Annotated in this window: 81 protein-coding genes and 6 tRNA genes (2 of these 87 running past the window's edge); 45 read left to right on the top strand and 42 right to left on the bottom strand. The window is 54.9% G+C overall.

Annotated elements, in window-relative coordinates; genetic code table 11:
- The 3 genes from VHE34_RS07120 to VHE34_RS07110 form a co-directional block, all read left to right on the top strand.
- Positions 1–625, top strand: the 3' portion of a protein-coding gene (locus VHE34_RS07120) for an RMD1 family protein (protein ID WP_325586135.1). Its footprint begins 158 nt before the window's first position; only the last 625 of its 783 coding nucleotides appear in the window; its start codon lies off the left edge, out of view; the stop codon is at positions 623–625.
- Positions 626–872: 247 nt separating this feature from the next.
- Positions 873–1,193 carry a hypothetical protein gene (locus tag VHE34_RS07115; RefSeq protein ID WP_325586133.1) on the top strand — a complete coding sequence of 107 codons (321 nt, stop codon included), beginning with the start codon at positions 873–875 and terminating at the stop codon, positions 1,191–1,193.
- Positions 1,190–1,669: a nucleoside deaminase gene (locus VHE34_RS07110; protein WP_325586131.1), complete on the top strand. Its 480-nt coding sequence runs from the start codon at positions 1,190–1,192 to the stop codon at positions 1,667–1,669. The genes VHE34_RS07115 and VHE34_RS07110 overlap by 4 nt, the downstream gene beginning before the upstream one ends.
- A gap of 122 nt (positions 1,670–1,791) precedes the next feature.
- On the opposite strand, the gene VHE34_RS07105 is transcribed toward VHE34_RS07110, so the two are convergent.
- Together VHE34_RS07105 and VHE34_RS07100 are read right to left on the bottom strand one after the other, a co-directional pair.
- Positions 1,792–2,241, bottom strand: a complete 450-nt coding sequence (locus VHE34_RS07105) for a hypothetical protein (RefSeq protein ID WP_325586129.1) — start codon at positions 2,239–2,241, stop codon at positions 1,792–1,794.
- A 538-nt stretch (positions 2,242–2,779) separates the two neighbouring features.
- The gene (locus tag VHE34_RS07100) at positions 2,780–3,448 is read right to left on the bottom strand and encodes an alpha/beta hydrolase (RefSeq protein ID WP_325586127.1); all 669 of its coding nucleotides are present in this window, start codon (positions 3,446–3,448) and stop codon (positions 2,780–2,782) included.
- A 197-nt stretch (positions 3,449–3,645) separates the two neighbouring features.
- On the opposite strand from VHE34_RS07100, the gene VHE34_RS07095 reads away from it, so the two are divergent.
- Positions 3,646–4,581, top strand: coding sequence for a helix-turn-helix transcriptional regulator (locus tag VHE34_RS07095; RefSeq protein ID WP_325586125.1), 936 nt, complete (start codon positions 3,646–3,648; stop codon positions 4,579–4,581).
- A 123-nt stretch (positions 4,582–4,704) separates the two neighbouring features.
- On the opposite strand, the gene VHE34_RS07090 is transcribed toward VHE34_RS07095, so the two are convergent.
- Positions 4,705–5,103: a GNAT family N-acetyltransferase gene (locus VHE34_RS07090; RefSeq protein ID WP_325586123.1), complete on the bottom strand. Its 399-nt coding sequence runs from the start codon at positions 5,101–5,103 to the stop codon at positions 4,705–4,707.
- A 479-nt stretch (positions 5,104–5,582) separates the two neighbouring features.
- Here VHE34_RS07090 and VHE34_RS07085 point away from each other — a divergent pair, with 479 nt between their 5' ends.
- A complete protein-coding gene (locus tag VHE34_RS07085) occupies positions 5,583–6,722 on the top strand; it encodes an erythromycin esterase family protein (protein WP_325586120.1) in 1,140 nt (379 codons plus the stop codon).
- A gap of 2 nt (positions 6,723–6,724) precedes the next feature.
- Here the strand turns inward: VHE34_RS07085 and VHE34_RS07080 are convergent, their stop codons facing one another.
- Together VHE34_RS07080 and VHE34_RS07075 are read right to left on the bottom strand one after the other, a co-directional pair.
- Positions 6,725–6,889, bottom strand: coding sequence for a hypothetical protein (locus tag VHE34_RS07080; RefSeq protein WP_325586118.1), 165 nt, complete (start codon positions 6,887–6,889; stop codon positions 6,725–6,727).
- A gap of 266 nt (positions 6,890–7,155) precedes the next feature.
- A tRNA-Ala gene (locus VHE34_RS07075) sits at positions 7,156–7,229 on the bottom strand.
- A gap of 150 nt (positions 7,230–7,379) precedes the next feature.
- Between VHE34_RS07075 and VHE34_RS07070 the strand changes: the two genes are divergently transcribed.
- Positions 7,380–7,553, top strand: a complete 174-nt coding sequence (locus tag VHE34_RS07070; RefSeq protein WP_325586116.1) for a DUF6728 family protein — start codon at positions 7,380–7,382, stop codon at positions 7,551–7,553.
- A 103-nt stretch (positions 7,554–7,656) separates the two neighbouring features.
- On the opposite strand, the gene lpxB is transcribed toward VHE34_RS07070, so the two are convergent.
- Positions 7,657–8,880, bottom strand: coding sequence for a lipid-A-disaccharide synthase (lpxB, locus tag VHE34_RS07065; protein ID WP_325586114.1), 1,224 nt, complete (start codon positions 8,878–8,880; stop codon positions 7,657–7,659).
- Between the two features lie 56 nt (positions 8,881–8,936).
- Here lpxB and VHE34_RS07060 point away from each other — a divergent pair, with 56 nt between their 5' ends.
- Genes VHE34_RS07060 through VHE34_RS07050 form a run of 3 tightly spaced genes read left to right on the top strand, consistent with a single transcriptional unit; the run spans position 8,937 to position 13,103 of the window.
- Positions 8,937–10,235 (top strand): aminotransferase class V-fold PLP-dependent enzyme, encoded by a 1,299-nt coding sequence (locus tag VHE34_RS07060; RefSeq protein WP_325586112.1) that lies wholly within the window; start codon positions 8,937–8,939, stop codon positions 10,233–10,235.
- On the top strand, positions 10,232–11,602 hold the full coding sequence (locus tag VHE34_RS07055; protein WP_325586110.1) for an APC family permease: 1,371 nt from the start codon (positions 10,232–10,234) through the stop codon (positions 11,600–11,602). Before VHE34_RS07060 ends, VHE34_RS07055 begins: the two co-directional genes overlap by 4 nt.
- Positions 11,603–11,627: 25 nt before the next feature.
- On the top strand, positions 11,628–13,103 hold the full coding sequence (locus tag VHE34_RS07050) for a glycoside hydrolase family 125 protein (protein ID WP_325586108.1): 1,476 nt from the start codon (positions 11,628–11,630) through the stop codon (positions 13,101–13,103).
- A gap of 28 nt (positions 13,104–13,131) precedes the next feature.
- On the opposite strand, the gene tyrS is transcribed toward VHE34_RS07050, so the two are convergent.
- Positions 13,132–14,409, bottom strand: coding sequence for a tyrosine--tRNA ligase (gene tyrS / locus VHE34_RS07045; RefSeq protein ID WP_325586106.1), 1,278 nt, complete (start codon positions 14,407–14,409; stop codon positions 13,132–13,134).
- Positions 14,410–14,712: 303 nt separating this feature from the next.
- Between tyrS and VHE34_RS07040 the strand changes: the two genes are divergently transcribed.
- Genes VHE34_RS07040 through VHE34_RS07030 form a run of 3 tightly spaced genes read left to right on the top strand, consistent with a single transcriptional unit; the run spans position 14,713 to position 22,221 of the window.
- Positions 14,713–15,846: a PorV/PorQ family protein gene (locus VHE34_RS07040; RefSeq protein ID WP_325586104.1), complete on the top strand. Its 1,134-nt coding sequence runs from the start codon at positions 14,713–14,715 to the stop codon at positions 15,844–15,846.
- Positions 15,847–15,875: 29 nt separating this feature from the next.
- The gene (locus VHE34_RS07035) at positions 15,876–20,954 is read left to right on the top strand and encodes a C25 family cysteine peptidase (protein WP_325586102.1); all 5,079 of its coding nucleotides are present in this window, start codon (positions 15,876–15,878) and stop codon (positions 20,952–20,954) included.
- A 19-nt stretch (positions 20,955–20,973) separates the two neighbouring features.
- Positions 20,974–22,221: an acyltransferase gene (locus tag VHE34_RS07030; protein ID WP_325586100.1), complete on the top strand. Its 1,248-nt coding sequence runs from the start codon at positions 20,974–20,976 to the stop codon at positions 22,219–22,221.
- Positions 22,222–23,218: 997 nt separating this feature from the next.
- Here VHE34_RS07030 and VHE34_RS07025 read toward each other — a convergent pair.
- Positions 23,219–23,794, bottom strand: a complete 576-nt coding sequence (locus tag VHE34_RS07025) for a riboflavin synthase (RefSeq protein ID WP_325586098.1) — start codon at positions 23,792–23,794, stop codon at positions 23,219–23,221.
- Between the two features lie 89 nt (positions 23,795–23,883).
- Between VHE34_RS07025 and rpsU the strand changes: the two genes are divergently transcribed.
- From rpsU to nusG, 11 genes are all read left to right on the top strand, one after another.
- The gene (gene rpsU, locus VHE34_RS07020) at positions 23,884–24,078 is read left to right on the top strand and encodes a 30S ribosomal protein S21 (RefSeq protein WP_325586096.1); all 195 of its coding nucleotides are present in this window, start codon (positions 23,884–23,886) and stop codon (positions 24,076–24,078) included.
- Positions 24,079–24,284: 206 nt separating this feature from the next.
- Positions 24,285–25,166 (top strand): tyrosine-type recombinase/integrase, encoded by an 882-nt coding sequence (locus VHE34_RS07015; RefSeq protein ID WP_325586094.1) that lies wholly within the window; start codon positions 24,285–24,287, stop codon positions 25,164–25,166.
- Between the two features lie 285 nt (positions 25,167–25,451).
- Positions 25,452–25,751 carry an HPF/RaiA family ribosome-associated protein gene (locus tag VHE34_RS07010; protein WP_325586092.1) on the top strand — a complete coding sequence of 100 codons (300 nt, stop codon included), beginning with the start codon at positions 25,452–25,454 and terminating at the stop codon, positions 25,749–25,751.
- Between the two features lie 336 nt (positions 25,752–26,087).
- Positions 26,088–26,160: transfer RNA gene (locus VHE34_RS07005), tRNA-Thr, on the top strand.
- A gap of 76 nt (positions 26,161–26,236) precedes the next feature.
- Positions 26,237–26,319 (top strand) — tRNA-Tyr (locus VHE34_RS07000).
- Between the two features lie 67 nt (positions 26,320–26,386).
- Positions 26,387–26,462 (top strand) — tRNA-Gly (locus tag VHE34_RS06995).
- Positions 26,463–26,535: 73 nt separating this feature from the next.
- Positions 26,536–26,607 (top strand) — tRNA-Thr (locus VHE34_RS06990).
- Positions 26,608–26,720: 113 nt separating this feature from the next.
- Positions 26,721–27,908, top strand: a complete 1,188-nt coding sequence (gene tuf, locus VHE34_RS06985; protein ID WP_325586090.1) for an elongation factor Tu — start codon at positions 26,721–26,723, stop codon at positions 27,906–27,908.
- Positions 27,909–28,089: 181 nt separating this feature from the next.
- Positions 28,090–28,160, top strand: a tRNA-Trp gene (locus tag VHE34_RS06980).
- A gap of 14 nt (positions 28,161–28,174) precedes the next feature.
- Positions 28,175–28,372: a preprotein translocase subunit SecE gene (secE, locus tag VHE34_RS06975; RefSeq protein WP_325586088.1), complete on the top strand. Its 198-nt coding sequence runs from the start codon at positions 28,175–28,177 to the stop codon at positions 28,370–28,372.
- Between the two features lie 38 nt (positions 28,373–28,410).
- Positions 28,411–29,001, top strand: coding sequence for a transcription termination/antitermination protein NusG (gene nusG / locus VHE34_RS06970; protein ID WP_325586086.1), 591 nt, complete (start codon positions 28,411–28,413; stop codon positions 28,999–29,001).
- 78 nt (positions 29,002–29,079) lie between these two features.
- Here nusG and VHE34_RS06965 read toward each other — a convergent pair whose 3' ends face one another.
- Positions 29,080–29,475 carry a hypothetical protein gene (locus tag VHE34_RS06965; protein ID WP_325586687.1) on the bottom strand — a complete coding sequence of 132 codons (396 nt, stop codon included), beginning with the start codon at positions 29,473–29,475 and terminating at the stop codon, positions 29,080–29,082.
- Between the two features lie 340 nt (positions 29,476–29,815).
- Here VHE34_RS06965 and rplK point away from each other — a divergent pair, with 340 nt between their 5' ends.
- The 5 genes from rplK to rpoB all read left to right on the top strand — a co-directional run bounded on the left by rplK (position 29,816) and on the right by rpoB (position 36,088).
- Positions 29,816–30,280: a 50S ribosomal protein L11 gene (gene rplK / locus VHE34_RS06960; RefSeq protein ID WP_325586084.1), complete on the top strand. Its 465-nt coding sequence runs from the start codon at positions 29,816–29,818 to the stop codon at positions 30,278–30,280.
- Positions 30,281–30,305: 25 nt separating this feature from the next.
- Positions 30,306–30,992 carry a 50S ribosomal protein L1 gene (gene rplA / locus VHE34_RS06955; RefSeq protein ID WP_414709859.1) on the top strand — a complete coding sequence of 229 codons (687 nt, stop codon included), beginning with the start codon at positions 30,306–30,308 and terminating at the stop codon, positions 30,990–30,992.
- A 37-nt stretch (positions 30,993–31,029) separates the two neighbouring features.
- Complete coding sequence (rplJ, locus tag VHE34_RS06950) at positions 31,030–31,560, top strand: 50S ribosomal protein L10 (protein WP_325586079.1); 531 nt, start codon at positions 31,030–31,032, stop codon at positions 31,558–31,560.
- 148 nt (positions 31,561–31,708) lie between these two features.
- A complete protein-coding gene (rplL, locus tag VHE34_RS06945; RefSeq protein WP_325586077.1) occupies positions 31,709–32,089 on the top strand; it encodes a 50S ribosomal protein L7/L12 in 381 nt (126 codons plus the stop codon).
- Positions 32,090–32,284: 195 nt separating this feature from the next.
- Positions 32,285–36,088 (top strand): DNA-directed RNA polymerase subunit beta, encoded by a 3,804-nt coding sequence (rpoB, locus tag VHE34_RS06940; protein ID WP_325586075.1) that lies wholly within the window; start codon positions 32,285–32,287, stop codon positions 36,086–36,088.
- A gap of 94 nt (positions 36,089–36,182) precedes the next feature.
- Here the strand turns inward: rpoB and VHE34_RS06935 are convergent, their stop codons facing one another.
- Positions 36,183–37,421 carry a DUF1624 domain-containing protein gene (locus VHE34_RS06935; protein WP_325586073.1) on the bottom strand — a complete coding sequence of 413 codons (1,239 nt, stop codon included), beginning with the start codon at positions 37,419–37,421 and terminating at the stop codon, positions 36,183–36,185.
- Between the two features lie 229 nt (positions 37,422–37,650).
- On the opposite strand from VHE34_RS06935, the gene VHE34_RS06930 reads away from it, so the two are divergent.
- Positions 37,651–40,476: a TonB-dependent receptor plug domain-containing protein gene (locus VHE34_RS06930; protein ID WP_325586071.1), complete on the top strand. Its 2,826-nt coding sequence runs from the start codon at positions 37,651–37,653 to the stop codon at positions 40,474–40,476.
- Between the two features lie 8 nt (positions 40,477–40,484).
- Here the strand turns inward: VHE34_RS06930 and VHE34_RS06925 are convergent, their stop codons facing one another.
- From VHE34_RS06925 to thrA, 4 genes are read right to left on the bottom strand one after another with little or no spacing between them, the layout of a single operon-like run.
- Complete coding sequence (locus tag VHE34_RS06925) at positions 40,485–43,637, bottom strand: zinc-dependent metalloprotease (protein ID WP_325586069.1); 3,153 nt, start codon at positions 43,635–43,637, stop codon at positions 40,485–40,487.
- A 20-nt stretch (positions 43,638–43,657) separates the two neighbouring features.
- Entirely contained in the window at positions 43,658–44,953 is a 1,296-nt protein-coding gene (thrC, locus tag VHE34_RS06920) for a threonine synthase (RefSeq protein WP_325586066.1), read from the bottom strand.
- The gene (locus VHE34_RS06915) at positions 44,950–45,870 is read right to left on the bottom strand and encodes a homoserine kinase (protein ID WP_325586064.1); all 921 of its coding nucleotides are present in this window, start codon (positions 45,868–45,870) and stop codon (positions 44,950–44,952) included. The genes thrC and VHE34_RS06915 overlap by 4 nt, the downstream gene beginning before the upstream one ends.
- A gap of 2 nt (positions 45,871–45,872) precedes the next feature.
- Entirely contained in the window at positions 45,873–48,323 is a 2,451-nt protein-coding gene (gene thrA / locus VHE34_RS06910) for a bifunctional aspartate kinase/homoserine dehydrogenase I (protein WP_325586061.1), read from the bottom strand.
- A gap of 283 nt (positions 48,324–48,606) precedes the next feature.
- Here thrA and VHE34_RS06905 point away from each other — a divergent pair, with 283 nt between their 5' ends.
- On the top strand, positions 48,607–51,186 hold the full coding sequence (locus tag VHE34_RS06905; protein ID WP_325586059.1) for a phosphoenolpyruvate carboxylase: 2,580 nt from the start codon (positions 48,607–48,609) through the stop codon (positions 51,184–51,186).
- Here the strand turns inward: VHE34_RS06905 and VHE34_RS06900 are convergent, their stop codons facing one another.
- A complete protein-coding gene (locus VHE34_RS06900; RefSeq protein ID WP_325586057.1) occupies positions 51,187–51,549 on the bottom strand; it encodes a DUF7674 family protein in 363 nt (120 codons plus the stop codon). It lies immediately after the preceding gene.
- A 216-nt stretch (positions 51,550–51,765) separates the two neighbouring features.
- Between VHE34_RS06900 and VHE34_RS06895 the strand changes: the two genes are divergently transcribed.
- The 3 genes from VHE34_RS06895 to VHE34_RS06885 all read left to right on the top strand — a co-directional run bounded on the left by VHE34_RS06895 (position 51,766) and on the right by VHE34_RS06885 (position 54,411).
- A complete protein-coding gene (locus VHE34_RS06895; protein WP_325586055.1) occupies positions 51,766–52,440 on the top strand; it encodes an N-acetyltransferase in 675 nt (224 codons plus the stop codon).
- A 33-nt stretch (positions 52,441–52,473) separates the two neighbouring features.
- Positions 52,474–53,958: an outer membrane beta-barrel protein gene (locus VHE34_RS06890; RefSeq protein WP_325586053.1), complete on the top strand. Its 1,485-nt coding sequence runs from the start codon at positions 52,474–52,476 to the stop codon at positions 53,956–53,958.
- A gap of 63 nt (positions 53,959–54,021) precedes the next feature.
- Positions 54,022–54,411, top strand: coding sequence for a hypothetical protein (locus tag VHE34_RS06885; RefSeq protein WP_325586051.1), 390 nt, complete (start codon positions 54,022–54,024; stop codon positions 54,409–54,411).
- Between the two features lie 21 nt (positions 54,412–54,432).
- Here the strand turns inward: VHE34_RS06885 and nhaA are convergent, their stop codons facing one another.
- From nhaA to VHE34_RS06870, 3 genes are all read right to left on the bottom strand, one after another.
- Positions 54,433–55,671: a Na+/H+ antiporter NhaA gene (gene nhaA, locus VHE34_RS06880; RefSeq protein WP_325586049.1), complete on the bottom strand. Its 1,239-nt coding sequence runs from the start codon at positions 55,669–55,671 to the stop codon at positions 54,433–54,435.
- Between the two features lie 197 nt (positions 55,672–55,868).
- Positions 55,869–57,434 (bottom strand): ammonium transporter, encoded by a 1,566-nt coding sequence (locus VHE34_RS06875; protein WP_325586047.1) that lies wholly within the window; start codon positions 57,432–57,434, stop codon positions 55,869–55,871.
- Between the two features lie 65 nt (positions 57,435–57,499).
- Entirely contained in the window at positions 57,500–58,561 is a 1,062-nt protein-coding gene (locus VHE34_RS06870; protein WP_325586045.1) for an outer membrane beta-barrel protein, read from the bottom strand.
- A 521-nt stretch (positions 58,562–59,082) separates the two neighbouring features.
- On the opposite strand from VHE34_RS06870, the gene VHE34_RS06865 reads away from it, so the two are divergent.
- Complete coding sequence (locus VHE34_RS06865) at positions 59,083–60,315, top strand: sodium:proton antiporter (RefSeq protein WP_325586043.1); 1,233 nt, start codon at positions 59,083–59,085, stop codon at positions 60,313–60,315.
- Positions 60,316–60,332: 17 nt separating this feature from the next.
- Here VHE34_RS06865 and VHE34_RS06860 read toward each other — a convergent pair whose 3' ends face one another.
- The 13 genes from VHE34_RS06860 to VHE34_RS06800 all read right to left on the bottom strand — a co-directional run bounded on the left by VHE34_RS06860 (position 60,333) and on the right by VHE34_RS06800 (position 79,655).
- A complete protein-coding gene (locus VHE34_RS06860; protein WP_325586041.1) occupies positions 60,333–61,799 on the bottom strand; it encodes a glutamate synthase subunit beta in 1,467 nt (488 codons plus the stop codon).
- A gap of 91 nt (positions 61,800–61,890) precedes the next feature.
- On the bottom strand, positions 61,891–66,411 hold the full coding sequence (gene gltB, locus VHE34_RS06855; RefSeq protein ID WP_325586039.1) for a glutamate synthase large subunit: 4,521 nt from the start codon (positions 66,409–66,411) through the stop codon (positions 61,891–61,893).
- Between the two features lie 183 nt (positions 66,412–66,594).
- Positions 66,595–67,890 (bottom strand): threonine ammonia-lyase, encoded by a 1,296-nt coding sequence (gene ilvA, locus VHE34_RS06850; RefSeq protein ID WP_325586037.1) that lies wholly within the window; start codon positions 67,888–67,890, stop codon positions 66,595–66,597.
- Entirely contained in the window at positions 67,871–68,953 is a 1,083-nt protein-coding gene (ilvC, locus tag VHE34_RS06845; protein ID WP_325586035.1) for a ketol-acid reductoisomerase, read from the bottom strand. Before ilvC ends, ilvA begins: the two co-directional genes overlap by 20 nt.
- A 174-nt stretch (positions 68,954–69,127) precedes the next feature.
- Positions 69,128–69,718 (bottom strand): acetolactate synthase small subunit, encoded by a 591-nt coding sequence (ilvN, locus tag VHE34_RS06840; RefSeq protein ID WP_325586033.1) that lies wholly within the window; start codon positions 69,716–69,718, stop codon positions 69,128–69,130.
- 2 nt (positions 69,719–69,720) lie between these two features.
- Positions 69,721–70,497: a class I SAM-dependent methyltransferase gene (locus tag VHE34_RS06835; protein ID WP_325586031.1), complete on the bottom strand. Its 777-nt coding sequence runs from the start codon at positions 70,495–70,497 to the stop codon at positions 69,721–69,723.
- Positions 70,498–70,506: 9 nt separating this feature from the next.
- Entirely contained in the window at positions 70,507–72,276 is a 1,770-nt protein-coding gene (ilvB, locus tag VHE34_RS06830; RefSeq protein WP_325586029.1) for a biosynthetic-type acetolactate synthase large subunit, read from the bottom strand.
- Positions 72,277–72,379: 103 nt separating this feature from the next.
- The gene (gene ilvD, locus VHE34_RS06825; RefSeq protein WP_325586027.1) at positions 72,380–74,059 is read right to left on the bottom strand and encodes a dihydroxy-acid dehydratase; all 1,680 of its coding nucleotides are present in this window, start codon (positions 74,057–74,059) and stop codon (positions 72,380–72,382) included.
- Between the two features lie 34 nt (positions 74,060–74,093).
- A complete protein-coding gene (gene ilvE / locus VHE34_RS06820; RefSeq protein WP_325586025.1) occupies positions 74,094–74,990 on the bottom strand; it encodes a branched-chain-amino-acid transaminase in 897 nt (298 codons plus the stop codon).
- 286 nt (positions 74,991–75,276) lie between these two features.
- On the bottom strand, positions 75,277–76,392 hold the full coding sequence (gene leuB / locus VHE34_RS06815; protein ID WP_325586023.1) for a 3-isopropylmalate dehydrogenase: 1,116 nt from the start codon (positions 76,390–76,392) through the stop codon (positions 75,277–75,279).
- A 35-nt stretch (positions 76,393–76,427) separates the two neighbouring features.
- Positions 76,428–77,018, bottom strand: a complete 591-nt coding sequence (leuD, locus tag VHE34_RS06810) for a 3-isopropylmalate dehydratase small subunit (protein ID WP_325586021.1) — start codon at positions 77,016–77,018, stop codon at positions 76,428–76,430.
- 77 nt (positions 77,019–77,095) lie between these two features.
- The gene (leuC, locus tag VHE34_RS06805; RefSeq protein WP_325586019.1) at positions 77,096–78,466 is read right to left on the bottom strand and encodes a 3-isopropylmalate dehydratase large subunit; all 1,371 of its coding nucleotides are present in this window, start codon (positions 78,464–78,466) and stop codon (positions 77,096–77,098) included.
- A gap of 25 nt (positions 78,467–78,491) precedes the next feature.
- Positions 78,492–79,655 carry a 2-isopropylmalate synthase gene (locus VHE34_RS06800; RefSeq protein WP_325586017.1) on the bottom strand — a complete coding sequence of 388 codons (1,164 nt, stop codon included), beginning with the start codon at positions 79,653–79,655 and terminating at the stop codon, positions 78,492–78,494.
- A 232-nt stretch (positions 79,656–79,887) separates the two neighbouring features.
- On the opposite strand from VHE34_RS06800, the gene VHE34_RS06795 reads away from it, so the two are divergent.
- The 7 genes from VHE34_RS06795 to ispD all read left to right on the top strand — a co-directional run bounded on the left by VHE34_RS06795 (position 79,888) and on the right by ispD (position 90,921).
- A complete protein-coding gene (locus tag VHE34_RS06795) occupies positions 79,888–81,438 on the top strand; it encodes a hypothetical protein (RefSeq protein ID WP_325586015.1) in 1,551 nt (516 codons plus the stop codon).
- A gap of 221 nt (positions 81,439–81,659) precedes the next feature.
- The gene (rpoC, locus tag VHE34_RS06790; protein WP_325586012.1) at positions 81,660–85,955 is read left to right on the top strand and encodes a DNA-directed RNA polymerase subunit beta'; all 4,296 of its coding nucleotides are present in this window, start codon (positions 81,660–81,662) and stop codon (positions 85,953–85,955) included.
- A 125-nt stretch (positions 85,956–86,080) separates the two neighbouring features.
- The gene (locus tag VHE34_RS06785) at positions 86,081–86,668 is read left to right on the top strand and encodes an OmpH family outer membrane protein (protein WP_325586010.1); all 588 of its coding nucleotides are present in this window, start codon (positions 86,081–86,083) and stop codon (positions 86,666–86,668) included.
- Positions 86,669–86,686: 18 nt separating this feature from the next.
- Positions 86,687–88,144 (top strand): APC family permease, encoded by a 1,458-nt coding sequence (locus tag VHE34_RS06780; protein ID WP_325586008.1) that lies wholly within the window; start codon positions 86,687–86,689, stop codon positions 88,142–88,144.
- A 38-nt stretch (positions 88,145–88,182) separates the two neighbouring features.
- A complete protein-coding gene (locus tag VHE34_RS06775; RefSeq protein ID WP_325586006.1) occupies positions 88,183–89,172 on the top strand; it encodes a bifunctional heptose 7-phosphate kinase/heptose 1-phosphate adenyltransferase in 990 nt (329 codons plus the stop codon).
- A gap of 118 nt (positions 89,173–89,290) precedes the next feature.
- A complete protein-coding gene (locus tag VHE34_RS06770; protein ID WP_325586004.1) occupies positions 89,291–90,238 on the top strand; it encodes an isoaspartyl peptidase/L-asparaginase in 948 nt (315 codons plus the stop codon).
- Positions 90,239–90,246: 8 nt separating this feature from the next.
- Complete coding sequence (gene ispD, locus VHE34_RS06765; protein WP_325586002.1) at positions 90,247–90,921, top strand: 2-C-methyl-D-erythritol 4-phosphate cytidylyltransferase; 675 nt, start codon at positions 90,247–90,249, stop codon at positions 90,919–90,921.
- A 2-nt stretch (positions 90,922–90,923) separates the two neighbouring features.
- Here the strand turns inward: ispD and VHE34_RS06760 are convergent, their stop codons facing one another.
- From VHE34_RS06760 to VHE34_RS06735, 6 genes are all read right to left on the bottom strand, one after another.
- Positions 90,924–91,865 (bottom strand): hypothetical protein, encoded by a 942-nt coding sequence (locus VHE34_RS06760; protein ID WP_325586000.1) that lies wholly within the window; start codon positions 91,863–91,865, stop codon positions 90,924–90,926.
- Positions 91,865–94,618, bottom strand: coding sequence for a M1 family metallopeptidase (locus VHE34_RS06755; protein WP_325585998.1), 2,754 nt, complete (start codon positions 94,616–94,618; stop codon positions 91,865–91,867). The genes VHE34_RS06760 and VHE34_RS06755 overlap by 1 nt, the downstream gene beginning before the upstream one ends.
- A gap of 67 nt (positions 94,619–94,685) precedes the next feature.
- The gene (locus VHE34_RS06750) at positions 94,686–96,113 is read right to left on the bottom strand and encodes a sugar transferase (protein ID WP_325585996.1); all 1,428 of its coding nucleotides are present in this window, start codon (positions 96,111–96,113) and stop codon (positions 94,686–94,688) included.
- Between the two features lie 7 nt (positions 96,114–96,120).
- A complete protein-coding gene (locus VHE34_RS06745; protein WP_325585994.1) occupies positions 96,121–97,095 on the bottom strand; it encodes a Gfo/Idh/MocA family oxidoreductase in 975 nt (324 codons plus the stop codon).
- Between the two features lie 3 nt (positions 97,096–97,098).
- On the bottom strand, positions 97,099–97,962 hold the full coding sequence (locus VHE34_RS06740; RefSeq protein WP_325585992.1) for a hypothetical protein: 864 nt from the start codon (positions 97,960–97,962) through the stop codon (positions 97,099–97,101).
- 152 nt (positions 97,963–98,114) lie between these two features.
- Positions 98,115–100,172 carry a glycoside hydrolase family 65 protein gene (locus VHE34_RS06735; RefSeq protein ID WP_325585990.1) on the bottom strand — a complete coding sequence of 686 codons (2,058 nt, stop codon included), beginning with the start codon at positions 100,170–100,172 and terminating at the stop codon, positions 98,115–98,117.
- Positions 100,173–100,211: 39 nt separating this feature from the next.
- Between VHE34_RS06735 and VHE34_RS06730 the strand changes: the two genes are divergently transcribed.
- Positions 100,212–101,126: a GyrI-like domain-containing protein gene (locus tag VHE34_RS06730; RefSeq protein WP_325585988.1), complete on the top strand. Its 915-nt coding sequence runs from the start codon at positions 100,212–100,214 to the stop codon at positions 101,124–101,126.
- A 27-nt stretch (positions 101,127–101,153) separates the two neighbouring features.
- Here the strand turns inward: VHE34_RS06730 and VHE34_RS06725 are convergent, their stop codons facing one another.
- The 5 genes from VHE34_RS06725 to VHE34_RS06705 all read right to left on the bottom strand — a co-directional run bounded on the left by VHE34_RS06725 (position 101,154) and on the right by VHE34_RS06705 (position 113,370).
- The gene (locus tag VHE34_RS06725) at positions 101,154–104,504 is read right to left on the bottom strand and encodes a VCBS repeat-containing protein (RefSeq protein WP_325585986.1); all 3,351 of its coding nucleotides are present in this window, start codon (positions 104,502–104,504) and stop codon (positions 101,154–101,156) included.
- On the bottom strand, positions 104,497–107,817 hold the full coding sequence (locus VHE34_RS06720; protein ID WP_325585984.1) for a VCBS repeat-containing protein: 3,321 nt from the start codon (positions 107,815–107,817) through the stop codon (positions 104,497–104,499). The genes VHE34_RS06725 and VHE34_RS06720 overlap by 8 nt, the downstream gene beginning before the upstream one ends.
- 68 nt (positions 107,818–107,885) lie before the next feature.
- A complete protein-coding gene (locus VHE34_RS06715) occupies positions 107,886–109,535 on the bottom strand; it encodes a RagB/SusD family nutrient uptake outer membrane protein (RefSeq protein ID WP_325585982.1) in 1,650 nt (549 codons plus the stop codon).
- A gap of 20 nt (positions 109,536–109,555) precedes the next feature.
- On the bottom strand, positions 109,556–112,558 hold the full coding sequence (locus tag VHE34_RS06710; protein WP_325585980.1) for a SusC/RagA family TonB-linked outer membrane protein: 3,003 nt from the start codon (positions 112,556–112,558) through the stop codon (positions 109,556–109,558).
- A gap of 254 nt (positions 112,559–112,812) precedes the next feature.
- A complete protein-coding gene (locus VHE34_RS06705; protein ID WP_325585978.1) occupies positions 112,813–113,370 on the bottom strand; it encodes a hypothetical protein in 558 nt (185 codons plus the stop codon).
- 43 nt (positions 113,371–113,413) lie between these two features.
- Here VHE34_RS06705 and VHE34_RS06700 point away from each other — a divergent pair, with 43 nt between their 5' ends.
- The 3 genes from VHE34_RS06700 to VHE34_RS06690 all read left to right on the top strand — a co-directional run.
- Positions 113,414–114,085, top strand: a complete 672-nt coding sequence (locus tag VHE34_RS06700) for a phosphohydrolase (RefSeq protein WP_325585974.1) — start codon at positions 113,414–113,416, stop codon at positions 114,083–114,085.
- Between the two features lie 15 nt (positions 114,086–114,100).
- Positions 114,101–114,874, top strand: a complete 774-nt coding sequence (locus VHE34_RS06695; RefSeq protein WP_325585972.1) for an NUDIX hydrolase — start codon at positions 114,101–114,103, stop codon at positions 114,872–114,874.
- 123 nt (positions 114,875–114,997) lie between these two features.
- Positions 114,998–115,343 carry the start of a gliding motility-associated C-terminal domain-containing protein gene (locus tag VHE34_RS06690; protein WP_325585970.1) on the top strand. The gene runs 2,126 nt beyond the window's last position, so only the first 346 of its 2,472 coding nucleotides appear in the window; it begins with the start codon at positions 114,998–115,000; the stop codon falls past the right edge of the window.

Below are 115,343 nucleotides of genomic sequence, written 5' to 3'. Positions count from 1 at the left end.
TTTTCTGAACTACAGCGAGTCGGAGCGGGATGCGTTCCTGGGGCGGATCGCGCCGTTTTGCAAAAATGTATTCGAGTTGAAGCTGAGCGAGGAGTTCGAGGTGGAGACGAATGCGAAGGAATACAAATTCGGTTATAATAAGATCGAGATCGTCTCGCCGGATATCGAGGTGTTGAGATTGATCATGCTGAATGTCAGTCAATCGGTGTCCCTGGATTATTATTCTCAACTTTCGAATCTGCTGTTGGAAGAAACCAATAGTCATACGCAGAGCCTGGAGCGGCGTGGGCGGCTGGCGATCTCGGGCCAGTCCCTGAAGATGTATATCGGCAAGACGCTGAACCTGAAGAACCGGATCTCGGAGAACCTTTACATTTTCGATTCGCCGCCGGAGGCCTGGGAGGATGAGAACCTGAACCGGATCGACCTGGGGCTGAAGCGGACCTTCGATCTGCAGGAGCGGTACCGGGATATCCGTGAGGGGTTGGAAATCGTGAAGGAGAACCTGGAGCTGTTCAAGGATCTGCTGCAATACCGGAACAGTACTTTTCTCGAATGGATCATTATCGCGCTGGTGTTTTTGGAGGTGTTGAATCTTCTGATCGATAAGATCTTTAAGGTATAGCCCTACATTTTGACGAAAGGCGTCCCGAAGGGCGCCTCAGAAAAAAAAGAAGCCCAGATGGAAATCCAGGCCGTTGCTAAAATCCAATATCCTATTAAAAGCCTAAACAGTAGAGCAAAATGTAGTCCAGATTCATTCTAAAGCGGGGGAGTCATTTTTGCGCGCAAAAAAGTGAGGAATTCCTTCGACAATTGTTGAGCTATTTCCTCATCGTGGCGACAATTTGGTCAATTTTTTATTCTCTTTTATGAATGCAAGTGTGATCAACGGCATTGAGAAAAAGACTGGGGTAGCCGACATCGTTGGGTTGTTGGCGGAGCGTTTATCGGGTAGTGAGCTTGGTTCGCTGCTATTGGCGGTGTACGAACGTAGAACGGAGCGGATGAAGCCGGCGGAATTGTTAAGGCAGTATTGCGGTAACCGGCTTGTACGACCGGCCGTTACCGATATGATCGAATTGGACGCAGCGGTTGTTGGGGAACCGGAAGGAGCGGTTGCTGATCAGTGGGTTTGGGTTGGAGATGTTGGTGAAGATGAAGAGTGGATTACTATAACTTTGTTGTCATGATAACTGATACGGATGTTTTGTTTTTGCGGCAGGCGATCAAGCTGGCGGTGGAGGGGGTTGAGAACGGGAAGGGAGGGCCTTTTGGGTGTGTGATCGTGCGAGACGGCGTGGTGGTTGGGAGGGGTTGTAACGGCGTGACGTCAACCAACGATCCGACGGCGCATGCGGAGATCGTTGCGATCCGGGATGCCTGCCGGCGGCTGGGGGATTTTCAACTGACGGATTGCGTGGTATATACTTCCTGTGAACCTTGCCCGATGTGTCTTGGGGCGTTGTATTGGGCACGGCCGAAGCGGGTGGTGTATGCGGCGACGCGGCATGAGGCAGCGGCGGCGGGGTTTGACGATGCCTTTATTTATGAGGAGATCGGTTTGGGGGATGGGGAGCGGAGAATTCCGTTTGAGCATCAGCCAGTGGCTGGGGCCGGGGAGTTGTTTGGATTATGGCGGGAGAAGGGGAACCGGCGGCTTTATTGATATTCGACTTTATTATTGACTTTCGGGTCCCTTGGCAGCCGGCTGCCCTGACGTTCGATTTCCCTGACAATAAAAGACCCCGCCGGGGCGGGGTCCAGGGGTGCTTATTCGTAGGTTAACTGTTATTCTTTGCTTTTCTTTTCGTAGGTTTCCCAGGAGTCGCTGCCGTTGGAGCGGAGGGTGACACGCTGGTCGGCGTTTTCGAGGGTGATGTAGTAGTTGCTGGCGCCGTCGCCGGTGAGTTCAAACAGATCGCTAATCCAGTAATCGGCGTAATTCTTCTTCACTTCCAGGAGCAGTTGGATGGGCAGTTGGTTGGAGGTGATGTTCCGGGTGACGGCGAGTAACTGGCCGTTGTCGGAGTAGAAGGCGAACATGACGACACCGTTGAGTTTGAAGGTCAGCTTGGTGAAGGTGGCCTTGACTTCGGTAGCTGTCAGTTCGGCTTTTTTGAAGTCTTTGTGGAAGGCGACTTTTACAGCTTCGTTGCTGTCGTCGGTGGGGGTAGCGAAGGTGCTGCTGGCTGTGAGGAGCATGGCTACCAGGGCGAATGTTTTGATTGAGAGTGACATATACTTAGGTTTTATAATTTGAAAAAATTGGTTGCTTTTGTTTTTTGCTTTGCCGTTCTGAATTGCTTTTCTGTTTTCTTCGTCGCCTTTCTGAGCTGCTTTTCTGTTTTCGTTGTCGCCTTTCCGACCGGCTTGCATAACAAAGATAATATCATTGGAAGGTACTTTACAATACATAGTACCGTGAAAGGCCAAATACTGGGTTAAGCGGTTGGAATTGCTGGATGAAGGGTTGCGGCGGCGACGGGTGGGGGTGGTTTCAGCGATATCCTGGGCTACGGGGCGGGCGGCTTGGCCGGGGTTGACCGGGATTGGCTGGCTGGTGAGGCGGGCCTGGGTTTGAACTATTGTTTTTTGCGTTTCCATGATCTGTTTTTTTGCCTTTTGGAGCCTTATTGGTGGCTGCCGCGGGCGTTTATGGCAATGCCAGAGCGGTGCCATAAAATGGTTCACTTGATAATCATATCGTTATGGTTTTTGGGTTGGCCTGGAGTGTCCGGTTTTGATCGGACGGGTGTCCGGTTTGGGATGGATGGAGTTAGGGGAGTGTTAAGGTGGGGGCGAACGGGAGGAGGATCTCGCGGAGGATGCGGTTGGTGGTGTCGGCGCGCTCGAGGAGGAACATGTGGCCGGCCTTCTTAATGATATGGGTGGGCTTTGTCAGCCCGATGGGGAAGACCTCGTCGCGGGTGCCGTGAAGATGGAAGAGGGGCTGGGGGATCTCCGCGTTGTTCCATTCGAGTACGGCGTTGAGGGCCCAGCGGATGAACCGGTCGTCGCCGGAGCGGATAACGTCCATCATGAGCCGGCGATTGGCGGCGGGGCGCATCATCAGGCCGTGTTTAACGGAGGTTGCGGCCTTTAGCAGGGAAGCGGGCACCCATTTGCCCAGGCCCAGCTGGCCGGCTACGCGATAATAACGGGGGAGATGGGCGGACACGGGGACACTGCTTATAATGATGGTGCATTGGGGCTGCAGGCGTTTGGCCATTTCGACGGACATGATGCCGCCGAGGGAGAGGCCGATGAGGGCGAAGGGTTGGCTGGTGTCGATCTTTTTGCTAAGGCGTACGGCGTAGTCGGGGAGGGATTCGTTGGGGAGTGGGTCTATCCAATCAATATGGACGGCTTCGAATCCTTCGGGCAGACGGAGATGGGTGAAGAGCCGGTAGTCGGCGCCGATGCCTGAGGTGAAATAGACTTTCACAGTTGCGGAATTTAATGACTGTAATTTACGATTTACCGGGAGAAGGGCGGCTGCGCGGGGAATTTTTTGCGGGTTCAGAGGCGAGGTCTTTGTAAGGGTGTTGGTTGTTGCATTTGTTGATAATATATGCAACAAAGGCAGTTGCCAAGGCAATTGTTGGGGTAGGATAAATTACTGCTTTTATGGTATTTTTGGATATGAGCCCCCGATCTGCCGATCTCATTCCCGAGACTTTGTATGAACTTTACCGATCGCTGGGTCTTCCGCTGGACCTGCTCGACGCTGCGGATGCTTTTACGATCCATAACGTGCGGGACCTGCTCAGGGGTGAACTGCCCTACACATCGCCGAGCTACCGGCCGAACTTTTTCAATTTCCTGTTTGTGAAGGATGCGCGGGGGAGGTATACGATTGATGAGATGGCATTCGATCTTGAACCGGGTACTATCTATTTTACGAACCCGGGGGTATACCGGACCTTTGGATGGCAGGAGATCGGCGAGGCCTGGCTTATTACTTTCAATGAATCTTTTCTGAAAGAAAATGTGCATCCGGATATTTACTCGGAGTTTCCTTTCCTGCTGACCGAAACGATCCGGCCGTTGCGGTTGTCTCCGGAGGCTTTTCTCGAGTTCGAACAACTGTATATGTTGATCCATTCCGAACAGCGGGGGGAGTCGCATTTCAAAAATAAGATAGTCGGGAGCCTGTTTGTGGTGATGTTGTTGAAGATCAAGGCCCGGTTCTGGGCTGACTATAATCCCATCTCCGAGGGGAATCGTGGTAGCGAGATCGTGAAGTCGTTCAAGCGGGACCTGGAGAAGAATTTCCGGGACCTGGTGCATGGGAAGGCGGATAAGGTTTTGCGGGCGAGCGAGTATGCGGCGTTGCAGAGCCTGCATCCCAGCTATCTGAACAATGTGATCAAGAGTAAGACGGGTAAACCGATCACGACCTGGATCGCGGAGAAGACGGTTTCGGAGGCGAAATCATTGTTGGGGCAGCCGGCGGTGGCGATCAAGGAGGTGGCGTATACGCTGGGTTTTGGGGAGTCGACGCATTTTAGTGCGTTCTTTAAAAAGCAGACGGGGTGTTCGCCGGCGGATTACCGGCGGCAGGTGGTGAGGGGGTAGGGCGTGGTGATGGTCGCGCCTGGCGAGAGGGCTTCTTCGCTGGTACCGGGGAAATTCAGGTAGACGTTAAATGCGGTCATACGGGAGATCTTTATGTTAGCAATTGTCGGGTAAAGCTATTGATCATCGTTCTCTTTTTATCATAAAGGCGTTGTCGAGTTTGTCCATTCCTATTTTGGGGTAATACTCCATTGCCGATGGTGCGGCGAGCAGGAGAAGCATCGACGAGGGGCCGATGGCTTCCTTTGTCAGGCGGACGAGTTCCTGGCCGATGCCTTGTTTTTGATACTCCTTGCGGATGGCCAGGTCGGAGAGATAACAGCAGTAGTGGAAGTCGGTGAGCGATCGGGAGACGCCGACGAGGAGATCGCCGTCCCAGGCGGTGACGACCAGGTTGGAGTTGGCGTACATGCCGGCGATGCGTCTTGGGTCGGTTGTGGGCCGGTTAAGGCCGGAGCTGTTGTAGACTTCGATGATCTCGGCGGTGGCGGGGATGAGGCCCGTTTTGTAATGGATGTTCATGGTGTTGCTTTGGCGGGTGTTTTGTTTCGCGGTGTTCTGTTTTTTGGGTGTTCTGTTTTTTGGGTGTTCTGTTTTCGGGGTGTTTGATTTTGGGGCGCTCTGCTTTGCGGGTTTGAAGGTACGATGTTCGGAGATGGAGTGGGGCGGCCAGATCTGAGATTGGGGGTAGTCCAGGGGTGTGTCGCGCGGCTTTGTTTAGCGGCGGCGTGTTGGGGGGCTTTATTTCGACGGCGATGACGTGCGATACGGCGTGTGCGGTGGGGGTCTTAACTAAATATTAGCAATTGGAGGCTTGGCGGACTCGGGCGGAGTTGCTTGCTTCGTTGCAGAAATCATCTTTTATGCAACGGGTTTTCTTTTTCTTTTTTGCATTTTGTTTATCCTGGTTGGCGGGATCAGCCCAGGACCTGGGGGCGAGCCTCAAGGGCTGTTTGTCGACGGTGCGATCGATAGAGCCCAGTGATACTGATTTTTCAGATATGACTGGCCTTCGGGCTGCAGTCGGCAATGCGCGGATCGTACTGCTTGGGGAGCAGACGCACGGAGAGGGTTCGACCTTTTCGGCGAAGGTCCGGTTGATCAAGTTCCTGCATGAGAAGATGGGTTTTGATGTGCTGGCGTTCGAGAGCGGCCTTTATGATTGTGCGCGGATATGGGAGAATGTGCAGCAGGGCGGGACATTGTCGCAGGAGGTGATAGGCAGTCTTTTCTATATGTATGCGACGAGTGTTCAGATGGGGCCGTTGTTTGACTACGTGCAGGGGGATCTTCATGCGGCGCATCCGCTTGTGTTGACGGGGTTTGAGAGCCAGCATACGGGCGTGAAGGCGAAGACGCAGCTGTTCGATGACTTCGAGCGCTTTTTGCGCAAGGCGTCGCCATCGGCGGTCGACGAGGAGTGGGAGCTGTTTCGCCGGGTGAGCGTTGCGACCTTTGGTTCCCGGGATTACCGGCCAGGAATAGAGGAGCAGGCGCGATTTTTTCGCAAACTGACCGAGCTGCAAAAGCTGTTGGATGATGGCAGCCGGGTGACGGACTCGCTGACGAGCAGTGCGGGGTTTTGGTATCAGGTGGTGAACAGTATCGAGTCACAGACGACCCGGTATTGGGGGATGGTGCAGGGTAACGAGGTAAGTGTCAGGGATGCGCAGATGGCGAAGAACCTTACCTGGTTGGCGGAGAAGGCTTACCCGGGGAAGAAGATCATCGTCTGGGCGCATAATGGACATATTGCGAAGGGAATGGGATCGTTGGGCGACGGGCGGGCGCCGGCTAATCCAGCGGATGCTTTTGTTCCGATGGGCGCCGCGATCCATCGGACCTTTGGCAGTAGAGCCTATTGTATCGGTTTTTCGGGATCGGAGGGAACCTATATGAACTATGTGAACGATCAGACCGTGACGGTTGCGCCGCGGCCGGCTACCTCCATTGAAGGTACTTTGGCGGCTGCGGGGAATACCTATGCTTTCCTGGATTACCATAAGGCATCGGGTGCGTTGCGCAAGCCGCAGGATGGGACACTGAGTGATTTTCAGCCTGCGAAGGGGGTATGGCCTGAAGTCTTTGACGGGTTGTTCTTTATTGCCAGGTTGTATCCTGTCGAACGAACGGGGAAGTAGGATCAGCAGGCGTACTGCCTGATCTTTAGATTACCGCATTTGTTGGCGTGATCGACGATGGAGTTGAAGACTTTTTTGTTTTGGAGAGAGTTCGTAAAAATGTCGATCTCGTATTCGTCGAGGTTTTCGTCGCAGAAAGTGATGCTGATCTTTTTTGCGAGGTGCAAGAATTTCAAATGCCGGATCAGATAGGGGAGGATATTCCTTTTTTCCTCCGGCTTGACGATGGTGGTCAGGGCGATGTGCCCTGAGAGGCCGAGGAGGGTTGTATATTACGGGTAGGGTCAACGATCATGTCGTGAGAGTGGATTATCAATGAGTCCGAATTTGAGCCACTGAATGATGGTGATCCGAGCAAACTTTGATAACTTTCAGGTGAGGATGCGGATAAAAAATGCTTTACATTTTGGAGTTGTAAAGCATTGATCGTGAGTGGAGAATATCGGAGTCGAACCGACGACCTCTTGCATGCCATGCAAGCGCTCTAGCCAACTGAGCTAATTCCCCTGGTTATTTTGGGTGGATCGCTTTAGTGCGGCCCGGGCCAATCGGCCGGCGTAGACCGGCTGAAATTGGGAGTGCAAATATAGAGGATTTTTGGTCAAACAATCCAAAATGGGGGGTGTTATTTATCTTTGGGTGGTAATACAGCGAATTATGGGAGTTTGGAGACAGATCGCGGAATACTTTTATATCAAGAAGCGGGATCCGGATGCGCCGAATACGCAATGGATGCGGTATATGCATGGGATCAACCGGATCTCCATTTTTATGTTCCTTGTGGGGATCATTTTTCTGATCCTGCGGATCTTTTTTTTCAGGAGACTTTAGGGGTGGCCGGGGGCGGCGGTGCTTGAGGCGGCGAAGGCTGCCCGGGGGCGGCTTGCGCGGGGTGAAGGGTTGTGTTATGGGCCTTTGGTGGTTATGCGGAGCGCTATTTGCCGGGTGCGGCGGGTTGGGCGCGGAGGTAGGTGAGGATGCTGCGGGCGGCGTTGGCGGAGGCGTGGCCGCCCTGGCTGAGGAGGGTTTTGAGTGATTGGTAATCCTGGGCGAGCTGGCGGCGGCGGTCGGGGTTGTTGAGGATCGATTCGAGCTCGCGGCGGAGGTTGGCGGGGGTGAGGTCGTCCTGGATGAGCTCTTTGACGAGGGGTTTATCCATTATGAGATTTACGAGGGAGATGTACCTAACCTTGATCAGCCTTCGAGCGATGTGGTACGAGATGGGGCTTCCCTTGTAGCAGACTACTTCGGGGACGCCGAAGAGGGCGGTTTCGAGGGTCGCGGTGCCGGACGTTACGCAGGCGGCGGATGCTTTTTGGAGAAGGGGATAGGTTTGGTTGCTGACCGCTGCGACATCGGGATAGGGAGCGAGCAGGTGGTTGTAGAACGACTGTTCCTGGCCGGGGGCCTGTGCAACGACGAACTGATAGCCGGGAAACGCCTTACTGACCTCAAGCATGACGGGCAGCTTTTTCAGGATCTCCTGTTTGCGGCTGCCGGGTAGCAGGGCGACGATGGGCTTTTCGAAGGCGGGGATCGCGCCGGCAGGGGCGTGATAGCCGTCGATGACTTCTACGAGGGGGTGGCCGACGTATTCTACTTCATAGTTCCATTTTTTGTAGAACTCCTTTTCGAAGGGGAGGATCACCAGCATTTTGTCGACGGTGGCACGGATCTGTTTGACGCGGTTCTCTTTCCAGGCCCAGACCTGTGGGGAGATGTAATAGATGATGCGCAAGTGGGAGGTGGCCTGCGCGCCGGGGAGGGGGGGATTTTTGGCGGGTGCGGAAGAATCCCGGGCAGGCGTTGTGGCGAAGTGTTTGGCGGCGGCCTGGCGTTGTGCGTGCGCCCATTTGGCGATGCGCAGGTTGAAGCCGGGGTAGTCGATGAGGATCAGGGCGTCGGGCCGGTATTCGAGGATATCCTGCTTGCAGTAGTCGAGGTTGTGGAAGATGGTGCGGAGGTTGGTCAGCACTTCGACAAAGCCCATAAAGGCGAGGTCTTTGTAGTGCTTGACGATGTGGCCCCCAGCCGCCTGCATAAGGTCGCCGCCCCAGCAGCGGAAGTCGGCCTGTGTATCCTGTTCCTTGAGTTGTTTTATGAGATTACTGCCATGGAGGTCGCCAGAGGCTTCACCGGCAATGATGTAATACTTCATGCCCGGCAAAGATACTTTTTTTTGTTACCTTGTATACCAAACCTACTACGCACTGTATGACTGCTTATAATCGCCGACGGTTCCTGGATACGCTTGGAACCTTTTCTGCCACCGCCTTCCTGGCGGGATTGGCCAAGCCGGCCTGGAGCCGGAACCTAGACAAGGCGCTGCTTGGAGCAACGCATCGGGCGCCGGAACAACTGGCGGGCGACGAGGTCTTCTGGACGTCCATTCAACAGGCGTTTACGGTTAACCCCGAAATCATCAACCTCAACAACGGCGGCGTATCGCCCTCGCCCAAGGTGGTGCAGGACGCGATGAAGCATAATTTCGACCTCTCCGAAGGCGGTCCCAGCTATTACATGTGGCGTATCCTCGACCAGGGGCGAGAGCCGTTGCGTAAGGAGCTCGCACGGATCTCGGGCTGCCCGGCCGAAGAGGTGGCGATCCAGCGGAACGCGTCGGAAGCGCTGGAAACTGTTATCTTTGGCCTCCCGTTGAAGGCGGGGGACGAAGTGGTGGTCTGTAGGTTCGATTATCCCAACTGTATCAACGCCTGGAAGCAACGCGAACTGCGGGATGGGATCAAGCTGGTTTGGGTGGACCTGAACCTGCCGAGCGAGGACAACGAGTACATGGCCGCGCAATACATCCGGGCCTTTACGGCGAAGACGAAGGTGGTGCATGTGACGCATGTCTATAACTGGACGGGGCAGATAGTACCGGCGCGGCTAATCGCCGACGCTGCGCATCAGCGGGGGATCGATGTGCTGGTCGACGGAGCGCACAGCTTCATGCATTTCGAGTATACGATCCCTTCGCTCGGCGCCGACTATTTCGGGACCAGCCTGCACAAATGGCTGGCGGCCTGCATCGGGACAGGTATGCTCTATGTCCGAAAAGAGAAGCAGGCGGACTTGTATCCACTGTTCGCGGCGCCGGATGCCAGAGCCGATAATATCCGGAAGTTCGAGAACCTGGGCACGCGACCCTTCTTTATCGAACAGGCCATCGGAAAGGCGATCGAGTTCCATGAAATGATCGGCCCGGAACGGAAGGAGAAGCGGCTGTTCTATCTGAAGAACTATTGGATGGAAGCGGTGAAGGATGTTCCTGGGATAAAGTTCTATACTTCGCTGAAACCGGGGTTCGGGTGCGCTATCGGGGTGGCGGGATTTGAGGCAAAGGCAGGTAGGGGAGAGCTCGAAGCCTTTCTTTTTAACAACTATAAGATCCACGTGACGACTATCAATTGGGAGAACGTTCATGGGGTGCGAATCACTCCGAACGTCTATACGACGACCAGAGAGCTCGACCGGCTGATCACCGCGCTAAGGGAGTACGGCAAGGCATGAGGGAAAAGACAACCGGGAAGCGGCCCCCGCAGGCGGTACACGAGCTGAAGCGCGAAATAAGTCTTTTACAGGCCACCTCGATCAATATGATCGATATGGTTGGGATCGGGCCTTTTGTCAGTCTCTATTTGGTCATTCAAGCCGTTGGCAGCAACCTGTTTATCTGGGCCTGGGTTTTCGGGGCCTTTACCGCATTTGTGGACGGGATGATCTGGAGCGAACTGGGCGCGGCCTATCCGCTGGCCGGCGGCAGTTACAATTTCCTCAAAGAAGCTTATGGCAAGAAGGGAGGCCCCCTGATGTCCTTTCTCTTCGTCTGGCAGACCTGTCTGCAATCCTCGCTGGTGGTAGCTTCGGCGGCGATCGGGTTTGCGCAATATGCCCATTACCTGGTCCCCATGAACTGGTGGGAGGAAAAGGCGCTTTCCGGGCTCGTTGTGATCTTTATCACGGTCCTGCTGTACCGGAATATCCGGACGATCGGCAAGATGGCGGTATTTCTATGGGCTGGGGTGATCATTATCCTTTTGTGGATCATTATCAGCGGCTTTACGCATCGCCAGGTCGCCTATTCCCCGTGGCCGGAGAAAGGGCAAACGATGGTCAGCTGGGCATTCCTGGCGTTGGTAGGGCATGCTTCCGTGAAGACGATCTACAGCTTTCTGGGCTACTACAATGTCTGCCACCTCGGAGGGGAGATCCGAAATCCGGCGAAGAATATTCCCCGAAGCATTTTTATTTCTATTGTTGGGATTGCCATCCTTTATTTGGCCATGAACTTCAGCGTCGTCGGGGTTATCCCCTGGCAGGAAGCCCAGCATTCGAAATATACCATCAGCCTTTTCATGGAGAAGATATATGGCTCGCGCACGGCGCAGGTGGCGACCGTGTTGGTGTTATGGGTGGCGTTTGCTTCGCTGTTCGCGGTTATTCTTGGCTATTCGCGGGTGCCTTATGCGGCGGCGGCGGATGGAAATTTCTTCCCCTGGTTTGCCCGGCTGCATCCCCGCAAGGATTTCCCCTATGTTTCCCTGCTGTTTGTTGCGGGATTGGGATTTATCTGGAGCCTGTTGTTGAAACTGGAGGATGTGATCAATGCGATCCTTGCGATGCGGATCCTTGTCCAGTTTGTAGCCCAGGCGGTCGGCGTGGTTCTTCTCCGGCGAAGGAATGGTACGGCCAAACTGCCCTTCCGGATGTGGTTCTATCCGTTGCCGGTGATCCTTTCGATAATTATCTGGCTGTTCGTGTGGTTGTCCACGGGGAAAACGGCATTGGTGGGTTTACTGCTGGTGGCCTGTGGGGTCATCGTGTTTTTTGTTGCGCGGAACCGCTGGTTCGCGATTGCTAAAGAGAAAATAGTGTAGTTTAGGTGCAAATTGATTGACCATAATGAGACGGAGACATTTTATTCAGCAAAGTATGTTGGCTTCGGCGGGGGCTATGATGGCGGGCAGAGTGTTGGGGGCCGATGGTATCGGGGGGGCGGGGAGCGCGGATTTTCCGGTGGTGAGGATACCGGAGGGAAAGCGGAAGTTCAGGAGCCAGGCCGTCGAAAAGATCATCCGGGAGGTGCGGAGCGGCGCCGGCAATAAGGAGATCGGCTGGCTTTTCGAGAACTGCTTCCCCAACACGCTGGATACGACGGTTGATTTCAGCACGATTGGCGGTAAACCGGACACCTATGTCATCACGGGGGATATCGATGCGATGTGGCTCCGGGACAGCAGCGCACAGGTATGGCCCTATCTCCAGCTGTGCAAGGAGGATAGAGATCTGCAACAACTGGTGCGCGGGGTTATACACCGGCAGGTAAAAAATGTGTTGAAGGACCCGTATGCCAACGCTTTTTATAAGGATGAGACCAAGATCAGCGAGTGGAAGACGGATGTCACGGACATGAAGCCGGGGGTGCACGAGCGGAAATGGGAGGTCGATAGTCTTTGTTACCCGATTCGCCTGAGCCATGGATACTGGCAGATCACGGGCGACACCTCGCCCTTCGATGCCGACTGGGTCGCGGCTATGGAGAGGATCATCCAAACCTTCCGGGAGCAGCAGCGAAAAGACGGGAAGGGGCCATATAGCTTTATGCGGAAGACCGAGTTTGCGACCGATACCGTGCCGCTACGCGGGTATGGGTATCCGACGAAAAAGGTTGGGCTGATCCATTCGATGTTCCGGCCCAGTGACGATGCGACGGTGTATCCTTTCCTTATCCCTTCGAATATCTTTGCGTTGAACAGCCTCGCCGATATGCGGGCCATCTTCCAGGCGATCGGGGTGCATGGCAAGCCTGTGGATGATGCGGCGTATAAACTGATGGATGAACTGCAGCAGGTGCTGCTGGAGCATGCGATCGTGGCGCATCCGGTGTTTGGCGAGGTGTTTGCCTACGAGGCCGATGGTTTCGGGAATCATTTACTGATGGATGACGCCAATGTGCCGAGCCTGCTGGGGCTGCCGTATCTGCAATCGCCCCATTTTACGGGTCCTTTGTCCGTGCTGCATCCCGAACAGCGGGGGTATATGGTGTACCAGAATACGCGGAGGATGTTGCTGAGCGATTCGAATCCGTTCTTCTTCAAGGGGAAGGCCGGGGAGGGGATCGGAGGTCCACACGTGGGGATGGATATGGTGTGGCCGTTGAGTATTATCATCCGCGGGCTGACGAGCCATGACTCGCAGGAGATGGCGACCTGTTTGAAGATGCTGCAGCAGAGCAATGCTGGGACGGGCTTTATGCATGAGTCCTTTCACAAGGATGATGCGGCGAAGTTTACCCGGAAGTGGTTTGCGTGGGCGAATACGCTTTTCGGCGAGTTTGTGCTGAAGGTGCATCGCGAGCACCCGGCTTTGTTGAGTTAGGTGCGGGCGGTTTTGGCCGGGGTGGCTGCTAAGCTACCGTGACCAGGTAATAATTCTTTTTTCCTTTTTGGGCCAGGATATATTTTCCGTGCAGGAGCAGCGAGGCATTGACGGCGAAGTCGGTGCCTTCGATTTTTTTGCGGTTGATGCTGATGCCGCCGCCCTGAATGAGCTTGCGGGCTTCGCCTTTTGAGGGGGCGATGCCGGTTTCGGCGAGGAAGGTGACGATGTCGACGCCGGCGGAGATCTTTGTGGCGGTGTAGTCGAAGCGGGCGACGCCGTCGAGGGATTGGAGGTCTTCTTCGCTGAGGGATACAGCGGAGGCGGACTGGTTGGCGAACATCTTTTCGGTGTCGGCGAGGGCCTTGTTGTACCCTTCTTCTCCGTGGACGAAGGTGGTGACGTGCCGGGCGAGGGTGCGTTGCAGGAGGCGGGCTCCCGGATTGGCGGCATGTTCCTTTGCGAGGGAGGCGATTTCGACGGCGGGCAGGAAGGTGAATATCTTTATCCATTTTTCGGCATCGGCGTCGGTGGCGTTGAGCCAGAACTGGTAGAAGGCGTAGGGCGAGGTCTTTTCCGGATCGAGCCACACATTGCCTTTCTCGGTCTTTCCGAACTTGCCGCCATCGGCCTTTGTGAGGAGGGGACAGGTGAAGGCGAAGGCTTCGCCATTGCCGATGCGGCGGATGAGCTCAGTACCGGTGGTGATGTTGCCCCACTGGTCGCTGCCGCCCATCTGGAGCTTGCAATTCTTATTCTTCCAAAGCCAGTAGAAGTCGTATCCTTGTACCAATTGGTAGGTAAATTCGGTGAAACTCATCCCGTTTTCGCCTTCAAGCCGCTTCTTTACGCTGTCTTTTGCAGACATGTAATTTACTGTAATATGTTTGCCGACATCGCGGATGAAGTCGAGGAAGCGCATGTTTTTGAACCAGTCGTAGTTGTTGACCATCTCGGCCTTGTTGGGTTTTGAGGGGTCAAAATCGAGGAATTTTTCGAGCTGTTTTTTTACGCCGGCGAGGTTGTGGTTGAGGACGTCCTCGCTGAGCAGGTTGCGCTCTTCGCTTTTGCCGCTGGGGTCACCGACCATGCCGGTGGCGCCGCCGACGAGCGCAAATGGCTTATGGCCAGCCTTTTGCAAATGGACGAGGAGGAGAATGGGCACGAGACTTCCTATATGGAGGCTGTCGGAGGTAGGGTCAAAGCCGATGTAGGCGGAGGTCATTTCCTTGCTGAGTTGTTCTTCTGTTCCGGGCATGATGTCCTGGATCATGCCGCGCCATTTGAGTTCTTCGATGAGATTCATGTGTGAGAGGGGCCCGTGGCCCAATTTAGTTTCACCACGGGCTTTTATGGTCAAATTTGCGCCCGTGGCGAAACAATCGCCAATGATGGGCCTTCGGCCATTGGGCCCGTGGCCCAATTTTGGGGCAAAACTAGGGGATTCCTTCAAGAAATTGCGGGATTCCCCGGTATGCGGGCCGGGAGGTGGACCGGGGGCGTCTGGAATGATGTTAACGGGACAATATTGTGAATACCGGGGCGTTATAACTGAATGATCCGCACCGTTGAAGGCTATGAGTATAAATACCTTATTAACCGTTGGCTTATGCTGAAAGGAATGCGGGGCAGGAAAACCCTCTGCTCCATCTTACTGGTTGTTGCCGGATCTCTTGTTCACTTGTCTGCGTCTGCCCAGTTCTCCAAATATTCGAATGAATTCTTAAACATCGGCGCCGGTGCGCGGGGGCTTGCCATGGCAAGCGCTCAGGTGGCTTCGGTTTCGGATGCTACAGCGGGATACTGGAATCCTGCTGCGCTTGCCAATATCCGGGACAATCCGCAGGTGAGCCTGATGCATGCGGAATACTATGCGGGCATCGGGAAATACGACTTTGCGAGCCTCGCTTTGCCGCTGAAGGACAACAAGCGGGTGCTGGGTCTTACGGCATTAAGGTTTGCGGTGGATGATATTCCCAACACGATCTTTCTTGTTCAGCCGGATGGAACGGTGAACTTCGACAATATCACGACATTTTCTTCGGCCGATTATGCTTTTATCGTTTCGTTGGCGCAGCAAGAAAAACTTTCAGGGAACAAGCTGATCAATTTCGGCGTGAATGCGAAGATCATCCACCGGACGGCGGGGGATTTTGCCACGGCCTGGGGTTTTGGGTTTGATGCGGCGGCGCAGATGACGGGCGACCGCTGGAAGGTGGGTATCGTGGCGAAAGATGTGACGACGACCTTCAATGCCTGGTCCTTTAGCTTGAACGAGGCGATCCGGGAGGTCTTCTATGAGACCCAGAACGAGATCCCCGGCAAATCGATCGAACTGACGGCGCCGCAGCTGTTGGTCGGCGGCAGCTACAATTTCAGGCTGGGGCGGAAGCTGAGCCTGCTGGCGGAGGCGGACATCGACGTGACCTTTGACGGAAAGCGCAACACGGTATTGAGCACGAACCCGGTGAGCATCGATCCGCGGGCGGGGCTGGAGCTGTCATTTAAGGATATCTTCTTTGTACGGGGCGGGATCAACAATTTCCAGAAGGTGCTCGACGACCGGGATACCCTGAACAAGAAGAAGGTCTGGATCTACCAGCCGAGTGTCGGTGCGGGTTTCAAGGTGGGGGATATCCAGATCGACTATGCGTTCGTCAATTTGGCAAACCAATCTTATCCGTTGTATACCCATGTTTTTTCTTTACGGTTCGATTTGCGGAGAAAGGAGAAGAAGAGATGAAGGTAAGGACCGACAAAAACCCTATTGGTATGAAAAAATTATTTACTCTTTTGTTGTTGTTGATGGGCCTGGGCGCTATAGCCCAGCCGTTCGGTAATGAATGGATCGATTACAGCAAGACCTATTATAAGTTCAAGATCGGATCCAACGGTCTTGTCCGGATCCCGCAATCTACCCTGGCTGCTGCCGGGTTGGGTGGAGTGCCCGCCGAGCAATTTCAGCTGTTCCGGAACGGGCAGGAGGTGCCGATCTATGTGACGAATGGAACGGGGGTGATGGGGGGCAGCGACTATATCGAGTTCTGGGGTCAGATGAATGACGGGGTGCCGGATAAGCCTTTGTACCGGAGTCCGAACTATCAGCATACGACGCAATGGAGTCTCGAGACAGATACCTCGGTGTATTTTCTGACGGTGAATCCGACGGGGAATGCCTTTCATTATGCGAATACGGCCAACAATGTGTCGGGCAGTCCACTGAGTCCGGAACCTTATTTTATGTATACCGCGGGGAGTTATTTCAGGAATATCATCAACCCCGGGTTGGCGCAGATCGTAGGGGAGTATATCTATTCCTCTTCCTATGATGTCGGGGAATTTTGGAGTACCTCGACGATCGGTCCGGGTTCACCGTTCTCCGATAATAAGGCCAATCTGAATGTTTACGCGGGTGGTCCGGACGCGTCCATCAAATTCGGCATGGCCGGTACCGCGGACAATCCCCGGACGGTGCAGGTTTCGGTCAACGGTACGGTGGTAGGAGATACGACGATGAATGGCCTGAACGACCTGTTGACGACGCGGCCCGTTCCGTTGTCGTTGATCGCGGCCGGGACTGCGACGACGAATTTTATCAACAATTCAACGGTCGGGACAGACAGGATGGTGGTGTCTTTTTATGAGTTGACCTATCCCCGGCAGTTCAATTTCGGCGGCAAACCGACTTTCAGCTTTCAGCTTGCTGCCAGGGCGGCAGGTTATCTTCTTAATATAACCAATGTGGCCGCGTCGAGCGCGACGCCGGTGCTGTATGATCTTACGAACGGCTTGAGGTACACGGGCATTGTCTCCGGAGGGACGGTGTCGTTTGCGTTGAACGGGTCGGCGGCTACGATGCAACTGGTGTTGGTGAATGAGGACCCGGCGACAATACGAACAGTGAGCTCCTTAACTACCAAGACCTTCGTGAATTTTACGAACACCGCCAACCAGGGTAATTATCTTATTATCAGCAATCCTCTCCTGTACACCGGCAGCAGCGGCAATAACCCGGTGATGGACTATAAGAACTACCGGAGCAGCGGGGTGGGCGGGGCCTACAATGCGCAGGTTTTTGATATCAATGAGCTGGTGGACCAGTTTGCGTTCGGGATCAAAAAGCATCCCCTGTCCATTCAGAATTTCCTTCGCTATGCCCGGGCGAGATTCGCGGCCAAACCGCAATATGTGCTGCTGATGGGTCACGGGCTGATGTATACGGATTATTACACCTATAGCGAGATCCAGCATATTCCGCTGGCCGACCAGCTGGACCTGGTGCCGACCTTCGGCAGCCCGGGATCGGACAATAAGCTTAGCGCCGACAACGGCGCGGATGCGACGCCGGTGACGCCGATAGGGCGACTATCGGTAGTTTCGGGTAAGGAGATCGAGACATATCTGACCAAGGTGAAGGAATACGAGCAGGTGCAGGCCACGGCGCCCAATACGGTCGACGGCCGGCTCTGGATGAAGAACGTGCTGCATCTGACGGGGGTGAGCGAGCCCTACCTGGGAACGATCATCTGCAATTATATGGGCTACTACCAGTCGCTGATCGCGGACACATTAGTGGGCGCCAACGTGTATACCTTATGTGACGGAAATGCCTCCACTGTAAGCCAGGTGCCAAGCGGCTTTATCAGCACGCTCTTCAGCACGGGTTTCAGCATGCTCAATTACTTCGGTCACTCGTCCAACCAGGTTCTCACCTATGACCTGGATAACCCGTTGGTGTATAACAACCAGGGGAAATACCCCGTCTTTTACCTGAATGGTTGCGATGCGGGCGACTTCTTTATATACGAGGCAACGCGGATGTCGCAGACGAATACTATTTCGGAGAACTATGTGCTCGCCCCCGAGCGGGGATCGATCGCCTGCGTGGCGGCGACGAGCTTTGGAATCGTCAACTATCTGAATATCCTGCTGGACGAAATGTACCAGGATATCGACGGTCCGGACTACGGAAAGTCGATCGGCATTCTTGAGAAAGACGCCCTGAACCAGCTGATGGCGGCGGTGCCCGGAGACTTTTTCGCACGGCAGCATGCCGAGCAAATGACGATCCATGGGGATCCGGCGCTGCATTTCAATCAATCAGCGCTGCCGGATTATGATATCGAGACCCCCCAGTTGCTGATCTCACCGACCTTCGTTTCGGTGGCCAGCAGCTCGTTCTCCGTCAAGGCAAAGTTCTATAACCTGGGCAAGGCGGTGAAGGATTCTATCACGGTCCTGGTCACCCGGAAATACCCGAATGGGACCAGTACAGTGCTGTTGCAAAAAAAGATCCGGGGGATCGCATATGCCGATTCGGTGAGCCTCTCCGTACCTGTCGTGGCAACCCGGGACAAGGGACAGAATTATATCACGGTAACCGTCAATTCGGACAATGCCGTGCCGGAGATCACGATGGCGAATAATACGGCGACCGTCCCTGTGTATGTCTATGACAACAGTGCCGAGCCGGCCTATCCTTACGACTATGCTATCATCAATACACCCACTTCGAAGTTGTATGCGTCGACGGCGGATCCCTTCTTCCCCAACAGCCAGTATGTGATGGAGTTGGATACGTCGACGTTGTTCAATTCTTCTTTGAAGATATCGAAGACGGTGACTTCGGCAGGGGGACTACTTGAATTCGATCCGGGGATCACCTTTATGGACAGCGTCGTTTATTATTGGCGGGTGTCGAAGGTGCCGGCCTCGTCCAGTGAGTCGTATACCTGGAATGGTGCGTCGTTTGTCTATATCGACCCGGCCAACAGCTCGACGGGTGAGAATCAGTCACATTTCTACCAGCATACCCAATCGACACTGACAGGGCTTGTGGCGGACAGTGTGGCCCGGCAGATCAGGTTCGATAAGTTGCTTAATGAGTTGTCCATAAAATGCGGGGTCTTCCCGGATGGAGCGAATCAGGCGCAGGATATTTCCGTGCTTTTCAACGGCGACAACACCAATACCGAATCCGTGTGTGGAACCAACGAGGTCATCTTCACCGTGATCGATAAGAATACATTCCATCCCTGGTACAATGCGCCCACCGGCTCTCCGGGCCGTTATGGCAGCCTGTCACCGTGTGGATCGTCGCGGGAATGGCAGTTCATGTATAACGTGGGTGACCCGGCCAACAGGTTGGGTGCGGTCAACTTAATGGATGCCATTCCGGATGGTGACTACGTGGTCGTCTACAATTGTGCGTATACCAACCCGGCCAACAACACGTATGCGGCCGCCTGGGAAGTGGATACGGCTACTCTTGGGTCGGGGAATTCTCTTTATCACCGGCTCAAGAATGCGGGGTTCACGAATCTCGACAGTTTCAACCGGCCGAGGGCCTTTATTTTCCTCTATCAAAAGAACAGTGCAGGGAATTTGGCACCGCGGTCTATATTCGGTAACCTGACGACGGACAAGATCACAATGCAGGCGAGCATCCACACTCCGGATTCTGTCGGGCTAATGGAATCGCCGTCGCTGGGGCCCGCCAAGAAATGGAAGAACCTTCACTGGCGTGGGGCGAGTCTGGAGTCGCCGTCCACGGACTCGATATTGGTGCAGGTGTTGGGCGTCGATACACTGGGTAACGTTTCAGGGCCGCTGATGACCCTTGGAACCGCAAGCCAGGATGTCGATATCTCGGGCATCAGTGCTGTCCAATATCCCTGGCTTCGCCTGAAGCTGATCACCCGCGATACGCTGAATGGAACTCCGTACCAGCTGAAGTACTGGCGTCTCAATTACGACCCTGTACCGGAGGGAGCCCTGGCTGCAAACCTTTTCTCGCAGGTGATGGACACGGTGGCTTTGGGCCAGACGCTGAATTTTGGGATAGCCTTCAAGAATATCAGCCCGACGCCGTTCGACAGTCTTGCCGTCAAGCTGGTCGTCACGGATAAGTCGAACACTCCCCACAATATCCAACTTCCAAAAATGAAGCCGCTTGTCAGTGGAGATACGGTGAAGTTCGTCTACCCGATACCGACGAACGGGATGAGTGGGTTGAACCAGCTATATTTAGCCTTCAATCCGAACTACGCCCAACCGGAGCAATACCTGTTCAATAACTTCGTGTATAAGAATTTCTTTGTGAGCGGCGAATCAAGGATCCCGCAGCTGGATGTGACCTTCGACAATGTGCATATCCTTGATCAGGACATCGTTTCGGCGAGGCCGCATATCCAGATCCGGCTGAAGAGCCAGTCACAGTATATCCTGCTGACGGATACGTCGCTGATGAATGTACAGGTTAAGTATCCCGACGGATCGTTGCATAAGTACGGGTTCAACAACGACACGTTGCGGTTCACGCCGGCGACCAGCGGGTCGAACAATACGGCGACGGTGGATTTCTATCCGAACTTCACGCAGCAGATAGATCCGAACGGGGATGTCTATGAACTGATCGTGTCCGGGAAAGATCAACTGGGTAACCAGGCGGGGCTTACGCCTTACCGGGTGGATTTCAAGATCATCTCGAAGCCGATGATCTCCAATATGCTCAACTATCCCAATCCGTTTACCACCTCAACGGCCTTTGTCTTTACGATCACGGGCAGCGAGGTGCCGCAGAATATCAAGATCCAGATATTGACCATTACGGGCAAAGTGGTGCGCGAGATAACCAAAGAGGAACTCGGTCCGTTGCATATAGGGCGGAATATTACGGAGTTCAAATGGAACGGTACGGACATGTACGGGCAACGACTGGCAAATGGAGTCTATCTTTATCATGTCGTCACCAATCTCAATGGAAAATCGTTGACGAGGTACAAGTCTGCCGGCGATGATACGGATAAGTATTTCAACAACGGGTATGGGAAAATGTATCTCATGAAGTAAATATTGCATACTTTGCGCTATGCGGAGAGCTGGGTATTTTCCGATGTTGGATATTTTGCGGTGGGCCGCATGTTCGGCTGTCGTGATGACGCATTCCCTTGACTATTTCCCCTCTTCGGCCGGTGAGCTGCACTTTGGCGCTTTTATCCAGAATGGGGGTTACCATGCGGTAATCTTTTTCTATACCTTGAGCGGGTTTCTGATCAGTTATCTGCTGCTGGTGGAAAAGGAAAATACAGGGGGGATTGCGCTGACGGCTTTTTATAAGCGCCGCGCGCTGAGAATATGGCCGTTGTATTATCTGATCATCCTGCTTTCGTATTTTGTCTTTCCCTATGTTTTTCCCTCGATGGCCTATCGCGAGCCCGGCTGGTGGAAGGTCTTGTTGCTTTACCTGGTATTTCTTCCCAATGTTGCCGTGATCGGGGCCGGCGGCGGCTTGCCGACCTGTTTTCAAACCTATACGATAGCATACGAGGAACTGTTCTATCTTTTCTGGCCGTTGGTGGTTCGGAAAATGCGCAGGTCGCTGCCGTTGTTTATGGTCTGCCTGTTTACAATCGTCTTCCTGCTTGAAGCGGCGCACCGGCGGATCATCGAGCGGGGGCTTCCCTTGCCGGACAGGTGGGTGTGGGGGACGAAGGTGGCACTTACCTTCATCGACTATTCAAGTCTGCCGGCATTTGTCGCGGGGGCTGCCGGCGCATGGTTTTATTTCAAACGGCGAACGATGCTGCGATGGCTGATTGGAAACTCTTTCGTAGCTGTAGTGCTGATCGCGGTAACGCTGCTGTTGATGACCTTTGGCCGGCCACATTCGCTGGGGTATGTGAACCTGCTCCCAGTTGTTTTTGTCATGCTGATCCTGAACCTGCTGGAGGTCCATGTTGCGAAATCAGGCAATTGGCTGGTGAAAGGGGGGCGCATTTCCTATGGCATCTATATTTATCACCCTGTTGTGTTCCTCAGTCTGTCCACTATCATGAAAAGGTTTGGTCTGGCTGCTCCCGGGATGCCGTTACTTTCATATATCGTCTATCTTGGCATGTCGTATTTCACAGTGGTAGGATTGTCGTATCTCAGCTATCGGTATTTTGAGCAGTTCTTCTTACGCAAAAGGCCGTCGCGGTCATTCCCGTCTGAAACCGGGAATGACGCCTACAGCAAGGAAGATCAGGAAAGGAGAGATACCGAGGAAGAAGCGGTTGGACCAGTCGTCGCAGCTGAGAATGACGGTGATCCAGGTCACCGCGACGGGCGTCGCTAAAAACAGGAAGGAAGAGATCTGTCCCCTGCGCTTCCACCAGGGGAACGAGATGAGGGCAAGGATAATGATAGGGTAAAAAAAGAGGGCGAGATATCTGTTGTGTCCGGCACTGTAATAGCTTCTGTATACTCCCCAGAAGGAAAGAGTCTTTAACCCCGCCAGGCGGATGAAGTTACGGAAATCATGGGCAATGAAGTCGAGCAGGGAAAAGAGTGTGCTATTCGAATCCGAGACCGGAGATGTTTTAGGGCTGAGAAGGGTTGGGCTGCCGCAGATGATATGTTCCTCTCGGAAGGGAAGCGTGAAATCGAAATCGCCGCCGCTGTTCATGGCGAAGTTGATGACGGAGAGCATTGCGAGACAGGTCAGACCGGCGGCGATGAGCTTTAGGGTCGTTGAACTTTTGGAGAAGAGGAAAAAGTAGATCCCTGCAAGGGGCCAATACAGGAGTCCTGTGGGTCTGATTACCGAAAGAACCAGCAGGAATAGAGTCATCATTGCCAGGAACCGGCCCGACCAGGCGTTTTGTCGCACGAAGGAGCAAATGAGCAGAAGGCTCATGCTGTGGAACAAGGACTCCGTCTGGAGAGAGCTATTGAGTGCCTGATAAGGCAGGTTGAGCAGGAGCAGGATAGTGCCTGCAGATGCGGCGATGGGGGACCGGAGAACGGCGACGAGTGTTTTGTGAAAGGATAGCGTTGCAGCCAGTGCCAAAGCGCCCTGTATGGCTATTATCCAGGCAAAGCCGCAATGAAGTTTTATACAGGCGGAGAGCAGGAAGATGACTACCGAGTAAAAGAGGAAATTACCGGATCCCAAATGACCGTTATCCAGGAGGTAGTGCGCTTCGTAGATGTATTTACCCGCCTCACCGGAGGTGTATATCCCGTTCTTTACCAGAAAGAATCCATTGACAAGCAACCATCCCATCACAATTGGTGCTTGCCGGTAGAAAGGGTTTGGGACAAACCTCATGGGTAAGAAGGCGTTTTTGGCGTTACCGGCGGGCGACATATTTTCCGATGATATCGAATTCCAGGTTTACGATGCTGCCGGGAAGGACCGACCGGATGTTGGTGTGCCCGAAGGTATAGGGGATGATGGCAACGGAGAAGCGGCTTTTTTTTACGTCGAAGAGCGTCAGGCTGATCCCGTTGAGGCTGATGGAACCTTTTTCGATGACGAGCCGGCTGAATTTTTTGGGGAATTCGAACTGGAATTCCCAGCTGCCCTTCCCTTCCTTTCTTTTGAGGCAGGTGCCGACAGCGTCGACGTGACCTTGTACGATATGGCCGTCGAGGCGACCGTTCATGATGAGACAGCGTTCGAGGTTGACCTCGTCGCCGGGCTTCCAGCTGCCGAGATTGGACTTACGGAGCGTTTCCTCGATGGCCGTGACGCGGTGGGTATTTTCGTGAATTTCTTCGACGGTAAGGCAGACACCGTTGTGGGAAAGGCTTTGGTCAATTTTGAGCTCATGGGAGATGGGGGATTCCAGCCAGAACGTTTTGTTGGTGCCATTCTCCGTGATGGAGAGGACCTTGCCGAGGGATTCGATGATTCCGGTAAACATGCCTCAAAAATCGGAATTAATTTTTTTGAAGGGATTTTTGAAATTGGGCGATTTTCAGTATTTTTGCCGCCCTAAGGAGGTATAAAATTATGCTGATCATCGATTCCAAAGATTGCGAAAACATTGACAAAGCGCTGAAAAAGTACAAGAAGAAATTTGAAAAGGCGAAGACCCTGTTGCAACTTCGTGAGCGTCAGTCGTATACCAAGCCGTCGGTACGCCGGCGCGGGGAAGTGTTGAAGGCGATCTACAAGCAGCAGGTTGCCAGCGGCAAGTTCGAGTAGTAGTATTCTATCTATAATTTTGGAGGCTGTCCGATTGGGCGGCCTTTTTGTTTTGTGCTTATACTACTCAGCGGCTGCCTGTTTTGATGGCCCGTTTTGTCTTTGTGGGTATATCACCAGCAGCTGCCGATGTTGACGGAAGGTTTGTTTTGCGGCCGTTCGAGTCCAATTTGTCCCGGATGGTCCTTTTTTTTGTAAATTAGACTGTGATTCAGCCATTTATTGACTACCTGACCTTCGAGAAGCGGTATTCCGAGCATACGATCCGGTCGTATCGGGACGACCTGGAGGCGTTTTGGGGTTTTGTGGGGGTGGAGTTTGGGGAGATGGGGGTGAAGGAGGTCACGCCGGCGGTGGTGCGGACCTGGCTGGCGGCGTTGAAGGACGAGGGGATGAGCAGCAGGACGGTGAACCGGAAGATCTCGGCGTTGAGAAGCTTTTATACCTTTCAATTACGGATGGGGGGTGTGGAGCAGTCGCCGATGACGGCCATTATTGCGCCGAAGGCCAACAAGCGGCTGCCGGTGTTCGTGGAGCAGGGGGATATGGCGAAGTTGTTTGAGGCTGTGCGGTTTCCCGACGACTGGGAGGGTTTGACGGACAGGCTGATCCTGGCCATTTTGTATCATACGGGAATAAGGTTGAGTGAGCTGGTGCATTTGCGGGAGGGGCAGGCTGATGGGGGAACGGGGACGTTCAAGGTGCTGGGGAAGGGGAACAAGGAGCGGGTGATCCCGGTGAGCCCGGTGTTGATGCGGATGGTGGAGGAGTATAAGCGACTGAAAAGGGAGGAGTTGGAGGGGGCGGATATGGAGTTTTTACTGGTGGGGAAGAAGGGGCGGAAATTGTATCCTCAATATGTTTACCGGGCGGTGAAGGGGTACCTGGCGCAGGTGACCACTATCGACAAGAAGAGTCCGCATGTGTTGCGGCATACGTTTGCGACGCATTTGATGAATGCGGGGGCGGAGTTGAATTCGGTGAAGGAGTTGCTTGGGCATGCGAGTTTGGCGGCTACGCAGGTGTATACGCATAATACTATCGAAAAATTGAAAGATATCTATAAGAAAGCGCATCCGAAGGCCTGAGTTGACGGGTAACTTTCGATCGGCGAAGGCTCATTTTTAACGCAAAAGCGCCGCGGGGGCGACCCACGGGGGCGCCGGCCGAAGGCCCATTTTCAGCGGTTGCGGCGCGATGCGTTATCTTCAATTTTTAGCGCAAAAGCGCCGCATTAAATTTGGAAAAACCCCCTGTAAAGATTAACTTCATAGTCGCACTGAAGCGCGATCTCATGTTACGGCGCGAGTGACCTTATCCTGCGGCGGTAGTAGTTCTTTCATTTATTGTTCACTGATTAAAATTTGGGATGTATGAACGTAAACATTCAAACTGTGCACTTCGATGCAGACGGTAAGTTAGTAGAGTATGTTCAGAAAAAAATGGTTAAACTAAACACGTTTCATGACAGGATCATCAAAGTAGACGTATTCCTCAAATTGGACAATGTGGTTCACACCATCAAGGACAAGATCGCGGAGATCAGGGTCCATGTTCCCAGGCACCACTTTTTTGTAAAATGTTCCTCCAAATCATTCGAAGAGTCCTTTGACAGCGCATTCGAGTCGCTGGTCAACCAGGTAAAGAGAAAAAAAGATAAAACACTTGCATAAGACATAGAGACCCCCTTTTTGGGGGTCTTTTTTTTGTCCTGACCCGGCTGTGCGGCGGCCTGTTTTTTCGGCGGATTTTTGCGGTGTTGTTCCGGGGACCTTTGTCTGGTGGAGTTTTGAGGGCGATCTTGCGGCGGCGGCGGGGGAGCGGGGAAATGGGATGGGGTGGCGGTGAAAAGGAATAACTTAAAAAAACAGGTTGAAAATTTTTGAAGTTCACGATTTTACATACCTTTGCCTTCCCAAAAAAATCAGTCAATCAGTGTGATAAGTGTTTTGGGATCCAAAACTGCCGGAGGCAGTTTCGCCAGTTGAGGCAGATTTAATGAGTTATAAGCCGGCGTAGCTCAGTTGGTAGAGCAGCTGATTTGTAATCAGCAGGTCGGGGGTTCGAATCCCTTCTCCGGCTCGGTAGGAACGGGAGATGGCTCCCGGGTGTGAATGATCAGATTAAGTGCCGGGAATTTTTCCCGGTGTTGAAAAATGGGCAAGTAGCCAAGTGGCCAACGGCAACAGACTGTAAATCTGTCCTCTTCGGAGTTCGGTGGTTCGAATCCATCCTTGCCCACCCTGTTCAATGTCCGTCAAGCATTGGCTTGACGGGGTCAATGGATTGCTATCCTGGTAGCGGTCATGCGGAAGTAGCTCAGTTGGTAGAGCGACAGCCTTCCAAGCTGTAGGTCGCGGGTTCGAACCTCGTCTTCCGCTCCATGTAGCCGATGATGGCCCCCTTGGGCGGGCGGTATAGTGTGAAAGGGGCAGGGACCGTGGCTGAAATGAATCAGCCGTTGTAGCTCAGGGGTAGAGCACTTCCTTGGTAAGGAAGAGGTCGTGAGTTCAATTCTCATCAACGGCTCAATTTTGGTTTTTGTGCGATGGAATCGTAAGTAATGGAAACAGGTTTCAAATCCCAGGAAGGGGGTGGGGGACCTGCTAAAATTTTAAAATACAACTTAAAAACAGATAACAATGTCAAAAGAGACCTTCAAGAGGGACAAACCCCACGTTAACGTTGGTACGATTGGTCACGTAGACCATGGTAAGACCACTTTGACTGCTGCTATTACCACCATCCTTTCTTCGAGAGGTTTGGCTGAAGCAAAGAAATATGACGAGATCGACGCTGCACCGGAAGAAAAAGAGCGGGGTATTACCATCAATACAGCACACGTTGAGTATCAGACGGCTAACCGTCACTATGCTCACGTTGACTGTCCGGGTCACGCTGACTATGTAAAGAATATGATCACGGGTGCTGCACAGATGGACGGCGCAATCCTGGTAGTTGCCGCGACTGACGGCCCGATGCCCCAGACGAAGGAGCACATCCTGCTTGCCCGCCAGGTGGGTGTACCCCGTATCGTGGTATTCATGAACAAGGTTGACCTTGTTGATGATCCCGAGTTGCTGGAACTGGTTGAGATGGAAATCCGTGAGCTGCTGACCTCTTATGGTTTCGATGGTGACAACACCCCGATCATCAAGGGTTCTGCAACGGGCGCCCTGGCTGGTGAAGACAAGTGGGTCAAGGCGATCGACGAGCTGATGGCAGCTGTCGACAGCTACATCCCTCTGCCTCCCCGCCCGGTTGATCAGCCCTTCCTGATGTCTGTTGAAGACGTCTTCTCCATCACGGGTCGTGGTACGGTTGCTACGGGTCGTATCGAGCGTGGCCGTATCAAGGTAGGTGAAGCTATCGAGATCGTTGGTCTGCAGGATGCTCCGCTGAGCTCCACGGTAACGGGTGTTGAAATGTTCCGTAAGCTGCTGGATCAGGGTGAAGCTGGTGACAATGCCGGTCTGCTGCTCCGTGGTATTGAAAAGACCCAGATCCGTCGTGGTATGGTTCTTTGCAAACCCGGCTCCATCACTCCGCACACCGAGTTCAAGGGTGAAGTGTACGTTCTGAGCAAGGAAGAAGGTGGCCGTCACACTCCGTTCTTTAACAAGTATCGTCCCCAGTTCTATTTCCGTACTACGGACGTCACCGGGGAGGTTACGCTGCCGGCGGGTACTGAGATGGTGATGCCTGGCGATAACACTTCGCTGTCGGTTGTTCTGATCCAGCCCATCGCTATGGAAAAGGGTCTGAAATTCGCTATCCGCGAAGGTGGCCGTACGGTAGGTGCAGGTCAGGTAACTGAGATCATTAAATAGCCTGAGATTGGCTTCGGTCAATATCGGAAGATTTTTATATCTTTATGGTCTGAAAGCTGTTCCGAGTTCCTTCGGGATAGCTTTCAGCTTTAAAGCGCCAACGGCGATTTCGGCTTTCCAATTATGAGGTTTTTGCCAGAAGGTGGCGATCTTTTTTCGGCGACACTTTCCGGCAATTTCTACGGGCATAGTATAACGGTAGTACAGAGGTCTCCAAAACCTTCAGTCTGGGTTCGAATCCTAGTGCCCGTGCAACTTTTTTTATAATGAACAAAATATCGACCTATTTCCGGGAGTCGTACAAGGAGTTGCTGGAGAAGACGACGTGGCCTACCTGGCCTCAGTTGCAGCAGTCGACGGTGATCGTGCTGGTTGCTACGGTCCTGATAACGCTGATCGTGTGGGTGATGGATTTGGTGTCCAGCTCGATCCTGCATTTTGTGTATTCTTTGTTCGGCCAATAGTCAGACCCCGGCGTTGGTAGCGGGCTAAAATTTTTTTTATGACGGAGACAGTCAATCAACAGGAAACAAAGACCCAGCAGCAGCCGGAGACGAAGTGGTATGTACTGCGGGTCGTCAGCGGGAAGGAGCGTAAGGTAAAAGAGTATCTTGATAAGGAGATCTCCCGTGGCGGATGGAGTGAAATTGTGAAGCAGGTTTTTCTGCCGGTGGAGAAGGTATATAAGGTTCAGAACGGCAAGAAGGTGATGCGGGAGCGTAACTATTACCCGGGCTATGTGATGGTGGAGGTGACGGAAGGGAAGCTCGGTGATGATCTGAAAGAGGTGATCAAGAATACGAACAGTGTGATCCACTTCCTGGGCAAGGAGAATCCGATAGCTTTGCGCAAGGCGGAGGTGAATAAGATGTTGGGTAAGATGGATGAGATGGCCGAGTCCGGAAGCATGAGCATGAGTGAGCCGTTCATCATCGGGGAGACGATCAAGATCATAGAAGGGCCGTTCAATGACTTCAACGGTATCATTGAAGAGGTGAATGATGAGAAGAAGAAATTGAAGGTGACGGTGAAGATCTTTGGCCGGAGCACGCCGGTGGAGTTGAACTATATGCAGGTGGAGAAGATAGCCTAGGGGGCGATTCGTCGACCAGCCATCTAAAAATATAAAAAGCCTTCCGGTTGGAAGGCTTTTCTATTTTGATCTCTTTATCTAGAAATTGCCATTGTCATTGTCGGTATCGAAATGATGAGTTGCGGGAGCGTCATCAAACGTCGAAGGGGCAGGTTCCGGCATTGGCTCGGGCATTGAAGTTACGACGGGCTTGGGTGCCGGTTTTTTCTTAGCCGGTTTCCTGGCGGCTTTCTTAGGAGCGGCTTTTTTCGGAGCGGCTTTTTTGGGAGCGGCTTTTTTTGCAGCTTTTTTCGGGGCCGCTTTTTTCACGGCTTTTTTAGCAGCCTTCTTTGCAGCTTTTTTGGGAGCTGCTTTTTTCTTGGCAACCTTCTTTTTCGCAGCCTTTTTAGGAGCCGCTTTTTTCACTGCTTTTTTAACAGTCTTTTTGGCTGCCTTTTTAGGCGCTTTTTTGGCCGCTTTCTTAGACTTTGACATAGTTTGTTGAGCGTTTTAAGTTGTTAGTAAGAATTGTAATGGATTAATAGTGCAAAAGTTAGTCAGAAAAATCGAATTATAAAAAAATGGGGCGGAAATTTCTTTTGATAACCGGTTCGCACCGAAGGAAATAACCCTAAAGATGGGTGGACCGGGCTGAGATTGTTCGGGTGAGGGTTAACGGTTGGGGGCCCTGCGGCCACCGGGTTTGGAAGATTTTTATGGGGTTATTGTTCGGATTTCCCCGGATTTTATTAACTTTGCGTCCCCAAATAGAAGTTCTTTTATTGGTTTGGGAGTCTCGGCCGGTGCCGGGACGTTAACACCAAAAATAAGTAACATGGCAAAAGAGATTTCCGGTTATGTCAAGTTGCAGGTAAAGGGCGGTCAAGCCAATCCTGCACCTCCTATCGGTCCGGCGTTAGGTTCTAAAGGCGTGAATATCATGGAGTTCTGCAAGCAGTTCAATGCGCGGACCCAGGATAAGATGGGGAAGGTCCTTCCCGTTCTTCTCACGGTTTACACCGACAAATCCTTCGAATTTATTATCAAGACCCCGCCCGCAGCGGTACAGCTGCTGGAGGCTGCCAAGCTGCAGAGCGGGTCGAAAGAGCCTAATCGTAACAAGGTTGGGAAAGTTACCTGGACGCAGGTGGAAGCGATCGCAAAGGACAAGATGCCCGATCTGAACTGCTTCACCGTTGAGAGCGCGATGCGGATGGTAGCCGGTACTGCCCGTAGTATGGGTATCACTGTAGAGGGTACTGCGCCCTTCGAATCCAAGGTACTTTCCGGAAAATCTTAACCATTAAACTGATTACGAAATGGCTATCACGAAAAAAAGAAAAGCAGCCGCTGCAAAGGTTGACAAGAATAAATTCTATACGCTGAAGGAAGCTTCTGCGCTGGTGAAGGATGTGAATACGACCAAGTTCGACGCTTCCGTCGATCTGCACGTCCGGCTGGGCGTCGACCCGAAGAAGGCCGATCAGTCCATCCGTGGTACGGTGAACCTGCCTCATGGGACGGGTAAGACCAAGCGGGTACTGGTGCTTTGCACGCCCGATAAAGAGGCGGATGCGAAGGCTGCCGGCGCCGACTTTGTCGGTCTGGACGAGTTCATCACGAAGATCGAAGGTGGCTGGGTGGATGTGGACGTTATCATCGCGACGCCGTCGGTCATGCCGAAGATTGGCCGTCTTGGTAAGGTGCTGGGTCCCCGTAACCTGATGCCGAACCCCAAGACCGGGACGGTTACCAATGATGTCGCTGCGGCGGTCAATGAAGTAAAAGGCGGTAAGATAGCTTTCAAGGTGGATAAGGCAGGGATCATTCATGCTTCTATCGGCCGGGTGAGCTTTTCCCCCGAGAAGATCGCGGAGAACAGCCAGGAGCTGATCAACGCCATTATTAAAGCGAAGCCGGCTACGGCCAAGGGAACGTACGTGAAGAGCGTGTTCATGGCCAGCTCGATGAGCCCGGGTATCGCTTTGGACGCTAAAGCATTTATTCAGTAACCATTAGGGCCGATTGGACCTACGTAAAGTAAGAGTTATGAACAAAGATCAAAAAAATGAAGTCATTGAGCTGTTGAAAGACAAGTTCAATCAATATAACAACTTCTACGTCACCAACACGGAGTCGCTGACGGTAGAACAGGTGGGTAAGCTGCGCCGGATCTGCTTCGACAAGAAGGTAGAGATGAAGGTGGCTAAGAACACGCTGATCAAGAAGGCGTTGGAGAGCATCGACAGCACCCGTTTCTCGGGTGTGTACGAGAGTCTGAACGGGGTTACGGCCCTGTTGTTCTCGGAGAATGCCAAGGAGCCGGCGATGATCATCACTTCGTTCCGGAAGGATGCGAATACGGAGAAGCCGATCCTGAAGGCTGCCTTTATCGATGGGGATGTCTTCGAGGGGAATGACCAGCTGAAGACGCTGACCACGCTGAAGAGCAAGCAAGACCTTATCGGCGAGATCATCGGGCTTCTGCAGTCGCCTGCGAAGAACGTTATCAGCGGCCTGAATGCAGGCGCCAAACTGGCGGGGTTGATCAAGGCATTGGAAGACCGCGCTGCGAATTAAGGAAAGGGGCGCCACGCCATGCGTATGCGGTTGGGCGCCTTGGAAAATAAAGCCCAAGTCCGGGGGCTTGAAGACCGGACGAATTTTTTTAAACAATCCGCCGGAGCTTATCTAAAGATTGCGGTGAAGGCGGAAAAAATTTACAACTATGGCAGATCTGAAAGCATTCGCAGAGCAGCTCGTTGGGCTGACTGTAAAAGAAGTTAATGAACTCGCAAAGATCCTTAAGGAAGAGTATGGTATCGAGCCTGCAGCTGCAGCTGTAGCCGTTGCCGCTGGTCCTGCTGCCGGTGGTGGCGCTGCTGCCGCTGAAGAGAAGACCTCTTTCAACGTTATCCTGAAGGCCGCCGGCGCTAACAAGCTGAACGTCGTTAAGGTAGTTAAGGACCTGACCGGTCTTGGTCTGAAAGAAGCCAAGGACCTGGTTGACGGCGCTCCCAAGCCCGTTAAGGAAGGTATCAGCAAGGCCGACGCGGAAGCGCTTGTTGCCAAGCTGAAGGAAACCGGTGCTGAAGTCGAGATCCAGTAATTTTGCGATAATCGAAAGGTTTTGACCCCAGCCGAAGGCTGGGGTTATTTTTTGTTGGTAAGCAAAAAAGTGCTATTTTTGCGGTCCGTTTCCCTGGGCTAAGGTACTCATTGATAATCATTTATGCATTTAAATAGATGAGTTTCAATGGGTTAGGTTCATTGATACACAGATAAAAAACCGGTTTTTACATATATGTCTTCAACAAAATTGCAAAACAGGGTCAACTTCGGTAAAATCAAGCACCTTGCCGAGACTCCTGACCTTCTTGAAGTGCAGATCCAATCTTTCAAAGAATTCTTTCAACTTGAGACTACCCCGGACAAACGTAATATCGAAGGTTTGTTCAAGGTGTTCAAGGAAAATTTCCCGATCACCGATACGCGGAACATTTTCATGCTGGAATTCCTGGATTACTTCATCGATCCGCCCCGTTACACGATCGAAGAGTGTATGGAGCGTGGTCTTACGTATGCGGTTCCCCTGAAGGCCAAACTGCGTTTGAGCTGTAACGATGAGGAGCATGTGGACTTCCAGACGATCGTCCAGGACGTGTTCCTTGGTAATATTCCTTATATGACCCCGCGGGGGACGTTTGTGATCAACGGTGCGGAACGTGTTGTCGTGTCGCAGCTGCATCGCAGCCCGGGCGTGTTCTTCGGTCAGTCCATCCACCCGAACGGCACGAAGATATATTCTGCGCGGGTGATCCCTTTCAAGGGCGCCTGGATGGAGTTCGCCACCGATATCAACAACGTGATGTATGCGTACATCGACCGGAAGAAGAAGTTCCCGGTGACGACGTTGCTTCGCAGTATCGGTTACGAAACCGATAAGGACATCCTCGAGCTGTTCGGCATGGCCGACGAGGTGAAGGTGGACAAGAAGACCCTCCAGAAATACATCGGAAAGAAGCTTGCTGCCCGTGTGCTCCGCACCTGGGTGGAAGACTTTGTCGATGAGGATACCGGTGAGGTCGTTTCCATCGAGCGGAATGAGATCGTGCTGGAGCGGGATACCATCCTCGACGAGGAGGCCATCGACATGGTCGTGGAAATGGATGTCAAGAGCATCTTTATCCAAAAGGAAGATGTGGGCGGCGACTATGCGATCATCTATAACACTCTGAACAAGGATACTTCCAACTCCGAGCTGGAAGCCGTTCAGCATATCTACCGCCAGCTGCGGGGTGCTGACGCTCCGGATGATGAGACGGCAAGGGGGATCATTGATAAATTATTCTTTAGCGACAAGCGTTATGACCTGGGCGAGGTCGGCCGTTATAAGATCAACCGCAAGCTGAACCTGAACCAGCCGCTGGATCAGAAGACGCTGACGAAGGAAGATATGATCGAGATCATCAAGTATCTCGTCCGGTTGACGAATGCCAAGGCTGAGATCGACGATATCGATCACCTGAGCAACCGCCGCGTGCGGACGGTCGGCGAGCAGCTATATGCACAATTCGGCGTTGGTCTTGCGCGTATGGCGCGTACCATCCGTGAGCGGATGAACGTTCGGGACAACGAGGTGTTCACCCCGGTGGACCTGATCAACGCGAGGACCTTGTCTTCGGTGATCAATTCGTTCTTCGGTACATCGCAGCTCTCGCAGTTTCTCGACCAGACCAATCCGCTGTCTGAAATAACACATAAAAGAAGGATCTCGGCCCTGGGACCGGGCGGTTTGTCCCGTGAGCGGGCAGGCTTTGAGGTCCGTGACGTTCACTACTCTCACTACGGCCGTCTGTGTACCATCGAGACGCCGGAAGGTCCGAACATCGGGCTTATTTCCACGCTTTGCGTTCACGCGAAGATCAACGAGATGGGCTTTATCGAGACTCCGTACCGCAAGGTGAACGATGGTAAGGTGGATCTGAAGAAGCTGACCTATCTCAGCGCGGAAGAGGAAGATATTGCCAAGATCGCCCAGGCGAATATCGCGCTGGATGAGAAGGGGAATTTCGTGGAGGACAAGATCACGTCGCGTCAGACGGGTGACTTCCCCATCCTGGATAAGGGTGAGGTAGAGTTCATGGACGTCGCGCCCAACCAGATCGTGGGACTTAGTGCGTCTTTGATTCCCTTTTTGGAGCATGATGACGCCAACCGTGCGTTGATGGGATCGAACATGCAACGGCAGGCTGTTCCGCTGATCCGTCCCGAGATGCCGATCGTCGGCACGGGGCTGGAAGCGAAGGCTGCCCGGGATGCGCGGATACAGATACACGCGGAGGGCGAAGGGGTTGTAGAGTTCGTGGACGCCAATGAGATCCATGTCCGTTATGACCGCAACGAATCGCAGAAGCTGGTCTCTTTTGAAGAGGACCTGAAAGTATATAAGCTGACCAAGTTCATCAAGACGAACCAGGAGACCTGTATCAACCTGAAGCCCGCCGTGAAGAAGGGCCAGAAGGTGAAGGATGGGGATTTCCTGACCGAAGGGTATGCGGTACAGGATGGTGAGCTGGCGCTGGGTCGTAACCTGAAGGTGGCGTTCATGCCCTGGAAGGGTTACAACTTCGAGGACGCCATTGTGATCAGCGAGAAAGTGGTGAAGGAAGACCTGTTCACCTCGGTGCACATCTCCGAGTACGAGCTCGAGGTTCGGGATACGAAGCTGGGTGAAGAAGAGCTGACCCCGGATATCCCCAACGTTTCCGAAGAAGCCACGAAGGATCTCGATGAAAATGGTATCATTCGTGTCGGGGCCCAGATCAAGGAAGGCGATATCCTGATCGGTAAGATCACGCCGAAGGGCGAGAGCGATCCGACCCCGGAAGAAAAGCTGCTGCGCGCCATCTTCGGCGACAAGGCCGGCGATGCGAAGGATGCTTCGCTGAAGGCGCCGAGCGGTACGGAGGGTGTGGTTATCTCCAAGAAGCTGTTCCAGCGTGCGAAGAAGGATAAGAACGCGAAGGTTCGTGAGAAGGCGGCGCTCGAGAAGATCGAGAAGGTGCATGAGAAGAACACTTCCGATCTGATGGATGTGTTGTTGAGCAAGCTGACCGTGCTGTTGAAAGAGCATGTATCTGCGGGCGTGAACAACAACTTCGGCGAGGTACAGATCGGCAAGGGTGCGAAGTTCACTGCCAAGAACCTGAGCGGCATCGACTATCTGAACGTCAACCCGCTGGGTTGGACGGGAGATGCGAAGACCGATGACTCCATCAACATCCTGTTGCACAACTATAGCATCAAGTACAATGAAGAGCTGGGCCGGTATAAGAGAGAGAAGTTCAATATCTCGATCGGCGACGAATTGCCTGCCGGGGTGTTGAAGCTGGCGAAGGTCTATCTCGCCGTCAAGCGTAAGCTGAAGGTGGGTGATAAGATGGCCGGCCGGCATGGAAATAAAGGGATTGTCGCGAAGATCGTAAGAGCAGAAGACATGCCGTTTCTCGCTGATGGGACGCCGGTGGACGTCGTTCTGAACCCGCTGGGTGTACCTTCGCGTATGAACCTTGGCCAGATCTATGAAACGGTGCTTGGCTGGGCCGGTGAGAAACTGGGTGTGAAATTCGCAACGCCCATCTTCGATGGGGCTACCGTCGAGGAGATCGCCGAGCATATCTCGAAGGCGGGTCTGCCGAGCTTTGGTCATACCTATTTGTATGATGGTGAAACGGGAGAAAGATTTGACCAGAAGGCGACCGTAGGGATTATTTATATCATTAAGCTGCATCACATGGTTGATGACAAGATGCACGCCCGGAGTATCGGGCCGTACAGTCTAATCACTCAACAGCCGTTGGGTGGTAAGGCACAGTTTGGTGGTCAGCGTTTTGGTGAGATGGAGGTTTGGGCGCTGGAAGCCTACGGTGCGTCGAATATCCTGCAGGAACTGTTGACCCTGAAATCCGATGATATCATCGGTCGGGCGAAGACCTACGAGTCGATCGTGAAGGGGGATAATATTCCGCGCGCGGGTATCCCTGAGTCCTTCAACGTGCTTGTGCATGAGTTGAGGGGGTTGGGATTGGACCTGAAATTCGATTGAGACGCGGCCGGACGCGACGAACATTTGCTCCGCTAACTGATGAATAAATATCAAAGCCACCCCAAGGGGTGGCTTTTTTTATTGGCGGCTTTTTTTATAGATAACCTAACCACCATTTGGTTGCCTGGTGGGCGCGTTTGTAGGTGTCGAAGCGCTTGCAGAGGGGGTACAGGAGGAGGATGACCGTCAGCCATACGGCATAGACGGTTGGAAGGTCAAATCCATATCCTTTTAGTCCCGGCACCCAGGAGGGCCGGGTAGGCAGGAAGAACATGATCCGCCAGTTGTGGATCGAGATCGCGGCGCCAACGACGGCCAGCAGGTGCGCCAGGTAAATATGCGCGATATAGTAGAACATGGGGACGCGACCGAAGACGAGGACTCTTTCGCTCAAACCATTCTTAACCCCTTCCGAAAGCGCGAGGAAGAGCATGGCGGGTCCCAATGTCATCAATATATAAAGCAAGGAGGGGGGATATTTCGTAACGTTCAGGAACGACATAATACTGAAAAGGGCGTCTTTTTGAACACTCCATGGGGCATAGTCGCCGTAGGCATTGAGGGCTCTGAGAATGATAAAGAGGGTAATGGCCCCGGCGCCAAGGCAAAGGAGGATGGATCGCCTTGCTCCGGCGTCTACACCGGGACGGTAGAGTTGACCGACGCAGTAGCCGACGGCCAGCACGCCGATCCACGGCAGGACAGGATAGCGGACAAATACCGGTGTATGACCGATGTGGAAGGTGCCTGGGTCATGGAGGACGCTCCATAGGAAGGCGGCGGGGCTGTTGCCCGGAATATGTACGTTATCCAGGCAATTGTGACCGGCAACCAATATCAAGCCAATGAACAGGATGAGCCGAAGGGGCAGATGGATCATGACGGCCAGTGCGATCATACAGGCGCCGATTGCCCAGATGACCTGGAGATTGATATAAGGGTAGTGCGGGTTGAAAGACCAGCCCAGGGTAATGATGAACAGTTCGACGAAGATCAGCCAGATACCGCGGGTAAGCAGAAAGAAAGCAAGCGCCTTGCGGCCTTTGCGGGCGCCGTATAGATGAGCGGAGATGCCGGCGAGGAAAATGAAGACCGGTGCGCAGAAATGGGTGATCCACCTGGTAAAAAAAAGTGCGGGGTTGGTATGGCTGAGGTCGGTAGGATCATACAGAAAGCCGTCCCGGTGGAAATAATCCCGAACATGATCGATCGCCATGATGATCATTACGGTACCCCTGAGCAGATCGATGGACCCGATACGGGTGTTCCCTATTTTTTTCGGCCGGTGGCTGTTAACCGGCTGCGTTGCGGCAATGGTGGATTCGTTGAACATGGGCGCAAATCTAGGTGTTGGCGGGATGCCTTCCGGGGGAGAATCTTTCAACGGAGGCCATGGATTCACTTGCGGTGGCGGCGGGTTGTGCAACGGCGGAAGGGTGTGCGAACCCGCATGAACCGGGCCAACCGGTGGTTAGAAAGATACCGCCGATGGTAAGAGGATGGTTTGGGTTTGCCGGGGCGGGTCCTATTTTCGGGCCGGATAACCTAAAAAACACCAAGAAATGAGGAAACCTATCTGCACGTTACTGCGTGCATGCTGCTTTATTATTTTTATTGCAACCGTTGAACGGAGTTCCGCCCAGGCACCGAAGCTTAGGGGAGGGATCAAAGATGCGGACACCTTGCGTTTGGATGAGGTGGTGATCGTGGGCTCAAGGTCGCGGGATGCGAGGAGCAAATTATCGACGCCGGTGGCTGTCGATGTGATCCGGACCAAGGACATCAAACCTTTTGCACAGATGGATGTGACACAGATGCTGACGTTTGCGGTGCCTTCGTTCCAGTCCGCACGGCAGACGATCTCGGATGGAACGGATCATATCGATCCGGCGGGCTTGCGGGGCCTGGGACCGGATCAGACCCTTGTGCTGCTCAACGGCAAGCGGTTGCATTCCACGGCGCTGGTGAACATCAACGGTACGGTAGGCCGGGGTTCCGTGGGCACCGATCTGAACACCATTCCCGCCGCGGCTATCGACCGGATCGAGGTATTGCGCGATGGTGCGGCCGCGCAATATGGGTCCGACGCTATCGCGGGTGTTATCAACGTTGTGCTGAAAAAGAACTACAATGGCTGGACCGTTTCCGGCACAGCGGGTGAGAATTTCACGCGGATGCCCTATAAGGGAGGCGTGGGGATCAATGACGGGGCCAATACGCAACTGGACTTCAATGGCGGCTTTGCGAAAAGCAATGGCTCGTATCTGAATGTGAGCGGGCAATGGTTGCGGCGCGAAGCAACCAACCGAAGCGGAGAGGACAATTTTCCGCTGATCTATCTTGGCAATGCGGGTGCTTTTCCCGCAAACCCCTATACCGGTACGGTGAGCGACGTTCAATACCGGCAATGGCTGATGGACCAGGATGCGGCGGTGGTCAAACAGCGAGGCTATGACCGTCACAATAACGTTGTTGGAAATTCTTTCGAGCAGAATTTTTCCGTTTATGTGAACGCGGGGGCGTCCTTGTCGCGCAACGTGGACTTTTTCGCGACCGGGGGACTGATGCGGCGGGAGGGGCTGGCGAGCGGCAATAGCCGGAACCCCAATTCGGTGGCGCAGCAGCCGGTACTGGCCGATGGGCAGCGGCGTTATCCCGATGGGTTCTTACCGCAGATAGCGCCCACCATCTATGATTGGAACCTGCTGGAAGGGGTCCATATAAAGGCGGGGAGCTGGCTATTGGAGCTGAGTGATATCGCGGGACAGAACGGGCTGCACTATGCCGTTAAACGCTCGGGGAATGCCTCCCTGCCTGCATCGGATGCGGTGCAGACGGAATTCGATGCGGGTAAACTCAGCTTCCTGCAGAATACGGTAAATGCCGACCTGAGCCGCTTCTACCGGTGGTCAGCCGGCAGCAGTTTGAATGTGGCCTTTGGCGGGGAATTCCGGAGCGAGGTATTCCGGATCGATGCCGGTGAGCCGAACAGCTACAACAATGGCAAAAGGCTTGCCCATGTCGATTCCATTGCGCCCTACCCGGGCATGACGAAGTATACCACTTTTCCGGTCGCGGTGGCGCCGGCTTCGGGAGCGCAGGTGTTTCCCGGGTTCAAGGACCAGGATGCGGTCAGGGCGACGCGGACTATCTATGCCGGCTATGCGGACCTGGAGTTGACGGTGGGGCGGTTGTTGATTGACGGCGCGTTGCGCTATGAGGACTATGCGGAAAAGGGGATCCACTATGACAACCTGGGTGGGAAGTTAAGTGCGCGGTACGAGTTGACCCCGCGGTTAGCTATCCGGGGTTCGGTGAGTAACGGTTTCCGGGCGCCGTCGTTGCATCAGCGCTATTTCCAGAATACTTCGACTCAATTCGTCAATTCCCAGCCATCCAACTCGCTGACCGCTAATAATTACAACCCGATAGTACGGGATGCGTTCGGCATCAAAGAATTGAAGCCCGAGATGTCAACCAATTTCACGCTCGGGGTTTCGGGCAAGCTGGGCAGCGGCGTCGTATTTACGGTAGATGGATATTTTATTTCGATCAGGGACAGGATCGTGTTGTCGACCCCTTTCAACCGAAGCAACCCCTTGGTGAATACTATCCTTAACAATAATCATGTGGACTCTTCCACTTCTGCCTTGCAGTTCTGGACCAATGCCGTCAATACGGAGACCAAGGGTATCGATGCGGTGTTGACGGATAAGTTCGGGATCGGAAAGGGGGTTGCATCGGTATCGCTGGCCGCGAATTTCAATCAGAACCGGGTCGTTGGAAGGATCCATACCAATTCGGTCATCGATGATCCGAAGAACAATCCCAGTACGACGAATGCGTCGGCTAATCCTTCGAATGATCTTGCCGCCACCTTATTTGATCGCCAGCAGCGGGGCCGGATCGAAACGGCGCAGCCGAACAGCAAGATCAGCCTGGTGATGACGTATTCGATAGGCCGTTGGGATCTGCTTGGACGTGGGGTGCGATTTGGCCAGGTGCAATTTCTCAATAATGTAGACCCTGGGCTGGTCAACAAAGGCACGGGAGCTTTTCTGAACGATGTCGCCCTGGGCACGGACCAGGTCTTTGGCGCGAAGATCACCACGGACCTGGTGGTGTCGTACAGGGTCCGGCGGGGGATCGGTATTTCGGTTGGGGGTAATAATATTTTCGATGTCTATCCGGACAAGGTGTTTGTCGACCCGCGGAACAGCCTGCAGGCCGTGCGGGCCAACCCGATACAGGGGGCCAACAAGGCGCCGGGAGGGTATAATTCGGGGCGGGACGCCTCCAACCGCGGGCGGCTCCTTTTTAATCCGAATCAGTTTGGGTTCAACGGGAGATTTTTGTTTGCGAGGGTTTTGGTGGAGTTTGGGAAATAGCCTTTTTTTTATTCGTGGAGGATACGTTGGGTCTCGACACCGGTGGTTGAGCGAACCTCGAGGATATAGATGCCGGGGGCGAGGGTAGCTCCATCGATGCCCAGGTGGGCACGGCTGCCATCGGACTGTACGCCGGATCGTTGCCAGAGCAACCGCCCGGTGATGTCGAGGATGCGGACCCTGACGGGGCCATCCGGCACGTGGCCGAACACGATGTCGAGGCTGGTGGTGAACGGATTGGGCAGGACGGTGAAGCTGGGTATTGCGTGGGGATCGCGGACGAGCACGATCTTGCTATAGGTGGCGTGGCCGTCGAGGCTGATCTCTTTCAGCTGGTAGTAGTTGCTATCGGCGGCAAGCGAGGGATCGGTGAAGGTGTAGTCCTTTTGGGTGCTGCTGGCGCCCGCGGCCGGTACGTAGCCGATCTTCGTGAAGTGCTGGCCGTCATAGGATCTGTCGACCTCGAACCGGGCGCTGTTTTGCTCCCCGGATGTCGACCAGGAGAGGACGGCATCGTTGTTATTGAGGCGGCCCGTGAAATCCAGCAGGGTGACGGGCAGGACGGTGAGGCTGGGGACGCCGGCGCCGAAGCCGGAGAAGCCGTTGGTGAAATTATAGGTCAGGCCCGTGTTGGTACCGAGGGCGCTGATGGTGGGAGTCACGATGGTTGGGGTTCCGGCGGCGTTGGGGGCGGCGGGAGTGACGGAGGATATCTGCCCGGGGACTTTGACGAGCTGGATGGCGCTGAGGGTTTGGGTTGTAGCGGTCTGCCAGCCCTGGACCTCGGCTTGTGTATAGTAGAGTGTGATGTTGTAGCTACCCGAAGAGTTATTGGTCGTGGGAATGACATGGAAGGTTTTATCCATGAGATAGTTGGCGGTGTTGGTATTCCAGAATTGGGTGGCGGTGGTACCTGCGCGGTCGATGACCACCTGAGTGCAGCCGTAGTCGAAGCTGCTGAGATTTTGGATGCGGGCCATCAATTGGCCGTTGGTAGCGTCGTAGAAGTAGACGTCGGCATTGGGGCCGAGGTATTGGGATTGGGAGGAGTTGAGGGCGGTTTGAATGAAGGTTCCGGGGTCTGCATCGGTTAAGCGGATGATGGGTTTTATTCCGCCACCGTAGTAGTTGATCATGCTGTAGCTGGAACCGCAGGAGATGGGATTCCATATATAGTTAATATTCCCTGATCCGTCGATATAGCCCTGGACATTGTCGTCGGAGGAGGTGATGGCATTGCTGTAGCAGAGCTCGACGACGATGTTGGAAGTACCGTTCCAGTTGAATGGTGTCGTGAGAGTGAAATTGTTCCACCCGTTAACCGTCGTTGTGTTGCCACTGTAGACGGTTGTGAAAGATGCTTCGCTGATGGGAAATTCGGTGGAGCCGTTGTACAGCGAGCTTTGGGTGGTTGCCGCGAACTTTATCGTAAAACCCTGGTAGGAAAATGAAGCGCCGCTGTTCTTGGCGATATCGAGGGCGATGGCGGAGAGGCTGCCGGCCTTGATGCCTTGTGCGGTGAGTTCGCTTGCGTAGTAGAGTATCTGGGACTTGTTTTGAGTTTGTGAGGCCTGGAATGGGCCTGTGATCGTGCCCTGGCTGGTTCCGATGGAGGCGGTGACAGTGGTCGGGCCATAAGGGGCGATATCGTTGTCGTCGATGGTGAGGGTGAAGGTGGGGCGTCCGTCGCCTGCAATGGCGTTACCGCCGCCATTGTTGACGGAGAAGGCCAGGACGGCAGAGCGGGCGCCGTTGAGGCTGGCGTCATCATAAACGCGAATGGTGAAGGGTTGGGATGCCGTGGATCCTGCGGGGAATGTCAGCTGTTGGCTAGGGCTGGAGAAGCTGCCGTTGGTGGTAATATCAAAATCGATGCCCTGGGTGGCGGTGCCGCCGCTGTTGACGGTGATGGTGGCTACCGCGGCTGCGGATGGATAGGTACCAATGACCATATTGTAAGTATAATCCTTATAACTGCGGCAGCCGGCGGTTGCAGCCGTGGTTTCGGTGTGGCGGTCGCCCTGCAGTTGAAAGTCGATCTTTGGAGCGCAGGCTGCATCGGGAGGTGTTCCACCGAGGGAGGTGGTAAGGCTGGAACGGTAGGGACTTGCGGCGAACGCCTGCAAGCGGGCTGCCTGGCCGGGGGTGAACAAGGTAAAGCAATTAGTATAGTTCATGAAGTTGCTTTCCGTTGCCGCGGTATACGGGTTACCTCCTGCGCAGCTATTGGCGCCTGAGCGGCAGGTGAAGTCGACTACTCCGGTGGTCGAGTTGATGTTTTCGGAGATCGGGTCCGTGTCGCATACCTGGTCGCCGTCCTGGGTGCAGTCGTTGTAGGTGGCAGGGGGGCATTGAGTTACATCCGTCGATCCCTGGAAGGGATGATAGAGTCCGAACGCGTGTCCTATTTCGTGAGGCAGGGTCTTCTGGCCTGCGACCATCTGGGTGGCCAGCATCACTATGCCGTCTATGGTAGAGGGCGCCCCGGGAAGGTATGCATAGCCGGCGACGAATTGGCCGCTGGTGCCGTCATTGCCGTCGATCTTGTTTACGATCCATACGTTGTAATACTGAGTATTGTCCCAGCGGCTAAGATTCTTGATATTGATCTCGTTGGTGCCGAGGGTGGTATGGACATTGATTCCACCCGATACGTAGCCGGCCACCGACGAGCCGTCGATACGATTGATCCCGTTTGTCGGATTGCAGTTGGGATCGCGTTGGGCGATGACGAACTGGATGCCGAGATCGCCTGCGCCAAGGCCCGTGGTTACGAGGCCGGGCCATGTGCCGTTGTATACCTGGTTCAGGTAATCGATTGCGCCGGTGATCTGGGCATCTGTAGGATTGTAGATCGTCCCTATATCGCCCCCTGTGTGGATGACGTGTACGACGACGGGTATTTCATAACTGCTGCTCAGTACATGCGGCTTGCCGCCGGTGATGGTTTTGCGCTGGTTGCGGCGAATGAGAAGTTCGGGATGTTGCCGGATATAGTTGCGGATGGAGATGGTTGCGGCTTCGACGTTTCTTCGATACCCAGGATCTTCGCTCATTTGCCTGGCGTGGGCGCGATCGAAGCCGCAGATCGGCTGGGCGATGGTGCGTAGGGATATTAGCCCGAGGAGGCCGGCCAGGAAGAGGGGGAAGAGGCTTTTCATGATAGGACGGATGATCCGTCCTAAGATAACAGAAAATCCTTCAAATTAGTGTATTGTGCGGTGATTTTTTTGCTGTGTTTTTGCTTGTCTAAGAGGGATTGCACGGAGGCGGGTAAGGGGATATTCTGTTGGATGATGGGTTCTACCGTATCGTAGAATTTTACGGGGTGGGCGGTCTCGAGAAAATAGCCTTTTGCGCCCGGGTGTTTGTCGAGGTAGCGTTGCAGGGCGAGCCAGCCAATGGCGCCGTGCGGATCGGCGAGATAGTGATGATCGTTATGCAATCTGCGGATGGCCATGATGGTCTCTTCGTCGGTGATGCTCACGGCAGAGAGCGTTTGTTTGAGACTGGGGACCTGTTTTTGGAAAATCTCCAGAATCCGGACGAAGTTGCTGGGGTTGGCGACGTCCATGGCGTTGGAGAGGGTGGCCTTTGCGGGTTGTGTTTTGAATTGGCCCGTCCGGAGGAAGTTGGGGATGACGTCGTTGGCGTTTGTGGCTGCGATGAAATGGGTTGCGGGGAGGCCGGATTGATGGGCGAGCAGGCCGGCGCAGATGTTCCCGAAGTTGCCGCTTGGGACGCAGATGACGGGAGGGTTGGTCTTGTCCGTCCATTGTTGCCAGGCGAAGAAATAATAGAACTGCTGGGGTAGCCAGCGGGCGACGTTGATAGAGTTGGCGGAGGTAAGAAAGAGCTGTTGCCGGAGGCTGGTGTCGGCGAAGGCTTGTTTTACCATCTGTTGGCAGTCGTCGAAGCTGCCTTCCACTTCGAGGGCGGTGATGTTCTTGCCGAGGGTGGTGAGCTGGAGTTCCTGGACGCTGCTGACTTTTTTTGACGGGTACAAGATGACGACGCGGATGCCTTCCACGCCATAGAAGCCGCTGGCGACGGCGCCGCCGGTGTCGCCGGAGGTGGCGACGAGGACGGTGACGGGGCGTTTGTTATCGCGGACGAAGTAGCCGAGGCAGCGGCTCATGAATCGGGCACCGACGTCTTTGAAGGCGAGGGTGGGGCCGTGGAAGAGTTCTAATGACTGAATATCCGGGGAGACATTTGCGAGGGGAAATTCGAAGGCGATGGTTTCGCGGACGATGCGGCGGAGTTCGTTCCCGGGGAGGGTATCGCCGGTGTAGGGGCGGATGACCTGAAAGGCGATCTCTTCGCGGGAGAGGGTGTCTATGTTTTTTAAGAGTTCGGTTGGGAGGGTAGGGATGGTTTGGGGGAAATAGAGGCCTTTATCCGGGGCCTGGCCGCGGATGGTGGCTTCTTTGAAATCGACGTATGTGCCGGGGCTGTTGAGGCTATAGTAGTTCATATGATCTTTACTCCTTGTTGGTTGATGGTGGTGACGTAGGTGTGGTGGTCGAGGCCGATGCGGGTATAGATCTCCTGCATGGTCTTTTCGACGGCCAGGGCGGTGGGTTTGTCTTTGCTCAGCATGAAGATGGAGGGGCCCGATCCAGAGATGCCGCCGCCGAGGGCGCCTGCGGACTTGCATTTTTCTTTTACCTCGTCGAAGCCGGGGATGAGCATGCTGCGAACGGGTTCGATGATGACGTCTTCGAGGCTGCGGCCGATGAGATCGTAGTCATTCTTCATGAAGCCGGCCACCAATCCGGCGATGTTGCCCCATTGGCGGATCGCATCTTTCAGCAGGACCTGCTTGCGCAGGATCTGGCGGGCGTCGGAGGTTCGGACTTCGATAAGGGGATGGACGGCCGTGACATGGAGGGCCGGTGCGGGGATCGTGACGATATCGAGGGGAAAGATGGAACGGATGAGCGTGATGCCGCCGTAGATACAGGGGGCGACGTTGTCGGCGTGCTTTACGCCGGAGGCTACTTTTTCGCCGAAGAGGGCGAATCTTACGAGATCTTCTTTTGAGTACGGGCTGCCGAGGAGGTGGTTTGCCGCGACTACGGCGCCTGCGGCGCTTGCGGCGCTGCTGCCGATGCCGCTGCCGGGTTTTATCTGTTTGGTGATGGTGACTTCGAAGCCGATGGGTTGGCCGAGTTCGGCGAGCATTTCGATAAGGGGCGCGCCGGCGGTGTTCTTTGCGGGATCGGTGGGGAGTGAGAAGCCGTCTTTGCTGCTGACGGTGACTCCGGGTTCGTCGCATAGGCTGACCTCCATGATATCGCAGGGATTGTCCAGGCAGAGGCCGAGGATATCGAAGCCGCAGACGAGGTTGGCGACGGTGCCTGGGGTATGTACAGTGACTTTCTTCTTCATTGTTATGAGTTGATGACGCGTAAGACGTCGGCGAAGACGCCTGAAGCGGTGACGTCGGCGCCGGCGCCGGCGCCTTTTACGACGAGGGGTTGTTCGGGGTACCGGTCGGTGTAGAAGAGGACGACGTTGTCCTTGCCGTACAGATGGTATAGATCGTGCTCGGGTCCGATGTGCCGGAGACCGACGGAGGCCTTGCCCTGGTCGAACTGGGCGACGAATTTCAGCTTCTTCCCTTCTTTTTCCGCGGCCTGGAAGAGCGCCTTGAAATGGGCTTCTTCGGTTTTCATGGCCTTGTAGAAGTCATCCACGCTGCCCTGCATGCAGGAGGCGGGCATGAAGGAGTTGTTGGCGATGTCTTCCATTTCGGTCTTTTCGCCGGATTCGCGGGCGAGGATCATGATCTTGCGCATGACGTCGGTGCCGCTGAGATCGAGGCGGGGATCGGGTTCGGTATAGCCTTCGTCCTGAGCCTGGCGGACGACTTCGGAGAAGGGCTTTTTGCCATCGTAATTGTTGAAGACGAAGTTGAGGGTGCCGCTGAGGACCGCCTGGATGCGCCGGACCTTGTCGCCGCTGCGCATCAGGTCGTTGAGGGTTCCGATGACGGGCAGGCCGGCGCCGACGTTGGTCTCGAAGAGGAAGCGGGCGTTGAATTCGCGGGCGAGGTCTTTGAGGCGGCGATAGTTCTTGTATTCCGAGGAGCAGGCGATCTTGTTGCAGGCGACGACGGAGATGCTTTTCTGGAGCAGCGCCGCATAGCGCGTAGCGACTTCGTTGTTGGCGGTGACGTCGACGAAGACGGCGTTGCGGAGATTGCGTTCGGTGATGCCCGTGATGTATTCGTCGAGCTGCATCGGCTGACCTTTGTCGAGCGCTTCCTGCCAGTTTCGCAGGTCGATTCCTTCGTTGTTGAAGATCATTTTGCGGCTGTTGGCCATGCCGACGATGCGGACCTGGATGCGGAGGTGCTCGAGCAGGTAGTTCTGTTGTTGCAGCAGCTGGGCGATGAGGCGGCGGCCGACGTTGCCCGTGCCTGTGATGAAGAGATTCAGTTGTTTATAGGAGGTTTCGAAGAATTCTTCGTGGAGGACGTTGACGCCTTTTCGGACATCGGCGGCGGCGATGACCGCGGAGATGTTCCGTTCGGAGCTACCCTGGGCGATGGCGCGGACGTTGATCCCGTTGCGGCCGAGGGCGCCGAACATCTTGCCGCTGACGCCGGGGTGGCTTTTCATATGATCGCCGACGAGGGCGACGATGGCCAGGCCGGTTTCGATGATGAGGGGTTCGACCGTTCCGGTGCTGATCTCCTGGTTAAATGCGTTGTCGACGGCTGCTTTGGCGGCGCCGGCGTTGGCTTCGTCGATGCCGACGCAGATGCTGTGCTCCGAGGACCCCTGGGTGATGAGGATGACATTGATCTGCTTGTCCGAGAGGGCTTCGAAGAGGCGTTTGGAGAAGCCGGGGATGCCGACCATGCCGCTGCCTTCGAGGCTGAGCAGGGCGATACGGGGGATACTGGAGATGCCGCGGATGCTACCGCCGCCGTTGCGTGCGGCTTCGAATTCGATGACCGTGCCGGGATCGGTGGGGCTGAAGGTATTTTTTATCCAAACGGGGATGCCTTTCTTCATCACTGGCTGGATGGTAGGGGGATAGATGACCTTGGCGCCGAAATGGGAGAGCTCCATGGCTTCCTGGTAGGAGATGTATGGGATCGGGCGGGGATTGGTGACGAGGCGTGGGTCGGCCGTCATCATACCGGAGACATCCGTCCAGATCTCGAGGGTTTGGGCGTCGACGGCTGCCGCGAGGATCGCCGCGGTGTAATCCGAGCCGCCGCGGCCGAGGGTAGTAGTGGAATTGTTGTCGTCGGCGGCGACGAAGCCGGGGAAGACGAAGAGGTTGACGGCGGGGTTGTCCAGCGTGTATTGCAGGATCAGCGCATTGGTCTTTGTGAAATCGACGGTTGCGTGACCGAAATGGGAGTCGGTGCGGATCAATTCGCGGGAGTCTTTCCAGGTGTTGGCGACGCCGAGGGATTCGAACCGGGCGGAGATGATGAAGGAGGAGAGGAGTTCGCCATAGCTGACGATCTTATCCTGGGTGCGGGCCGAGAGCTCGCCGAGGAGGAATACCCCGCTGCAGATATCTTCGATCTCGTTACAGCGGGTCTTTACCGCACTGAGGACGGCACTCTGACCGGTGAGGGGCAGGAGGGCGCGAACGGTCTCGAGGTGGCGGTGTTCGATGTGCTGAAGCTTTTCTTTATACGATTCGTCGCCGATTGCCGCGGCCTGTGCGGCGTGGATGAGCATGTCGGTGATGCCGCCCAGTGCCGATACGACGAGAAGGGTACGATGTTTTACCAATGCCTGGCTGACTAACGCTATTACTTTATTTATGTTTTCGGCGTTTGCTACGGAGGAGCCACCGAATTTTAGAACCTGCATACAATAGTTATGTTTTGTAATTGAAAGGAAGAAGATCCCCGGGGGTGATATGGAAATTGACAACCCTTAACGGGTTGTAATGGAGATAATAGTTGTAATTTCAACAACTGTGAGAGGGGAGATGATATGGGGATGACCGATGATCACGGACGCTAAGGTAGGGAGAAATGAATGCAAAAACAAAAAATTGCCCGTTTCTTAGTTAAAATTAGATAATTTTGCGATTGTTTTGAATGATTACTGCGAGACGGCAGCGTTTTTTGAACGGTATTAAATTCACTATATGAATTATCAACCATCCCAGGGGTTGCAGCAATTCAAGAACCTGGTGGGCATCAAATTCCAATTATACAACAGTCTTTTCACGTCACTGCCTTTTCATCGGATCGAGAAAACGGGGATCCTGCTTTCGTTGTTGCTGACGATCTGCGAGGATGGGTATAAGAAGCGGCAGAGCCCGGAGCAGATCCTGGAGGAGTTCTTCCAGAAGCATACGACGTTGGCGGGGGAGCGGGAGAAGGCGGATGTGTTGTTCCGGTTCGTGCAATATGTGGAACGGCAGATCGTGCTTTTCGATGCGTTGGAAGATGCGGCGTTCAAACATGTGAACGATATGAGCGGGGCAGGGACGTTGAAGCATTTGTTATCGGAGGTGATCCAGACCAATAAGGAGGAGGAGCTGACGGAGAAGCTGAAGGATTATTCGGTGCGGATGGTGCTGACGGCGCATCCGACGCAGTTCTATCCGGGGGCGGTGCTGGGGATCATCAATGATCTTTCGCGGGCGGTTATCGAGAATAATGCGGCGGACATCAATCTCTACCTGCAGCAGCTGGGGAAGACGCCTTTTCTTAAAAAGCAGAAGCCGACGCCTTATGACGAGGCGATAAGTCTCATCTGGTATCTCGAGAATGTTTTTTATCATGCGAGCGGGCGAATTATTTCGGCGCTGAAGGATCAGTTCCCGCATGCGGTGGATAAGAACAATTCGGTGATCAAGATGGGCTTCTGGCCCGGGGGAGACCGGGACGGCAATCCTTTTGTCAAGGCGGAGACGACGTTGCGGGTGGCGGAAGCGTTGAGAGGGGCGATCATCAAGTGTTATTATCTGGATGTGCGGCGGCTGAAGCGCCGGCTGACCTTCAAGGGGGTGGACGTGCTGGTCGCGGAACTGGAGCAAAAACTATACAATAACATCTTTATTCCCGGGCTGAAGACGGAGTTGACGAAGGACGAGATACTGGAGCAGCTGGGACAGATCCGGGAGATCATCATCTATCAGCACAATAGTCTTTTCCTTGGGATGGTGGACAACCTGATCGGGAAGGTGCAGGTATTCGGGTTGCATTTCGCCACGCTGGATATCCGGCAGGACAGTTCGGTGCATACGAGCGTGCTGGCGGCGATCGCGGCCAAGGAGCGGTTGGTTCCCGAGCACTATGCGTCGTTGCCGGATGCGAGAAAAGTGGAGTTGTTGACGGAGTTGAGCGGTACGGTGAATCCGGAGCTGTATGACGACCCGTTGATCCGGGATACGCTGGATTCCATCGCGGCGGTGCGCACCATTCAACGTGGGAATGGAGAGGACGGCTGCAGCCGGTATATCATCAGTCAGTGCAGTACTGCATCGAATGTGCTGGAGGTGATGGGGTTGTTCCTGTTGTGTGGATGGTCGAAGAAGGATCTGACGGTGGATATCATACCGTTATTCGAGACGGTGGATGATCTGCGGGATGCGGCTGCGGTGATGAAGACATTGTATGAGAACCCGCATTACCGGGAGCATTTGAAGCTTCGCGGCGAGACGCAGACGATCATGCTGGGTTTTTCCGATGGCACCAAGGATGGCGGATACCTGATGGCCAATTGGGCGATCTATAAGGCCAAGGAGGAGCTGACGGCTATTTCGAAGGAGTATGCTATCGATGTCGTGTTTTTCGATGGTCGGGGGGGGCCTCCTGCGCGGGGCGGCGGGAAGACGCACAAGTTCTATGCGTCGATGGGAAAGAATATCGCCAACAAACAGATCCAGCTGACGATCCAGGGGCAGACCGTGAGCAGCAATTTCGGAACGGTGGATACGGCGCAGTACAATATCGAGCAGCTGCTGCATGCGGGTATCTCGAACGATCTTTTCTCTTCGAAAGAGGTGACGTTGCAGGCCGACGAAGAGGAGCTGCTGCATTCGTTGTCGGTGGAGAGCTATAAGGCCTATACGAAACTAAAGGAGCATCCGCATTTCCTGGCCTATCTGAACGAGGTGAGCCCGCTGCGGTTCTATAATGAAACGAATATCGCCAGCCGGCCTACCAAGCGGAAGAGCAGCGGGCGGCTGGAGCTGAAGGATCTCCGCGCGATCCCGTTCGTCGGTTCGTGGAGCCAGCTGAAGCAGAATGTAACGGGATATTATGGGGTCGGGACGGCTTTGCAATGGATCGACAAGCAGGGGAAATGGGCGGCGGTGAAGCGGCTTTATGTCAATTCGCCTTTCTTCAAGACTTTGCTGGACAATTGCGAGATGGCGATGAAGAAGTGTTTCTTTCCGCTGACCGAGCATTTTTCCGCGCATCCCGTTTATGGGGAGATCTGGTCGCTGATCTACCAGGAGTTCGAGCTGACGCAGAAATACATTTTCAAGCTGTCGGGGAAGAATGAGCTGATGGCCGACTACCCGGTGGAGCAGCTGTCGATCCAGATGCGGGAGCGGATCGTGTTGCCGTTGAGTACGATCCAGCAATATGCGTTGACGAAGTTCCAGGCGTTGGAGAAGAGTGGGGCGGCATCGCCATTGAAGGAGGTTTACGAGAGATTGATCATGCGGAGTAGTTTTGGGATCATCAATGCTGCCAGGAATTCGGCATAGTCAACATTTCGAGCGCAGCACCTGTTCGACGAAGACGGAGTAGAGGCGGGAGGGCATGTAGGATTGAACCATCCGCCATTCCACACAGTTGCAATTGCACATCAGGGAAGAAAAAGAATAGACGAAGATGTTCTCCACGGCATTCCGGACGATGGTATTGCCTTTTTCGTAGAATTTCCCGATGAGGGTCATGCATTTTCCCACCATATTAAAATCGTGTTCGAGGGCCATCCGTTTTGTGTAGTCTGTCAGTACCTGGATGGACTGATAGACGGAGGGCATTGTGCCTGCCAGGCAGAGGTCGTGTTGTACCTGGGGCAACTGGCGGGCGATGAGGGCCGGGATCTGTTGTTGATTGAGCATAGTGATTACGATTATGGCTATCAGCTGCCAAAGGAGATGCCAAACCGGTTTTAAGCGGGAAATGGGCGTTTTGGGAGGATCGGCGCCTACCGGAATGAAAAGGCTTTTCAAAATAGGAGGGTGGCAAGGGGCTGTGATTTGGGTTGTTGTGCTGATTTTCAATTGTTTGTGCGAAGCGGAACGACGTTTGGCCTTCTCGGGCAAATTGAATTGAAAATGAAAGAAGAACCCGAAGGTGGGTCATTCGACATTAGGATTGCCGTGCCCGCCGATGTCAAGTATGTATATCCGATACTGGAAGAGATGGAGCGTAGTGCCCGGACCAGGGGGACGGGTATAGCGAGGAGGACTCCGCAGTCGCTGTGCAGGAAGATCTATGAGGGGAAGGCGGTGATCGCTGTTACGGCGGATGGAGACTGGGCCGGATTTTCCTATATAGAGACGTGGGATGGCGGGTTTGTGTCCAACAGTGGACTGATCGTGAATCCTGGGTATCGCGGAGCTGGGGTTGCCCGGGCTATCAAGGAGCGGGTGTTTGCGCTTTCGCGTGAGCGGTATCCTGCGTCTTCGGTGTTCAGTATAACGACGGGCGCGCCCGTGATGAAGATGAATCACCGGCTTGGTTTCGAACCGGTGACGTACGACCAAATCACGAAGGACGAACGGTTTTGGGAGCAGTGTAAGCAGTGTGTGAATTTTGGGATCTTGCAGAGTACCGGGCGGACGAAGTGTCTTTGTACGGCGATGTTGTTTAAATCGCGGCAATTTGCCGAAATGGAAAGTAAAGTTTCCGAAATGGAAATTATTGTCGGGGGGCGAGAGAACCGGGGGCTTCGGGAAAACGTAGTGTATCAGCGGGTTTCAGGGGATAAGTGTGGAATTGGTATATGATTGGCAAACGGGATCGTAACAAAGATTTTTACCATGAAGAAACACCTATTTGGAATCGTTCTGACGGTTCTTACTACTGTCAACATTTATGCGCAAGGCGATGTGCCGGCAAACAGGCAGGCTATTATCGATCAGATCAAGAAAGAGATATTGGATTCGTTGAGAAAGAATCCGGGCTTATTGGATAAGGGAGTGGCGGAAGGCGTTGGTACAACGGCGGTTCAGGCACCTGCCAAGATCCCATTTGATGATATCGAAACCAACTGGCAAAATGGTAGCGACCGAAGGGATTCGCTCCCTTTTGCGGGCAAGTATTTCACTCCGAGCCTGATGGTGGACCTCAATTATACCTATTCGTTCAGGAATCCGATCGATAATACGGTGGTTGGCTCCACGGCGTTGGCCAGGGACAATGAGATACAGCTTTCGCATCTCATACTTGGGGGCGAGTTCAACTATGATCATGCAAGGGCCAAGGTATCTTTGCAATTGGGCACGCGGTCGCAGGTCATTCCGAGAAACGATCTGAGTCCTTACCGGGGGCAATATAAATTGGCCGATGTCTATCGTTATTTGAGCGAGGCGTATGCCGGCTACCATTTCGACAAATGGTATGGCATCAATGTGGATGCGGGCCTATTCCTCTCTTATATCGGGCTTAATTCCTATTACCAGGTGGAGAACTGGGAATACCAGGCATCCTTTACGTCGGATAATACGCCGTGGTTTTTCAATGGGGTGCGAATCCAGATCTTTCCGACCAAGCATTTGAAGATAGAACCGTGGATCATCAACGGTTGGCAGAGCTATGGCAAGTTCAACTCGATGCCTGGTTTGGGGGCCAATGTCACCTGGAATCCGACCAGCAGCTTCAAGATCCTGACCAATAATTATTATGGCAAGGATGCGGCCGGTATTCCGAATAGAAAAAGGTTTCATTCGGACAACAGCGCACTGGTGAGGTATTATAATAATCCCGGGTCGAAGGGGATCAGCAGGATGGCCTTTTCGGTGACGGGCGATCTTGGGTTTGAAAAGGGGGGTGGAGTGAACGGGTTCAAGGATGGCGATGCTGCTCAGGGTCCTGCGCAATATTTTTTGAGCGCCATGGTGTATAATCGGATATGGTTTGGCAAAAATAAATTTGCCTGGACCGTCGGGGGTGGTGTGATGACCAATCCCGGCCGTTATCTTGTGCTGTATCCTACGGGGCAGGCGAGTCCGCTGCCCGATCCCAACAATCCTACGCAGACGGAGGGGAAGTTTCCGTTCAGCGCTAATCCGGGAGATCAATTCAAGGGATGGGATTGCTCGACCAATTTTGACTGGATGCCGAACCAAAGTATTGCTGTCCGGTTGGAATATGTACACCGGCATGCGAGCGTGCCGTATTTCGCGGGACGGGGCGGGGTAACGTCTCCGAATGGGTATACGACGACGCCGTTGCCGCCGGATTGGAGGCCTGACCTGGTGAAGTCGGAGGACAGGGTTATCCTGGCCATCTTATTCAGGTTGTAGTTTGCCCCGATAGGTAAGATCGAAGAATAGGAGTTGGAATAAGGATTAAAAATAAATACAATTATGTTAAACGCAGTAGTGTTGAAAGCGGGTATCCTGCTTGCCATTGCAATGCAGCAGGTTCCGGCGTCGGCGGTCATGAATTACCGGATGGTAGGAAAGGAGAAGTATCAGGTTGTAGATTCGTCAGGGTTTTTCATCTATAGCAAGAGAAAGCTGGTGCAAGGCGAGAAGATAGCGCGTCCGGAGACTGTATTTTACTTTAGTATAGATTCCCAGGGGCCTTTGCGGGAATTGACAAGGGCAAATCTCGAGGATGTTTTTGCGTCGAATGCAAAGTTCCGGTATGCGCTGGAGCAGACATTCCGATCGGACAAGCAGTTGCTGGAGTATGACCGTTATCTCAAAATGTATAAGATAAAATACTTATATAATCAAAGCCTTCAGGAATAGAATCGGACGCTGATGGCGGGGTCAGGCTGCCGTCAGGTTTATATCTGCCTGGGGCTCGGGTTGAGTGATGGGCAGGGCTACTGTTACGCGCTTGCCGCCGATCACCCGGAAGTAAACAAGACTTACTACGAGGGAGCATAGGACGCTCGCCAGGATCGAGATCTTCGAGATATTACTGAATTCTCCTTCGCCAAATGCGAGCATGGTCGTGAAAATGGACATGGTGAAGCCGATGCCGGCCAGGGTGCCCATGCCAAAAAGCTGGTTCCATTGCGTGTTGGAAGGCAGGTGGGCGATGTTACAGGCGACCATGAGGCGGCTTACGAGGAAGATACCCAGGGGTTTGCCGATGACCAAACCGCAGATGATGCCTATGCCAACGGTGGTGCCAAGGGATTGGATCATGCCCGCGGGGAGGAGGATGGCGGTGTTAGCCAGTGCAAAGAGGGGTAGTATAAAGAAGTTGACGGGTTTATGGATAAATTTTTCGATGAGGGCCAGGTGTTTCACCGGCATGGCGAAAGCGAAGAGTACGCCGCTGATGGTGGCTTCGACACCCGATTGCAGGAGCCCATACCAAAGGGCCAGGCCGAGGATGATCTGCAGGAGACCGAATTTCACTTTTAGAAAGTTGCAAAGGAGGAGGGCGCCGTAGATAAGGCCGGCGATGGCGAGCCATATTGGATGAACGTGTCCGCCGTAGAACAAAGCGATGACGATGATGGCTCCGAGATCGTCAATGATGGCAAGCGCGAGCAGAAGTATTTTCAAACCCACGGGGAAACGTTTGCCGAGCAGGGAAGCGATCCCTACGGAAAAGGCGATATCCGTAGCAGTTGGTATTCCCCAGCCGTGTGCGTGTTGGGTATGGAGGTTAAATGCGGTGTAGATCAATGCGGGGAAGAGCATGCCGCCGAAGGCGGCGCCGAAGGGGAGGATGGCTTTTTTGAAAGAGGAAAGTTCGCCGTTGAGTAATTCTCTTTTTATTTCCATACCGGCCAGGAGAAAGAAAAAGGCCATCAGGAAATTATTGACCCATTCGATGGGAGAGGAAGGGAGGTGGAGTGTGTCATGGCCTGGCAATGCTGCTTTCCATCCGTTGGTGTACCATCCGCTGCCGGTGGAATTGGCGATGACCAACGAGACCAGGGTGCAACCGATCAGGAGGACGCCGGTTGAGCGGCTGTCGTTGAGAAAATCCCGGAGGGGGGTCATGATCGGGTGGCGGTGTGATTTGGATTGTGCAGTAAGAAGTGCCATGGTCAGTCAATTTAGAAATAAAAATTATATATGTTTATTCTTACCTTTCTCTTAAAATTACTGAAAATGGAGGGAATAGAACAATATTTCGGCGATATGAGTAAAATATATACATATATTTTGTAATTTAATATTTACTAATTAATTGAAAGAAAGGCGATAAGAATTTTATCGCCTTTCTCAATTTTGCCATTGGGTTAATCGACATAGCCATGGACTCCCATTTCCGGAATATCCAGGCCGGCGACTTCTTCTGCCTCGGGAACACGCAGGCCGATCTTTGTGCTCTTGATGATTTTAAAGAAGCCATACATAACCGCGAAGACGAAGACGAAGCAGACCAGGCCGCCGATCAATTCAGCGAGGAATTGTTTGGCATCGCCATAGAAAAGGCCTTTTACGGTGCCAGGGACGCCGTTCCATCCGTCGCCATATTTTCCGTCCGCAAACAATCCCAGGGAGAGCACACCCCAAAAGCCGTTTGCTCCATGAACGGCGAAAGCTCCAACGGGATCGTCTATTTTCAATTTCCGGTCGAGGAAATTATAGACAATTACAACCAATATACCTGCTATGGCGCCGATGATAATTGCGCTGGTGGCATTTACAAAGGCGCATGGGGCGGTGATAGCTACGAGTCCTGCGAGCATTCCATTAGCGAGCATGCCGGGATCGGGCTTACCGTATTTGCTCCAGACGTATGCCATTGCTGCCAGGGCTCCGCTTGCGCTGGCCAGCATCGTATTGACGGCGACGACGCTTATACGAAGGTCGGTGCCTGCCAGCGTAGAGCCGGGGTTGAAACCGAACCATCCGAATGCCAGAATGAAGGTGCCGATGATCGCCATGGGTATATTATGGCCGGGGATGGTATTTACGCTGCCATCTTTCCCGTATTTCCCGATGCGGGGGCCGATGACTATCGCGCCGGCGAGGGCGGCCACGCCGCCTACTTCATGTACGACGGAGGAACCGGCGAAGTCCACGTGTCCGTGACCCAGACCGAAGTTGGTACCCAACTGTGCGAGCCAGCCGCCCCCCCAGACCCAGTTACCGAAGATGGGATAGACGAACATGGAGATGAAGAATCCATAGACAACGAAAGATTTGAATTTCCATCTTTCCGCCATGGACCCAGTCGGTATGGTAGCCGTAGTATCCATGAAAACCAATTGGAACAGGAAAAGAGTGAAAATGCCTACGTCATAAACATTGCTGTTGAGGAAGTAGCCGGCTTTCCCCCAGAGTCCGAAATCGTGTCCGAAAAGATGAACGGTGAATTCGGAACTGGCGACGCCCGCGGCTCCTCCCAGGCTAGCTACGTTGAGAGCTCCGCCAAACATGAATGCAAAACCGCATATCCAGAATCCAACGACACCGATGGCATAGACAAGGAAGTTCATCGCCATGGTATGGGCGACGTTTTTCTTTTGTGTAAAGCCTGTTTCCACCATTGCAAAACCGGCCTGCATGAACATGACGAGGAAGCCGGTTATCAGGGTCCACATGATGTTGATCGCGATCTTATTGTGGCCGCTTGCATTGCCGACGGTATTTACCGTGGCGAGCATTTTGTTGAGAACGGTGTCCTTCGTGGCTGCCAGGGTATCGATGCTAAGGTCCTTGATAGAACCGGTGTTCGTTCCCGCCGGGTCCTGGGCCATGGATACGGAAGGAATCAGGAAGATGAGGAACATACCCAGCGCGGCTGCACGAAGAAGGCAGGAAGGAATGTTGAATTTCGGCATGACTTTTAATCCCATTTGCTTAGGTGTTTTTGATTTTGAAAGAATAGTTGGTGCTGATTTAATTTAGTTAATTGGGCAGGTCAAAAAGAATATATTGCTGCGAGGATAAAGCTGCCGGAGGTTTTGGTGGATGTGCCGTCATGTTTGGAAAATATCTCTTCACTGGCATGGTCGATCCGGAATTCCGGGATGAATATGAATCCGTCCACTTTGAAGTTGGCTGACAGGGTCGTCGCGAATATTTTAGAGGGGGCAGGCAACTTCACGCCGTCCTTATCACTGAAATACTCGCCGCGCAGGGTCAGACCGCACCAGCTTGCCGGATCGAGGTTCAGGTAAACCGCGGAGCCCCACCAGGTTCTCGAAACGGAGTGATCCTCTTCGGAAAGACTTGATTTATTGACGGTGCCGTTGACCCCCAAACTGAAAATATTGCTGGCTTTGATATTTGCCACAAGGTCATATTGATGGATCTTATTGTCGGCTACATCGCGTCCGCCGACGTAGTTGAGGAAGAGCTTGAGATTATCATTCGGCGCATAGCTATATTGGGCGATCAGATTTTTGTTTTGCTGGCCGCCCGCGGGAATCGTCCGGTAATCTGTGGGGTTAGCTACGCCGATCATAAACCCGCTTTTGCCAAAGGTGAGGTCCGCCCTGAGGCCAGTGTGGGAGAACGGACCGTTGGTGAACATGTAGGACATGCTGTAGTTGCGGTTGGCAAAGGCATCCAGTACTTCGTAGCCGACGTGGGTGGCCCAGGAGCCGCCGGTAAACTTGATCCAGGGGGCCGGGGAGTAGCTTATATATAATTGTTTGATGGCCTGGTCGATGCCTTTGCCGGCGTCGGCATAGTCGAACTCACGGGCCCTGGGGCCGAAGCCGAGGTCGGCGACCATGTCCAGTTTGGTTGTCTTATATTCGAACTTCACGGAAGCCATTCCCAGGGTGAATTGATCGTGAGAATTGGTGAAACTGGTGAGGTTGTTGTTTATGCGGGCGAAATCGTAGCGGTAGTAAACGTCGGCCGAGCCGGTGATGGCCAATGCGGGCGGCGTTTTTTTGACCGTGTCTGTGCTTTGAGCGAATCCATCAAGGGCGAGACCAATAAATATGATGATATTACATATGTGTTTTTGCATGGTTGCTAGTTTTGGTGATGAAAAAATGGATTCTCCACAGGATGGACAAAAAAGGGCAAAGTCGCTTCAAGTCCCGGGTCTTGCTACCGGAACCTTATAGCAACAGCAATCGCGAAATCACATTATAAATATTTGTAATTAATGATCTTGTTGCCAAAATATGAATTATTGAATTAACTTATAGAAATAAAAATATATAAAATGAATTGTAATATGTATTTTTTAGTACGACTATGGTCATATAAATATATGATGTATAGTTATTTATAAATAATATACTAAAATTGTAGGCTTTTTAAATATTGATATTTTTTAAAAAATAATAAATATTTTTATGTTTTGTTAACGTCGAGGGCTCTTATTGCGGGGAGGGAGTTGTCAAAATGGGTGGCGGGTTTGCCGAAATGGGGTGCGAGGGCGGCGGCGGGCGGCGGGGAATGTTTTTGCCGGATGCCCGGTGGGTGGTGGTTACGGGGTGGATCTCTGGGTCGGAAGGGCTATATTGGGTCAAATTTACCAGCGTGACCCTTTATAATGCGTTTGCGATCCTGACGGTGCTGGCGGCGCTTTTTGCTTATCTCAATCATCGCTTTATCCGGCTTCCGGGGACGATCGGGATCATGTTGATCTCGTTGCTTTTGTCGCTGGCGCTGCTTGTGGCGGGGTGGATCGATCCGGCGTTGGTGGGTGGGATCACGAAGTTGATCAAGAGCATCGATCTGTATACGATCGTGATGAAGATCATGCTTCCTTTCCTGCTTTTTGCGGGGGCGATCCATGTTCATGGAAGGAGGTTCCTTTCGCAGCGATGGTCGATCCTGACGTATGCGACCATCGGGACCGTGTTGTCTACGTTCGTGGTGGGGGTGTTGTTGTTTGGGCTTTGTCGGTTGCTGGGTTTTCCGTTGGGCTTTTTGTACTGTTTGCTTTTTGGGGCGTTGATCTCGCCGACGGATCCCATTGCCGTGTTGAGTATCCTGCGGCAGGCGCATATTCCGTCGACGCTGGAGGCGAAGATCAGCGGAGAATCTCTTTTAAATGACGGGGTGGCGGTGGTGCTTTTTATCGCCATTTATGAGATCGTCTCGCCGGGGCCGATCCAATTCGATGCCTGGCATATTACGGGGCTTTTTCTGCAGGAGGCGGGGGGCGGGCTTCTTTTTGGCGGGCTGCTGGGATATTTCGGCTTCTATTTATTGAAGAGCATCGATCATTACCAGGTGGAGGTGATGCTCACGCTGGCGCTGGTAATGGGAGGGAACCTGCTGGCGGACCAACTGCATATCAGCGCGCCGATAGCGATGGTTGTCGCGGGGCTTATTACGGGCAATATCAGCCGGGCGGAGGTGATGAGCGATACGACGAGGGACTATGTCGATAAATTCTGGGAGATGACGGATGAGTTCCTGAATGCCATCCTGTTCCTGCTGGTGGGGCTGGAGCTGCTGGCGCTGCCTTATAACCGGATGTATATCGTGCTGGGTTTTCTCTGCATCCCTATCGTATTGCTGGCGCGATATCTTTCGGTGCTTTTGCCGATCGGGTTCCTGAAGTATCTGACGACGTTCGAGAAGAATGCGATCCCAATATTAACGTGGGGAGGGTTACGGGGAGGTATTTCTGTTGCGCTTGCGCTGTCTATTCCCATCGAGATGGAGGGGGAGCTTTTTCTTGTCGTCACCTATATCGTTGTGTTGTTCTCTATCCTTGTGCAGGGCCTGACGATCGGGAAGATCGCGAGGAGGCTTGCTTAGGAAGGTCGTCTTTTTGATCAGAGTGCGATGAGGCTGGCATCCTTCCTTTCCAATTGAGAGGCTCCGATGAGGTATTCGTCGACTTTGCGGGCGCATTCGCGGCCTTCGCTGATGGCCCAGACGACGAGGGATTGGCCGCGGCGCATATCGCCGGCGGTGAATATCTTGGCGATGTTGGTCTGATAATTCTTTTCGGAGGCCTTTACGTTACCGCGTTCGTCGAGCTCGATGTCAAGTTCTTTGAGGAGGCCTTTGTGCTGGGGGTGGACGAAGCCCATGGCGAGGAGGGCGAGTTCGCAGGGGAGTTCCTGTTCGCTTCCGGGGACTTCGGTGAAGGCGGCCCTGCCGTCCTCATTTGTTTTCCATTCGAGCTTTACTGTTTTGAGTGCCTTGAGGTTGCCGTTGGCATCGCCGATGAATTCCTTTGTGGCGATGGCCCAGTGTCTGTCGGCTCCTTCTTCGTGGGAGGAGGAGGTTTTGAGGACCATGGGATAGGTGGGCCAGGGCATCTGGGCGGTGCGGCTGTGCGGTGGTTTTGGCATGAGCTCGAACTGGGTCACCGACATTGCCTTATGGCGGTTGGAGGTGCCGACGCAGTCGCTGCCGGTGTCGCCGCCGCCGATGACGACGACGTTCTTATTGGTTGCGAAGATGTTCTCGCCTTCTACGGGGAGATGGCTGACGCGTTTGTTTTGTTGCTTGAGGAATTCCATTGCGAAGTGGACGCCTTTGAGATGGCGGCCGGGGATGGGCAGGTCGCGGGGGACCGTGGATCCGCCGGCGAGTACGATGGCGTGGAATTCTCTCAAGAGGTCGTTGATGCTGATATTGGCGCCGACTTCGGCATTGCATTTGAAGGCGATGCCGGCTTCTTCCATCAGCTTAACGCGTCTTGCGACGACCCATTTTTCGAGTTTGAAGTCGGGGATGCCGTAGCGGAGGAGGCCGCCGGGCTGGTCATCGCGTTCGAAAACAGTGACGGTATGACCGGCTGCGTTCAATTGGTCTGCTGCGGCGAGTCCTGCGGGGCCGGAGCCGACGACGGCAACCTTCTTGCCTGTGCGCAGGGTCGGGTGATTGGCTTTTACGAATCCTTTATCGAAGGCGATCTCGATGATATGGCGTTCGATCTCCTCGATGGCCACCGGGGGCTGGTTGATGCCGAGGACACAGGCGCTTTCGCAGGGTGCGGGGCAGATGCGGCCTGTGAATTCGGGGAAGTTATTGGTGGAGGTGAGGATCTCGTAGGCTTCCTGCCATTGCTGGCGGTAGACGGCGTCGTTGAATTCGGGGATGACGTTGCCCAGGGGGCAGCCGCTGTGACAGAAGGGGATGCCGCAGTTCATACAGCGGGCGGCCTGATGGTTCAGTTGTTGGTTTGAATACGTGTTGACGAATTCATTGTAGTCTTCCTTACGTTCGCTGACGGGGCGTTTGGAAGGAAGTTCGCGGTTGTATTCTAAGAAACCTGTGGGTTTGCCCATAGTTGATCATTTTTGGAGTGCCAGGCTACAGAGAACAACGGAGTGGCTGAGTCACACATGAGAGCCTACTCCGCGTTCTCAATCGTTGGAATTACCTTTGAGTAGTTCTCTGTAGCCGGGCTTCTTTTTCCAATAGTACTTTTTTATAATCTGTCGGGAAGACCTTTACAAAATGCTGTAATTGATTTTCGAAGTCGTCGAGGACAAATTTCGCGACGGTGCTGCCGGTGTAGGCATAGTGCCGCTGGATCATGTCCCTGAGCTCGGTGGCATCATCGGCGCTAACGGGATCGAGGTCGACCATCTCGCGGTTGACATTTTTGCCGAAGGCGCCCCGGACGTCGTAGACGTAGGCGATGCCGCCGCTCATGCCGGCTGCGAAGTTGCGGCCGGTGTTGCCGAGGATGACGATGCGGCCGCCGGTCATATACTCACAGCCGTGATCTCCCACTCCTTCGACGACGGCTTTTACGCCCGAGTTTCGGACGGCGAAGCGTTCGCCTGCTTTCCCGCGGATAAAGGCTTCACCGGAGGTGGCGCCATAGAAGGCGACGTTGCCGATGATGCTGTTGTCTTCGGGGACGAAGCCGGCGTTTTGGCTGGGGTAGACGATGAGTCTTGCCCCTGAGAGGCCTTTGCCGAAGTAGTCGTTCGCGTCGCCTTCGAGTTCCAGGGTGACGCCTTTTGTGTTGAAGGCGCCGAAGCTCTGGCCGGCGGTGCCGGTAAACTTGAAGTGGACTGTGTCCTGGGGGAGACCTTCGGCTTTATAGCGTTTGGAGATCTCGTTGGAGAGGATGGTCCCGGCGGTGCGGTCGGTATTCTTTATCGCGAACTCGGCGAACACTTTTTGCCGGTGATCGAGCGCGGGTTTTGCCGCATCCAGCAGTTTCCAGTCAAGGACATCGGCGAGGCCGTGGTCCTGTTCTTCCTGTTTGTGCAGACCGGTGTAGAGACTTGCGGGTTCCTTGTAAAGGATCGGGCTAAGGTCGAGTTTGCCGTATTTCCAGTGGCTGACGTTCTCGCGGATCTGCAGGCTATCGACCTGGCCGACCATTTCATCGATGGTGCGGAAGCCGAGCTCGGCCATGATCTCCCGGAGTTCCTGGGTGATGAATTTGAAGAAGTTGACCACGTGGTCGGCGTCGCCAGTGAAGCGTTTGCGGAGTTCGGGGTCCTGGGTGGCTACGCCGACGGGGCAGGTGTTGAGATGGCATTTGCGCATCATGATACAGCCTTCCACGACGAGGGCGGTTGTAGCGAGGCCCCATTCTTCGGCGCCGAGCAGGGTGGCGATGGCGATGTCGCGGCCGGTCTTCATCTGGCCGTCGGCCTGCAGGACGACGCGGCTGCGGAGTTTGTTCTTCACCAGGGTCTGGTGGGATTCGGCGAGGCCGAGTTCCCAGGGCAGGCCGGCGTGGCGGATGGAGCTGAGCGGGGATGCGCCTGTGCCACCGTCATGTCCGGCGATGAGTATGACATCGGACTTTGCTTTTGCGACGCCTGCCGCGATGGTGCCGACGCCGGCCTTGGAGACCAGCTTCACGCTGATGCGGGCGGCGCGGTTGGCGTTCTTCAAATCGAAGATGAGCTGTGCCAAGTCTTCGATGCTATAGATGTCGTGGTGCGGGGGCGGGGAGATGAGGCCGACGCCGGGGGTGGAGTGGCGGACCTTGCCGATCCATTCATCCACTTTATGACCGGGTAGCTGGCCGCCTTCGCCGGGTTTTGCGCCCTGTGCCATTTTGATCTGGAGCTCGTCGGCCATGGTGAGGTAGTAGCTGGTGACCCCGAAGCGGGCGGAGGCTACCTGTTTGATGGCGCTGCGCATCGAGTCGCCGTTCGGCAGGGGCTCGTAGCGGAGCTCGTCTTCGCCGCCTTCGCCGGTGTTGCTTTTTCCGCCGAGGCGATTCATCGCGATGGCGAGGGTCGAGTGGGCTTCATGCGAGATGGAGCCGAAGGACATGGCGCCGGTGGCGAAGCGACGGTAGATCGCTTCGGCGGGTTCCACTTCCTCGATGGAGATCGAAGGCCTGTTGCGTTTGAAAGTGATCAGGGAACGCAGGGTTGCGGCCTTCTCGCTTTGATCGTTGACGGCTTTCGAATATTTTTTGAATGTGTTGTAATCGTTCATCCGCGTCGAATACTGGAGCAGGTGGATGGTCGTGGGATTGAAGAGGTGGAATTCCCCTTTCCGTTTCCACTGATAGATACCGCCTACGGGCAGGCGTTCGACCGGGATGTCTTTCCTGCTGAAGGCGAAGAAGTGCTTTGCGAGAACCTCTTTTGCTATTTCATCGAGGCCCATTCCTTCGATGCGGGAGGTGGCGCCGGTGAAGTATTTGTCTACGACGCTCCGATTTAGTCCAATGATCTCGAAGATCTGGGCGCCCTGGTAGGATTGGAGTGTGGAGATACCCATCTTGGAGAAGACTTTGAGGAGTCCTTCGTTGACGGCTTTTGTATAGTTCTTTTTCAGCTGTTCGGCGTCGAGTTCGGTCTGGAGCCGGCCGCTGAGCTTCATATCCCGGATGCTGGACAGGGCCAGGTAGGGGTTGATGGCGGTGGCGCCGAAGCCGATGAGGCAGGCGAAATGGTGTACTTCCCAGACGTCGCCGGCTTCCACGATGATGCCTACCTGACCGCGATAGCCTTTGCGGATGAGGTGGTGGTGGACGGCGGAGCAGGCCAGCAGCGAGGGGATCGGTGCGTGGTCGGAGTCGATGGCCCGATCGGTGAGGATGAGCACTTCGAAGCCGTCTTCCACGGCGTCGACTGCGTAGCGGCAGAGGCGATCGATGCCTTTTTGCAGGGAGCCGGGTTTGCCGTCGGCGCGGAAGTAGGTTTGGAGCGTCTTTGCCTGGAAGATGCCGGTGTCGATGGAGCGGATCTTTTCCAGCTCATGATTGCTGAGGACGGGATGTTTGAGTGCTACGCTGTGACAGGCGAGGGGGTCTTCTTCCAGCAGGTTGGCGTTACCGCCGACGAAGCTGGCGAGGGACATGACGAGGCGTTCGCGGATCGGGTCGATGGGCGGATTGGTCACCTGGGCGAAGAGCTGTTTGAAATAGCTGCTGAGGTGCTGGGGCTGATCGCTGAGAACGGCCAGCGGGACATCGGTGCCCATGGAGCCAATGGGTTCTTTGCCGTCGAGGGACATGGGGGCGATGAGGGTATCGAGATCTTCCGTGGAGTATCCGAATGCTTTCTGGTATTTGAAGATCTGGTCGTGTTCGAGATGGGTGAAGAGGACCCGGGGTTCGGGCAGCTCTTCCATGCGGATCTTGTATTTGTTCAGCCACTCTGCGTAGGGCTTTTGAGCGCAGATGGTTGCTTTGAGGTCGTCGTCGCTGATGATCTTTTCCTGTTCGAGATCGACGACGAACATCTTGCCGGGCTGCAGGCGACCCTTCTCTTTGATGAGGCGCGGGTCGACGGGCAGGGCGCCGGTTTCACTGGCCATGATGACGCGGTCGTCTGTCGTCACGCAATAGCGGGACGGGCGAAGGCCGTTGCGGTCGAGGGTGGCGCCGATGATCTTGCCGTCGGTGAAGGAGATGGAGGCCGGGCCGTCCCAGGGTTCCATGATGGAGGCGTGGAATTCGTAGAAGGCTTTCTTTACGGGATCCATCTGATCGTTACCATCCCAGGCTTCGGGGATGAGCATCATCATTACATGGGGCAGGCTGCGGCCGCAGAGGGTCAGCAGTTCGATGACGTTATCGAGGCAGGCCGAATCGGAGGAACCTTCCGAGATGATCGGGAGGAGCATGTCCATCTCTTCCTTTGTGAAATAGGGGGTAGTGAAGGTCTTTGCGCTCGTCTTGAACCAGTTAAGATTTCCCTGGAGGGTGTTGATCTCGCCGTTGTGGGCGATGTATCGGAAGGGTTGGGCGAGCTTCCACGAGGGGAAGGTGTTGGTCGCGAAACGGGAGTGGATAAGGCCAAAGGAGGAAACGACGCGTTTGTTGCTGAGGTCGGGGAAATAGTTCCGGACCTGGCCGCTGGTGAGCTGGCCTTTGTAGACAATGGTCTTATAAGAAAGTGAGGCCACGTAGAAGCCGATGGCGTCCTTTTTTATCGTGTTGTTGATGGTGTTGCTGGCGTAGTTGCGCAGCAGGAACAGCTTCCGTTCGAAGTCGTCGGGCTGTTTGATGTGGTCGGGGCAGGCGATGAATACCTGTTCCATTTCCGGTTCTACGCTAAGTGCTGTCGGGCCGATGCCATCGGGGTTGACGGGAACTTTGCGATAGCCGAGGATCTCGAGGCCCAGTTTTTCGGCGCTACGGGCGAAGATGTCGCGGCATTCTTCCTTGAGGCGGATGTCCCGGGGGAAGAAGAGCATCCCGACGCCATATTTGCCATAGGCGGGGAGGTGGATGCCGAGGCGGATGCATTCATCGAAGAAGAACTCGTGGGGAGTCTGGATCATGATGCCGGCGCCGTCGCCGGTGTTGTTCTCACATCCACAGGCGCCCCGGTGTTCCATGTTCTCGAGGATGGTCAGCGCGTCGGAGACGATCTGGTGGGACTTGTTGCTTTTGATATTTGCGACAAAACCAATGCCACACGCATCGCGTTCAAATTCAGGAGAGTATAATCCTTCTTTGATCATTTTTGCTAGCAAGATTAGACATTTTTCAAAAAAATTACTGTTTCCTTAGAATTTCGTATGGCATTCGCGATGATCAGTTGGCTAAAATTACGCAAAAATTTGATTTGATGCGCGATCCTGCTAATTTTTCTTGTTTTAATTGTCCACAGGGTTGGTGGGGTTGTCCACGCGCCTTCGGCGCTGTTAGACCAAATAACTAAACAGGGTATTGTCCTTGTTCAGCTCGGTGTAATTGATGTTAAATTTTTTCATGTTATGGATGAGGGTCTCGTAGTCTTCGCGGGCGGACAGTTCGATGCCGACGAGGGCGGGGCCGGTCTCTTTGTTGTGTTTCTGCATGTATTCGAACCGGGTGATGTCGTCGTTTGGTCCGAGGACATGGTTGACGAATTCTTTGAGTGCTCCGGGGCGTTGGGCGAAGGTGACGAGGAAATAGTGTTTGAGGCCTTCGTATTGAAGGGATCTTTCCTTTATCTCCTGCATGCGGTCGATGTCGTTGTTGCTACCGCTGACGATGCAGACGACGGTCTTGCCTTTTATGAGGTCGGCGTGATGGTCGAGGGCGGCGATGCTGAGGGCGCCGGCCGGTTCGACGACGATAGCGTTCTCATTATAGAGCTGCAGGATGGTGGAGCAAACGAGGCCTTCGGGTACGGTGGTCATTCCGTCGAGGACTTCGTGGCAGATGCTGTAGGTGAGGTCGCCGACGCGTTTGACGGCGGCGCCGTCGACGAAGCGGTCGATGTTCTCGACGGTGACGGGGTGGCCGGCTTTGAAGGCTGCGACCATGGAGGGGGCGCCTTCGGGTTCGAGGCCGATGACCTGGGTTTTGGGAGAGTAGGTCTTGAAGCATGCGCCTGTGCCGGAGGCGAGTCCACCGCCGCCGACGGGTACGAAGAGGTAGTCGATGCCTTCTTCGCCGGGTGGGAGGTCTTCGAGGATCTCTACGGCGACGGTGCTTTGGCCTTCGATGATCCGGGGGTGTTCGAAGGGTGGGATGAAGGTCATTCCTTTTTCGCGCGTGTATTGTTGTGCGGCGAGGTTGCAGTCGTCGAAGGTGTCGCCTGTGAGGACGATCTCGATGTTCTCTTCGCCGAACATTTTTGTCTGGGTGACCTTTTGCCGGGGTGTGATGATGGGCATGAATACGACGCCTTTTACTCCGAGCTTTTTGCAGGAGTAGGCGAAGCCCTGGGCGTGGTTGCCGGCGCTGGCGCAGACGACGCCATTGGCGAGCTGTTCCTTTGGCAGGCTGACCATCATATTATACGCGCCGCGGAGTTTGTAGCTACGGACGACCTGCAGGTCTTCGCGTTTGAGGTAGACGCGGCAGTTGTACTTTTTTGACAGGGTATGGTTGTATTGCAGCGGCGTATGATGAACGACCTTTTTGAGGCGTTCGGCTGCTGCGTGGAAATCGAGATCCCACCCCTTGACTGGGGTGGGGTCTGCGACGGTATTAGTTTGTGACTGCTTCACTCTTACTTGATTTTGCGGGTTGATTTTCGGGACGGAGGCTGCGCACTGTTTTGCCGGCCTGCCAGAGTTCGCTTTCGCGGAGTTCTTTGAGTTCGGCGTCGAGCTTTTCGCGATAGTCGGGCTGGCTGTTGGAGTCGATGCTGCGTTGGGATTCTTTTCCGGCGGCTACGCTCTCGTAGAGTTCGTTGAAGACGGGCAGGGTGGCGTCGCGGAATTTCTTCCACCAGTCGAGGGCGCCGCGTTGGGCTGTGGTGGAACAGTTCGCGTACATCCAATCCATTCCATTTTCTGCGACGAGGGGCATGAGGGATTGGGTGAGCTCTTCTACCGTTTCGTTAAAGGCTTCGGAAGGGGTATGACCTTTCTTGCGCAATACTTCGTATTGTGCGGCGAAGATGCCCTGGATAGCGCCCATGAGGGTTCCGCGTTCGCCGGTGAGATCGCTGTATACTTCCTTTTTGAAGTCGGTCTCGAAGAGATAGCCGCTACCGACGGCGATGCCGAGGGCGGTAACGCGATCTTTTGCTTTGCCGGTGGCGTCCTGGAAGATGGCGTAGCTGCTGTTGAGACCGCGGCCCTGGAGGAACATGCGGCGCAGGGAGGTGCCGGATCCTTTGGGGGCGACGAGGAATACATCAACGTCTTTGGGAGGGACGATGCCGGTTTGATTATTGAACGTAATCCCGAATCCGTGGGAGAAGTAGAGGGCTTTGCCGGGGGTGAGGTGCTTTTTCACGGTAGGCCACAGGGCGATCTGGGCGGCGTCGCTGAGCAGGTAGCAGATGATGGTGCCTTTTTCGAGCGCTTCTTCGATCTCGAAGAGGGTCTGGCCGGGGACGAAGCCGTCGCGGACGGCTTTATCCCAGGTTTTGGAGTTCTTGCGTTGACCGACTATGACATTGATGCCGTTATCTTTTTGATTCAGCGCCTGACCGGGGCCCTGTACGCCGTAGCCGATGACGGCTACCACTTCATTCTTCAGTGTCTGCTGTGCTTTGGCGAGAGGGAATTCTTCGCGGGTGATCACGTTTTCTTCCACGCCGCCGAAATTGAGTTTTGCCATGTTTGGTTTTTATTTTGTTGTTTGTTTTTGACCTGGTTCGGTTCCGTTGGAACCGCGTTTGTGAAGCGTTGATGTTTGTCCTTCGGACGACGGGCTTCCAGCCCGTCCGGTGGCCTTCGGACGACGGGCTTCCAGCCCGTCCGGTGGCCTTCGGCCGGCCGGCCCGTGGCCGTCCTACATTGAGAATACTTTGTCCTGTTCGTTGAGGTATTGATTTTCCACGACCTCTTCGCCGGGTTTGGTGAGTTCGAATTCCTTCAGCTTTTCGTGGAAGCCTGCGCTTTCCTTGATGATGGCGACGCGGGCGCTGCGGACAAACTCAATGAGGCCGTAGGGTTCGAGGACGGTGATGAGCCGGTCGATCTCTTCGCGCTGACCGGTGGTCTCGAAGACGGTGTAATCTTTACGGATCACTACTGCGCGGGCGCCGTATTCGCGGAGCAGGCGTTCGACCTTTACTTTTTCGGCGATCTCGTCGGTGGAGACCTTGTAGAGGGCGAGTTCCTGCCAGATAATTTCTTCGTTGGTGTTGTAATAGGCCTTGAGGATCTCCACCTGTTTTTCCAGCTGGCGGCAGAGTTTGCGAACCACTTCTTCGGTCTCGTTGATGACGATGGTGAAGCGGTGGATGCCGTCCACTTCCGAGGGGGAGGTGTTGAGGCTTTCGATGTTGATCTTCCGGCGGGAGAAGAGGATGGCGATGCGGTTGATGAGGCCGATCTGGTTCTCGGTGTAGACGGTGATGGTATATTCCTGCTTGTTCATGACTATAATTTTACTGCTGCGATGCGCAGCCTTTTATAATTACCGTACCAGGCGCCGTTGCGGTAATTGGTAGGTCGGACGGCTTCCTGTATCTCGGTGAGGATAGGATCGACGGCTCTTTCCGGGATATCGACGAAGAAGGCGTTCCCAAACATTTTTATAAATTCCTTGATCCCGTTCTCTGTGTCTTTGAGTTCCGTGGGACGATCGAAGTGAGCTGCGAAGCGAACGCGGAATCCTTTTTTCTCCAGCAGGGTCGTGTATTCGCTGATCGATGGGAAATACCAGAGCTGGGTGGATGCGTTGCTGTAGTAGCCGTGCCGGGTGAGGACCTTGCGGGTAGCGACGACGATCTCTTCGACGTTTCCTTTTCCGCCCATTTCGAGGACGAGCCGACCGCCGGGGCGGAGGGCTTCCGCCATGCAATCGACGGCGGCCTCTTTTTCGAGCACCCAATGGAGGACGGCGTTGGAGAAGACGGCGTCGAAGGGGGTGTCGAAGTGGAAGTCGGTGGCGGACATCACCCGGAGATCGAGGTCGGGATAGACGGCCTGGGCGCGTTGGATCATGGAATCGGAGTTGTCGATGCCGATGACGCGGGCGCCGGCCTGGGCGATGAGATTGGTCAGATAGCCGGTGCCGCAGCCGATGTCGAGGACGCGTTCCCCGTTTTGCGGGGCGAGCAGCTGGACCACATCTTCTCCGTACTTCGCGACGAAGGTATGCTTGTCATCGTAGAGAGTTGGGTTCCAGTTTGTATCGTGTTGTAATGTTGCCATTTTCGCTAATTATTTAAGTCTGATCTCACTTACGCTGCAGCCCTGGGGTACCATCGGGAAGACGTTGTTTTCCTTTCCGGTGAAGACTTCGAGGAGGTATGAGCCCTTATGGTCGAGCATGGTTTTGAGGGCTGCCTTCAGGTCTTTGCGATCGCTGATGCTGTTGCCTTCTATGTAATAGGCCTTTGCCAGGGCCACGAAGTCGGGGCTGGTGATATCGACGAAAGAATACCGTTTGTCATTAAAGAGTTCCTGCCATTGGCGGACCATGCCGAGGAAGCGGTTGTTGAGGATGAGGATTTTCACTTCTGCGCCGTATTGCATGATCGTACCCAGTTCCTGCAGGGTCATCTGGAAGCCGCCGTCACCGATGATGGCGACGACCGTTCGGTCGGGCGCCCCATATTTTGCGCCGATAGCGGAGGGCAGGCCGAAGCCCATGGTTCCGAGGCCGCCGGAGGTGACGTTGCTACGGGATTGGTTGAAGCGGGCGTAGCGGCTGGCGACCATCTGGTGTTGGCCGACATCGGTTACGATGACTGCATTGCCGCCGGTCAGTTCGTTGAGCACCTTGATCACTTCGCCCATGGTCATTTCCCCGGCGGTGGGATTCAGCTCGTTTTTGATAACGGCTTCTTCTTCCTGCCTGTAACAGTCTTTGAAGCGTTGGAGCCATTCGGGATGGGTCTTTTCATGGACGAGTTCCGTGAGCAGGGGCAGGGTCTCTTTGCAATCGCCCCAGACGGGTACGGTCGTCTTTACGTTCTTATCGATCTCGGCCGGGTCGATGTCGAGGTGGACGACCCTGGCCTGTTTTGCGTATTTGTCGAGGCGGCCGGTGACGCGGTCGTCGAAGCGCATGCCGACGGCGATGAGGACGTCGCAGTCATTTGTGAGCAGGTTGGGCCCGTAGTTGCCGTGCATGCCGAGCATCCCGACATTTAAAGGATGATCAGTGGGGAGAGCGCTGAGACCGAGGAGGGTCCAGGCTGCGGGGATGCCGCTTTTTTCCACGAAGGCTTTGAACTCCTGTTCCGCTTTGCCGAGGATGACCCCCTGGCCGAAGAGGATAAAGGGCCGTTTTGCCTCGTTGATCAGTTCTGCGGCTTTTGCGATATATTCCTTGCGAACGATGGGCTTGGGGCGATAGCTGCGGACGTGTTCGCATTTCGTATAACCCTCGTAATTGAATTTCTGTACCTGGGCGTTCTTGGTGATATCGATGAGCACGGGTCCGGGGCGGCCGCTGCCGGCGATATAAAATGCCTTTGCCAGTGCCGCGGGGATCTCGGTCGCGTCCGTGACCTGGAAGTTCCATTTGGTGACGGGGGTGGTGATGTTGATCACATCCGTCTCCTGGAAGGCGTCGGTACCGAGCAGATGGGCGAAGACCTGGCCGGTGATACAAACGACCGGTGTGCTGTCGATCATGGCGTCGGCGAGGCCGGTGACGAGGTTGGTGGCGCCGGGTCCGCTGGTGGCGAAGACCACACCGGTGCGGCCGGATGTCCTTGCATAGCCCTGGGCGGCGTGGATGCCGCCTTGTTCGTGACGGACGAGGATGTGCTTCAGCTTGTCCCGGTAATCATAGAGGGCGTCATAGATCGGCATGATCGCTCCGCCGGGGTAGCCGAAGATAGTGTCGACGCCTTCTGCGAGGAAGGCTTCGAGGACGGCGGCGGAGCCGGTCAACTCCCGCGCCACCGGGGCCGATTCTTTTGCGGCTTTTGACTTGGGCGGGGTGGATGTTGTGACGGGAGTTGCGGTTATATTACTCATACAATTCTTTTTTAAATGCGGACCACGGGTCCGCTGGCCGAAGGCCAATTATTGGCCATTTTGAGCCCGGGCGTATTTTTTTGTTTCGCCCCGGGGCGAAAAATCATAGTTCATCAGTTACGCAGCCTTCGGCTGCGTTCTTTACTTGTTTTGCGTATTTATACAGGAGGCCTTTTGTGGCTTTGAGGGCAGGTTGTTTCCAGGCTGCTTTTCTTTTGGCCAGTTCTTCCGGGGTTACTTTCAATGTGATGGTATTCTTTGTGGCGTCGAGCTCGATGGTATCGTCGTCTTTGACGAATGCGATGGCGCCGCCGATATGGGCTTCGGGGGTGATGTGGCCGACGACGAAGCCGTGGGTGCCTCCGCTGAAGCGGCCGTCGGTGATCAGGGCGACGGACTTGCCCAGGCCTGCGCCGATGAGGGCGCCGGTTGGCTTGAGCATTTCGGGCATGCCGGGTGCGCCGACGGGACCGACGTAGCGGATGACGACGACGTCGCCGGGTTTTATCTTTTTGGTGTTGATACCCTGGATGAAGTCATGTTCGCCGTCGAAAACGCGGGCGGGGCCTTCAAAGCGTTCGCCTTCTTTCCCGCTGATCTTTGCGACGCTGCCACCTTCGGCGAGGTTGCCATAGAGGATCTGGAGGTGGCCGGTGGCTTTGATCGGCGTATCGAGCGGTTTGATGATATCCTGTGTTTCGAAATCGAGCGTGGGGATGTTTTCCAGGTTCTCTGCGAGGGTCTTACCGGTGACGGTGAGACAGTCGCCGTGGAGGAGACCTTTTTCGAGAAGATATTTCATCACACTGGGGATGCCGCCGTGTTCGTGGAGATCTTGCATGAGGTATTTCCCGCTGGGTTTGAAGTCGGCGAGAACCGGGATGCGATCGCTGATCGCCTGGAAGTCGTCCTGGGTGAGGGGGACGTCGACACTTTTTGCCATGGCGATGAGGTGGAGGACGGCGTTTGTGCTGCCGCCGAGGACCATGATGGTGGTGATGGCATTTTCGAATGCCTTCCGGGTCATGATGTCCTTTGGTTTGATATCTTTTTCCAGCAGGTGGCGGACGGCGGCGCCTGCGGCGGCGCATTCGTCTTTTTTCTGCTGGCTGAGCGCGGGGTTGGATGAGGAGTAGGGGAGGCTCATGCCGAGGGCTTCGATGGCGGCGGCCATGGTGTTGGCGGTATACATGCCGCCGCAGGCGCCGGCTCCCGGGCAGGAGTTGCGGACGATGCCTTTGAAGTCGGCGTCGCTGAGGGTGCCGGCGATGTTTTGCCCGAGGGCTTCGAAGGCCGATACGATGTTGAGATCCTGGCCTTTGTAGTGTCCGGGGGCGATGGTGCCGCCGTAGACCATGAGGGCGGGGCGGTTGAGCCGGCCCATGGCGATGATGCAGCCGGGCATATTCTTATCACAGCCGGGAAGGGCGATGACCCCGTCATAATATTGTGCGCCGCAGATGGCTTCGATGGAGTCGGCGATGACGTCGCGGCTGACGAGGGAATAGCGCATCCCGTCGGTGCCATTGGCCATCCCGTCGCTGACGCCGATGGTATTGAAGATGAAACCGACGAGGTCTTTTTCCCAGACGCCTTTTTTTACGATCTGGGCGAGGTCGTTGAGGTGCATGTTGCAGGTGTTGCCGTCATAGCCCATGGAGGCGATGCCGACCTGGGCTTTTGCGAGATCTGTGTCCGTGAGACCGAGACCATATAACATTGCCTGTGCACCGGGTTGCGTGATATCCTGGGTGAGTGTCTTGCTGTACTTGTTCAGTTCCATTTATATCGTTTCTAGTTTGGGTTGTTTTTTGCGCCTAGATCGTTTCGAGCTTTGGTTGTTTTTCGATGACCTTGTCTTTATAAGCCTGTTGAATCTTTTTGCTTTGGGTTGTCTTCCAGGGTTGGGGGAAGGTGTAGTCGTCGATGGAGGCCCAGCCAATGACTTCGGCGGCGGTGCCGCAGAAGAAGGCTGCGTCGGCTTGTTTCAGATCGGCTCCGGTGTACCGGCCCTGTTCGACGGGGATGTCCAGTTCGGCGCAGAGTTCCAGAACGGTTGCGCGGGTGATGCCCGGGAGGATATTGCCGGTGGCCGGTGTGTAGAGCCTGCCGCCTTTTTCGAAGAACATATTGGCGCCGGGTCCTTCGGCGATGAAGCCGTTCATATCGGTTAGCAGCGCCTCGTCAAATCCTTTGCCTTTTGCTTCGTGGCTGGCCATGATGGAGTTGACGTAGTGGCCGGCGGCTTTTGCTTCGATCTTGAATCCTTTTGGGTTTGGCCGCTGGAAGGAGGAGGTCATTACCTTCAGGAGTTTTTCTCCGAGGAAGGGCGCCATCTCCCAGGTTTCGATGACGGTGAAGGATTCGGTGTTGGGGTTGAAGGACATGTTGGCGGGGCCATATACTACAGGGCGGATATAGGCGTCCTGCAGGTTGTTGCGATCGAGGATGTCGTAGGCGGCGATGATCAGTTCGGGGGTGGTGTAGCGGTAGGGCATGTTCAGCGCGGCGGCGGAGCGCTGGAGGCGGTCGAAGTGTTCTTCGGCCTTGAAGATCTTCGTTTTTCCGTTTGCCGTGCGATAACTGCGGATCCCTTCGAATACGGAGTAGCCGTAATGGAGGGACTGGCCGTAGAGGTCGGTCCTGGCTTCGGAGGCTTTCAGGATTGCTCCGTCCAGCCAGAGAACGGTGTTCTCGTTATAATACTGTGCCATAATCTGTAATTAAAAAAGCGGCCCGCCTTTGGGAGGCGGGCCGCTGGTATTTTGATTTGTCGTAGTTACAATTACCACCCTCCTCCCTGTGTCGCAGGAATAATAATCACCACCACGATAATTATTACGGAGAGCAATTTCATGCTACGAATATACGTCCGCCTTATGAAAAAACCAAAGAACTTTTTTTTTGATATCAGCCGGTCCCTGTCATTTATCGGTCCCTGCGGGACCGCATTTGTGAAGCGCTAATGATGGGCCTTCGGCCGGCGGGCCCGTGGCCCGCCTAGATGATCGTCGACTTTCTCAATTCTATATTGTCGCGGTGGATGTCACCGGGGGTCTTGCCACTGACGTAATCGCTGATGAGTTCGCCGATGGTAGACGTGAAATAGAAGTTGATGGGATCGATGTCTTTTGTGACGAACCCGTTCTGCAGGGTCCAGTTGGCGGCTTCCCGCACCTTGTTGGCGTCGGCGTGAAGACCGAAGTGATCCAGCAGCATGGCTGCGGAGAGGATGCTTCCCAGTGGGTTGGCAATGTCCTTGCCTGCGGCCTGGGGGTAGGAGCCGTGGATGGGTTCGAAGAGTGCGGAGCCTTTGCCGATGGAGGCCGAGGGCAGAAGGCCCAGGCTGCCGCTGATGACGCTGGCTTCGTCGCTGATGATATCGCCGAACATATTTTCCGTCAGGATGACGTCGAATTGTTTCGGGTTGAGGATGATCTGCATCGCTGCGTTGTCGACGAAGAGGAAGTCGACCTTTACGTCGGGGTATGTGCCGGCGATGTCCTGGACGACCTTGCGCCAGAGGCGGGAGGTTTCGAGGACGTTGGCCTTGTCGACGAGGGTCAGCTTCTTGCGGCGTTGTTGCGCCTGTTTGAAGGCGAGGTGTGCGATGCGTTCGATCTCTTCGCGGGTGTATACGCAGTCGTCGGATGCCTGTGTGCCTTCCGCGTTGACCTCTTTCTTACCGAAGTAGATACCGCCCGTCAATTCGCGGAAGATGACGAAATCGACGTTCTCGAGTATTTTCGCCTTGAGGGGAGAAAGGTGCTGGAGAGAGGGGTAGGTGGTCACGGGGCGGATGTTGGCGAACAACTGGAGGGATTTCCGCAGTTTGAGGAGACCCTGTTCGGGGCGGACCTTTGCCGTGGGATCGTTATCGTATTTGGGGTGACCGATGGCCCCGAAGAGAATCGCGTCGCCGTTGAGGGCGGCTTCGATGGTTTCGTCGGGGAGCGGGTTGCCTGTCTTGTCGATGGCGCAGGCGCCCATGAGGTGGTAGGTGAAGTTGAATTCATGACCTCCTTGTTCTGCTACGGCATTGAGGACCTTTATGGCTTGCCGGGTTACCTCGGGGCCTATCCCGTCGCCTTCGATGACTACAATGTTCTTTTGCATAGATGTGTTATTGGGTGGGGTACAGTTGGGTTATATTATATGGCCAGGTGTTTTCGTTCGAATGCTTCGATCTCGGGTTTGATGCTTAGTAAATAGTCGATGTCATCGTACCCATTGAGGAGGCATGTCTTTTTATAGTTGTTGATCTCGAAGGATTCGGACTTGCCGTCCGCGGTGATCGTCTGGGTTTCGAGGTCGACGTTGATCGTTGTTTTGGGATCTTTTTCGACGGCGGCAAAGATCTGTTGCAGGAATTCTTCGCTGACGGTTACCGGCAGCAGGAAGTTGTTCAGTGCGTTGTTCTTGAAGATGTCGGCGAAGAAGCTGCTGACGACGACGTCGAAGCCGGCGTCTTTGATGGCCCAGGCGGCGTGTTCGCGGCTGGAGCCGCAACCGAAGTTCTTGCCGGCGACGAGGATCTTTCCGCTATAGGTTGGGTTGTTGAGGACGAAATCTTTTTTCGGGGTTCCGTCGCTGTTGTAGCGCCAGTCGCGGAAGAGGTTGTCGCCGAATCCTTCCCGGGTGGTTGCTTTGAGGAAGCGGGCGGGGATGATCTGGTCGGTGTCGACGTTCTCGAGGTGGACGGGGACCGCGGTGCTGGATATTTTATTTATTGACTTTGACATCGTTACTCGTTTATTCTGCGGACCTTCGGTCCGTTTTCGCTAATTATTGTCCTTCGGACAGCGGGCCCGTGGCCCGCTTAGATCCACTCGCGTATATCGGCTACTTCACCGGTGATGGCGGCTACGGCGGCTGTCAGGGGGCTGGCGAGGAGGGTCCTGGCGTTGGGCCCCTGGCGGCCTTCGAAGTTGCGGTTGGAGGTGGAGATGCAATATTTTCCGGCGGGGATCTTGTCTTCGTTCATGCCGAGACATGCGGAGCAGCCCGGAGAGCGGAGAAGAAAGCCGGCTTCGGCGAATACTTTATCGATCCCTTCTTTTATGGCCTGTTGTTCGACCTGTTTCGATCCGGGGACGATCCATACTTCGACGTTATCGGCTTTTTTGCGGCCTTTGACGAAGGAGGCGACGAGGCGGAGGTCTTCGATGCGGGAGTTGGTGCAGCTGCCGATGAAGACGTAGTCCACTTTTTTGCCTTTGATGGCTGCGCCGGCCTGGAGGCCCATGTAGGCGAGGGACTTGGGATCGGTGCCGGTCGGGATCTGACCGCTGACGGCGATGCCCATACCGGGGTTGGTGCCGTAAGTGATCATGGGTTCGATCTCGGCGGCGGCGATGGTGATCTCTTTGTCGAATGTCGCGCCTTCGTCGGAATAGAGCTCTTTCCATTCGGCAAGCTTCTTATCCCATTGGTCGCCTTTGGGGGCGAACTGGCGGCCTTTTATATAATCGAAGGTGGTTTGATCGGGGGCGATCATGCCGCCGCGGGCGCCCATTTCGATGCTCATGTTGCAGATGGTCATGCGGCCTTCCATGGAGAGGCTGCGGATGGCGGAGCCGGCGTATTCGACGAAGTAGCCGGTGGCGCCGCTGGCGGAGATCTGCGCGATGATATAGAGGATGATGTCTTTCGAGGTGACGCCTTTGTTGAGGGCGCCCTCGACGTTGATGCGCATCAGTTTGGGTTTGCTTTGGAGCAGGCATTGAGTGGCCATGACCATTTCGACCTCGCTGGTGCCGATGCCGAAGGCGATGGCGCCGAAGGCGCCGTGGGTGGAGGTATGGCTATCCCCGCAGACGATGGTCATTCCGGGTTGGGTGACGCCGAGCTCCGGGCCGATGACGTGGACGATGCCCTGGTAGGGATGGCCCAGGCCATAGAGTTCGATGTGATGTTTTTTTGTATTGTCGACGAGCGCTTGTACCTGGATGCGGGAAAGCTCTTCTTTGATCGGGAGGTGCTGGTCGAGGGTGGGTACGTTGTGATCGGCGGTGGCGACGATCTGTTTTGGGCGGAGGACTTCGATGCCGCGTTTTTCGAGCCCTTTGAAGGCCTGGGGGCTGGTGACCTCGTGGATGAAGTGGCGATCGATGTACAATACGGAGGGGCCGCCGTCAATGGTTTTGACGACGTGCTTGTTCCAGATCTTTTCGAATAGTGTTAGTGGCATATTTTTGTAATGCTATGGCTTGTTTTTATACTGCTATGGCCTGAACGGTCTTTGCCAGTTGATGAAGATCTTCTTCCACGACTTCTTTCTTGGTATCGGCGATCTGCAGGAAGCGTTCGTAGAGTGCGTCGACTTCGTTGCGGGTAAAGGAGTAGCCGATCTTATGGAGGCGGAAGGCGAGGGCGCTGCGGCCGCTGCGGGCGGTGAGCACGATCCGGGAGCCTTCGGCGCCGACTTCTTCTGGGGCGATGATCTCGTAGGTCGAGGCGTCTTTGAGGAAGCCGTCCTGGTGGATACCGGAGGAGTGGGAGAAGGCGTTGGCGCCTACGATGGCCTTGTTTGGCTGGACCGGCATGCGCATGGTATCGGAAACCGATTGGCTCATGGGGTTCAGCGCCTTTGGGTTGATGCCGGTGTAGAAACCCAGGTCTTTGTGTTGTTTGATGACCATCACTACTTCTTCGAGGGAAGTGTTGCCGGCGCGTTCGCCGAGGCCGTTGATGGTACATTCGATCTGGCGGGCGCCTGCGCGGATACCGGCGATGGAGTTGGCGGTGGCGAGTCCGAGGTCGTTATGGCAGTGGCAGGAGATGATGGCTTTGTCGATATTGGGAACATTATTGACGAGCCAGGCGATCTTTTCGCCGTATTGGTCGGGGAGGCAGTAGCCGGTAGTGTCGGGGATATTGACGACGGTGGCGCCTGCGCCTATGACGGCTTCGATGACCCGGGCGAGGTATTCGTTTTGAGTGCGGCCGGCGTCTTCGGCGTAGAATTCGACGTCGTCGACGAAGTTCTTTGCCCATTTGACGGCCTGGACGGCGCGTTGGAGGATGTCTTCGCGCGTGGAGTTGAACTTGCTTTTTATGTGGGAGTCGCTGGTGCCGATGCCGGTGTGGATGCGGGGCCTACGGGCGTGTTTAAGCGCCGCGGCGGCCGTTTCGATGTCTTTTTGAACGGCGCGGCTGAGGCCGCAGACGGTTGAATTCTTTATGATCTTTGCAATTTCCTCGACGGAGTTGAAATCGCCGGGACTGGAGATCGGAAAGCCGGCTTCGATGATATCGACGCCGAGGGCTTCGAGCTGGAGGGCCAGTTCGATCTTTTCTTTTGTGTTTAGCTTGCAACCGGGCACCTGCTCGCCGTCGCGGAGGGTTGTGTCGAAGATGAAGATTTTTTGATCGGACATTGAAGTAAATTTGTTCGGGAGATGCACTTTGGGAGAAATTAGCGCATCTCCCTCAAAGCGCTAAAATCTGGCCTCCGGCCGACGGACCTTTGGTCCTATCCCGGCGGATGGATAAATTTAGCTTTGTTTAAATTCGCCCTAAAATCATAATCATACAGGTTTTACGGACCTTAATGGGTCGTAATTCGCCTGAAACCCGCTCCTGTAGCGATTCTTACAATTTTAAATTACGATGCCCAACCGATCGTCAGACGTATTGTTCCAGCTCATAAAATCTCTGGAAAAGAGCGAGAAGCGGAATTTTAAGCTTTATATCAAGCGAAATTCGGGGAGTGAGGAATTGAAAAGCATCCAATTGTTTGATGCGATGGACAAAATGGAGGAGTATGACGAGGCCCAATTGTTAAATAAAAACAAAAATTTACGCAAGCAGCAGCTGTCCAACGCCAAGGCACATCTCTACCGGGAGATCCTGACGAGCCTAAGGCTGATAAGGCAGGAGGAAAACATTGATATTCAGCTACATGAGCAGCTTGATTTTGCCCGCATCCTATATAACAAGGGGCTTTATCTCCAAAGTCTCCGTACTCTCGACAAGATCAAAGAGCTGGCGCGGGCGAACAACCAGGAGACCTTCTTACTGCAGGTCCTTTTCTTTGAGAAGACGATCGAGGGGTTGCATATCACCCGAAGCATGCAGGACCGGGCCGATCAGCTGGCCAACGAGGTGGATGTCGTCAACGATCATTTGCAGATGATCAGCCGGCTATCGAATCTTTCGCTGGAGCTGTACAGTTGGTATATCCGAAATGGGGTGGCGAGGAATGAGAAGGATGAGGTGGCGGTGCAGGAATTCTTCGAGCGGAACCTGCCTGCCGATACCAGTCTTTGCCAGGGCTTCTATGCGCAATTGTATTTGTACCAGAGTTTTTCGTGGTATGCCTTTATCCGGCAGGACTTTTTGATGTATTACCGGTATACCCAGAAGTGGGTCGATCTGTTCGAGAAGGAGCCGTTTATGCTGCGGATCGAGACTTCACAGTATATCAAGGGGATGCACAACCTTTTGGGGGCGCATTTCGACCTGCTGAACGATCAAAAGTTCGAGGAAACGCTGAAGCAGTTCGAGGACTTCTCGGAGTCGGAGATCGTGAAGAACAATGTGAACAACCGGATCCAGACCTTTGTTTACCTCTATATCTCGAAGCTCAACCAGCATTTCATTTACGGGACGTTCACGGAGGGGTTGTCGCTTGTTCCCTATATCGAGCAGAAGTTGAAGGAGTACTGGATCTACCTGGACCGGCACCGGATCCTGGTGTTCTATTACAAGATCGCGTGTTTGTATTTTGGCAGCGGGGATTATGAGAAGACGATCGACTATCTGAATAAGATAATCAACTGGAAAGTCGACTTAAGGACGGATCTGCAGTGTTATAGCCGGTTGTTGCATCTTATCGCGCATTATGAGCTGGGGAATTTCGGGTTGCTGGAGTACCTGACGAAATCGGTATACCGGTTTATGGCCAAGATGGAGAACCTTAGTCTTGTGGAGGAGGAGATCTTCCGGTTTGTGCGGAAGTCCTTTAACCTGCGGCCCGGGTTGATGAAAGAGGAGTTTGGGAAGCTGCTGGGGAAGCTGAAGGCCTATGAGAAGAACCGGTTCGAGACGAGGGCTTTTGTGTACCTGGATATCATTTCCTGGCTGGAGAGCAAGATCGAGGATGTGCCGGTGCAGGACATCATACGGCAGAAGTATGTGAGCGGGAAAAGGAGGGGATAGGCCGGGCGGGGGCGCCGGGTGGGTGTGCGGGTTGGCGGGCCGGGATTGACAGGGGTGGAAAATATTATTTTGTTGTGTAAAATTCGTACCTTTGCCCTCCTTGATTTGGGCCCAGCAGCATATATTCAGTACGTCAGGTAGCCTCCCAGAGTAATACTGGGTAGGGTATCTTTTTGATATATAATGGGTTAGAAGAAAGGCTAAAAAAAGCATATTGCAATATGGCTATCAAAAAAGAAAATCGTCCAAGAGCCACTTTTTCCAAAATCACCATCGGTCTTGCTTCGCCTGACAGCATCCTGGAGAGGAGCTATGGGGAGGTTTTGAAGCCTGAGACCATCAACTACCGGACCTACAAGCCGGAGAGGGATGGTTTGTTCTGCGAGCGGATCTTTGGTCCGGTGAAGGATTATGAGTGTGCCTGCGGAAAGTACAAGCGTATCCGGTATAAGGGTATCGTTTGTGACCGTTGTGGGGTAGAAGTAACGGAAAAGAAGGTCAGGCGGGAGCGGATGGGCCACATCAAGCTGGTGGTCCCGGTGGTTCATATCTGGTATTTCAAGTCTCTTCCCAATAAGATCGGTTATCTGTTGGGGATGAGCAGCAAGAAGCTTGAGAGCATTATTTATTATGAAAGATATGTCGTCATTCAGCCTGGTATCCGGACGGATAAGGGGCAGAACTATGGCGATCTTCTGACGGAGGAAGAATACCTGGAGATCCTGGATACGCTCCCGAAGGACAACCAGTATCTGCCGGACGAGGACCCTGCCAAGTTCATTGCCAAGATGGGTGCGGAGGCGGTTCACGATCTGCTGGAGCGGATCGAGCTGGACCAGTTGTCCTTCGACCTGCGTAATGCGGCGGCCAACGAGACTTCGCAGCAGCGGAAGGCCGATGCGTTGAAGCGGCTGAGCGTCGTGGAGGCTTTCCGTGACGCCAATTCGCGGATCACGAACCGTCCCGAGTGGATGGTGATGCAATATATCCCGGTCATTCCGCCCGAGCTGCGTCCGCTGGTTCCCCTGGATGGGGGCCGGTTCGCCTCTTCGGACCTGAACGACCTGTATCGCCGGGTGATCATCCGGAACAACCGTCTGAAGCGGTTGTTGGAGATCAAGGCGCCTGAGGTGATCCTGCGAAACGAAAAGCGGATGCTGCAGGAAGCCATCGACTCATTGTTTGATAACAGCCGGAAATCAAATGCGGTGAAGGCCGAGGGCGGTCGTGCGCTGAAGTCTTTGAGCGACGTGCTGAAGGGCAAGCAAGGCCGGTTTCGTCAGAACCTGCTTGGTAAACGCGTCGACTACTCCGGTCGTAGCGTAATCGTAGTAGGGCCTGAGCTCAAACTGCACGAGTGCGGTCTGCCGAAGGACATGGCTGCCGAGCTGTTCAAGCCCTTTATCATCCGGAAGCTGATCGAGCGCGGCATCGTGAAGACGGTGAAGAGTGCGCGTAAGCTGGTTGATAAAAAAGAAGCCATTGTCTGGGATATCCTCGAGAATATCCTGAAGGGACACCCGGTGATGCTGAACCGGGCCCCGACGCTGCACCGGCTTTCGATCCAGGCTTTCCAGCCGAAGCTGATCGAGGGTAAGGCGATCCAGCTGCACCCGTTGGTGTGTACGGCGTTCAACGCCGACTTCGACGGTGACCAGATGGCCGTCCACGTGCCGTTGTCCAGTGCGGCTATCCTTGAAGCGCAGCTGTTGATGTTGTCTTCGCACAACATCCTCAACCCACAGAACGGAACTCCCATCACCCTGCCTTCGCAGGACATGGTGCTTGGGCTTTACTATATCACCAAGGGTAAGAAATCCACCGCCACCGAAAAGGTGAAGGGTGAGGGCAAGCATTTCTACAGTGCCGAAGAGGTGATCATCGCCTATAACGAAGGCCGGGTCGATCTGCATGCGTATATCAAGGTGAAGACGAAGGTGCGGAACAACCATGACCAGCTCGAGACCAAGCTGCTCGAGACGACGGTTGGCCGGGTGCTGTTCAACCAGAACGTGCCGACCGAGGTTGGTTTTGTGAACGCGCTGCTGACCAAGAAGTCGCTGCGGGAGATCATCGGCAATATCATCAAGTGGACGAATATCCCGAAGACGGTGAAGTTCCTGGATGATATCAAGCAACTGGGCTTCCGGATGGCGTTCCGTGGCGGTCTGTCGTTCAACATCAATGACCTGATCATTCCCGATACCAAGGAAGAGTTGCTGGAGAATGCGAAGGGTGAAGTTGACGAGGTTTGGGACAACTACAATATGGGTTTGATCACCAATAACGAGCGATATAACCAGATCGTCGACATCTGGTCCCGGGTGGATACCCGGATCACCGAGACGCTGATCCATGAGCTTGCCACCGACAAGCAGGGTTTCAACTCCGTGTATATGATGCTGGACTCCGGCGCGCGTGGCAGCAAGCAGCAGATCAAGCAGCTTGCCGGGATCAGAGGTCTGATGGCCAAGCCGAGGAAGTCGGGTTCGACGGGGAGCGAGATCATCGAGAACCCCATTCTGTCGAACTTCAAGGGTGGTCTGAACGTATTGGACTACTTCATCTCCACGCACGGTGCGCGTAAGGGTCTTGCGGATACGGCCTTGAAAACGGCCGATGCGGGTTACCTGACCCGTCGTTTGGTGGACGTTGCGCAGGACGTGGTGATCACTGAAGAGGATTGCGGTACGCTGCGGGGTATTGCCACTTCGGCCCTGAAGGACAATGAAGATATCGTGGAACCGCTGTACGACCGTATCCTCGGGCGTACTTCGCTTCATGACGTATATGATCCTGCCAATGATAAGCTGATCGTCACCGCGGGTGAGCAGATAACCGAGGAGATTGGAAAGGCGATCGAGGACGCGGGTATCGAGACGGTGGAGATCCGGAGCGTGCTGACCTGCGAAAGCAAGCGCGGGGTGTGTGTGAAATGTTATGGTAAGAACCTGGCGACGGGTTACACGGCTCAGAAGGGGGATGCGGTGGGCATTATCGCCGCCCAGTCCATCGGTGAGCCTGGTACCCAGCTGACCCTGCGTACCTTCCACGTGGGTGGTGTTGCAGGCAGTGCGTCTGTCGAAAGCACGATGCTGGCCAAGTTTGAAGGGACGGTGCAGTTCGACGGGTTGCGGACGGTAACGACGCAGAACAACGAAGGCGCGAATGTACAGATCGTCATTGGCCGTACCGGTGAGGTGCGGATCATGGACGTGAAGAATGACCGTCTGCTGATCACCAACAACGTGCCTTATGGGGCCATGCTGAACGTCAAGGACGGGCAGAAGGTGGCGAAGGGCGATGTGATCTGTAGCTGGGACCCTTTCAACAACGTAGTGATCGCCGAGATCGCGGGGAACACGAAGTTCGACGCCGTTATCGAGGGTATCACTTACCGGGAAGAGGCGGACGAACAGACCGGTCACCGGGAGAAGGTGGTTATCGAAACCAAGGATAAGACGAAGATCCCGTCGATCAATATCGAGGGCGCCAAGGAGGTGAAGAGCTATAACCTCCCGGTTGGTTCGCATATCGTGGTTGAAGAGGGCGAAGAAGTAAGGTCCGGCCAGGTTATCGTGAAGATCCCGCGCGTGTTGGGTAAACTGCGGGATATCACCGGTGGTCTGCCGCGTGTAACGGAGCTTTTCGAAGCGCGGAATCCCGGGAATCCTGCGATCGTGAGCGAGATCGACGGTGTGGTGACCTTTGGTAACATCAAACGCGGTAACCGCGAGATCATCGTGGAAGCCAAGGATGGGGTTGTCAAGAAGTACCTCGTTCCGCTGACCCGCCAGATTTTGGCGCAGGATGGTGACTTTATCAAGGCCGGCGCGCAGCTGTCCGACGGTCAGGTCGCCCCGGCGGATATCCTTTCGATCAAGGGTCCGTTTGCGGTACAGGAGTATGTAGTGAACGAGATCCAGGAAGTTTATCGCTTGCAAGGTGTTAAGATAAATGATAAACACATTGAGGTCATCGTTCGCCAGATGATGCGTAAGCTGACGATCGTCGATCCGGGCGATACGCGCTTCCTTGAAGAAGATACCGTCGACAAATTCGAGTTCCTCGAAGAGAATGACTGGATCTTCGACAAGAAGGTCGTTACCGATCCGGGAGAGTCCACCAAGCTGAAGGCGGGTCAGATCGTGAGCCTGCGGGAAGTGCGGGAGGAGAATTCGATCCTGCGGCGGAACGACAAGAAGCTGGCTGAGTTCCGGGATGCCAATGCCGCCACTTCGGCGCCGTTGCTGCTCGGTATCACCAAGGCTTCGTTGGGTACGCAGAGCTGGATCTCGGCGGCTTCCTTCCAGGAAACGACGAAGGTGCTTTCTTCGGCGGCCATCCAGGGTAAGAGCGACGATATGCTCGGCCTGAAGGAGAATGTGATCACGGGTCATCCGATCCCGGCCGGTACGGGTCTGCGTGACTTCGAGAACATGATCGTGGGCAGCAAGGAGGAGTACGAGCTGTTGCAGACGACTCGCGAGGCTATGCAATTCGATGAGGAAGAGTAAGATATAATATTGTTAAAAAAATATGGGAAGGAGGTCTACGACCTCCTTCTTTGTTTATATTCGCGGTTACTATGACACGAGCCGAAGGCGAATTGCATTTGGCCCTTGAAAATCATAAACTCCAAATGAAGTATATCTCTACCATTTTAAGCGTCGTTGCATTGGGACTTATCGGAGTGCTCTTTTTTTCGCAGAAGAGTCAGCTGGAGCAGTTGAAGAAGCATGTGGAGGGGGAGAAGACGATGGCCGGGACCGGTTTTAAGATCGCGTATTTCGACATGGACAGCCTGGAGGCGCATTACGACTACTTCAAGGATGCGCAGGCGCAGGTAAAGGCCCAGGAAAATGCTATGACGCAGGAATTGAGCAGCCTGGATCGCAGCAATCAGAAGAAGGTCGATGGCTGGCGGCAGAAGGGGAATACGATGACGCAGGCGGAGGGGGAGCAGGCGCAGCGGGAGTACCAGGAGATGCAGCAGCAGTTTGCGAGCCGCAAGCAGAACCTGGAGCAGGCGTTGTATAAGAGTACGGAGGACCTGAAGACCAAGATCCGCAAGCAGATAGAGGATTACCTCAAAGATTACAACCGGCAGAAGAATTTCTCCTATATCATCCAATATGACGCGAACTCCTTTATCTATGCGAAGGACAGCGCCTATAATATCACGACGGATGTGGTGGATGGGCTGAATGCGGCCTATAAGAAGAAATAAATCCTTATATTGGTGGCTATGGCAGAAACCACCAAAACTACCCATTTTAAGCCCACGCTGGGCTTGCTTGACGGCACGATGATCGTTGCCGGTTCCATGATCGGAAGCGGGATCTTTATTGTCAGCGCGGACATTACGCGGAATGTCGGGAGCGCCGGCTGGCTTATATTCGTCTGGCTGATCACTGGTTTTATGACTTTGTCGGCGGCGGTAAGTTATGGCGAACTCAGCGGGATGTATCCAAAGGCGGGCGGCCAGTACGTCTATCTCAAGGAGGCGTATAACCCGCTGACGGGGTTCCTGTACGGCTGGAGCTTTTTTGCGGTTATCCAGACGGGTACGATTGCAGCGGTGGGGGTGGCCTTCTCCAAGTTTGCGGGTTATTTCTTCCCGCCGCTGGAATTGAAAGACGAAAATGTGGTCTTTATGCTGGGGAGCTGGAAGATATACTGGGCGCAGCTCGTGTCGATCGTATTGATCGTGTTCCTTACCTGGGTCAATACGCGCGGGATCGACGGTGGAAAATGGATCCAGCGCATTTTTACTTTTACCAAGCTTTTTTCTTTGTTCGGGCTTATCATCCTGGGGTTGTTGCTGGCGGCCAGCAGCGAGGTCTGGAAGCATAACTGGGCGGATGCCTGGAATATGCATCGGCTGACGGCCTCTGCGGACGGCGGGAGCATAACGGGCAGCAGTCCGATCGTTGGCATCGGGGTGCTCGGGGCGATCGCGGCGGCGATGACCGGGTCCATTTTCTCCAGCGATGCCTGGAATAACGTTACGTTCATTGCCGGGGAGATGAAGAATCCCAAGCGAAATATCGGGCTTAGTCTTTTTTTGGGTACGCTGATCATTACCGTCATCTATGTATCTGCGAACCTCATGTACCTGAGTGTGATGCCACTCGACCGGATCGCTACGGCGCCGCAGGACCGGGTAGCGGTGGCGGCGGCCAAGGATATCTTTGGGTTTGGGGGGACCTATGTGATTGCGGTGATGATCATGATCTCGACCTTTGGTTGCAATAACGGGTTGATCCTGGCAGGAGCGCGGGTGTACTATACGATGGCGCAGGATGGGCTTTTCTTCCGAGAGGCGGGAAAGCTGAATAAGAATTCCGTGCCGGGCTGGGCGTTGTGGGCGCAATGTGTGGTCGCGGGTATCCTTTGTCTGAGCGGAAAGTATGGCGACTTGCTGGATATGATCGCCTTTGTGGCGGTGGCCTTCTATGCGCTGACGGTGTTGGGTATCTTTATTCTCCGGCGCAAGCAGCCGCAGCTTGAACGGCCGTATAAGGCTTTTGGCTACCCGGTGCTGCCGGTGATCTATATCATTTTGGCGATAGTCTTTTGCGTCGCGCTGATCATCCAGAAGCCGACCTATTCCACCTGGGGTTTGATCATTGTGCTGGCAGGCATACCTTTGTACTATCTTGCGGCGGGAGCCGGACGGGCGCCCAAGACAGGGGGGCGCTGACGGTCCGGCAGAGGGCCGGCGCACAATAAAAAATTAGCATGATGGATCTTAGCAAGTTGTTCGGGCAGTTCGATCAGATAAAGGCGGGCGTTATCGGCGATATGATGCTGGATACCTATTTGTGGGGGCATGTGGAGCGGATCTCGCCCGAGGCGCCGGTGCCGGTGGTGGCGTTGGAGCGGCGGGAGAACCGGATCGGGGGAGCGGGGAATGTCGCGTTGAACCTGGCGTCGCTTGGTGCGAAGGTGACGGTGTTCTCGGTGCTTGGCGCGGACCCGGACGGGGAGCGGCTGGAGGGGTTGTTGCGGGAGGAGGGGATCAATACCGACTATCTGCTGACGACTGCCGATCGGATCACGACGACCAAGGCCAGGGTGATGGGCCGCAATCAACAGATGTTGCGGCTGGATTCGGAGACGACGGCCGATGTATCATCGGGGATGGAAGATGAGATGCTTGGGGAGCTGCGGCGGTACCTGGAAATGGAGAAGCCACAGGTGGTGATCTTCGAGGATTATAATAAGGGGGTGCTGACGCCCCGGGTGATCCGGGAGGCGGTGGCGCTTTGCCGGCGGCATGGCGTTGTGACGGCGGTGGACCCGAAGCGGAAGAATTTCTTTTCTTATGAGGGGGTGACGATCTTCAAGCCGAATCTGAAGGAGGTGAAGGAGGGATTGAATATCTTTTTGGAGGAGGTGAGCGAGGCGGCGATGGGTTTGGTGCATGAGAAACTGGCGGACCGGTTGCATCATGAGATATCGTTTATTACCTTATCGGAGAAGGGCGTTTATTGCCGGCGGGGCGAGAAGGGGTTGATCATCCCTTCGCATCTGCGGAATATTGCCGATGTATCGGGTGCGGGGGATACGGTGGTGGCGGTGGCGTCGCTGGTGTATGCGGCGACGAAGGATGTGGGATTGATGGCGGAGGTGGCCAATATTGCGGGTGGGCTGGTGTGCGAGGAAGTGGGGACGGTGGCGATAGATAAGGGGCGGTTGCTGGAGGAGTGTAAGAGGCTGCTGCGTTGAGACGGGCGGTTGAGCCTGTTGATGGGATGCAACAAAAGTGGGCGGACGTTAGTTGATGTTCAAACATCTTCGAATATTCTTCAAAAATATTCCTCGCTATTTGGAGTAGCTTCGCACTATGTCCAGATATACTCTCGCGATCCACGGCGGGGCAGGTACGATCCTGAAGGAAGATATGACCCCTGAGCTGGAAGAAGCCTATCTCAAAGGCCTGCAACAGGCGATGAACGCCGGGTTTGCCGTATTGGAACAGGGTGGGTCGGCCATCAATGCGATCAAGGCCACCATTGTGATCCTCGAAGACAATATGCTTTTCAATGCCGGGCGGGGTTCGGTGTTCACCAAGAAGGGGCTGCAGGAAATGGATGCGGCCATCATGGATGGGCGTACGCTGGATGCCGGTTCGGTTACGGGTGTCCGTAACGTCCGGAACCCGATCGAGCTGGCGACGGAGGTGATGTTGAACAGCAACCATGTGTTCCTGAGCGGCAAGGGGGCGAGCGATTTTGCGATCAAGCAGGGGATCAAGCTGGAGCCGGACGAGTATTTCTTTTCGCAGTTCCGGTATGACCAATGGAAGGCGATCCGCGATTCGGATACGTATTCTTTGGACCACACGCATCAGCGGCTGGAGGAGCTGATGCGGGACAAGAAGTTTGGGACGGTTGGCGCGGTGGCCTGCGATCAGCAGGGGAATATTGCCGCGGCGACGAGTACGGGCGGGATGACGAACAAGAAATACGGCCGGATCGGGGACAGCCCGATCATCGGTGCGGGGACCTATGCGAATAACCTTACCTGTGGCATCAGTTGTACGGGGCATGGGGAGATGTTCATCCGGGCGGTGGCGGCGCATGATGTCAGCTGCCTGATGGAATATAAGGGGCTTACGCTACAGGAGGCGATGGAGGTAGTGGTGCATGAGAAGCTGATGGCCATTGACGGCGAAGGGGGGATGATCGGGGTGGATGGACAGGGGAATGCGGCGCTGGTGTTCAACAGCCAGGGCATGTATCGCGGATATAAGAGCAGCGATGGTTCCGGCATGGTAGCGATTTATAAGTAACTTGGGGCATGAATAAATATGCCGTGATCGTTGCGGGCGGGTCGGGTTCGAGGATGGGGGCGCCTGTTCCCAAGCAATTCCTGTTGCTGGAGGGTAAGCCTTTGCTGTGGTATTCAATCAACATTTTTTTGGCGGCTTATGATGAGCTTTCGGTGATCCTGGTGGTTCCGGCCGGGCATTGGGAGGTGGCGAAGGACATTGCCGCGAGTGTCGCGGAGCCTGGGCGGGTACGGATGGTCGAGGGTGGGGAGACGCGGTTTCTGTCGGTGCGGAATGGGCTGAGGCTGGTGGAGCGGGAGTCGGTGGTGGGTGTCCATGACGGGGTTCGTTGCCTGGCCAGTGTGGGGCTTGTGCGGCGGTGTTTCGAGCAGGCTATACGGCTGGGATCGGCTATCCCGGTGGTGGATTGTAAGGATAGTGTGCGGTGGGTAGAGGGGGAGGGCAGCCGGCCGTTGGACCGGAGCCGGATCAGGCTGGTGCAGACGCCGCAGACGTTTTTGGGTGGGGTGTTGCTGGATGCGTTTGGGGCGGCCGCTGATGGCGGTGCGTTTACGGATGAGGCGACGGTGGTGGAGGCGGCGGGGCGGACGGTGCACCTGGTGGAGGGGGAGGTGAGCAATATCAAGATCACTACCCCGGACGATCTTGTTCTGGCGGCGGAAATGTTGCGATGGCGACTTTAAAATCAGCCGTTGGTCATCCGCGTCGGCGGCTTAAGAAGTCGGACGGGCCAGGGCAGGGTGTTGGAGCGATAGAAGAAATAAGGCTGGAGGATGCTTCCAAAGGCAGCGTAGAATCGCGCAACGCCGGGGTGTTCGGATCCTTCGAAGTCGAGGATCATCGGCTGGCCGGAGAACTCGTGGATGAGCCGGTCAACCAGGAAATGGTTTGCGCCCCTTTCCCGGCCTGCCGGAAGTGCGGTGGATTGGAGAAGATAGAGGCGGTGGGCATCCCGCAGGAGAACGGCTATCGCCAGCCATTGCGATTGACTATCTTTCACTGCTCTCAGGATCAATTGTTCTTTTTTCCGGTATTGGTAGCACAAAGCGGCAAAGTTCCGAAAGTCCCTGTTCTTTGCATTCCGAATTCGATGACGGTAGAGTTGTTCATAGGCCTGCAGCGCATGATCAAGGGGTACGTCGGGGGTGTATTGCAGCGGGAGCGTGGGGACGCGTCGCAGGATGCGGCGAAGATGGTGTGTATAGGCGGCAGCCAGGAGCTCGTAAGGTTTGTCAAGCGGCAGGATGAAGTTGTTGCGGGGTTCCAGGCCAGCGGCGGGGTTGGCATAGTTGAGAAAAATTTCAACGAAGGGGTAGCGACTGGAAGCCGCCCGCAGGAAGGCGAGGATGAGGCCGATGGAGGGAGTTTCGGGGGCGAAGATGCCTGTTTGCTGGGTAAACGGAGGCTGGGCCAGGTAGGTGATGCCATATTTCCGGCGCCAGGTAAGGGGCATAACGGCCCGATAATCTTCCCAAATGAGAGCGTCCCAGCGGCCGTCCGTCATCGTGTCGAGGTAAGGGTGGAAGGCATAGATCAGGCGATTGTTGGATTGGGTGATGCAGGCGTCCCAGCGGGCGGTATCGATCTGCTGCCTTTTAAGGAAACGTATATGGAATTCGGTGTTCATCAGAATGGGGAGATCCCAAATAGTTTTCCGAGGGAGATGTTCTGGAGGTCGATGCTAAAGGATATCTTTTTGATGAAGGTGTTCTGGTCGGAGACGGTCTTCAGTTGGGTGGAGAAATCGCTGCTGTAGAAGAGGGGTGCGTAGATGCGGACGACGTCATGGATCAGCGAGAGTTCGAGGCCGGCCACGTAGAGGAAGTGGCTGGTCGGCGGATTGTTCTGCCAGGCCTCGGCGTAGGTGCCGGCGTCGAAGAAGACCCGGAGGGGGAGCCATTGGGGGACGATCGCGCGGGGAAGCGTAGAGCGGAGATTGACTGAAGCCACCCAATTGTCGGAGCGGCCCTGGAGGGACTGGAAGAGATCGGTCCGGAGTTTGAGGTCGCCGTCCCGCATGAGGATTTGCTGGCTGGCTCCGCCGGTAAATTCGTTGCGCCCGATGAAATAGTCGCTGTAGGTGTAGTCCTCATTTCCCCGAAGGGCGGTGAGCTTCGGCATGTAGCGGCTGAGATCCTGCGAAGGCGAGCGGGCGCCGAGATAGCCGAATTTGGCGCCGAACACCCGGAAGTCGAGGCCGCCGCCGTCCGCATAGTTGAAGAAATAGTTGGCGACGAAGTTGAGGCGGTACCAGGAGGCGGCCTGCTGGAGTTGGAGGCGGGCATTGAACGGATAGAGGGCGCGGGTATCGCGGATGTCGAAGGAGAGCTGGTTCAGGTATCGGAAATCATATTTCCCGGGTGTGGGGTAGTAGAGGGAGTCGGTTGACTTCCTGACGAAGTGATCGAGATTCTTTTCACCGATCAGGAAGGTCTTCCATTCGAGGGACGACTCGAATGTGCTACGGGCGGATGCTTTTGGAAAGACGATGCGAAGGCCGGGGGTGATCTTGTAGTACTGGCCGAAGATGGTTTTGCCGCTGCTGTCGGTGGCGCTCATGGAGGAGAGCCGTTGGACGCCGAGGAGACCCTGGATCTTCTGCAGTCCGTGATCGGGATAGAGGGTGGCGATGAGGCCGCCCGCGCCATTGACCTGGTGGCTATTGAGGGCGTACACCGGCGCTATGAAGAACTGGATGGGGTTGGGGGGCCAATTGAAATTGTGCACCAGCAGGCCGACCATGAGGTGATCATACTCGTTGTAAGCGACGGCCGGGGAGAGGCCGATGTAATTGTACTTGTCGGTATCCCTCGTGCTGAACAGCAGGGCCGGCTTCAGCTTCCGGTGTGCGGGCAGGGGTGGGAGGGCGCCTTTTTTGTCGAGGAGCGCGAAGAAGGTGTCGAGCCGGCGCTCGCTGGTATGCGTGACGACGGTCTTAAAGTCCTCCGGGTAAGGGTGCCTGAATTGCCAGTCGTGATAATATTGTTGCATGCAGCGATCGAACGTTGCGGCGCCGAGGCTGTCTTCGAGCATCTTCATCCAGTTGCCCGTCTTGGTATAGGCGATGTCGAAATAATTCGACTCTGTGAAGTCCTGGGAGGGTGTGGAGATGGGTTGATCGCGTTTCTGAACGGCGGCGGTGTAGAAAGTGGGAACAGTGTTGTCCTCTGCCGGCGGGTATTTTGCGGTTTCGTAGCGGTTATCGTAGTAGGTGTTGATCCCTTCGTCCATCCAGGGATAGCGGCGTTCGTTGGTTCCGAGGATGCCGTAGAACCAATTGTGGCCTACCTCGTGTTCGATGGTGAGGTCGATTTCGCGGGCGGGGCCGGGGGTGTTGATGGCCGTGATGGTGGGGTATTCCATGCCGCCGGTGGTTCCCATTCCTGCCTGGACGGCGGTGACGACGTTGTAGGGGTACTCGCCGATGAGGGCGGAGCGGAAACGGACGGCGTCCTTTATGAAGGTTGTGCTGTTGTTCCAACCGTCGGGTGCCGTGGGGGTGTAGTAGGAATATATATCGATGATGCGGCCGGAGGGCAGTTGGAGGGTGTCGTGATCGACCTTGAATTTGCGGTCTGCGAACCAGGCGAAGTCATGGATGCGGTCCTGTTTGTAGTGAAGGGTCTTTGTGGTTGTTGTCGAAGTGGTATCCTGTGACTGGCCGGTGGCGGCGACGATGAGATTCTTTGGGACGGTGATATGGACGTCGAAGCTGCCGAACTCGCTGTAGAACTCGCCCTGGTCGAGATAGGGGATGGGATGCCAGCCGTGGCTGTCATAGACGGCGGGTTTGGGGTACCATTGGGTGACCTGGTAGGCCAGGATGGGGGGTGTTGGTGCGGAGGTGGGCGGTTTGCCAAAGGCGTGGTGGATGGGTTTTTGGGGTGTGGCCGTCCAGCCGCCGCGGGAGAAGTTATAGGGTAATTTCACGTGGAAGGGAGTGGTGATGGTGGTGCGGCCGCCGGGTGCGAGGGGTTTTGGCAGAACCAGTTTTATGATATCGATATAGAGGGGGTGGTCCTCCATTTTTGCTTCCTGGCCGTCTACGCGAAAGTCGAGGCGATTGATATAGCCGCGTTTTTCCTTATTGGAGAAGTAGAAGTCGGTGCGGCCGTTGCCGAGGAGTTGTTCGCTGAAGGCGGTACGATCGTTCTTATAGGCGTTGGGCCAGAGGTGGAACCAGATGAAGGAGAGGGTATCCGGGGAGTTGTTGGTGTATTGGATGCGGGCGAAGGCGTCGAGGGTTTTTTCGGGGTCGTTGAGGGAGACGTCGATGGTGTAATCAACCTGTTGTTGCCAGTAGGATTGTGCCTGGGCGTCCTGCGGCCGGGCCAACAGAGCAATAGAGAGTATTAGGAGGGTCAGTGCGAGTTTCTTCATAGTTTTTTGCGCCTTTGGCGCTTTAGCGCTAATGTCTGGCCTTCGGCCGAAGCGCTTCCAGCGCTTCCTATTTTCCCTGTCCCGTTAGGATGATCCGGAGGGTGTGCAGCATGATCTTCATATCGAGTACGAGGGAAATGTTCTCCAAATACATGAGGTCATATTTCATCCTTTCGAGCATTTCATCCAGGTTGCCGGCGTATCCGAACTGGATCATGCCCCAGGAAGTGAGACCGGGCTTTACCTTTAAGAGGTAACGAAAATAGGGGGTGCGGAGGTACAATTGTTCGACATAATATTCCCGTTCGGGGCGGGGGCCGACCAGGCTCATTTCGCCGCTGAGGATATTCCACAATTGCGGAAGCTCGTCGATGCGCCATTTCCGCATGGTCCGGCCCCAGGGGGTGATGCGGGGGTCGTTATCGGAGGAGAGGGCGGGGCCGTCCTTTTCCGCGTCCTGGGTCATGGAGCGGAATTTATAGATCTGGAATTTCTTGCCTTTGAAGCCGATTCGTTCTTGTTTATACAGGATCGGGCCTGGGGAGGAGAGCCGGACGCGGATGGCGGCGTAGAGCATCAGGGGGGAAAAGAAGACGGACCCGATGACGGCGCAGGAGATGTCCATGATGCGCTTGATATTTTGCTGCCATTCGGGCATCGGGCTGGTATAGATGTCGGAGAGGACGGCGCCGAGGACGTTGCTGGTGCGTACCGATCCGGCGAGGATGTCGAGGGTGCTGGGAATGATCTTTATTCGGACGTCCTTGATGCTTAGTTTTTCGACGATGGCCTCGAGTTCGTGCCGGTCGCCGGCTTCAAGGGCGACGACGACGAGGCGGATGTCGTGGTCATCGATGGTCTTTTCTATCGTTTCGGAGCTGCCGAGATCGGGGAGCCAGTGGGCGATGCCGTTGCTGGAAGAGTTGCCGTTGCTGACATAGCCGGTGTAGCGATAGCCGGAGAATGCGAGGCCTTCCCGGGTATTCTTATAGATATGGGTAGCGACCTGGTCGCAACCGACGAGGAGGGTATTGAAGAAGATCTTTCCCCGGCGGACCTGGCTGCGGACGAAGTTGAGGATCAGGATGCGGCCGATGGCGGTGAGGAGGAATTGGGAGAAGAGATAGATGAAGTAGGTTTGATAGAAGTAGTGATAATCTTTTACGGGGTCGTTGAAGACGATCGCGAAGAAGACGATGGTGCATCCTATGAGGCAGGAGATGAAGGTGTTGGTCATCTCGGTTAGCCGGGACTTCTGGTAGAGATTCTGGTAGGAGCCGGCGATGGTGAAGAGGATGAGCCAGCAGACGGGGATGGTGGCGGCGCCAAGCCAGAATCGTTGGGTCAGGAGGAGGTGGTGGTTGACGAAGATCGCTTCTGATAAAAGGTAGCGGCGGCTGAAGTGGAAGATGTTTGCTGCCAGGATGGCGGCCAGGTAGTCGCTGAGGATATACCAAAGGATGGAGATGGTATGTATTCTTTTGGACGCCGGCATGGACCTGTCAGGTATTGATCGTATTGTGTTTTATCTTTTGCAGGATCTGGTGAGCGATGTCCATGGCCCGGAAGCCGTCCACTTCGGATACGCGGGTGGGTGTGTTTGTGAGGATGGCGTCGCAGAAGGTTTCCAGTTCCATCCGGATGGCGTTGACCTCGGGGACGGCGGGATTGGAAAGGGCAATGGTCTTTTTGCCGTTGGGGGTTTCGATGTCGAAGGCGAAGACGTCCCGGTCGTTAGGCGTCTTGAGCTTGATGACCTCTGTCTTTTTATTAAGAAAATCGATGCCGATATAGGCATCTTTCTGAAACAGTCTCATTTTGCGCATCTTCTTCATCGAGATGCGGCTGGAGGTAAGATTGGCTACGCAGCCGTTGTTGAACTCAACGCGAACGGAGGCAATATCCGGGGTATCGGTGAGGACGGCGACTCCGCTGGCGGAAATGGATTTGACCTCGCTTTTTATGAGGCTGAGGATGATGTCGATGTCGTGGATCATGAGGTCGAGGATGACGCTGACCTCAGTGCCGCGGGGATCGAATTGGGCCAGGCGGTGCACTTCGATGAAGAGGGGGTGTAGCGCTACCGATTCGAGGGCGAGGTAGGCGGGGTTGAAGCGTTCGACATGGCCTACCTGCAGCTTAACGTTGGATTCCCGTACGAGCTTGACGAGGATACGGGCTTCCTCCATGGTGTTGGCGAGGGGTTTTTCTACGAAGACATGTTTCCCTTTGCGGATGGCTTTTTCGCAGAGCTGAAAATGGAGGGGGGTAGGCGCGACCACGTCGATGAGGTCGCAGGCGTCGATGAGCTGGTCGGGGTCGGTGAAGCGGGTGAGCTGGTATTTTGCGGCTACCTGTTCGGCTATCGTGTCGTTGGGGTCATAGAATCCGGTCAGTTCGGCCTTTTTTATCTCTTTCCAGTTGTTCAGATGAAATTTTCCCAGGTGACCGACGCCGAAAACACCGACTTTGAGCATTTATTAAATTTTATTCTGCCCCAAACCTACATCAAAATGGCGAGAAAAAGACCAGGGTAAGGTCTTGAAGGTCCTTTTGAGGGTGGCGAGCAGCAAGCCGATCTCGAGGATGAGAACGATGTTGAAGCAGACCATGTAGGTGTTCATGAAGTGGGTGCGAAGCGAGAAGCCGTCGACCCGCTGGGCGCCGAGGACGAAGGAAAGGGCCTTTTTCATGGCGGGCATGATCACGGGGATCTTGGTCCAGTTGGTATAGCGAACGTCCTCGTATTTGTAGCTAAGATCGTAGTCATCGGGAACCTGCCGGGCGTACCAGGACCAGTTGCCGTGAACGTCGGCGAAATTGGCGAGGATTCCGTCGGGGCGGCTGAAAGCGAGATTGAAGGTGGGATCGAGGAGCACCCAGCGTTTGCCGGTATAGGCCTCGACGACGTTGTGGGCGCCGTAGTAACCATGGGCTTTCATCTGGGCGATGCGAACGGGGTAGTGATAGGAATCGATAATGCGGGCCAGGACCTGGGAATAGCTGCCGCAGGCGCCGCTGGCGGTCATCAGGTCGACCGCGGTGGAGCGGAAGATGCCGGCCTCGAGACCCATTGCCGCGTCGACATGATCAGCGTTGAATGTGGCCGCGCGGGGTTTCATGAGGAAGTAGCAGACATTCATGGATTTTACCACGATGGAGTCTGCGGTATCGTCTGCGTCGATGCGTTGGTTGATGCTGGTTTTGATGGAGGAGAAGAGTCCGTCCTCGTACGAGGCCTGGATCTTAAAGCAAAGCAGAACGGCTATGAGGAAGCCATTCAAAAACATAAGGAAGTAAAGGTTCCTGAACAATGACCGAATAAAGGTAAGCGACAACTTCATACGCCGATATTGGAGTTGGAAATTTTAAAGGTCTTTCTCGAAAATAAATAAGGGTCTTTCCTCATTATTCAACAATTACACAAACGTAAATACGAGTGTTTATTGTACTGAATACCAAAAACTTTGCCGGATTCATCCATACGTAAGAGGGATTACTTAACGGAGTAAGTGTTTTTACTTATTCCGACCCCTGTGATCTTGAGGCTTTTCCAGCCCGCGGGCAGGCGGGTAGGTAGTTGGATGACCCCGTTGGGGGTGATATCCAGCCCGCCGAAGCCATTCAGCATGGCCTGGAGGACGCCGCCGGCGCCGGTGGCGAAGTAGGGATTATTGCCTGTTGCGGTCTCTGCGATGACCCCGAAGGGTGGCCGGAGATTGGGCGTATAGCCTTGTTTCAGAGCCGATAGCGCTTTATCGGGTTGGCCCAGCCGTTCGTACAGGATGGAGAAGATGGCGTGGGTCATGGCAGGGCCTTCTCCTACTCTTGGTTCGTAGTAGTCGAGGTCGCGGCGGATCGCGGCGGCATCGGTAATCTCTTTGAGGGGGTAGGCGAGGAGATTGACATCGGCCTGTTTAATCTTTTCTCCATTATAGCTTGCGTGTTCGCGCGTCACTCCGTCGGGGAAGCGGAGGATGGGAATATTGTTCCGCACATTTGTCCAATCTGCGTCCGGGGTCAATCCCAGTACGCGCGCAGCTTCCGTGGCATATTGGAGATTTGCGCGCGCGGCTGCGTTCGTAAAGGCATTGTTGTCGATATTCTCGGCCCATTCGTCGGCCGCGACGACGTTCTTTATATCGTAGTGGCCGGGGCCGTTGCGTTCGACGCGGCTGGCCCAGAAGTCGGCGGTAGCCTGGAGGATGGGGTAGCCTTTTTCTTTGAGCCAGGTCTTGTCGCGGGTAACGAGGTAGTAGTTCCACGCGGCGATACCGACATCGGCGGTGATATGGTGTTCGAAGGGGCCGCTGAGAGCCCATACGGGGGTCTCTTCGTTGCCGCTGGCTGCGCTTTCCCAGGGGAACATTGCGCCTTTGTAGCCGTGGTCGGCGGCGTTTTGCATGGCGGCCGGGAGACGGCGGTAACGATATTCCATAAGGGAAGCCGCGATCCTGGGTTGCAACAGGAGCAGGGCGGGGTACATCCATATCTCGGTGTCCCAGAACGTATGGCCGTTGTAGCCGAGACCGCTGAGGCCCATGGGTGAGAGGCTATAGGCGGTGCCTTCGCGGGCGAAGGAGTAGAGGTGATAGAGCATTTCCCGGATCTCGCGTTGCATGGCGTCGTCGCCGTCGATGATAATATCGCTTTGCCAGAGTTGTTCCCAGGCCTGTTGGTGGGCTTTTATCAGTTGTTTGCTGCCCTGGAGGGTAGCGAAGAGCGTGAGGCGTTCGGCTTCGTTGAGCGGGTCTTCGTTGTGGGCGGAGGTGAGGGTGGAGCCGACGACGGCGAAATGATAGGTAGTGCCGGCGGTGAGATGTTTTTTGAATTTGATGAGATGCATGTTGTTATCCCACATTTCATGGATGATGTCCGGTTCTGTGCCGTGGGGCTCGTCGAAGAGGATGCTGTTGGAGGCCGCCATGAGGAGTTTGCCGGTGGGACTCTTTGCGGTCGAGGTGAGGAGGGAGATGGTGACATGGGGGCGATCGATCTCGTTGTAGTAGTTCTCGACGTCCTTCAGCATATCGGGCGCTTCCATGACACTGGCGGGGATGATATCGATGTCCTTGCGGGCTTTGATGGAGACGTCCACCAGGGCCGTATAGGGCAGCTGGCGGAGGGAGTACCAGGTATAGCTGACGGTGGCCTTGCCGGCATAGTCGAACTGTGTGGTGAGGCAGGCGTGCTTCATGTCGAGGGACTGGCGGAGGTTGCTGACCTGCCTGAAGTTGTCGATGCGGCTGCCGTCGATGTCGAGGTAGAGGTTGACGAAGTTGAATGTTTTGAGGATGTTGCTGACGCGGCCGCGGCCGTAGAGGTCGAAGGCGCCGTTGAGGACTACGTCTTTTGCCTTGAAGGGTTCTGTGGAGGAGACGAGGCCGACCATGCCGTTGGCGACGGTGACGCCGAAGTAGTTGGAGGGGTCGATATTTTCTGCGTTGATGGTCCAGGTATCGGTGGCGGCGGCCTGGGTTGTGGAGGTTGATTGTGCCGGCAGGAGGGTGGGGAGGCCGAGGCAAAGGGTGAATAGAAGGAGTATGGCGCGCATGGGTACAATTTACACATTATTGTTTATTTTTAGCGCCATATGAAAAAATGGGTCTTCGTTGTTGCCGGGGTGTTGCTTGTTGCAGTTGTACTGATCGATGTCTTTATTCCTTCTACGCTTACGGTCTCGCGGGTTGAGCTTTTGAAGTGCAGGGCGGTTGCTGCGTGGCCATTTTTGAGCGAGGGGTCGCGGTGGGAGGGCTGGTGGCCGGACAGCGCGACGCGGAAGGATTTTCATATCCAGAGGCTTTCCTATCATGTGGTGCATATTGGTATCCGCGATCCGCGCGGCGAATTGAGCAGCCAGCTGCGCCTGCTGCCGGTAGGCATCCAGGACTCCACCTTGTTACAATGGGAGACGCAGCTGCATTGCGGATGGAGTCCCCTGGACCGGATCCGGCAGTACCGTCGGGCGGCGGGGTTGAAAAATGTCATGGACCGGGTTCTGGCGAAGGCTGGATCTTTTCTTTCCAAAAAGGAGAACCTTTATGGCGTCGGCATCAAGATCGAAATGTTGCCGGACACCCTGCTTATCGCGACGCGGATGGAGAAGAACGGCCTGCCGACGACCGAGGACATCTACGCGCAGATCGCCAAGCTGTCGAGATATGTTTCGGCTATGCATAGCAAGGCCACGAACCACCCGATGGTAAATATCGCTCCCGAGGAGGGGCACCCCGGGAGGTACAAGCTGTTGGCGGCGGTCCCTGTGGATACCCGGCTGGAGAACAAGGGCGATCTTTTCTTTATGCGGTTGATCCCCTGGCGATACCTGGCTTGCGAAGTGAAGGGAGGGCCAGGTACCGTGGATATGGCTTTCAGGAGCATGGATAAGTTTATTCGCGATTACCAGTTAACGGTCATGGCAATTCCTTTCCAGATGCTGGTGACCGATCGCCGGGCGGAGCCGGACAGTACGCGTTGGGTTACGCGGATCTATTATCCCATTTTTTAAGATCGTTGACTCCGTGGTCTTGCGGGGTTATGGTTTGGGGGCAAACCGGAAAACCTTTACGCTGTCGTTGTTGCAGACGGCGAGCCAGGTCTTTTTGCCGGCGACGGTCAATTCGCCGAGGTGTCTGACCTGTCCTTTGAGTGCTATTCCATTGAGCGGAACCGCATCGAAGGCCGCGCCGCCTTTGTTGAGGAGGATCGTGCCGAAGTCCGCATCGTACCGGCCCATCTGGATATTGTTCTCGTAGTAATTCCCGGCGAGGAGGATATCCGGCAGGCTGTCGTTGTTGGCATCTACAAGGGCTGCGGTCCGATAGGAGGAGAGCTGGGCTTCCCAGGGCATGGCCTGGATGCGGAAGCTGTTGTCGCCCTGGTTGATGAGGATCGCGTTGGAGAAATAGTCGGCGGTGAGGGTATCCGCTTTTTGCAGGTCCTCGCGGGAGAAAAGATCGGTAAGGCTCGCCTTTGCGAAGTCGTCGGCATAGAGGAAGTTCTTTTTCAACACCGGCATCTGCTTTTCCAGTTCTTCCTTGTTGGCGAAGGGGAGTTCCCGGCCGTTGAGATAGTAGGTGAGGACCTGGTCTTTCTTCCCGTTGCCGTCGAAGTCATAATAGTAGAGCCGTACGGGTTGTTCCGATGTGGCTTTGAGCCGGCTGTTGAGGCCGAGGTTGCCTGCGACGAGGTCGATGTTGCCGTCGCCGTTGAGGTCGACGGGGAGAACGAAGTTCCACCATCCTTTTTTGTCGCAGAGGGTCTTTTTCTCGAAATGGCCGTTCTTGTCGAGGAAGGCGACGATGCCGCCCCATTCGAGGGTAAGCAGGAGGTCTTTGCGGCCGTCCCTGTCGAGGTCGAACCATTGGGCGGAGGTGACGAAGCCGACGGTGGCCAGTTCTTTTGAGAACCGTTCGGTGGCGTCTTTGAAATGACCTTTGCCGTCGTTAAGCAGCAGATAGCTACGAGGGATCCTGCCATATTCGAAGGGGACAGATCGACCGCCGATGAAGAGGTCGGGGGCGCCGTCGCCATCGATGTCGTTTGGCGCTACGCAGGAAGCGTTGAGATAGAGATGGAAGAAGGCGTCAGGCAGTTTTTGAAGGTTGCCCTTGCCGTCGTTGAGGTATACGGCGGGGCTTCTCCAGGGTTCGTCGCCGAAGTATTCATTGCCTCCGGGAGCCAGGACGAGGTCGGGGGCGCCGTCCTTATTGACGTCGACCCAGGTGGCGCCGGCGGCTTCGAAGGTGCTGTCTTTGTCGAGTGCGGGTTCGGGTTGCCGGGAGAAGTGGCCGGAGGTGTTTTGGACAAAAACGGCGGCTTTTTTCCATTTGGCGCCGCCGATGCAGACATCGGGCAGGCCATCGTGGTTGATGTCGGCGATGGCGAGCGCGGGGCCTTCGGTAGAGAGCATGTGGGGGAGGAGGGGTTCACGATCGAACTCATGGAAGTCGTTCTCCTGGTGGCGCCAGGTCAGGCCGGTGGCGGCGGTGATGTCTTCGACGGGGCGGGTTGGATTCTTATGAAAAGCGGTAATCTCCTCATAATTGAAACGGGGGAGCCCCTTTGTGTAGGAAAAGGTCAATTTTCCGCCGGTGGCCGGAAGGGTGATGTGCTGGCAGCCGTTGTCGGGCCAGACGAGGAATGCCGAGTCGGGGTGAATGTTGTATAGGCCGACGTGGAGGGGTGTTTCCGCGCTGGACAGGAAGCCATGAACGGGATACTTCTCATAGGTGTGGATCTCGCCGCCGGCGAAGAGAATGACCTTTGCCCCGAGGGCGTTGCGGTTGTTGGCCGGTCCCCTGAGGGTTATTTCCGCAGCCGGTCGGGGGGATCGCTCGTTCAGTGTGTTCTGGTAGACGATGGCGGGCTCGTCGATATTATTGACGACGAGATCGAGGTCGCCGTCGCCGTCGAGGTCGGCGACGATCGCGCCGTTGGAGAAGGTGGGATGTTCGTTCTGCACGGCGTCGCTGATGTCCGTGAATTCCATATGGCCTTTGTTGGTAAAGAAGCGGCTGGGCAGCTTTATCTCGGGGAATTTATCGATCAGGGCGAGGTCCTTGTCGGTGAGGTCACGGTTGGCCATTTTGCGCTGGAGCTCGTCATTGAGGATAAAGTTGATATAGTCGATATCGTTGAGCCTTTTGGGGATGCCGTTGGAGATAAAGAGGTCCTTGCGGCCGTCGTTATCGAAGTCGACCCAGAGGGGTGACCAGGACCAGTCGGTGGCGGCGATGCCCGAGTAGAGGCCGATCTCGCTGAACTGGCCGTTGCGGCGGTTGTACTGGAGGTTGTTGCGGGTGTATTGGTAGCTATAGCCAAAACTTATCTTCTGGTAGAAATTATCCCAGTTATCCTCGCCGAGGGAACGTTTCAGGATATAGGGATCGCTGGGCAACATGTCCATGGAGATGATCTCGGGGAACCCGTCGTTGCTAACGTCGGCGATATCCACGCCCATGGAGTATTGGCTGGTGTGCATGAGACGTTTGGCCGATTGGTCCTGGAAGGTGCCGTTGTGCTGGTTGATATAGAGATAATCGTTCTCATGAAAATCGTTGCAGACATAGATGTCGGGATAGCCGTCGAGGTCGATATCGGCGATGTTCAGGCCGAGGCCGTAGCCGATGACCGAGCTATTGATGCCGGCCTGTTTGGTGACGTCGGTGAAGTGGCCGTTGCCGTCGTTGTGGAAGAGGTGATCACCGGAGAAGGGGGTGGAGGTGGCGAGCTTGTCCTTTCTGACGCCGAAGGTGCCGTTTTGATGAATGGAATGATTCATCAGGTACATGTCGAGGTACCCGTCGCCGTCAAAGTCGAAGAAGGCGGCCTGGGTGCTGAACCCCGAGAAGTCGAGGCCGTATTGGGCTGCTTCTTCCTTATAGTGTGGGATGCCGTCCTTGTCGATGCCCTGGCAGATGAGGAGCTGGTTGTGGCTGGCGGGTAGGCCGTTCAGCTGACCGACGCGGCAGATATAGATATCAAGGAGGCCGTCGTCGTTGATGTCGACGATGGAGACGCCGGTGGACCAGCCGCCGTCTTCGGGGATACCAGCTTTTTTTGTGATGTCGGTGAAGTGAAGGGCGCCTTGATTCAGGTATAGTTTGTTGTTTTCCTGGCTGGCGGCGAAGAAGAGATCGATACGGCCGTCGTTGTTGAAGTCGCCGGCGCCAACGCCGCCACCATTATAAAAATACATGTAGTCAAAAACATTGAACCCCGTCGTTGGGTGGAGGGTGTTGCTGAAGTCGAGGCCTGTCTTTGAATGGTCGAGGGCTTTGAATGGCGGTGGGCCAGTTTGCTCCTGCGGGGTGGGGTGACATCCCTGCATAAAGGCGCCTGCGAGAACGAGGAGGAGGGCTACCAGGGACGTGCGGCTATTCATGGGGCTGGAGATGATTGATGCGATATAACACTGGAGTCTCATCGTTTTGGAGGAATAGGAGGTTGCCGGCGATCTTTTCGATGTCGCGGATCTGGCCATTCAATTGAAGGCCGGAGCGGCTGGGGGGCAGCCAATGGAAGTGGCCTTTCCCGTCGCCGAGGAGGACATGGCCCTTGCTTGCGTCGAGGCGGCCAAACTGGGGCAGGAAACCGAAATCGTTACCGCCCATGACGAGGTCCGGATGGCCATCGCCGTCGACGTCCAGGTATTGGATGGCGTTGACCGAGGACAGCTGGACCATTGCCGGCAGGGGTTGGATGGAATAGCGGCCGTTCCCGAGGTTGTAGGCGATGACGGAGGAGCAATAGTTGAAGGGCAGGACGGTGCAACTGTCGAGTTGTCCGGCCGGCAGCAGGTCATGGATCGTCTTGCCGGCGTATTGTTCGTGTTTCAGATTTTCTTTTTTCAGCATGGGTAGTTGCCGTTCCATTTCATGTTTGAGGAATACGGGCATGTCCTTGCCGTCGACGCGGCGAGTGAGGATCTTATCGGGAATGCCATTTTTGTCAAAGTCGGCGATCCAGAGTTTTACCGGATGGGCGGAATCGGGGTGGAGATAGAAGTTGTCGCCGATGTTACCGAGGATGAGATCGGGCAGGCCGTCGCCGTTGCAATCCTGCACGGCGAGAGACTCCCACCAGCCGTAGAGGTTGCCGAGAGAGGTCTTTTTTTCGGCGAAGTGGTCCTTGTCCCAGGTATAGATATGGGGGGCGAGCCATTCGCCGGTTATGGTGAGTTCGGGTGAATGGTTGGGAAGGGCGGTCCAGGCTGCGGCGGTGATCATCCCGAGGCCGGCGATGTCCGGGTTTTTCGAGGGTGCGATGTCCTGGAAGTGGCCTTTCCCATCGTTGATGAAGATGCGGCTTGCGGGGGTCGAACCATATTCGCGGGGGACGCTGCGGCCGCCGACGAAGAGATCGGGGAAGCCGTCGCCGTTGAAGTCGGCGGCGACGGCCGCACCGGTGTTGCAACCATTGGCGATGGTTGGGAAGGCGTTTGCGTCGAGGGTAAAATTGCCTTTGCCGTCATTTTTGAATAACCGGAATTGCATTTCGCGGCTGTAGGAGGGGGCGGCATTGCCGGCCGGGCCGAGGAAGAGATCGGGGTGCCCGTCCTTGTCGGCGTCGATGATCGCGACGGCGCCGTCTTCGAAGTCGACGAATGGATTGAAGGCGGGTTCGGCTTTTTTGATGAACCGGCCGCCGGGTTGCTGGAGATAGACCTGGCCCGGGTGGCCTTTTGCGCCGGCAATATAGACATCGTCGAGGCCGTCGCCGTTGAGGTCGCCGACCGCGGCTTTTGGTCCTTCGCGGGACAGCATTTTGGGCAGGTTAAGCTCGTAGTAGAAATCGGTGTTCTCGTCTTCGACGTGTTTGTCGAAGGTGGCGGCGATTGGACGGAGGAGGGGGTTTGCGCTGTCTACGGGCTGGGGTTGTCCGGTATGTCCTGTGGCGTTTGCCTGGTCGAGGGTATAGTTGCTATCGGGGGCCGGGCGGATGAGGCGGGTGAGAGCCTGGCCGGGCCAGGTGATGATGGCGGAGTCGATGCGGGTCTCCTTACCGAGGCCCATTTCCACGCGGTAATCTACGGAGGACTGGAAGCCCCTGCTGGGGACCAGTTCGCGGTAGCGGGCGCCATCGGGGGTATAGACGCTGACCTTTGCGCCGATGGCGAAGAGATTCTTGTCCTTGCCTTTCAGGCTAAATGCGATATAGTGGTTGTGATTTATCTCGCGCGAGTTGTTGCGATAGACGAAGGCGGGGCCGTTCTCATTATTGATCACCAGGTCGAGATCCCCGTCGTTGTCGAGGTCGGCGTAGGCGGCGCCGTTGGCGAAGGAGGGGTGGGTGAAACCCCAGTCGGCGGAGGCGTCTTCGAAGCGGAGGTTGCCTTTGTTGCAGTAGGCTTTATGGCGCATGGGATTGACCGGGATCTTTTTCAGGATCTCGTCGATCTCTTCTTTTTTCCCTGTGAGGACCATTTTCTGGATGACCTCGTTGGCGAAGAAATCCATGAAGTCGAGGTTTGTGACGTCCTTGTTGACTCCGTTGCAGACAAAGATGTCGTTGTTGCCGTCGTTGTCCATGTCGAAGATGAGGGCGCCCCAGCTCCAGTCGGAGGCCGATACCCCGCTGTAGTTGGCGATGTCGACGAAATGGCCGGTGCCGTCGTTGAGTTGGAGGCAGTTCTTCATGTATTGGTGGAAGAAGCCGGCTTTCAGCTTGGCGTTGTAGAGGTCGATGTTGTCGAAGGCGCCGAGGGTCTTGAGGCGGTTGTCGTCGTCGGGGAGCATGTCGGTGGTGAAGATCTCGGGATGGCCGTCGTTGTTGATGTCGGCGAGGTCGGCGCCCATGGAGCTGAAGCTGGTGTGGCCGATGCGGTCTTCGAGCTCGTCGCGGAATTTCCCGTGGCCCTGGTTGATATAGAGGTAATCCCTTTCGTAGGAGTCGTTGGATACGAATACGTCGGGGAGGCCGTCGCCGTTGACATCGCCGACGGAGACTCCGAGGCCGAAGCTGATGAGGCTGCCGTGGATGCCTGCTTCTTTGGTGACCTCGGTGAAGTGGCCGTTGTCATTGCGGAAGAGATGGTCGCCGCCGCCTTTGAGGAAGGGGGCTACGGGCCATTGGGCGTCGGGGAGGTCGCGGCGGTTGGCGTTGTTGAGTGTGTTGACGGGGATGGGGCTGTTGTTGATCATGAAGCAGTCGAGGTCGCCATCGCCGTCGTAGTCGAAGAAGGAGACCTGGGTAGTATAGGCGGAGATATCGAGGCCGTAATATGTGGCGGAGTCGGTGAAGGTGTTGTTGTGGTTGTTTATATAGAGTTTGTTCTTCCGGAGCCCGTCCTTCATGTGGCCGGAGTTGCAGATGTAGATATCGAGCCAGCCGTCGCCGTTGACGTCGGCCATGACGGCGCCGGTGCTCCACATGCTGTCCTGGCGGAGGCCGGCTTTTGCGGAGATGTCCTCGAACTTCAAGCCGCCTTTGTTGAGATAGAGCTTGTTGTCCCCCATATTGGAGGTGAAGAGGATATCGGGAAGGCCGTCGTTATTGATATCGCCGGTGGCTACGCCGCCGCCGTTGTAGAAGTTGCGGAAGAGGAAGCTGTTGGCGAGCTTGCCGTCGACGACCTTGTTGTCGAAATCGATGCCGGTGTTGTCGAGGAGGGTGAAGAGTTTACCCGGTTGCTGGACCTGATGGCAGGAGCAAAGGAAGCAAACGAGGAGGAGGGCGATGAGTTTAAAGCTATTCATTTAAAAAGACCGAAGGCCATCGGGGATGGCCTTCGGCGAATTTATCGATTCTATTTAAATCTTTACTGTTAATATCCCGGGTTTTGTTTCAGGTTGGGATTGACTGCAAGCGCCTGGTTCGGTACGGGGAACACGAGGTATTTCGGGTCGTCGGACGGTTTGTACTGCCAGAGGTTGTTGAAGACCCCGAAGCGGATGAGGTCGGTCCTTCTGACAGATTCCCAGTAGAGTTCGCGGCCGCGTTCTGCGAGCAGGGTATTCGGATCTTCCACGTTGGCGGTGTTAACCAGGGGCATGGAGGTGACGGTGGATGCGCCTCTATGGGTGCGCAGGTCGTTGATGATCGCGAGGGCTCCCACATTGTCAGGGGTGCTCAGGCGCATCTTAGCCTCAGCGACCATGAGGGCCACGTCGGACAGACGGATGAGCATGATCCAGTTACCGGAGTTGGATGAGTAATATTGACCGGCGGCGTTGGTGAAGTCGGGTACGTATTTGGCGACGCGAATACCGGTGACTTCGAGGTTGGAGCCGGTCTCGATCATGTTGGAAGCGATGTCGGGCGTGAAGTAGAGGGGGTTACCCTTTCTGTCCTTGAGGGCTACGCCGTTCTGGTCGAATTGCTGGCCGACGAGGAAGCCGGGGCGGATGCCTGCTGTTTTGTACGATAGAACATTGGAGGTAGTCCGGCGGCCGATGCGGGTGTCGATCGCCGTATCGGCGAGTGTGTAGTTGGTAGTGCCGCCGACGGAGAAGGCGTTGTAGAAGTCGCTGATGGTAGAGAACCCGTTCCAGCCGGCGTTGGGAGCCTGGCCGTCATACTCGTTGTAGTGAAAGGTCATCATCCAGCGGGCCTGGGGGCCGGAGTTGTTCGCCGCGACGCCGGAGCTGTTGGGATAGGCGAAGATACCTTCGGTCGAGCTGCCGTTGGTAGCCGTGAAGTTGTCGAAGTAGTTGGTCTGGTACGAATATTTGGTGTTGCTCATGATCTGCTGGCCGAGCGTAACCACCTGTTGCATATCTGCGTCTGCGAAGGTGGGTTTTGCGCGATTGTTGAAGGCGCCGCGGTTGAGATAAACTTTCATGAGCAGGGCGCGGGCCGCATCGGGGTTTGCCAGGCTCATGCCATTCGAGCTGCTGAGCTTGGGGATGACCGCGGTCAGTTCACTGATGAGGAACTGTACGGCGCTGTCCCCGGTGTAGACCTTGGGTGCATTGAGCAGGTTGTCACCCGGGTTGCGGAAGGGGAACTGGTTGTAGAGGTCGAGCAGGTAGTACAGAGAGAAAGCGCGCAGAAAGCGGGCTTCGGCGGCCTGTTCGTCGGTGGGCCCGAATTGGAGAACGTTGGTGGCGTCGAAGTTGAGCTTATTCAGGTTGTTATACACCTGCAGGACCTGGGCGTGGTCGGCGTTCCAGGTATGGTTGTGGAGGACACGCCAGACGCCGTTATCGTCCCAGTCACCACCGCGGGTGGGGACTAGGGCTTCATCGGCTACGCACTCTTCGAGGGAGAACACTTCGTCCTGGCCGGTGAAGGGTGTAGCAATGTCGGAATAGGCGCCTTGCAGCAGGATGGTGGTCCCGGCTGAGCCGAGGCCGGCGGTTACCTGGGCGTTGGTGAATGAACTCTTATAGTCTTCGCGAAGTTTGGTACAGGCGGCCAGTCCGAGTAGGAGCAGGGCTGCTGCGGAAATCTTGCTATATCTAAACGTTGTCATACGTTTTACTTTTTAATTTTTTAGAGTGTGAAGTTAAGGCCGGCCGTGATGCTTCTCGGGGTCGGGTAGGGAATGTATTCGATGGATCTGGAGGGGTAGCCGTTCTGATTCTTGTCGATGTTCACCTCGGGGTCGAAACCGGAGAACTTGGTGATGACGAAGAGGTTGGTACCGCTGACGAAGAGGTTCAGGTTCTTTACGTACGATCCGACATTACCCACCGAGTACGAAAGAGTAACGTTGCGCATCTTGAAGAAGTTGCCTGACTCGAGGAAACGGGCCGAAGCAGCTACGCCGCTGCTGGGTTTCTCCGCGGAATTGTATGCTTTGAGGTCGATGTTGCGGCCCTGGGCGATACCGGAGATGTTGGTTACGGAGGTGGCGGTGTTGTTGTAGATGACATAGCCGCCAGAACCGCCCGCGTTGACGGTAAGGCCGAACTTCTTGTAATTAACCGTTGTAGACACACCAAACAGGGTTGTCGGGTTCGGGTTGCCGGCATAGGCGGGATTTGCGCCGACCTTTTGGTTGCCGCCCTGGTCAAAGCCCTGGAAGGGTTTCAGGAAGAACTCATCGATAGGTTGGTTGTTGGTGATGATCTGGCCCAGGGTACCGGAAACGCCCTGGCCGTTGATCTGACCGGTGTTGATCACGTACGGCTGACCCGTGGAGGTGAGGAAGTTCTTAACCGTGTTGTGGTTGTAGGCGAAGTTGCCCGTTATATCCCAGCTGAGGTCTCTTGTGTGAACGAGATTGGCGCCCAGGGTCACTTCAACCCCATTGTTGATCAGGTGACCGGGGAGGTTGAGCCATACCGTAGCGGCGGGGCCGGGTTGGATAACGGTACCCTGGAAGAGGATATGCGAGGTATTCTTGTTGTAATAGTCAACGCTACCGAAGATGCGGTTGTTGAGGAAACCGAAGTCAAGACCGAGGTCCCATTGGGTGGTCTGCTGCCATTTCAGGTTGGGATTACCGACGTTGGCCTGGGTAGCGTGGTTGTAAGAATTGAAGGTGAACTGGTCGATAGCTGCGCCGGAGGGGAAGTCCTGGCTGCCGGTGATCCCCCATGTCCCACGGAGGGAGAGATTGGAGAACACCTTGCTGTCCTTCATGAAATCTTCGTTGGAAATGTGCCACATGGCGCCGAAGGAGGGAAAGGTTCCGTATTTGTTGTTCGCTCCGAACTTGCTGGAACCGTCATCGCGGATGGTGGCGGTGAGGTAATATTTATCAAACCAGTTGAAGTTGACGCGGGCGAAGTAGGATTGCACCTGGGTGGTGATATCCTTGAAGACGCCGGGAAGGTTTTGTGCATTTCCGTCCTGCAATACGTCGGTGTACTTGATGTTCAGCAGGTTGGCCTGGGAATTGTTAAAGTTGAAGCCCAGTGCGGAATAGTTGCTGTTGTTGTAATCGGATTTCCAGTACTCATAACCGGCCAACGCGTCGAAGTGCAGGTCGGAGGTGATATCGGTGCGGTAGGTCAGGAGGTTCTGTGTAACCTGGGAGATCAGTTCTGCATTGGAGTTTACGCCGAGGCCCTGACCGGTAATGGGGCTGAGACCCTGCATGAAGCCATCGATGTTGGTGGCCCGGGTGCCGGCGCTGGTGTTGTTGGAGTAGAGGAATTTGTATTCGAGGCCTTTGACGATCCGGTAAGTAGCGGAGATGCTGCCGAGGAAGGTGTTGACTTTGGCCAGATCGTTATAACCGCGGATGAGAGCGAGGGGGTTTCCCGAGCCGTTGGAGGGATAGATGTACTGACCGTTGGCATCGGCGAATGCCTGGGTCGGGTTCCATTGCAGGGCCGAGCTGATCAGATTGCCTTGTGATCCGGCTGTATTGGACACCAGCACAACGTTCTCGTTCGTATGAGCCGCGATGAGGCTGAAGTCGATGGAGAGGTGTTGGTCGAGGAATTTATAGGAACCTGCGAAGGTCCCGATGTATTTATCCAGCTGGTTGGACTTGATAAAACCGGGAGTACGGGAGGCGAGGAACGAAGCGCGGTATTTACCGTTCTCGTTACCGCCGCTCATTGCCAGGCCGTAGTTCTGGATCGTGCTATGCTGGGTGATCTCTTTGAGGGCGTCTACATTGCCGCCATGGTCGAGCGATAAGCTGAGCGTATCGAGCGTGTATTTGTGAAGGGCGGAGCGGAACTGGCTTGCGTCGAGAACGTCGTATTTCTTCATGTACCCTACGTTCCAGCCTTCTGAGATGTTGGCTTCCAGCTTTGCGGGGCCGGAGGTGGCCTTTTTCGTCGTGATCACCACTACACCGTTGGCGCCGCGGGAGCCGTAGATAGCCGTTGAGGAGGCATCCTTGAGGATCGTGATATCCGCGATGTCATTGGGGTTGATGTAGATGAGGGGGTTAGCATCGGGGGTCTGACCGAAACCGCCGGTACCCAGATTGACACCCGGGCGGGCATTGCGACCGTCGAGCAGGACACCGTCCACCACGTAGAGCGGGTTGCCGTTGCCGTAGATCGAGCTATTGCCGCGGATCTTAATGGTGGTTGCGGAACCCGGCTGACCGCTGTTGTTGACCACTTCAAGGCCGGATACTTTGTTGGCCATCAGCTGATCAGGAGAGGTGATCACCCCTTTGTTGAATTCTTTGGAGGTGACGGTTGTGACGGAACCGGTGAGGTCTTTCCGTCTGACTGAGCCGTAGCCAATGACTACCACTTCGTTGAGGGCGGCCTGTGTGGGTACGAGGGCGACCGAAACGGTGGTGCTGCTGGCGATGGAGACGTCCTGGTTGGCGAAGCCTACCGAGGAGATGGTCAGGGTGTTGGCGCTTTGGGGGACATTGATCGTGAAGCTGCCGTCGGCGCCGGTGGAGGCGCCTTGTTTGGTTCCTTTCACGGTGACGGTTGCGCCCTGCAGGGGTGCGCCTTTGTCGTCGAGAATCTTACCTGTAATTGTTTTTGTTTGGGAAAAAGCAGTTTGTGTGAAAATTACACAAAGCAGCATAAAGCTTACCAATCTAGCAAGCAGTCGTTGAATGGTCATAAAGCAAAAGTTTAGCAATTATTGATCGAAGGTAAAAAAATTAAAGGTTACTTAACAAAATTATTTTTACGATCTAAAATGTTGGTGTTCTTTGTTGTGGACAGCCTTATTGCGTGATTTGCTGCGTTGGCGGCTGCGATTTTTCGCTAAATCGTATTAGCTCGGGTTGTTTGCGATGGCTGGAGGAGCGGTGCGCGCAATTGGTTGATTGCCTGGCGACCGGGCTTTGTTCCGGGGGGCTTTGTGGCGGAGGGCTAGTGGGTTTTGGCGAGGGTGAAGATGGTGATGGCGCAGGTGGGGAATGTATTGGTTAGGGTTTGGAGGATGGAGAGGATGGTGGCGCCGGAGGTGAGGATGTCGTCGAGGAGCAAGATCGAGGTCAGGTCCATGGTTGGGTGGATTTTGTGGACATTCTGGAGTTCGGCGGTGCGTTGTTGGCGGGTGAGGCTTTGGGCGACGGCGGTTGGGCGGGTCTTATATAAAAGGTGTGGGAGGTAGGGGGCGCCGAGCTGATGGGAGAGGGCCTGGGCGAGACGATCGAGGGAGGAGGGAGGATCCGTCTCGGGGCGGGTCTCTTTGTGCCGGAGGGCGCGGATGATGACGGTATCGGGGGGCAGGGTGACCGGGGTTTCGCGGAAGCCGCGGAGGGTGCGGTCGATCCAATTGTCAAGGTCGGGCTGGGCGCCGCGTTTGAATTTGAGCAGGCTGCGGGAGACCGTATCGATGCCGGAGCCAAGGGGGAGATATTGGCAGCAATAGAAGTGCCGATAGCGGTTCTTTTGAAAAAAGATGGAAGTTTCCTGCAGCCTCATGATCTTTGCCCCTATTCTTTTGTGAGCCTAAAAATACGAATGAATGGACAATGAAAATCTTTTGTCAGGATGGGAAATGCGGTTTGCCGACTATATCCGAAACCATGGAGATGTAAAAGACGGTTCGCACGATCTGGGGCATTTTCAGCGGGTGTGGAGAGCAGCCCGAAGGATCAACCAGGAAGAAGGCGGCGTGGCCGATGAGCTGGTGCTGCTGGCGGCGGCTTATTTTCACGATTGGGTATCCTATCCGAAGAACCATCCGCAGCGCGGCGAGTCGTCGCGGCTTAGTGCGGAGCGGGCGGTGGAGCTACTGACGGGGGTGTTTGGTGATTTCCCGGCGGACAAGGTAGAGGGGGTCCGGCATGCGATACATGCTCATAGCTGGTCGGCGCGTGTAGCGGCGGAGACGCCGGAGGCGAAGATCCTGCAGGATGCGGACCGGATGGAGTCGTTGGGGGCAATCGGGGCGGCACGGACATTTTATATATCGGGGCAGCTGAACCAGCAACTGTTCGATTCGGATGATCCGCTGGCATTGAAGCGGGCGCCTGACGACCGGCGGTATGCCCTGGATCATTTCCAGGTAAAGCTGCTGAAGCTGCCGGCGACGATGAATACGGTGGCGGGAAGGCGGATGGCGGAGAGGAATGCGGAGTGGCTCCGGGCCTTTGCACAAAAAATGGAAGAGGAGATACGGGGTGATTTTTTTTAATTATTTTGAGGGACGATGATGCAAGATGAGACCCTCGAAGAGTGGTTGGAAAGGGCGGACCGGGATTACCTGGCGCATATCTCGCTGGACTGCGTGGTCTTTGGATTCCATGCGGGCCAGCTGAAGATCCTTTTGCTGAAGATGAAGCATGAGGACCGTCGTGCCTTGCCGGGTGGCTTTGTCATGAAGTGTGAGACCCTGGAAGAGGCGGCGATCCGAACGTTGAAAGAGCGGACGGGGGTGGAGAACGTGTTCCTGCAGCAATTCTGTGTCTTCAGCGATCCGCTGCGGAGCGATCCGGATCACCGTGCCGATGATCTGCGGAAGATCGGCATCGACGCGGGTAGGGCAAAGTGGTTTGCGCAGCGATTCATCAGCGTGGGGTTCTATGCGTTGGTGGAGTTCTCTTGTGTAGTTCCCCGCCCGGACTTCCTGTCGGATACCTGTGACTGGCATAACCTGGACGAGCGGGGACCGTTGATCCTGGATCATGACCGGATCCTGGAAGCGGCGTTGAACACGCTGCAATCGCAGTTGAACTACCAGCCGGTGGGCTATAATCTTCTTCCGCGCAAGTTCACCCTGCCGGAGCTGCAAAAGCTGTATGAGGCGATCCTTGGCAAGTCACTGGACCGCCGGAATTTCCAACGGAAGATATTTTCCTATGGCATCCTGCGGAGTCTCGACGAAAAGCGGACGGGAGTGGCCCATAAGGCCCCCTACCTGTATAGTTTCGATCTGCGAAAATATCAGAAAGCCCTCAAGCTGGGTTTGCAGGGAGGATGGTAATCAAGCCTTTACGCGACCCGTCGAAGCGGGTGGTCTTCCTATCGTAAAAATAACCCCGGATCGAGTAAACTCAAAGGGGAAATCCTTCGTAATCATACTGGGAGATGGTATTTTTAATAAGTCATGAAAACTCTTTTACCTGTTTTTTGTCTGCTTATCGTTTGTTTTTCCGGCTCGGCGCAGTCACAGGTATGTCCGTTGAACAGTAACTATTCGTTTGGGGATCTCACTCATTGGCAGGCGTATACGGGGAACAATGGATCGGGCAACGGGCCGGGTGCGATCAAGCAAACCTATGATTCCAGCGTCACCCCTCCTACGGGAACGTTGGGGGCGACGACTATTTACGAGTACAATCTTCCTTCGACGGCGGGTATCCAGATACTTTCAACCTCCACAAAGGACCTGTTCGGGGGTTTTCAGACCATTCCGACGATCAATGGTTATAAATATACCAACACTATCCTGC

This window comes from Puia sp. (genome assembly GCF_035546395.1).
Classification (GTDB): Bacteria; Bacteroidota; Bacteroidia; order Chitinophagales; family Chitinophagaceae; genus Puia.
This window is presented reverse-complemented; position numbering and strand designations above follow the sequence as displayed.

Bases quoted from the DNA above. Each gene is read 5' to 3' on its own strand.
- ilvB (WP_325586029.1), bottom strand. From the start codon at position 72,276: ATGAGTAATATAACCGCAACTCCCGTCACAACATCCACCCCGCCCAAG.
- VHE34_RS06905 (WP_325586059.1), top strand. From the start codon at position 48,607: ATGAATTATCAACCATCCCAGGGGTTGCAGCAATTCAAGAACCTGGTG.
- VHE34_RS06875 (WP_325586047.1), bottom strand. From the start codon at position 57,434: ATGGGATTAAAAGTCATGCCGAAATTCAACATTCCTTCCTGCCTTCTT.
- VHE34_RS06915 (WP_325586064.1), bottom strand. From the start codon at position 45,870: ATGAAGAAGAAAGTCACTGTACATACCCCAGGCACCGTCGCCAACCTC.
- VHE34_RS07105 (WP_325586129.1), bottom strand. From the start codon at position 2,241: ATGTCACTCTCAATCAAAACATTCGCCCTGGTAGCCATGCTCCTCACA.
- thrA (WP_325586061.1), bottom strand. From the start codon at position 48,323: ATGCAGGTTCTAAAATTCGGTGGCTCCTCCGTAGCAAACGCCGAAAAC.
- rpoB (WP_325586075.1), top strand. From the start codon at position 32,285: ATGTCTTCAACAAAATTGCAAAACAGGGTCAACTTCGGTAAAATCAAG.
- VHE34_RS06760 (WP_325586000.1), bottom strand. From the start codon at position 91,865: ATGAACACCGAATTCCATATACGTTTCCTTAAAAGGCAGCAGATCGAT.
- VHE34_RS06925 (WP_325586069.1), bottom strand. From the start codon at position 43,637: ATGAAAAGCCTCTTCCCCCTCTTCCTGGCCGGCCTCCTCGGGCTAATA.
- VHE34_RS06725 (WP_325585986.1), bottom strand. From the start codon at position 104,504: ATGAATAGCCGCACGTCCCTGGTAGCCCTCCTCCTCGTTCTCGCAGGC.
- leuD (WP_325586021.1), bottom strand. From the start codon at position 77,018: ATGTCAAAGTCAATAAATAAAATATCCAGCACCGCGGTCCCCGTCCAC.
- VHE34_RS07055 (WP_325586110.1), top strand. From the start codon at position 10,232: ATGAGGGAAAAGACAACCGGGAAGCGGCCCCCGCAGGCGGTACACGAG.
- VHE34_RS06800 (WP_325586017.1), bottom strand. From the start codon at position 79,655: ATGTCCGATCAAAAAATCTTCATCTTCGACACAACCCTCCGCGACGGC.
- VHE34_RS07010 (WP_325586092.1), top strand. From the start codon at position 25,452: ATGAACGTAAACATTCAAACTGTGCACTTCGATGCAGACGGTAAGTTA.
- VHE34_RS06740 (WP_325585992.1), bottom strand. From the start codon at position 97,962: ATGAAGTTGTCGCTTACCTTTATTCGGTCATTGTTCAGGAACCTTTAC.
- VHE34_RS06735 (WP_325585990.1), bottom strand. From the start codon at position 100,172: ATGCGCGCCATACTCCTTCTATTCACCCTTTGCCTCGGCCTCCCCACC.
- VHE34_RS06720 (WP_325585984.1), bottom strand. From the start codon at position 107,817: ATGAATAGCTTTAAACTCATCGCCCTCCTCCTCGTTTGCTTCCTTTGC.
- VHE34_RS06710 (WP_325585980.1), bottom strand. From the start codon at position 112,558: ATGACCATTCAACGACTGCTTGCTAGATTGGTAAGCTTTATGCTGCTT.
- ilvE (WP_325586025.1), bottom strand. From the start codon at position 74,990: ATGGCACAGTATTATAACGAGAACACCGTTCTCTGGCTGGACGGAGCA.
- VHE34_RS06860 (WP_325586041.1), bottom strand. From the start codon at position 61,799: ATGGGCAAACCCACAGGTTTCTTAGAATACAACCGCGAACTTCCTTCC.
- gltB (WP_325586039.1), bottom strand. From the start codon at position 66,411: ATGATCAAAGAAGGATTATACTCTCCTGAATTTGAACGCGATGCGTGT.
- VHE34_RS07115 (WP_325586133.1), top strand. From the start codon at position 873: ATGAATGCAAGTGTGATCAACGGCATTGAGAAAAAGACTGGGGTAGCC.
- VHE34_RS07035 (WP_325586102.1), top strand. From the start codon at position 15,876: ATGAAAAAATTATTTACTCTTTTGTTGTTGTTGATGGGCCTGGGCGCT.
- ilvC (WP_325586035.1), bottom strand. From the start codon at position 68,953: ATGGCAAAACTCAATTTCGGCGGCGTGGAAGAAAACGTGATCACCCGC.
- leuB (WP_325586023.1), bottom strand. From the start codon at position 76,392: ATGCAAAAGAACATTGTAGTCATCGAAGGCGACGGGATAGGCCCCGAG.
- VHE34_RS06730 (WP_325585988.1), top strand. From the start codon at position 100,212: ATGAAAAAATGGGTCTTCGTTGTTGCCGGGGTGTTGCTTGTTGCAGTT.
- nusG (WP_325586086.1), top strand. From the start codon at position 28,411: ATGACGGAGACAGTCAATCAACAGGAAACAAAGACCCAGCAGCAGCCG.
- rplJ (WP_325586079.1), top strand. From the start codon at position 31,030: ATGAACAAAGATCAAAAAAATGAAGTCATTGAGCTGTTGAAAGACAAG.
- ilvD (WP_325586027.1), bottom strand. From the start codon at position 74,059: ATGGAACTGAACAAGTACAGCAAGACACTCACCCAGGATATCACGCAA.
- VHE34_RS06780 (WP_325586008.1), top strand. From the start codon at position 86,687: ATGGCAGAAACCACCAAAACTACCCATTTTAAGCCCACGCTGGGCTTG.
- VHE34_RS06705 (WP_325585978.1), bottom strand. From the start codon at position 113,370: ATGAGGCTGCAGGAAACTTCCATCTTTTTTCAAAAGAACCGCTATCGG.
- VHE34_RS06700 (WP_325585974.1), top strand. From the start codon at position 113,414: ATGGACAATGAAAATCTTTTGTCAGGATGGGAAATGCGGTTTGCCGAC.
- VHE34_RS06870 (WP_325586045.1), bottom strand. From the start codon at position 58,561: ATGCAAAAACACATATGTAATATCATCATATTTATTGGTCTCGCCCTT.
- VHE34_RS06935 (WP_325586073.1), bottom strand. From the start codon at position 37,421: ATGTTCAACGAATCCACCATTGCCGCAACGCAGCCGGTTAACAGCCAC.
- VHE34_RS06755 (WP_325585998.1), bottom strand. From the start codon at position 94,618: ATGAAGAAACTCGCACTGACCCTCCTAATACTCTCTATTGCTCTGTTG.
- VHE34_RS06785 (WP_325586010.1), top strand. From the start codon at position 86,081: ATGAAGTATATCTCTACCATTTTAAGCGTCGTTGCATTGGGACTTATC.
- rpoC (WP_325586012.1), top strand. From the start codon at position 81,660: ATGGCTATCAAAAAAGAAAATCGTCCAAGAGCCACTTTTTCCAAAATC.
- VHE34_RS07095 (WP_325586125.1), top strand. From the start codon at position 3,646: ATGAGCCCCCGATCTGCCGATCTCATTCCCGAGACTTTGTATGAACTT.
- secE (WP_325586088.1), top strand. From the start codon at position 28,175: ATGAACAAAATATCGACCTATTTCCGGGAGTCGTACAAGGAGTTGCTG.
- ilvN (WP_325586033.1), bottom strand. From the start codon at position 69,718: ATGAACAAGCAGGAATATACCATCACCGTCTACACCGAGAACCAGATC.
- rpsU (WP_325586096.1), top strand. From the start codon at position 23,884: ATGCTGATCATCGATTCCAAAGATTGCGAAAACATTGACAAAGCGCTG.
- VHE34_RS07085 (WP_325586120.1), top strand. From the start codon at position 5,583: ATGACTGGCCTTCGGGCTGCAGTCGGCAATGCGCGGATCGTACTGCTT.
- thrC (WP_325586066.1), bottom strand. From the start codon at position 44,953: ATGAACTACTATAGCCTCAACAGCCCCGGCACATACGTCGATTTCAAA.
- VHE34_RS07040 (WP_325586104.1), top strand. From the start codon at position 14,713: ATGCTGAAAGGAATGCGGGGCAGGAAAACCCTCTGCTCCATCTTACTG.
- rplK (WP_325586084.1), top strand. From the start codon at position 29,816: ATGGCAAAAGAGATTTCCGGTTATGTCAAGTTGCAGGTAAAGGGCGGT.
- VHE34_RS06885 (WP_325586051.1), top strand. From the start codon at position 54,022: ATGTTAAACGCAGTAGTGTTGAAAGCGGGTATCCTGCTTGCCATTGCA.
- VHE34_RS06745 (WP_325585994.1), bottom strand. From the start codon at position 97,095: ATGCTCAAAGTCGGTGTTTTCGGCGTCGGTCACCTGGGAAAATTTCAT.
- nhaA (WP_325586049.1), bottom strand. From the start codon at position 55,671: ATGGCACTTCTTACTGCACAATCCAAATCACACCGCCACCCGATCATG.
- VHE34_RS07070 (WP_325586116.1), top strand. From the start codon at position 7,380: ATGGGAGTTTGGAGACAGATCGCGGAATACTTTTATATCAAGAAGCGG.
- VHE34_RS07060 (WP_325586112.1), top strand. From the start codon at position 8,937: ATGACTGCTTATAATCGCCGACGGTTCCTGGATACGCTTGGAACCTTT.
- VHE34_RS06775 (WP_325586006.1), top strand. From the start codon at position 88,183: ATGATGGATCTTAGCAAGTTGTTCGGGCAGTTCGATCAGATAAAGGCG.
- VHE34_RS06895 (WP_325586055.1), top strand. From the start codon at position 51,766: ATGAAAGAAGAACCCGAAGGTGGGTCATTCGACATTAGGATTGCCGTG.
- VHE34_RS06890 (WP_325586053.1), top strand. From the start codon at position 52,474: ATGAAGAAACACCTATTTGGAATCGTTCTGACGGTTCTTACTACTGTC.
- ispD (WP_325586002.1), top strand. From the start codon at position 90,247: ATGAATAAATATGCCGTGATCGTTGCGGGCGGGTCGGGTTCGAGGATG.
- tyrS (WP_325586106.1), bottom strand. From the start codon at position 14,409: ATGAATCTCATCGAAGAACTCAAATGGCGCGGCATGATCCAGGACATC.
- VHE34_RS06750 (WP_325585996.1), bottom strand. From the start codon at position 96,113: ATGCCGGCGTCCAAAAGAATACATACCATCTCCATCCTTTGGTATATC.
- lpxB (WP_325586114.1), bottom strand. From the start codon at position 8,880: ATGAAGTATTACATCATTGCCGGTGAAGCCTCTGGCGACCTCCATGGC.
- rplL (WP_325586077.1), top strand. From the start codon at position 31,709: ATGGCAGATCTGAAAGCATTCGCAGAGCAGCTCGTTGGGCTGACTGTA.
- VHE34_RS07090 (WP_325586123.1), bottom strand. From the start codon at position 5,103: ATGAACATCCATTACAAAACGGGCCTCATCCCCGCCACCGCCGAGATC.
- VHE34_RS06695 (WP_325585972.1), top strand. From the start codon at position 114,101: ATGATGCAAGATGAGACCCTCGAAGAGTGGTTGGAAAGGGCGGACCGG.
- VHE34_RS07110 (WP_325586131.1), top strand. From the start codon at position 1,190: ATGATAACTGATACGGATGTTTTGTTTTTGCGGCAGGCGATCAAGCTG.
- tuf (WP_325586090.1), top strand. From the start codon at position 26,721: ATGTCAAAAGAGACCTTCAAGAGGGACAAACCCCACGTTAACGTTGGT.
- VHE34_RS06965 (WP_325586687.1), bottom strand. From the start codon at position 29,475: ATGTCAAAGTCTAAGAAAGCGGCCAAAAAAGCGCCTAAAAAGGCAGCC.
- VHE34_RS06900 (WP_325586057.1), bottom strand. From the start codon at position 51,549: ATGCTCAATCAACAACAGATCCCGGCCCTCATCGCCCGCCAGTTGCCC.
- VHE34_RS06930 (WP_325586071.1), top strand. From the start codon at position 37,651: ATGAGGAAACCTATCTGCACGTTACTGCGTGCATGCTGCTTTATTATT.
- VHE34_RS07050 (WP_325586108.1), top strand. From the start codon at position 11,628: ATGAGACGGAGACATTTTATTCAGCAAAGTATGTTGGCTTCGGCGGGG.
- VHE34_RS07025 (WP_325586098.1), bottom strand. From the start codon at position 23,794: ATGTTTACCGGAATCATCGAATCCCTCGGCAAGGTCCTCTCCATCACG.
- VHE34_RS07030 (WP_325586100.1), top strand. From the start codon at position 20,974: ATGCGGAGAGCTGGGTATTTTCCGATGTTGGATATTTTGCGGTGGGCC.
- VHE34_RS06835 (WP_325586031.1), bottom strand. From the start codon at position 70,497: ATGGCAACATTACAACACGATACAAACTGGAACCCAACTCTCTACGAT.
- VHE34_RS06795 (WP_325586015.1), top strand. From the start codon at position 79,888: ATGCCCAACCGATCGTCAGACGTATTGTTCCAGCTCATAAAATCTCTG.
- VHE34_RS06770 (WP_325586004.1), top strand. From the start codon at position 89,291: ATGTCCAGATATACTCTCGCGATCCACGGCGGGGCAGGTACGATCCTG.
- VHE34_RS06715 (WP_325585982.1), bottom strand. From the start codon at position 109,535: ATGACAACGTTTAGATATAGCAAGATTTCCGCAGCAGCCCTGCTCCTA.
- leuC (WP_325586019.1), bottom strand. From the start codon at position 78,466: ATGCCACTAACACTATTCGAAAAGATCTGGAACAAGCACGTCGTCAAA.